Genomic DNA, 115,343 nt, shown 5'->3' with positions numbered 1-115,343 from the left:
TTTTAGAGGTGCCAAGTATTTAGCGTGTCACTTTCTGGCATTATCAATCCGCTCTTGTGCACTTGGGTGGCTTGACAAATATTCAAGTAAATTATTTACCTTTTCAATATGCTCGTTTTCGCTAGTGTGCGCGCTTTGTAGCGCTTGTATGGCATCGGCAAAATCATTGCTTGAATAACCTAAATGCTCAAGTTGAATGAGGGCATAGCTATCTGCTTCACGTTCCATATCACGCGAAAAACCTTGTTGTGCAAACGTAGCTCCAGTACCAAGCGCCACTTCTGCTATACCTTCTAAATCGCCAAATATAACCGCAAGTACAATGGTACTGGCAGCCGATTGCGCGGTCATTCGTACACTATGCTGGTGGACTACATGGCCAATTTCATGCAGTAACACGGCTTTTAACGCGTCTGGTTTATCTGCTAATAAATTTGCTAATTCATCAGTAACTACAATACGTCCATGGGGCATTGCAAACGCATTAGCGCCAAAGCTATCTGATTTATAAAACGATAACCTATAGACTGATGGCTCAAGCGAGAGTTCAGTGAGCATGGTTTTAAAGTGTTGCTGTACTTTAGCTTGCTGATCAATAGGCAGCTCACTGTCATCAAGCGCGAGCTTTTCAATTATGGTAAAACTTTGCTCCCCCATTTGCTCTACTACACTGCGTGGCAAGGTATCAACACTGTAAACAGCAATAGCGGGTACAACTTTATAAAGCATTAACCACATAAAAAGTGGTGTAAAAATAACGGCCGCGATAATAGCCCATTTACTTTTTTCAAGCCGCTCGAGTAGGTCGTGCTTATCGGTTTTAAAAGGCCAGCGATAATTTACATCAATAGGAATAAAGCGGCTGCCATCATTAAAACGCAGTTCATCAGCAAGCCCTGCCAGGCCAGAGGTGAGTGTTATATCGCTTATTGCATAGCTTGAAATAAGCTGGTCATCGTAGCTAATTTCAACCAAGGTGTCGCTAATGTTAGCGACACCTTGTTGATAATTACTTGATGCCTTGGGGAAGTAATGTCCCTGTACGTGCATAGTAAGCTCTTAGGTTAGCGATAGGTCAATATCAAATACATTGGCTGCTTCTTCAGCAAACGATGACTGCTCTTGCTGCGCAGTATCCACTAAATTTAGCGCACTTGGGTAAATATTAACGGTTGTAACCTCGGCAAGCATTCTCGATGTACGCACTTTGGTCCACGGGTAAGCAAGCCCTAAAGAGAACACAATGGCCAGCATATTGGTTAAGAGTAATAGGGCAAAAGGAATAGGCTTAAGCTCTGATTTAAATGACGCTACGTCTTCAAATTGGCTGTTATCAAAAATATGGTTACGAATAGCCGCAGCCCAAACAGCAGTTACTATCGCAATCATAAATACGTAAGCAATCATTAATCCACCAAACATAATGCCCATTTTGGCTGGATCTTGTGCAGCTTGTTGGTTTTCTACATTCATTAAATCAAGTCCAAATAAGCCTAACACAGCCATAAAAATAACCATGGTAATAGAGCTTACAACAAAGCAAATAAGCGCTGTTAAGTAGTAGGTTTCACCTTTAAGGTTTACGGTTAATGGTGTATCGCCGTAACTAATATTGCTATGAATGTAGCTATCGATGCGTTTTAAAACATACGGCATTAGCAAATAAAGGGTAAAAATACTGGCTATAGGTAACAGTATAAAGTTAACAAAGGCTTCGCCGTAATCGCCTTTAAATGCAAAACGCACATTACGATGACGGGTCATACGCATATTAAAGCGCAGGCCTTGGTTAATAATCCATGGCATTAAAAATATAAAAGCAACCGCAAAGAGTAAGCCTATAAAAGGGAAAAAGCTGCTCCCAAAGGTGTAAATTAAAAATACAATAACCGCTAAAATACGGCCTTTTAAAATTTGCATAGGGGTGGCTAAGTAGTCAAAGCTGTGTCCGTCAATGCGAGTGTGGCCATAAAAGTATCGCATTGTGCGCACTTTTGCCCAAGCCGAGTAAATACCTAAAGTAAGCACGCTCAGTAAAATATTGACTATCCAAATACCAAAAAATTCACCGCCTTTACCGCTAAACTGTACTTTACCGCTAAAAATAGGGGCTGCTGGCTCGTTTGCTGGTGGGTTTGCTTCTGGGGGAGTAGGGTGTGTTGATTCCATTAAAATTATATCCATGTTGTTTTTTTGTTAATTTACCTAAATTTGGTGCAAAACTCAATCTTTAAAAGCCTTACAGCCTACAATGGCGCTGCTTTTAATATATGTGGTGCTGCACTTTAAATCATCTCTGGTATACTAGGGCGATAATTTTATGGGGCTGTTATGATTTCAAAAAACCAACTCAAGCTTATTCGCCAACTTGGCCAAAAAAAGTACCGAAAGCAATATAATCAATACCTTGTGCAAGGTGAAAAAAACGTACTTGAGTTGTTAAACAGCCCATTAAAAGCGGTTGATATATTTGCTACGCAGGCATTTATAAATGCTCATCAAAGCCAATATCCTCACACACAGTTAATTGAAGCACAAGAAGAGCAACTCACTAAAGCAAGTACGCTGGTAAGTAACAATGCCGCAATTGCTATTGTTAATATGCCAAATGCAGAGCTGCCAAAAAGCGATGGGTTAATACTTGCTCTTGATGGCGTATCAGATCCGGGCAATTTAGGCACTATTATTAGAGTTGCTGATTGGTATGGCATTAAACATATAGTAACAAGTACCGACAGCGCCGATGCTTACAACCCTAAAACAATTAGCGCCACTATGGGCTCGTTTGTAAGAGTGTCTGTAAGCCAAGTAGAGCTACCTGAATATTTACAAACATTAAATATGCCTATTTATGGGGCATTTTTAGATGGGCAAAGCGTGCATAAAACACAATTTAACGGTGAAGGTGTGCTGCTAATGGGAAGTGAATCGCATGGTATACGCGAACAATGCGCAAATTTAGTGAGCGACAAAATAACCATACCGGCATTTGGTGGTGCAGAGTCACTTAATGTGGCTATGGCCACCGGTATTATTTTGGATAACTTTAAACGCCAAGCTTAACTTTTTAACTGTTTATGAGTTAAATTGTTTGTAATTAAAAAACAATAATAATCGGTAATAACAATAAGATGCGCTTAAGCACTATCAAATTGGCGGGCTTTAAATCGTTTGTAGAGCCCACTAAAATTCCATTTCCTGATCAAATGACGTGTGTTGTTGGCCCTAACGGCTGCGGCAAATCTAACGTTATTGATGCAGTGCGATGGGTGCTTGGTGAAAGCTCGGCTAAAAACTTACGTGGCGATGCCATGACCGATGTTATTTTTAATGGCTCAACTAATCGTAAACCTATCTCGCAAGCCTCTGTAGAGCTGATTTTTGATAATACCCAAGGTGATATACCCAATACTTTTGCCGACAGAAACCAAATAGCAATTAAACGCTTAGTAACTCGTGACGGGCAATCGCTGTATTTTTTAAACGGTAGCAAATGTCGTAAGCGCGATATTACCGATATATTTTTGGGCACCGGGCTTGGCCCGCGTAGTTACGCAATAATTGAGCAAGGGATGATCTCGCGTTTAATCGAGAGCAAACCTCAAGAGCTGCGCGTATTTTTAGAAGAAGCCGCCGGTGTGTCTAAATACAAAGAGCGCCGCCGCGAAACCCAAACCCGTATTAAAAGTACCCGCGAAAACCTTGAGCGTTTACTTGATGTGCGTAAAGAGTTGCAAGCGCAACTAGATAAACTCGCTGTACAGTCGGTTGATGCTAAAAAATACCGAGAGCTCAAAGCGCAAGAGCGCACTTTAAAAGGTCAAATTGCCGTATTAAAATGGCAAAAACTGCATCAACAACAGCTCGAAAAAAGCGCACAAATTAAAAAGCTGAATGAGCAAATAACGTTTTTTAAAACGGCGCACTCAGGGCACGATGACATACTTGCAAGCTTAGAGGGGCAAGTACAAGCCCAGCAAGATAAGTTAAGCGATGCGCAGCATCAGCAACACGTTACTCATACCGAGTTAACGCGTACCGAGCAACAACAGATTAATATTAAGCAGCAAACGCAAACGCTTAAACAAACTGTGGTAAAACTTGAGCAGCGAAAACGCCAAAGTGAAGAGCTAAAAACACAGCAGCAAAACGTATGTGAGCAGTTAGCTGTGAGCCACCAAGAGATAAGTGAGTACAGTTTAGAGTGTAGCGAACAAGTTGAAGAGCTTACTCTCACACTTGCAGATTTAATAGATGAGAAGAATAAGCACACAGCCGCGTGGCAAAGCCTAAATCAACAACAGCACGCGCTGAATAATAAAGTACAGACGCAGCAAAGTAGCGTTAAGCAAACAGAGCAAGCCTTAACCCATGTAGACGCACAGCTTAGCCAGTTAAATAGCCAAATTGACGATATTAAAAGTAGCCAATTAGAGCAGCAATTAGCTGAGCAACAAAAATACAAACAAACCCTCACTCAAGAGCTAGCCAGTAAGCAAACGGCGCAAACACACTACACCGCAGCGCTTAAAGAGCAAACCGATTTAGTGAATTACGCTGAGCAACAACATCAGCAAAGCGTGCAGCACGTTAATGAGCTAAAAGCGCGTATTGCAGGGCTAAAAAGCAGCTTAGGGATTGAAAATACTAACAAGCAGCACACTTTATTTAATCAACTACAGGTAAAGCCTAGGTTCGAACATATAGTTGAACAGGCACTGCAAACGCTTGAGCACCTAAATGTAGCCGATGTACAAAGCAATAATAGTGTGTGGCCACATAAAAGTGACGTACCAGCAAATAGCGTTGCGGCATTGATCACTGATGGAGCTTTTCCAGATATACTGACCCGTATTGCGTACAGCGAAAGTGCTGATTTAGCTGCATTAAACGATACATTTTATATTGCTGTTATGGATAAAACCGGTGCTTTACATGCTCGGAACTGGCACCGCAGCGCAGATAAAAACGCCGAAAATTCACAACTTTTAAAACACACACAGTTAAAGCAAAAAACGGCGAGCTTAGTAGATGCCGAAAATACACTGACAAGTGTTCTCGAGCACCTCAATACGCTAAAAGCACAGCAAAAAGAACTTTCTGATGAATTAGCGCTACATAAAAATGCTATTCACCAATTAGCACAAAATATTGCCGTGGCGAGCACACGCAGCGATATGCTTAAAGAGCAAGTTGCACAATTTTTACAGCAACTAGAAAAATACCAGCAGCAAAAACTTGCATTAACCTCTGAGCAATCACACTTATATAAAACGCGCGATGAGCAAAAAAGCACGCTTGAAGTGCTATATCAACAGCAACGTGATTTAGCAACGGAACTGACAAGCGCCGACGCCACTTGCACACGCAGTAACGCTGCATACAGTCAAGCTGCAGCTACACTTGAACAATATAAAACACACGCGCATCAGGCCTCGTTAAAAGAGCAGAAGATACACAGTGAGTGGCAGCTCAGTCAAACAAAGCTTAATCATGCCGAGCAAGAACTTATTAGTACGCAAGAAGAAGCTCAAGAGCTGCAAGCGCAAATGGAAGCGTTACTGATACCAGAGCAAGAGCTCAACGAGAAAATTGCAGAGCTTTTAATAAAACATCAGCAAGGCGAAGCGAGTTTGGTTGCGTTACAAAAAAAGCTTAACGAGGCAAAGCAAACGCTTATAAGTAAACAAGCCAGCCTTAAGCACTCTCAAGGTGAGCTGGCAGGTTTGCAAGAACAACATCAAAAGCTAAGTATAGAAGAGCAAAGCCTAATTATAAAAGCACAGGCAGCACTTGAGCCGCTTGAAGAATTAAAGCAAAGCTTAAAAAGTGTTTTAGATATATTGCCTGATTCACTGAGTTTAAGTGCAGCGCAAAATCAGTACAACGGGCTTGTGCATCAATTAGATAAGCTAGGTGCGGTAAATTTAGCTGCAATTGATGAGTTTGAACAAGCTAAAGAGCGCAGTGATTATCTTAATAATCAACTTGAGGATTTAACCAAAGCATTAAATACGCTTGAAAGTGCCATTCGTAAAATTGACAGCGAAACCAAAACACGCTTTAAAGCCACTTTTGATCAAGTAAACAGTGACTTTGCAGAGTTATTTCCCAAAGTATTTGGCGGTGGTAGCGCGTATTTAGAATTAACCAGTGATGATTTACTTGAAAGTGGTGTTAGTATAATGGCACAGCCGCCAGGCAAGAAAAATTCAACAATTCACCTGTTAAGTGGTGGAGAAAAAGCGCTGAGCGCATTATCATTGGTGTTTTCTATATTCAGGCTCAATCCAGCTCCATTCTGTATGCTGGATGAAGTAGATGCGCCGCTTGATGATGCTAACGTGGTGCGCTTTTGCCGTTTGGTTGAAGAAATGTCACAATCGGTGCAGTTTATTTATATTAGTCATAATAAAATTGCAATGGAAATGGCGGGGCGTTTAACCGGCGTAACTATGGCAGAGCCAGGTGTATCACGCATGGTAGCAGTAGATATAGAACAAGCAGTGCAACTTGCACACACATAACAGTTTATTTTAAGCGTATTAGTGTTAATTAATACACGGGTTTAGGCATAACAAATAATAAAAGGTGAGGGGATGGCCGAAGAACTAAGATTGGTTTTAATTGTGATCAGTGTACTTGTCATAGGTGGCTTATTAGTACATGGTTTATGGTCAGTTAGAAAAAAAGACAGCCCCGAGGTAGCGCCTTCGGAGCGGGTTGAACCAATGCAAGATACACCCTCGCATACACCCGTTGAACCTAAAGAGCCGGTTGTTGCACAGCGAGATGAGCCGCAGTTTGGCGAGCTAAATTTTGACGCAAACGAGCCGCAAATAGATACTAGCGCGGCGCAAACACCCATTGAAGATGATCTGCAAGTAGTTCAAGAGCCAGAACCAGAGCCAGAAAAAGAAGCACCAGCAGAGGTCTCTGACTTTGTTATTGTGCATATTCAAATGCCTGAAGGGCTAAGCATGCAAGGCAGTAAATTATTACCGGCGGTTAATACGCTTGGTTTTAAATACTCAGAAGAAGGCTTTTTTAATCGTCATATTGACCCTGCAGGCCAAGGTCCAGTGTTATTTAGATTAGTAAATATGTATAACCCAGGTACGTTCGATATTGATAATATGGAACAATTTAGTACCGCAGGGGTTAGCTTATTTATGACTTTACCATGTGAGGGCGACGGGCTTGCAGCATTTAACATGTTACATAGCGCCGCTAAAAAAATTGCCGATGAATTTGGTGCACAAATTTTAGATGCTGAGCGTGAAGAAATGACTGTTGAGCGCGTTCGTCAATATGTTGAGCAGGTTCGTGCATTTTCTGCGTAATTTATACGCACACATTATTTTTATTAAGCCACTTACCTAAAAGTGGCTTTTTTTATGTTTTTGAGGTTTAAATGTCTAGCAGCATTAGTGAGCAAATTAATCATCTTCGTAGTACGTTAGAGCAACATAACTACAATTATTATGTCCTTGATACACCCAGTATTCCTGATGCAGAGTACGATAGACTATTGCGCGAGTTAAGCGCCCTTGAAACTCAGCACCCAGAATTTTTGACTCCTGATTCACCAACCCAAAAAGTAGGTGGGGCTGCACTAAGTAAGTTTGAACAAGTAGCTCACCAAGTGCCTATGTTATCGCTCGATAATGCTTTTAGCGAAGAGGAATTTAGCGCGTTTAATCGTCGAATTAAAGAGCGTTTAATGAGCCAAGATGAGCTTACCTTTTGCTGTGAGCCTAAATTAGATGGCTTGGCAGTATCGATTATTTACCGTGATGGTGTACTTGTGCAAGCAGCGACACGCGGCGATGGGTTTACCGGCGAAAATATTACGCAAAATGTTAAAACAATCCGTAATGTGCCTCTTAAATTGCGTGGCGATTACCCTGCAGAGCTTGAAGTACGGGGCGAAGTTTTTATGGATAGTGCTGGGTTCGAAAAACTAAACGCCGACGCCGAAAAGCGTGGCGATAAAGTATTTGTTAACCCGCGAAATGCAGCCGCAGGTAGCTTACGCCAGCTTGATTCAAAAATTACCGCTAAGCGCCCGCTAATGTTTTATGCATACAGCACCGGGCTGGTGGCTGAGGGTACAATGCCTGAAGATCACTACCAACAATTGGCAAAATTAACCGATTGGGGTTTACCGCTGTGTCCAGAAACAAAGTTAGTAGAAGGAACACAAGCGGCTTTAGATTACTACAGCGATATTTTAATGCGCAGAAGCGAGCTTAAATATGAAATTGATGGCGTGGTAATTAAAGTAAATCAAAAAGCCTTACAAGAGCGTTTAGGGTTTGTTGCACGTGCACCGCGCTGGGCCATTGCTTATAAGTTTCCTGCGCAAGAAGAAATAACCCAGTTACTAGATGTAGAATTTCAGGTTGGCCGCACAGGTGCTATAACGCCGGTAGCGCGTTTAGAGCCTGTATTTGTAGGTGGTGTGACGGTATCAAACGCAACGCTTCACAATGGCGATGAAATAGCCCGCTTAGGCGTAAAGGTAGGCGATACAGTAATTATACGCCGCGCCGGCGATGTTATTCCGCAAATTACACAAGTAGTACTTGAGCGCCGCCCAGATGATGCACGCAACATTGTATTTCCTGCCAGTTGCCCCATTTGTGACTCACACGTTGAAAAAGTAGAAGGCGAGGCCGTGGCTCGTTGTACCGGAGGCTTAGTGTGCCAAGCTCAGCGTAAACAAGCGATAAAACATTTTGCATCACGCAAAGCGCTTGATATAGATGGCTTAGGCGACAAAATAGTTGATCAGCTAGTTGATAGAGAGCTGGTAAAAACCCCCGCAGATTTATTTATATTAAAACAAGGCCATTTTGAGTCACTTGAGCGTATGGGTCCTAAGTCGGCCAAAAACTTAGTGGATGCACTTGAAGTTGCAAAAACAACGACGCTTGCAAAGTTTTTATATTCGCTGGGTATCCGAGAGGTTGGCGAGGCCACAGCGCAAAACTTAGCAAATCATTTTTTAACACTTGAAAAGGTAACCCAAGCCAGTATTGAAAGCCTTACACAAGTGAGCGATGTAGGGGTTATTGTAGCAACGCATGTTCGTGGCTTTTTTGATGAGCAACATAATGTAGATGTAGTTAATGCTTTAATTGAACAAGGCATTAATTGGCCAGCGCTAACGCCACCTTCAGAGGATGAGCAACCCTTAGCTGGGCTAACCTATGTATTAACTGGCACGCTTAATACTTTAAACCGAAACGATGCTAAAGCGCGCTTACAACACTTAGGTGCAAAAGTAGCTGGTAGCGTGTCGGCTAAAACAGATGCATTGGTGGCAGGCGAAAAAGCCGGCTCTAAATTAACCAAAGCACAAGATTTAGGGATAGATATACTTAGCGAAGACGACTTAATTGCACTGTTTGATAAGTATAATGCTTAGGGTAATAAAATGAGCCGTTATGGACCCGAATACTGGGATAAATATGGAAGCTACCGTACGCCTATTGCATTTCATCTAAGTTTATTGGTGTTGCTACGTGCGTATTTTATTTGGGTTATAGCGGCACTGAGTCGTCGCCCTGAGCTTGATTTAATGTCGTTATTTTTTAAATCTAAAAACGATTTTTTTATCGCTATTGCAATTGGTGCTATTGCGATAGTGCCCACCTTTTTATTTTGCTTAAGACGCCCGCGCGACTCTCATCAACAGAGTGCGCGTTTAGCGACGGTGTGGCGCTACATGCGCTGGCCGTTACTGGTGTGCGCAGTAACCGATTTAGGCTGGTTAACAATACAAGCAGCACATAGTCATTACAGGTTTTCACTGTTTTTAGCCGTGCAAATGGTGATTGTGTTTTGGGTAATGTGGTACCTGGCAAAGAGTCGTTATTTGAAAGTGTTTTTTAACGATTGGCCAGAGCCTACCGAAAAAGCCGATAATAAAAACGCTAAATAAAAGGGAGGCAAATGGATAACATTAATAAGAAAATTGCTGCTGTAGTGCTTGGTATAGGCATTATTTTGGGTGCTTTGGTGCTGTTTACATCATTGACTGATCATATTTGGTTTTCTGCCGTAATAGGATTATGGTTATTTGTGTTTTGTTCGTGTTGTTACAGGCTGACTCCCGCCTTTAAAAAGCGCAATACGCTTGATAATTTTATTCAGCGTGATGCACAGCACTTAATGTTATTTAGCTTGGCAGGTTTTTTTGATAAAAAATTTGGCCCGCAATGGCTTGTTATTGGCAACATTGAACATATTGAAAGTAAGAACGATGAGCTTATTATTCATAGCAATAACGAACGACAATTTAGTGTAAGTTTACCAGCACAAAAAAATGACATAGACGCCTACATGAAGCGCATACTTTCAGATCATGAAAAGCAAACTATTCGCTTTAGCTAATCACTTATTAATACCGAAGGAGGCTATTATGCTTACTTGGAATGATGTTATAAATTTTGCTAATAACGGCAACCCAACGCCACCCGAAAAGGTTGTAAAAACAGACGCACAATGGCAGTCAATGCTAAATGATGAGCAATATTATGTGACACGTAAAAAGGGCACCGAACGCCCTCACAGCTCGCAAACGTGCACATTATTAGAACCGGGCAAATACGCGTGTGTATGTTGTGATAATTTACTTTTTGATGCCGATGAAAAGTTTGATAGCGGTACAGGCTGGCCTTCGTTTACACAACCAGCAACAGTAGCTGCAATTGGCTATGTAAACGATTTAAGCCATGGTATGCAGCGCGTTGAAGTTGTGTGTAATGTGTGTGATGCACACTTAGGGCATATTTTTCCTGATGGACCCGCGCCGTCGGGCTTGCGTTATTGTGTCAACGCAGCGGCAATGAAAAAGCTCTAGGGTTTTATTTACTCGAGTTTTGTATATCGAGTTTCATCTCTTTTGCTATGTGCAAAATTTTGTCTAACCGCTGCGACTGATCTTCCTGCAGTGTAGAATTACTCAAAAGGGCGTAACACTTTTTAGCAAGAACTAGGTTGAAAGTGCCGCCTTTTTGTTTTGTTGAATCAAATAAGCACTGTAATAAATTAAGAGCAATGCTTGGGTTACGCGGCATTACTCTAAATGCTTGTGTAAACGCCTCTAGCGCCGTATTTAATTGCCCTTTATTAAATTGAGTCACAGCATGGTTATTAAGCTCTTTAGGACCCATTTTAATATCACGACGCTCACTTTGTTGCTGTTGAATGTAACGCAAGTAAGTCGTATCACTCATAGTGGGGTGGCGTTCACAGTGGCTAATTATTTGGCTAAATAAGGCTTGTGCCTTTTGGTGAAAACCCAGTTCGTGAAACGCTTTTGCTTTATCAAGTGCGCCATCCACAGAGCGTATTAACGTATCGCCGTCATCGAGCTGCTCAATAAGACGCTTTGCTTTTTGGTGCTCGTCTTTCAAATAGTGCAAACGCGCATTAAGTACATCAATTTGAGATTGATTTGCATTATTAGGGAACTGCTTTTTTAAATCATTGATGTATTTGTTCGTTTGACGCGAAATACGTTGTATTTGATCTGTTTGATCGGTTGTTAGCGCAAAGTCTATACCCGCACGAGCAGCATTGAGATAGATGTCGGGGCTGTCATGAATAGAATGACGCGCATAACTGGCTATGTCTTTTTGAGTTAAATAACTTTTTTCGTAATCATGGTTTATTAATGACACGTTACTCAACGATTTTTGTCTTTGAATATTGCGCGGCGCAATATCGGCTGCTTGGGTTAAAAAATCTTGCGCTAACTCAAATTGGTTTAGTTTTATTTCTAATTGCCCGAGCAAGTCTAGTGCCACTAAACGCGTTTCATGACGTTCAAGCATTGTTTTTAACATACGCTGAGCAAGAATATGCTCGTTGTTTGCAATTAATGCTTCTACTAAACCAACTTTGGCCCAGGCAAACTTTTGTATGTCTAGTACTGAGGTAAAAAAGTCTTTAGCCTCTTCGCTGCGGTTTAGCCTAAGTAACGCATCTCCTTTTAATCGAAGTAAGATAGGGCTGTAGAGATTGTTTTTTTTATTCAGTGCAGCATCGATTACCTTTATGGCCTTTGAGTCGTTGCCATCATCTATAAGTGTATAAATGCTTTGTAGTTCATTTTTACGTTTTAAAATACGCTCAATGCGCGTTTTTAACTCTTGTACCGTAAATGGTTTTACCAAAAAATCGTCGGGTTGAAGTTCTAAAACGCTATGCACTAGCGCACCACTGGTTTCTGCAGAAATAAAAATAAACGCGGTGGAGTTTTTAATAAGTCGCTTAACACGGAGCTCTTCGTAGAGTTGATAACCGTCTTGGTGTTTACTTAAATTAAAGGAACATACTATTAAATCAAATTGCCCAGCCAAGCATTGTTCTTTAGCCGCAATTGCATGATCGGCAAAGTGCAACTGTCGAAAGCCAAGCCTTTCAAGCGACTGCTTCATATAGCTTTGAGCGAGGGGCTGCTCTTCTACTATCAGTATTTTGGCTTTGGCGTAGATTTTAGTCGGCATTGGCATACATGTTGTTTGATTTATCACAGACTATAATCAACAGTTTACTTGCTTACAAGGGAATTTAACTATTAGCCGAGGTTATTAGAAGATTAAATTATTTCAATCCCTTTAGCTGGCTTAATATTATCTGGCATTAGCGATTTTATTTAATAAATAAAAAGGAGCCCTAAATAATAATTAGAAAAACCTAGGTGTTTTGTGGAGTGTTTATATGCACTGATTGCTTGGCTTGATATCGGTGACCCTTGCCATTACTTGTAAAGAACGCCGATGCTCTTTTTTTCACAGCTGGGTTAATTACCTAAATAAGATTTTTATAATAATNAGTTAGAAGTGGTTATATGTGGTGGGTGATACTGGACTTGAACCAGTGACCCTCGCCTTGTAAGGGCGATGCTCTCCCAACTGAGCTAACGACCCATATTACATGCTACTATCTGTATAGATAGTACTGGACTTAAACCAGTGAACTTCGCCATCTTTTATAAAAAGCGGTGATGCTCTATTTTCTTGTAACTGAGCTAACGGCCCATATTACAATTTTAAACACGACTATTAATCTAATAGGTTCTATATGTGGTGGGTGATACTGGACTTGAACCAGTGACCCTCGCCTTGTAAGGGCGATGCTCTCCCAACTGAGCTAACGACCCATATTAAATTTTAAAACGAGCTATTTATATAATAGCTTTTATATGTGGTGGGTGATACTGGACTTGAACCAGTGACCCTCGCCTTGTAAGGGCGATGCTCTCCCAACTGAGCTAATCACCCACATATAAATTTTTGTAATATGCACCATTCTAAGAATGGTGGGTCGTACTGGACTTGAACCAGTGACCCTCGCCTTGTAAGGGCGATGCTCTCCCAACTGAGCTAATCACCCACATATAATAGGTATGACTTTATCAATTTAACGTTTTATATAATTTGGTGGGTGATACTGGACTTGAACCAGTGACCCTCGCCTTGTAAGGGCGATGCTCTCCCAACTGAGCTAATCACCCAAATTATATATTTAATATGCACCATTCTAAGAATGGTGGGTCGTACTGGACTTGAACCAGTGACCCTCGCCTTGTAAGGGCGATGCTCTCCCAACTGAGCTAATCACCCACATACAAATCAATACGCTACTATTAAAAATAGTACTGGACTTTAACCAGTGAACCCCAGCCTCTTTTACTAAAAGCGCTGATGCTCTTTTTCTAACTGAGCTAACAACTCAAATAGAAGTTTAGATGTGTACACTTAATAAAGTGGTGGGTGATACTGGACTTGAACCAGTGACCCTCGCCTTGTAAGGGCGATGCTCTCCCAACTGAGCTAATCACCCACATCTAAATAACATCGCATTGCTGCGTTGTTGTGGGGCGCTATTATAGATAGAGTTGCAAATGTGTCAACACTTGAATGATAAAAATGTGCTAAGTGAAGGTTTTATAAACAGTGTAGCGTGATTGGCGTTTACTTTATCATCAGATTTCAGTTGCTAGGGTAAATAAACAGCTAAATCTGAGCTAAGTGACTGCCTTATTTTTACATACAATAAAAAGTATTGCTTAAATAAGCTAATAAAAAGCGATGTTGAAATTGATAAAGTAAGTGTGGCGTTTTATCAAAATAAGATAAATGACTATATGAGGTTTTAAATTATTGAACTGGCATAGGGTACTTTTTAAAAGGTACGAACACGTTAATGGGCATAAGCAGTTATCTGTATTGCCATTAGTGCGAATAAACTTTAATTAACGCCATGGGTTGTTGGCGCAATGACAACAAAATAGAGCCTATTACCTAAACTGGATCATAGTGTTTAAAAAGAGCACGAATTATTTGCTAGCACTTTTAACGACGGCCTAATTCACTTGAATTTTTATATGTGTGTACAAGCAACTTAAAAAGGGAAGGGTTGAGCATTTAATAATAAGGTTATCGAATAGAGCCCTCGCATTTTAATAACACACTTAAATGCGGGGTTTAGCCTTGGTTTTAGTGCTTTTTTAACCTCAACTCAATTTGCATATAAATGTATACCTTTTATGTTAAACATTATTGCCTCATCAACGAGGTATAAAGAGGTAATTAATCTGTTAGTAGTGCTGTTAGATGAAGTACAGGCCAAATTTTGTCGAAATTGTATTTTTTAGCATGCTTGATAGCCAGTTTGTTGAAAATTAAACCATTTAAATAAAGTGGCATAAAAAACTGTTGACTTTATTTTTGGGGGTGCATAGAATGCGCCCCGCACTCAGCGATACACAACGTGTTAAACACGTTAGGTATTAAAAGGTTTGGGGCTATAGCTCAGCTGGGAGAGCGCTTCGCTGGCAGCGAAGAGGTCTGCGGTTCGATCCCGCATAGCTCCACCAAATCTTTGTGTATGTCCTAGGGTAGCAGTTTTCTGTGTCCCCATCGTCTAGAGGCCTAGGACACCGCCCTTTCACGGCGGTAACAGGGGTTCGAATCCCCTTGGGGACGCCATCTAACAAATAGTTAGGCGTGGTTTTACCAAGAGAATAGCGTAACACTTTAAGCTCGAGTCTTTATGTGTATTAAACGTATTACCTTAGCACCTCATGATATGAGTTAAACTTATCAATTGTCCTAGTGACACTTTTTAGTGTCCCCATCGTCTAGAGGCCTAGGACACCGCCCTTTCACGGCGGTAACAGGGGTTCGAATCCCCTTGGGGACGCCACTTACTATTTTAAGTGATGTATAAAGCAGTGTGACACCGCGCTCTCTATGCACGACGTTATCAAGAGTACTAATCTCTTGGGGACGCCACTTACTATTTATAGTAGGGTAGTGTTATTAAAAACTCGCCTGAAACGAGTCAAACCATTCAGTTGTCCTAGTGACACTTTTTAGTGTCCCCATCGTCTAGAGGCCTAGGACACCGCCCTTTCACGGCGGTAACAGGGGTTCGAATCCCCTTGGGGACGCCACTTACTATTTNAGTGTGACACCGCATTCTCTATGCACGACGTTATCAAGAGTACTAATCTCATGGGGACGCCATTTACTATTTTAGTAGTGTATAAATCCATTACAAAGCTATTACTTCCTCAGCGCTATCCAACGCATTAATTTCTACTGTTTATCCGTTAAAATTTTAGTTTTATACTTTTAATTTTCTTCAATATCTAAAAACCTATCTATTTAATTAATAATTACCTACGTATAATTTCTTTGATTTCAAGATCGATCCGCAATGACAATTATTCATTTACAGTGATAAATTTTTGCTAGCTGCGTTAAAATACATACCTATAACTGCATGTGTAAATAAAATGGGTAGTACAACGAATACCAATCAGCATTAATACTTAATCATTTTCAGGGGCTAAACGTTTCGCTACCTGTGTTAAAAAATTCTCATTTAAAACAACTAAATAGCAAAATTTCTGCCTTGCTATCAACACGTTTATCCATCCTCAAAATAGATCAATTAATTATGCGGATTGGTATAAATTACAAATTACTCTAAACCATATTTATTCATCTTTTAAATAGCTTACCCAATAAAGATCAGTACAAAGTATTCAGCATTTATAAAGCGCTGTGCTGCTAGCCTTTTAGTTTAATTTCTTATTATTAGGAGTTAATTATGGCAAGTGGTTGGGCGCGTGATGGCGCAATTCAAGATCAAATCGATGCAAGTGTTAACGACGCGGTGCAATATGCTAGGCAAAATTTAATCTCAGGCGCGAGTGCTGAATTCTGTGATGAGTGTGATTGTGAAATACCACAGGCACGCAGGTTAGCGCTGCCTGGTGTTAGGCACTGTGTGGCGTGTCAAAATGAGCTTGAGGCTAAAGGTAAGGGCGTTGCTGGCGTAAACCGCCGAGCAAGTAAAGATAGCCAACTAAGGTAAAGGTGCGACTAGGCACCTTTTTGATAAATTTTATTGCCTAGTGAGCTTTGTTTTTCTTTTTCTGAATAAGCTCAATTGAATAGCCATCAGGGTCTTTCACAAAAGCAATTTCTGTTGTGCCACCTTTTACTGGTCCCGGTTCTCGGCTGACATTTCCACCTGCGGCCTTTATGTCATCACATGCCTTGTATATATCGTCAAATTCAATAGCTATATGACCATACGCATTACCAAGATCGTAGCTATTTTCATCCCAATTATAAGTAAGCTCTAAAACAGTATTACTATCCTCTTCACCATATCCTACAAAAGCTAATGTATAACGATACTCTTCGTTGTCAGAACGGCGTAATTCTTTCATTCCTAAAACCTGTGTATAAAAAGAAAGCGACTTTTCTAAGTCGGCTACACGCAACATTGTGTGTAATAAACGCATTTAGGTTACCTCTGTGAGTTTAAATTTAAATAGGTGTGGGGCATAGCGCCTTAATGGAGTACCTATAACCGCATTGCAAAGGCTAGAGCCTGCTATATACCTAGGGACTTATTTTACCTTAATTTCGAATAATAAGTTTATTTTAACCAGCTATTGCCGCACAAGTGTGCTTTGCCTTCACTGAAAACCTCAGTTTGTAAAATAACAGTACCATTTAATACGTAAGTAAACTTCTAGACCTGAGTTCAGGCTATTTAAGCTAAATGTGGGCAAGGCTCGGCATTTACAACCACACATTGCCATAATATTAACCACACTAGATTAATGGTATTACCAACGATAGGCTAGCGCACAGTGTTTTTATAGCCACGCTATTTATACGAGTTTATAAAGTTGTTGTAACTTATTGGTCAACCTATTTTTTATTAAGCTATAACCAAAGAGGGCAAAAGTGCAGTGAATTAATTTGATTTCGATTTATTGTGTAACTATATGTTTATTAAGTTAATTTAATTTAATTAAAATAAATTGTAAATTACCTTGGTTTACAAAGTTAACTTATTGGTTGACAAGATTGGTGTATGGTAATACAGTTTTTACATACCAATTGGTAAGCTGCTTGGTTTTAGCTTCTCCAAGGTATTAATAAATAATCAAAGCAATGCTAAGCATAACGAAATAAATACGTAACCGGTCAACAATACACAGCGTTTAATTACTCTGTTTTTATTCGCTCAAATGGTAATAACGCGGCGGGTTACCTATTCAAACGAGCATGCTCAGGGTTACTTTAGCAAATTGAACTAAACGACACAGCGTACCTATTTATGGGGTAAATCATTACTCGTACTCATAAAAGCACGCGCCATCATATTTAGGAGTTATTCATGTCTAAACCAGTAATCGGTTTTATCGGCCTTGGCTTAATGGGCGGCAATATGGCCGAAAACTTACAGAACAAAGGCTATGAGCTTGTTGTTATGGATTTAAACAGAGATGCGGTTGCTGCATGCGTTAGCAGAGGCGCAAAAACAGCAAGCACTGCAAAAGAGCTCGCACAAGGTGCAGACATAATTATGTTTTGTTTAACAACATCTGCAGTTGTTGAAAAAATTGTCTATGCAGAAGATGGTATTTTAGCGGGAATTAAAGAAGGCGCGGTATTAATTGATTTTGGTACATCAATTCCTTCATCAACTAAAAAAATTGGCGCCGACTTAGCTGCTAAAGGCGCAGGCATGATTGACGCACCACTAGGACGTACTCCAGCACATGCTAAAGATGGTCTATTAAATATTATGGCTGCGGGCGATATTGACACGTTTAATAAAGTTAAACCTGTACTTGAAGACCAAGGCGAAAACGTATTTCACCTAGGTGAGCTAGGCGCAGGTCATACAACTAAGTTAATCAACAATTTTATGGGTATGACCACAGTATGTGCTATGTCACAAGCGTTTGCTGTAGCAGATAAAGCCGGTGTAGATCGTCAGCAACTATTTGACATTATGTCGACAGGGCCTTCTAGCTCTCCATTTATGCAATTTTGTAAAAACTACGCGGTAGACAATGTAAGCGACCTTGGTTTTTCAATTGCTAATGCAAACAAAGACTTAGGCTACTTCCTACAAATGGTTTCAGACCTTGGGACTGAATCAAAAATTGCCGAAGGGTCATCGGCTAATTTACAAGCGGCATTTGATGCAGGTATGGGCCAAGGCAACGTGCCAGAAATTTTTGATTACTTTAAAACTCTAGAAAAATAATACCAACAACATTGGGTGCTTTAACTAAGTTAAAGCACCAAAACACACACAACATCAATTGGCTAGATTTAATCTGCTTTGTGCAATGAGTGCAGCATTACTTTTGATAAGGCATTACTTCCGGTCACACTGAAAAAGAGTTATCTATGCGTTTAATTAATATAATAAAGCTTAGCCTAGTTCTTATTGGATGCACATCCACACAATTGGCAGCCAAAGATTATTTTGTAGACACTAAACAAGCTTTTCAAGAAATCTCTGACAAACTCGTTGCCGGCGATAAAGTAACTCTCAAAGACGGTACGTGGTCTAATTTCGAAATTTTATTACAAGGCCAAGGAACCAAAAACGCCCCTATAAAGCTTACAGCGCAAACCAAGGGTAATGTTATTTTATCAGGGCAATCTAATTTAAGACTGGCGGGTTCGTATTTAGAAGTGTCAGGACTTGTATTTAAAAATGGTTATACGCCTAGCTCAGCCGTTATTGAATTTCGTAAAAATAAAGATGAGCTTGCTACTCACTCCCGCGTAACACAAGTCGTTATCGATAACTACAATAATCCCGATAAGCGTGAATCAGACTATTGGGTGGCTCTGTATGGTAAACACAACCGTTTTGATCACAGTCACTTAGTAGGTAAACGTAACAAAGGCGTTACGGTAGCTGTAAGGCTTAATAGTGAGCAAAGCCAACAAAACCACCATCAAATTGATCATAACTTCTTTGGCTATCGTCCAACTTTTGGATCTAACGGGGGTGAAACACTGCGCATTGGTACTAGCCACTATTCATTAAGTGATTCATTCACTCTAGTTGAAAACAACTACTTTGAACGTACTAACGGCGAAGTAGAAATAATCTCTGTTAAGTCAGGTAAAAACCACATTCGTAATAATGTGTTTTTTGAGTCTCGCGGCACACTAACGCTACGCCATGGTAATGGCAATATTATTGAAGAGAACGTTTTTTTTGGTAATGGTGTAGATCACACAGGTGGCATTCGCATAATTAATAAAAACCAAACAGTAAAAAATAACTACCTAGAGGGTTTAACAGGCTATCGCTTTGGGAGTGGTTTTACGGTTATGAACGGCGTACCTAACTCACCAATAAATCGCTACCATCAGGTAGAAAACGCGACAATTGAAAACAATACCTATGTAAATGTGCGTCATATACAACTGGGTGCGGGTAGCGATAGCGAACGCAGCGCTGCGCCAATTAATAGCGTAATGAAAAATAATCTTATTATTAATCAAAATGGCGAGCAGCCTTTTACAACATTTGATGATGTAAGCGGTATTAAATTTAGCAAAAATGTAGCTAACACCCAGGTATTAAAAGAGTTAAATTACGGGGTTAAACAACAAGATGTAACACTCACTAGAGCTAGTAACGGTTTACTTTATCCTAAATCAAACAAAATAAGTGCAGGTGCAAAACGTGGTTTAAAGGTGCTAAAAAAGGCCGACACCGGCGTTAGCTGGTATCCAAAAACAGAGCAAGTCGTGGCATTTGATACGGGTAAAACTCACCAAGTTGAAGCAAGTGCAGATGCATTACTAAACGCAATTAATACTGCACAAACGGGCGACGTATTAGAGCTGTCTGATGGCCAATACGATGTATCTAAACTCGTTAAAATAACAAAAGTGCTTACACTTAAAGCTAAACATGCTGGTAAAGCTAAGTTGACTTACCAACGCTCTACATTATTTGAAATTCATGATGGCGGTAGCTTAAAGCTCGATGGCTTAGTTATCTCAGGTGAAAATGCCCCTGATGCTATTAATAATAGCGTAGTACGTACTAAAAAGTGGGGCATGGTCGATAACTACCGCTTTGAAATACACAACTCACAATTAACTAACCTTGATATTAACCACTCATTTCACTTTTTTGTAACGGGTAAAGGTGCATTGGCAGATGAAATCACGTTAGTCAATAACACCTTCAAAAATGTAACTGGCGATATATTACGTCTCAATACCGAAATAGAAGACTTAGGTATTTATAACGCTGAGTATGTAACACTTAAAAGCAACACCTTTGATGAGGTAGCCGGTGCTGTTGTTAAGTTATACCGAGGGGGAAGCGATGAGAGTACCTTTGGCCCGCATTTATTAATGACCAATAACACCCTAACTAAAGTAGGTTTAGGCAAGCGCAACAAGGCACAAGCAAGTGTGTATGCGCACGGTGTACAAGTAACAAATATTGCAAACAACAAATTTGAAAAATCTGCACCGGTTAAAATTGAGCACACGGTGGGTGAGCCCATTACAACCATTACAGATAACACGTTTGATGCAACAAAAGCACCAAACGTAAAAGAGTTACGTGTAGCGGGACCTCACACGGCAACGATTAAAAATAACAACGTTTTAAATAAGGTGAACTAACAATGATGAATTTAACCCAAAATAAGTCATTATTTAAAACGCTGGGGGTTACTGTAAGTGCCTTAGCTTTATCGTTAAACGCTTATGCTGCGCATCCAAATTTGGTTATAACCAATGATGATGTACAGCATATGCGCCAAGCAATCAGCAGCAATGGGCAGGGTAAGTTTGCCAACGCATTTGAAGCACTCAAAGCACAAGTTGATGAGCAAATTAAAGGACCTATAACGGTACCTGTCCCAAAAGATGGTGGGGGAGGCTATACCCACGAGCGTCACAAAAAAAATTATCAGCTTATGTATAACGCTGGTGTTATTTATCAGCTAAGCCAAGATGAAAAATATGCGCATTACGTGCGTGATATGTTACTTGCGTATGCCAAATTATATCCAACACTTGATGTGCATCCTAAGCGCAAAGTTAAGTCGCAAAACCCAGGTAAATTATTTTGGCAAAGCCTTAATGAAGCCATGTGGCTTGTTTATACCATTCAAGCATATGATTTAGTCCATGACGCATTGAGTGCTGCTAATATCAAAACCATCGAAAATGACCTACTACGCCCGGTATCGTTATTTTTATCACAAGGACAACCATCAACTTTTAACAAGGTACATAACCACGGTACATGGGCAACAGCCGGGGTTGGTATGGCTGGGTATGTGTTAGATGAATCTGAATGGGTTGAAAAGTCTCTTTACGATTTAGATAAATCGGGCGAAGGTGGTTTTATTAAGCAGCTAGACATGCTGTTTTCACCACAAGGCTATTACAACGAAGGACCTTATTATCAACGTTTTGCATTACTTCCGTTTGTAACCTTTGCTAAAGCTATTGAAAACAACGAACCGCAACGAGATATTTTTGAATATCGCGATGGCATATTACTCAAAGCAATTGATACCACTATACAGCTGAGCTACAACGGTTTGTTTTTCCCTATAAACGATGCCATAAAAAGCAAAGGTATTGATACGATTGAATTAGTTCAAGGTGTAACAGCCGCGTATGGCTTGACTAACGATACGGGTTATCTGGATATTGCTAAGTATCAAGATCAAGTGATCCTGACAGGTGATGGTTTAAAAGTTGCTCAAGCGTTGGATAAAAATAAGCAAACCCCTTATGTATTTAAATCGGTAGCGTTTGGCGACGGTAACGATGGCGAGCAGGGTGCATTAGTAGTAATGCGTACGCAAACCGGTGGCGACCAAGCACTTTTATTTAAACCTGCAGCACAAGGTTTAGGACATGGCCATTTTGATAAATTAACTTGGCAGTTTTACGACCACGGTAACGAAATTGTATCTGATTATGGCGCAGCACGTTTTTTAAATGTTGAGGCTAAATATGGCGGTCGTTACCTACCAGAAAACGAAACTTACGCAAAACATACCGTGGCACACAATACGGTTGTAATTGATGAAACCTCACATTTTAACGCTAATGTTAAAGTGGGTAATAACAATCATCCTACGCTTAATTTCTTTGAAACAAATCAATATGGGACAGTTTCAAGTGGGCAAATAAGCACCGCTTATAAAGGCGTTGAGCTTGAACGTACTTTAGCGTTAATTAATTTGCCTGAGCTTGAAAGTTCGCTCGCAATTGATATTTTTAATGTAAATGCAGATACCTCCCATAAAATTGATTTACCACTGCATTACAAAGGCCAATTAATTGATACCAGTTTTGAGCTAGTTGGTAACTCAAATAGTTTAGCTGCGCTAGGTGATAAAAATGGCTACCAGCACTTGTGGTTAAAAGCACAGGCGCAACCACAGCAAGGGTTAGCAAAGGTAACATGGTTAAATGACAATGGCCGCTTTTATACACAAACAAGCTTAGTCAAAGGAGATGAGTCATTTTTGTTCACACAAATAGGGGCTAATGATCCACACTTTAACCTTCGTAACGAAAATGGCTACATTCGACGTGTGGAAGGTAAAAAACAGCATAAATTTATTTCAGTACTTGAGCCTCACGGTGAATACAATCCAAGTAAAGAATATACCCTAGAGGCTGTAAGCCGTGTGTCGGCACTTAAGTATGACGCGCAAGAGCTCTTAGACCTAGTTGAAGTTAAAGTAAAAAATAACACTTATTTGGTTGCTATTAATAAAGCTGAAAAAGCAGCTAAGCACACATTCACATATCAAAATAAAGCATTCACCTTAAATGGCCGTCTTGGCGTTTATGCGATGAAAAATAATTAGGAGTAAACAGGATGCAAAAGCAAAGTCCACACTTTTCATTTGGTAACGAAACCGAGATTGAAGATTTAGGTAATGGCTTAAAACGCCAAATGCTTGGCTATAACGAAGAGCTAATGGCTGTAAAAATTTGGTTCTCAGAGGGAGCGATTGGTTATAACCATGCGCATAGGCATTCGCAAGTAACGTATGTAGTTGAAGGTGAATTTCACTTTAATATTGACGGTGTCACTAAAATCTTAAAAGCGGGTGATAGCTGTTTTATTCCTCCGTTTGCCGATCATGGTGCAACATGCCCAACTGGTGGTATTTTGATTGATACCTTTAGCCCAGCTCGCGAAGACTTTCTTGAGGAATAACCTATGAAAATTCAAGGCTTACGCTGGTGGGTCATCGTGCTGATTGCACTGGCTACCATCATTAATTACATCGACCGTCAAGCGCTTAGCGTTTTATGGCCAGACATTGTGGAAGAAATGTTCCCTGATGAATCTGCTTTAGAGCGTAAACAAATTTACGCAAATATTTCTATTGTATTCGTATTTGCTTATGCATTTGGCCAAGCTATTTTTGGCAAAATTTTTGATTGGGTGGGTACACGCTTTGGTTTTGTACTTTCAATTGGTGTGTGGTCTTTAGCCACGATTGCCCATGCATTTGCACAAGGGGTGCTTAGTTTAAGTATTTTCCGTGCAATTTTAGGTGTAGCCGAAGCGGGTAACTGGCCCGGTGCAGCTAAAGGTAATGCCGAATGGTTTCCAACGAAAGAGCGCGCTTTAGCGCAAGGAATATTTAATTCAGGTGCAGCCATTGGTGGCATCATTGCTATTCCGCTTATTGCATATTTAACAGTATATTTTAGCTGGCAAATGGTGTTTATTTTTGTTGGTGCGTTAGGTTTTTTATGGTTAGTGCCGTGGATTATTTTAGTAAAAGCGCCACCAGGCTCTCACCCTTGGATAAGTGAAGAAGAACGCGAGTACATTCTTACCGGACAACGACGCGTTGATGATAACGGCGATGTAACAAACGATGACGAAGAAGAGTATAACCCTTCAACGGGCGAGTTACTCTCTCGTAAGCAAAGCTGGGGTGTAATCATAGCCTCTGCAGCTATTGATCCTATCTGGTGGCTATTTGTTTTTTGGATTCCCATTTACTTAAACGAAGTGTACGGCATGGATGTTAAATCTATTGGTATTTATGGTTGGGTACCGTATGTAGGCGCTATGTTTGGTGCCTGGTTTGGAGGCTTACTTGCCCAAAACCGCCTTAAAGCAGGCTGGAATACTGATAAAACCCGTAAGCTGACCATCACATTAGGATGTTTGATTATGTTGCCGGCGCTGCTTGCAATGGCAAACCCCGGCGAGCCGGTAATCGCAGTGCTTATTATGGCTGTTATTTTATTTGGTTTCCAAACTGCTATCGGTAACGTGCAAACCTTACCAAGCGACTTACTCGGTAAAAAAGCGGTAGGAACGTTGTCGGGCTTCTCTGGCATGGCCGCTAAATTAGGTGCTGTAGGGCTTACGTCATTGGTACCAATTTTAACCGCTGATGGTAATTATACACCGGCGTTTGTAATAGGTGCATCGTTAGCGATTATTGCAATGGCCGCTGTATGGATTTTAATTCCAAAAATTGAACCATTAAAAAAGCCTAACTAAGTTGTTGGCAATGGCTGTGTTTTTCACAGCCATTTACTACCTAAGGTAAGTGATAATAATGAAAAATATTTACTTTATTGGCGAGTGCATGATTGAGTTAAGAGCGACAGTTCCCTCTACATTGCATCAGTCTTTTGCAGGTGACGTATACAATTCGGCAGTTTACTTAAAGCGCTGTTTTCCACAGATCACAACGTCAGTGATAACCGCTTTAGGGGAAGATAACTTAAGTAAAAAAATGCGTGAGCGTTTTGCAAGTGAACAATTAAATACAGACTATGTATTTGCTCATAAAAGTAAAGTCCCAGGCATGTATTACATAGAAACGGACGAGCAAGGCGAGCGCAGTTTTATTTATTGGCGCGATGACTCTGCAGCAAAAAAAGTGGTTGAATTTATTAGCCCTGAGCTAGTTAAGCAGCTGTCATCGGGTGATATGTTTTTCTTTTCGGGTATTTCTTTAGCTGTAATAGAAGAGCAAGCTAGAGCGCAGTTTTGGGACATAGTAAAGCAGCTAAAAGATGCGGGAGTAAAAATAGTATTTGACCCTAATTACCGTGCGCGACTATGGGATAACGTTGAGCAAACTAAAGCGCAGTACCATATTGCATTTAGCTTAGCTGATATTACATTACCCGGCGTTGAAGACCTAGAAACGCTATACAATGTACAAAGTGTAGAGGCGGTAATTGATTATTTAGCACCGTACAATATTAACGAAATTATAGTTAAAAACGGCCCTAATTCGGTGATTACAAAAGAGGCTAATGCAGTGCAAAGCCACAGTATTACACCGGTTGAAAACGTGGTTGATACCACCTCAGCAGGCGATGCGTTTAACGGCGTGTATTTAGGAGCGCGCTTAGATGGGCGCCCTATAAGTGATGCAGTTAAACTTGGTGCGCAAGCTGCCGGCGCTGTTATTCAGCAACCCGGAGCCATTGCTCCAAAAGATGTATTCCAACAAGCCATGGCTAAATCAGGCCTGTAACTGGCTAATGTACTCAATATATAACACTAAGTAGCACGATTATCTAAAATAAGGGAAACAACGAATGACTCGCTTTTCTGAACTAATGGCAGGGCAAACTCTGCTACCTATAATTCAAGCTGACACGCCAGAGCAAGGTGTAAACATTGCTAAAGCAATGGCTGAAGCAGGCCTAACATTGGTAGAAGTTGTTCTTAGAACAGATGCATCTATTGATGCGCTGAAAGCCATTAAGGAACAGGTTCCCCAGTTAAAAGTGGGCGCAGGTACCGTTATTAACGAAACCATTTTAAAGCAAGCGCTAGAAGCCGGCTCAGATTTTATAGTCACTCCCGCTGTATCGCCTACACTATTAAGTGAGCTGGTTAAGTGTAATGTGCCTGTGTTGCCAGGTGTATCAAATACCGGCGATATATTAATGGCGCTTGAATATGGTTTTGAAGAGCAAAAACTCTTTCCAGCTTCACTCGCTGGTGGTGCGCCGTTTGTTTCTGCTGTGTCGTCTGTATTTCGTGCAGTGAGCTTTTGTCCAACCGGCGGTGTAAGCGAAAAAAATAAAATGGATTACTTGTCGTTAAACAATGTATTTGCAGTAGGCGGTACCTGGGTTGCTAAAAAAGAATGGGTAGCGCAGGGTAATTGGCAAGCCATTACAGACTCTTGTATCGAGGCTTTAAAATAGCAAGGAGCAAAAAATGAATTATTTAGCCCCAACCATTGCACCAGGCGTTGTTGTTGGCGATGAAGTAAGCGAAGTGTATAAACATGCACGAGGGCATCAGTATGCATTGCCTGCTGTAAACGTGGTGAGCACATCGTCAATTAATGCCACCTTAGAGGCCGCAAAAAAAATGAAGTCGCCGGTCATTATTCAACTATCTAATGGTGGCGCGCAGTTTTTTTGTGGTAAAGGTTTAGCACTAGAGGGCCAGCAATCTGCTGTTGTTGGGGCAATAAGTGCTGCACAGTATGTGCATAATGTGGCTAAGCACTATGGCGTTGCTGTAATGCTGCACACAGATCACGCAGCAAAAAAACTACTGCCTTGGATCGATGGTTTACTAGAAGAAGGCGAAAAGTATTTTGCACAAACTGGCAAGCCGCTTTTTTCATCGCACATGATAGACCTTTCAGAAGAGCCGCTTGAAGAAAATATAGAAATTTGTGAGCGTTATTTAGCACGCATGGCAAAAATAGGAATGACACTTGAAATAGAGCTAGGGTGTACCGGTGGAGAAGAAGACGGGGTTGATAACTCACATCTCGACAGCTCTGCCCTATATACTCAACCCGAAGATGTAGCCTACGCTTATGAGCGACTTAGTAAAATAAGCCCTAATTTTATCATTGCAGCTTCTTTTGGTAACGTCCACGGCGTATATAAGCCTGGTAATGTAGTTTTAACACCTACTATATTACGTGATTCGCAAGCCTATGTAGCTGAAAAGTTTAATTTAGAGCATAACGCTATCAATTTTGTATTTCATGGAGGGAGTGGCTCGGAGCACAGCAAAATTGCAGAATCGCTAACCTATGGGGTGGTGAAAATGAATATTGATACCGACACTCAATGGGCGAGTTGGAGTGGGGTATTAAATTATTACCAAGAAAAACAAGAGTACTTGCAAGGCCAAATTGGTAACCCTGATGGCGAAGATAAACCCAATAAAAAACACTACGACCCACGGGTGTGGTTACGTCAGTCGGAGCAGCATATGGTGGCACGCCTGATCCAATGTTTTGACGACCTTAATTGTGTCAACAGGTATAGCGCATGAAAAGACTGAATAAAGTATTAAAAGAAGATGGGGTAGAAACCGATCTTATCATGTTAATTCGCACGATATTAGCAACCACAAAAGAGATAGCGTTTAGAGTAAGCCAAGGTGAGCTTGCCGGTGTTTTAGGGTCTACTCTTAACGAAAATATACAAGGCGAGGTGCAAAAAAAGCTAGATGTTATCGCCAATCAGTTGCTAAAAGATACTCTAATTGATGATGAGCTAGTAAAAACAGTGGCCTCTGAAGAAGAGGACAACGCAGTAGGTGCACACCCTAATGGTAAGTACATTGTAGCGTTTGATCCACTTGATGGTTCATCAAATATTGATGTTAACGGGCAAATAGGCACTATTTTTACCATTTACCCAGCGAAAGCTGACGTGCCTTACGATAGCGATGAGCAATTTAATCAACCCGGTACTAATCAGGTTTGTGCGGGCTACGTGTTGTACGGACCATCGTCGTTACTCGTGATGACCACTGGTGGGCCAACTCGCTGTTATACGCATGATTTAACCCACGGTGGCTTTTTGCTTACTAAGCCAGAACTTAAAGTGCCGAGTAAAAGCCGTGAGTTCTCGGTTAATATGGCAAATTACCGATACTGGGATGAAGCAACACAAGTTTACTTTGATAAGGTACTGTATACATCAGAGGAATTTGCTAAAAGCTCAATCCGCTATAATGCCGCTATGGTTGGCGATGTGCACCGAATACTATGTCGTGGCGGGGTATTTATGTACCCGCAAGATACGCGTGCTGGTAACGAAAACGGTAAAATACGGTTACTTTACGAAGCTAATCCACTGGCAATGTTAACAGAAAATGCAGGCGGAATTGCGACTTCTAAAGGCGTGCGTATTTTAGATATTAAGCCGGATGAGCTGCACCAGCGTGTGCCCGTTATTTTAGGCTCCAGTGAACCTGCTACTTATTTTAATTCAGCGGTTTATTAAAAAAGTGCATGTTAAATAATAAAGCTCTCAATATAGCCTCAAGTTATATACAGAGCTTTATTATTGAGCTGGTTACGCGCTAGATAGTCAAACGCTGTGGTTACGTCACTTCAAATATACCATTTAAGATTTCTTATTTACATATCATCGCATTAAGGCGATCACGCCCATACCTGCTACTCCCAGCTCCTTCTGCACTTAACAATTAATGCATAGTACTACCTATCGGTAAAACCAATTGTTCATAAAAGTTGTTTTTTTATCTATTCGTGAAATTAATATTGGTAATAACCTTGTGTTATTAGGTATATGTTTAAGTTAACTTTCAATTAATAAAATGTGATGATTTTTGAACGAATAAAGTGGTAAAAGTGTTTTTATTATGCTTATATTACCAAGTTGGTTAACAATGAGGCGTAAAAATAAAATAATTTGGTAATAACACACTGAGTATTTGGTAAATCACACATAACACATACTAAATACTAAACCACACAATTAAGGAGAATAGAGCCATGATGAAATTAAAACATTTTGCATTATGTGCCGTTGCAGCTGCCATTATAGGTTGTGACACGGATTCAAATAATAATAACAACACATTGGGCTCTATTGCTCTATCAGGTACAGCACTAACTGGCGAAACATTGTCGACCAGCGTGAATGATGCAGATGGTATTTCTGGCGAAGTTAGCTACTACTGGTATGCCGATGGACAAGTTATTAGTGGCGCTAATGACGCAACGTTCACATTAACCGATGAGCAAATTGGTTTTGCGATTACAGCACAAGCACTTTATACAGATGACAGCGGCGTTAATGAATCGCATTTAAGTGAGCCAACTGGTGAAGTGTCAGCTATTCCTTTTGCGGCAACGGTAGAAATTAACGGTGATGCAATTATAGGTAATGAGCTAAGTGCTAATGTAGCGGATGAAAATGGCTTCGACCCAGCGCTTGTAACTTATACATGGTTTGCAGATGATGAAGAAATTGCTGATGAAAACTTAGCAACTTACACAATTACCGAAGCGCAATTAGGTAAAGTAATTACCGTAAATGCAGCATTTGAAGATAGCAGAGGGTTTGCAGAGACAGCTACATCAGCTGCTACTGCGCCAGTAGAACGTGCAAATTCAGAAGGTTCGGTGGCTATTGTTGGTACGCCTACGGTTGGTAACACACTAACGGCTGAAATTACCGATGAGGATGGCGCAAGCGGCACAATCACTTATCAGTGGTTTGCAGATACTGTTGCTATTGAAGGTGCAACACAAAGTACTTATGTTGTTGATGAATCATTACTTGGTCAAGTTATCACTGTGCAGGTTACTTACACAGACGATCATGGCTTTACTGAAGACAATCTATCAGAGGCAACTATTGCAGTTTCAGCTGAAGCTGTAGATGAAGCCGGTAGCATTACCATTTCAGGGGCTACGCCTTATTTAGTGACTAGCGAATTAACAGCTGAAATTAATGATAACAATGGTGTGGATGAGCAAAACGTTACCTACACTTGGCTTGCTGATGGCGTAGCAATTGCTGACACAAACAGCAAAACATTTACACCAACTAATCAAGCTGGCGCGATTATATCGGTAACGGCTAGCTATACCGATAACGATGGCTTTTCAAGCACAATTACCGGCGCCGCCGATACAGTAGTGTATACGCAAGTGATAAGCGATGCAGGCTCACTATTAGGTGCTATTAATGCAGGGCTTGGTGATGGCGATGTGCTTGGTTTAAATACGGGTGTATATGCCGATCTTGATGCCATTATGCTAACTAGCGCAGCAACCCTTAAAGCAGTTGAAGGACAAAGTCCGGTAATTAGTGGCGAGCTTTGTATTCATGTAGCCAGTGGGGTTGATGGCGCAGGTATTGAAGGGCTTACTTTTAAAAACATTGATACTAAATCGGGCGGCTTTTGTGAAACCGAAGAAGATGCCGTTATTTACTCTGAGGGTGACAACTTCACATTTACACAAAATACTATCGATGGTGAAGCCGAGACATTAAATAACTCTACTTACCACTGGTTAATGCTTAAAGGCGATGGCGCAATGGTTGAGCGTAATACCTTTGCCAACCGAGATAAAGCAGAAAATGGTTCGGTGATTAAAATGTCATCGTCGAGCACTAACCACGTTATTCAATATAACCTTTTCACAGGTACCAGCAGCAACCCAAATTTTGGCAACTCTAGCCTGCACTTAATTAACGCAGGTAGTACCACAGGTACCGGTGCTGCTGATGATGCAAACTTTACTATTCAATATAACCGAGTAGAAAACTTTGTTACAGGTCGACGTTTAATGCGCGTACAAACCTCAGGCGCGACGATTAAAGGCAATACCATTTTAAATCCTAATGGCGGTATTTCGCTTGAAGATGGTGGATTTAATACGGTATCAGACAACATTATTATTCGTACCACAGATATTGCAAGCTCAAGCGATCGACCAGCTGGTGTATTAATTACGCCTTTAGGCCACACTGTAAGCAATAACTACATTGCGGGTATTCGCTCAGGTAATAAAGAAGCCGGTGGTATTGTATTTACCGCTAACCCATTCTCACAAGCTGATGGTGGGGTGCCAAATGGAGGTAACCAAGCTGTGCTTGATGGCGCAGGCGACTTTACCCTTAATGTGACTAACAATACGGTACTGAACTCACAGCAGCCATTTGTATTTAGTACAGAAATAGGTTCAAAAGCACCGGTAGGTGATTGTGATGAGCTTACCGCAGATAACGCCCCTGTATTGTACGGTTTAACAAAAAATGCATTTGAAATTAACTTTAACGGTAATTTAAATGCTAATGGGGTGGGCGATCAAACTGATGAAGACACCATACAAAGCAGTGCGCTTGTTTTTGGTTTCTTTTTCCCTAACACGCTTTCGAGCGCTCACTCTTTTGAATACGACTGTGACCTAATTAACCATACTGAATCACTGTTCTCTAACAGCTTTGGCTTTAGTGACAGTTATGAGTCGGGCGATGCGAGCAACTTATGGGTTGATATTAGAAACGTAAATGGCAATGGTGAATACGACACCGATGGCGCTATTGACCAAAACCCAGAAGCCAATGGTAAAGAAATTCCTGAGTTTGTCACTGCTACAAGTACGCTGCTTGAGACTGACGCAGATGGTGCACAAGCCTTAGCAGGTGCAAGAAACTTATACTACATCCAAAGCACCGATGTAGGTGTAGGTTCTACATGGGTGGCACAAGATGAATAAGCCCACATTGCACATTATTAATACTTATAAAAATAGCAAATTACGCACAACACACACAATAAAAAAGGAGAACGCGGCATGTCGTTAAAAATGGATCGAAGACATCAACATTCTACAAGCAACGCTGCTTGTAATCATTTTGCACTTTCACCTGCTGCTAAGTTAATTAGAGCCAGTTTACTTGCAGGTATGGCAGGTTCATTGTCATTTAATGCTTTTGCTCAGCAAGAAGCCCAAGAAAAAGTGACTGAAGTAGAACAAGATGTAGAAATCATCAGCGTTACGGGTACTCGTAGAACCATACAAGATCAAATTGCAATAAAACGTGAAGCAACAACCGTAGTAGATGGTTTATCTGCCGAAGATATTGGTGATTTACCTGCGCTCTCAATTGGTGAAGCACTTGAGTCTATCACCGGTGCTGCATCACACCGTGAAAACGGCGGTGCTACCGAAATTACTATTCGTGGTTTAGGCCCATTTTTAAGTGCAACCCATATTAATGGTCGTGAAGCGACCAATGGTAGTGGTGACCGCTCTGTTAACTTTTCACAGTTTCCATCAGAGCTTGTAAAAAAAATCGCTATTTATAAAACCCAAGATGCGTCAATGATTGAAGGTGGTGTAGCGGGTGTAATTGCACTTGAAACAGTCAGTCCACTTGATTACGGTAAGCAACGAGTTCAGGGTGAGGTTAAATTAAACTACAATCCTGATGAAAGTAATGTAGAAAACTCATTACAAAGTGACACTGGTTACCGTGGTACGTTTAGTTATGTTGATCAATTTGAGTTTGATAATGGCCAAGCGGTAGGGGTATCGTTTGGTGTTCAGCGCCAAGATATTAGCCAACCAGAGGCCGAATACAGAAGTTCAAGCCCGTCGGGCTCGTCGCTTTGGGCATGTTTAAATGACCCAACAAATACGAATGAAGGGTTTTACAGAAGCAGCGCTGGGGACTGTGAAGACCAAGTAAGTGGCAGTAACAATCAAGGTTATCAAACAGCAATAGACCCAGAAACTGGTAAAGCCGAAAGTGATGGCACACCATACGCTTGGACAGGCAGTAGCCGCAGTTATCGTCAAAATGAAACTTCAGACGAGCGCGACGCTATATTTTTAGCAATGCAATACCAACCGTCATCTGAGTGGGATATTAACTTTGATGCACAAATTTCTGACAGAACCCAAAAAGAAGCACGCCACGATTTAATTTTTTTACAAAAACGTGCAACGCCAGGCTTAACAGGTCCAACGCTTGTTACTAACGATGTAGGCGGTATTTTACATTGGGAAGGTGAAGAACGTATTGAATCAGCCGGTGAGCAATTTTCTCGTGAAGAAAACTACCAAGGCTATGGTATTAATATTGAGCACACATTAACAGATCGACTCACTGTAAGCCTTGACTTAGCGTATTCAAAAACTGAGCGTGAAGAGCTGCAAATTTCTAACCGTGGTAGAACCGCAGACCGTAATTTGTTTAGCTGGGATATGGGCGATGAAATTCCTCATTTCACGTTAACTGATTTTGATGTTACAGATATTTCTAACTTTACTGATAGCCTACGTACGCGTCTAGACCGCGAAAATGTCCGCGAAAATGAAATTAAGTCGGCGCGTATCGATTTTAACTACGCGTTAGAGGGCGATATATTTACCAGTATTGAAGGGGGGATTAGAGCCTCTGAATTAAGCTTTATTCAGTTTGGTGGCAGCCAAGGTAATGGTTCTCGTAATGAATACACCATAGGAGATGATTCAGCATTGGAGATACTCCAAGGTTGTCAAATTGACTTCCCAGAATCTGACTTTTTATCTAGCGTATCTGATGGCGATTTAATAACCAACATAGACAGTAGCGGTAATGTAATAAGCTCAGGGACAGGTTCTTCGTGGGCGACATACGATAACGTGTGCTTTTCTCAAGCTGTAGCAGCTACCGACGCTGATTATACAGGTGAATTTGGTTACCCAGATGTTGAGTACGAAAATGCCGGTACCATTGACGTGACAGAAAAAACCACGTCTGTGTACTTAATGGCAAATTACGATACAGAAATGTTTGGCAAATTTATTCGTGGTAATGTTGGCTTACGTATTGTTGATACAGATATAACTTCGGTAGGCTTTAGAACAAATTACACCGTTGATGTGGATGAAACCACAGGCGCCGTAACCCTTGATGTAGGGGATTCACTTGAAAGAACTCAAAGCGGTGGTGGTTATACCAAATATCTACCAAGCTTTAACTTAGTCGTTGACTACAGTGAAGATATTTTACTTCGTGCAGGTATATACCGAGGTATGTCACGTGCTGATCCATCTGATTTAGGTTTTGATCGCGACTTTGTAACTGACGATCAATCTGTTGCATTATCGCTTTCGGACTTATTAACTGTGGATGGTTCTGGTAACCCTGATACTCAACCACTAATGTCATGGAACTACGATTTAGCCTTTGAATGGTACCCTAATGAGGACTCTATTTTAGCGTTAAGCCTATATTACAAACAGTTCCAAGGTGGCTTCCAGCAACAAACTGTGATTGAAGATTATGTAGTAGGTGGCGAAACCGTATCACTACCAGTGACAAATTCGGTAACAACCGATAACGATAGCGATATAAAAGGTTTAGAAGCTTCGTTCTCGTACCGCTGGGATAATGGCATTGGTGTAAAATTTGGCTATAACTTTGCCGATACTGACTTTGAGTTTGAAGATAGCTTATACGGCGATACATACGTTACTGACCTAGATGGCAATACCACTCAATTAACGGCTGGTATTATTGAGCCAGGTTCGGTACCGGGCTTTTCTGAGCATGTATTTAGTAGCCAACTGTATTACCAAATTGGTGACTTTGATACGGCCATTATTTACAAATACCGTAGTGAATACTTCCAGCCGTATACAAGCAATGGCACACGCTTACGCTATGTTGATGCTGTAGGTGTATGGGAAATGCGTGCATCGTATAAAATTAACGAGCACTTTAGAGTTAAGGCTGAAGCTATTAACTTGTTTAGCGCACCTAAATCACAAGATTTCTTTGTGGAAGATAACCTAGGTGAAGTAAACGATTACGGCCCACGTTTATTCTTAGGAATGAGCTTTAAGCTATAACGTAATAACCAGTAATCCCCATTTAAAACCCAATTAGCGTATACCGCTAATTGGGTTTTTTTGTTTGCGATTTAGGGCTGTTATACCAATCCTGAAAATAGCTCACTTAATTAAGAGGGTTAGTATTAAATCTAAGTTTCATAAACGCGATACAGCCGATTTAAAGAAAGCTTTTACCAAAAGCGCAGCGTTTTTAACGAGTTTTTAGTTAGCCTAAAGTCTACTATCTTTATCTTGGTTGACCAATTTCACCTATGAAACCTGCTAAATTTAAAAATAATCCTGTTTATATAAAAAAATTATATCGGTTTAATTGCTGGGCTTTCACTCTCCTTTTGTGTGTTATTTAACCTTTTTAGGTTCTTAAAAGCATTTTAAATACAAGTGGTTATATATTGGTCAGTTGACTGTCTTTCTTTGTTATGCCGAAATTGGCTTTATTGGTAATGTTAGTTTGGGCTTTTTTTATGAGAAAATGGTTTACCAATAGGTTGACCTTTTAACGTTTTACTGTAAATATTAAGTTAACCATTTAGATAAATGGTAAGGCGTTTAATAAAAATATATAGCGAGTTACACATAGCACTGACACACACAGGAAAAACTATGAATCACAAGTTATCAAAAATTACGCTAGCAGTTATATCTGCCACAGCATTAAATCTTTCTATGTCAACACACGCACAGGAAGCTAAGCCGATAGCAGAAGATGATGTAGAAATCATCGAAGTATCTGGTATTCGTCAATCACTCACTAATGCTCTGGCTGAAAAGCGCTCTGCAGATAGCCTAGTTGAAATTATTCAGTCAGAAGATATTGGTAAACTGCCAGATCAAAACCTCGCTGAAGTACTAGAAAACGTAACGGGTATCCAAATTACCCGTCAAGCGGGTGTAGGTACCGGTGTACAAATACGTGGTACAGATGCTAACCGTACTGAAATTAACGGTGTATCAACGGTAGGCTCAGGCTCTGGACGAAGTGGTATTAGCTTTGAAGATGTTTCAGCGTCAATTATTTCAAGCCTAGAGGTAATAAAATCGCCTGAAGCGAAAACAATTGAGGGCTCTGTTGGCGGTACTATTAACCTTAAGACGATTCGCCCTTTGCACTTAGGTGAGCAGCTAGCAACAATAAGAGTACAGGGTGAAAGTAGCAGCTTAAGTACAGATAGCGGCTTACAACATCGCTTTTCAGGTACCTTTGCAGATAACTGGGAAAGTGATTATGGTAAGTTTGGTGTACTACTTAGTGGAAGTTATGCTGAGCAAGACGTAACGGCGTTTCGCCCTCGTGCCGACAGAGACAATATTATTACTGCAGATAGCGGTGTAGCGAGTGCGCAGTCGTTTGACTTTTTACCTATTCAGTTTTTTGTACAAGATTACGATAACTACGAATACGAAACTAAAAACTTTGTAGGTACTATTGAATGGGCGCCAAACGATAACACGAAGTTTTACTTTGATGCTGTGGTTAACGATCAAGAGCGCCGTCAAGAAAGCTCTCGTGTACAAGCATCTGGTGTAAGTGCACTGAATGATATTTCTGTTCCGGATGCTTTTGAAACCGTAAACTTAGGCTCATTGGGGGGCACTAATCTAGGGTCAATTCAAGCGGCCTTGCGTGGTGTTATTCCTGTAAATTTAGAAAATGATGATGACGATCCTAACCTTCGTTTTTCAAGCGATACTAACTCGCGTGTCACCGACAGTAATATTTTTAGACTGGGTGGCGAATGGCAAGGTGATAAGTGGTTTGTAAGTGCAGAAATTGCATCTTCAAGTTCAGATACGACTACGCCAAGCTTTAATACAACGCTTAACTTTATTAACCCAAATGTACCGCTTGATGCAGGTGGTGGTAATGATAATAGTGTGCCATTTGAATATGACTTATCGGGTGGTGCTTTGGCGTTTGGTATTGCAGAAGGTGCTGAGTACGCGCCAACGGTTGAGCAATTACTAGACCCTGCAAATGTGGTGCTGCGCGATGTAAATATTGGTCAAGATACGGTTGAAAACTCTGAAGATGCGTTCCGTATTGATTCAACCTATTACACAGACTCAATTGTGACCTCTATTGATTTTGGTTACCGTTATAGTAAATCACAAAGCAAACAAAACGAAATTACATCAAGCGTTGGTCTAAGAACAATGGCAGATAGCCCAACCGGTGATTTATTCGCCGATTTATTAGTCGCTGGCCCAGATAACTTTAACGAAGCTGATGGTCGCTCTTTATACATTGCTGACTTTTTATTAATTGACCCTGAGCTAGTTGCATCAGACCCTGATGCGGTACTTGCAACATTACAAAACGCCATGACTGCGCATGGGTCAAGCAAAACATTAAATGCACCAACATCTAGCTCATCTGGTTTTTTTGATATAGAAGAAATCACCCATGCGTTATATGCACAAGCTAACTTTGAGTACGAAATGGTACGCGGTAATATCGGCGTACGTTACATTCAAACAGACGTTGAGTCTACGGGTAACTCAGTTACAGAAGATGGCAGTGGTAATGAGCTTGTGACTCGAATTACTAATAAATCTGACTATGACTTTATTTTACCTCGTTTAAACCTTGTCGCTGATGTATCGGAAGATGTACTTGTGCGCTTTGGTGTAGGTAAAGATATTCGTCGCCCTGATTATAACGACTTATCAACCTCTATTACTTACAGCACAAGCCCAAATGACGAAGTTGAATTTGGTAACCCTGCGCTAAAACCTGAAGAGGTGCTTTCGTATGACTTATCTGCTGAATGGTACTTTGATGAAGCGAGTGTTATCAGTGTGGGTATATTCCATAAAACCCGTAAAGATTTACATGTAAATCAGTTAACATCGCCAGTTGAAGACCCAGTAACTGGGTACCGCGATTTAACAGACCCATGTGAAGGCGGCGGTATATTTAACCCCATTGCAGATATAAACGTATTTGGCCCTGAGAATGGCCGTGGCGTATGTGTTGGTACAGAAACAAAAGTAAACGATAGTGGTGAAACAACCCAAAAAGGGATTGAGTTTGCTTTTCAATATGACTTATCGGGCTTTGAAGAAGACCTAGGATGGGCCTCTGGTTTTGGTGTGCTAGCTAACTACACAATTCAAGAGTTCTCAGGTGGTGAAACTGAAAATACCGCAACATCAAGAGCGAGTAGTGTATTTGCTGCAACTACAGGTACACCCGGTATTGAAGTGAGTGAAATTCAAGGTTTACTTAATCTTTCTGAAAATGCGTATAACATTACGCTCTACTACGAAAAATTTGGCCTGTCAGCTCGCATGCGTTACACGTGGCGTGAAGGGTATCGTTCAAATGACTTCGGTAGTACGTCTAGTTTCCCTTGGGGATTCCCTGTAGTACAAGAAGACCGTGGCCAGCTTAACGCAAGTATTAGCTACGATGTGAGCGAGCAACTTAACATTGGCTTAGAGGCAGTAAATATTACTGAATCTGAAATTAGCCAATCATGTGTAAACGAAAGCGCATTATTGTGTTTCCAAGGTTTAACTGACCGTCGTATTACACTAGGTGCAAGTTACCGTTTTTAAAAAGTATGTTGAGAGTGTGTAGCCTTTGAACGGGCACTCAAAAGCAAGCCATTTGGCTTGCTTTTTTTTGACCTTAAATTAGCCGCAGCTAAGTGGTTAATAAAGGGTATTGGTTCTTCGTGTAGGGGATAAAAATGCACCAGTTTGCAAAAAATTGAGTGTGTACTGTATTACTTGTTGGTTGTAGCGCATTCCCGTGTGGCTAACATCAAGGGTAATAAAATCACGCATATTATTAAGCTTGGTTGATTCCACAGACACCAAACCATCGTTTTCACTGTTAAAGTAACTTTGTGTAAGAAGGGATGCTTTAGTACCGGCTATTACACCTACATTAATGTCCAGCTCATCTATCGTGTTGCCTAGGCTGTTATCACCAGTAACGAGAGCTTGGCTTACACCGCCGGCGATATGCAATAACCATGAACCATTTAAATGATTAGCTAATTCGCTGCCTTTGTTGGGTGTGCCAATTAACACAACATTTCCTAGCTTATTGCTGTTTAAAACCACGCTGTTATTTTGCAAGTAGGCTCTAATAATTAAGCCTCCTAGGGAATGGCCGACAAAATGTATTTTATTCGCATTAGAAATACAGGCGTTTATTTGTTTATTAGTTTGTAAAAGCACGGCTTTAACGCTTTGCCCTATAGAGGCGTAATCTAAGCTACATACTTTATAACGAGCACGTTTAAGCTGCTGGGCAAAGTAACGCATTGCCCAATCGCTTCTACCTAAGCCATGGGCAAGTACAACTAGCTCATCATTGGCTTTATACTGTACAGGGCCACTATCGGTACTTTTACAGCCCGTTAGTAAAAGCAGAAGTATTAAGTGGCTTGCGAATATATTTTTATTACGTTTCCCCCTGCATACGCACTCTATTTGCGACACTATATTGACCATTTAAAAGCGACTTGCTGCTCAGTAACTGCCCATAGTTTGCTTAGCACAGGCTGCTCTAAAGCAAATGATTCAAGGGTGCATTCACCTACAGGGCCGCTCCAATTCCACCTGCCTGATGGCCCATAATAAGCGCGCTGTTTTAGGTTGTGCTCGGTGGCACACATAACCTCAGGGTATGCACCTTGCTCTGCCGATTGCGCTAAGCCCATTTTGACTATTAGTGACCAGGTAAATCGGGTTGCAAAGTTAACATTATCGCCAATAAGAGAGGTATTAGCGGCACCTGGGTGACATACAAACACTTGCACATTTTTATTTGCGGCGGCTATTTTACTTTGCAGTTCATAGGCAAACATCATTTGGGCAAGTTTACTGTGGCAGTAGGTTTTGTTTGGGTGGTAGTTTTTATTCCAATTCATGTCATCAAATTGAATCGTTTTAAGCCCCATTTTGTAACCTTCACTGGCAACCACAACAATACGTCCGTTTGATTGCTCTATTTTGTTAAAAAGTAAACCACACAGTAAAAAGTGCCCATAGTGGTTAACCCCTAACTGACTTTCAAAGCCGTCTTTAGTAAATTGCTGAGTCGCGACCTGCGCAATGGCACCGTTACAAATAAGTGCATCTATGTGTTGCACAGTGTGTAATACCTCGTTGGCTGCATGGCGCACTGAGGCAAGCTCTGCTAAGTCCATTTTTATAAAACTCACGTCAGTACTATCGCCAAATTCCTGTTTTAACTTAGCTATAGCTTCATCTGATTTTAAAGGGTTTCGATTGAGCATAACTACTTTTGCGCCTTTAGCGAGTAATAGTCGGGTTGCTTCAAAGCCTGCGCCTGTATTTGCTCCCGTTATTAAATAGCATTTACCGACTAAAGAACTGAGTTGGTCGGGAGTCCAGCCAGAAGGGCCAAATGGGTTAGTTGCGCTCATTAGTTAAATTCCTATCAATAGTTAAGTGTAAATATGTAGTACAGGGCTATGCGCATTGTTCTACATTGCTTGTTAGGTAATATAACTCTCGATACTGGGTGTAACTAGGCGATATCCTCTTTAAAATATGCCTATTTGTATCACTGCATTGAGAATGTGCATTTTCGGTGCTAGATTAGAATTATTCTATATTTAAAGGGTATTGGTGTATGAGCAAACACCAGATTAAACAACTTATACAAAACAACCTGTCTTTTAACGAAGTAAACAGCGATGAAAATTATGCTCAAGGGCTAATAGAAACGGGTATTAAAGGTGTTCAGCTGTTTAAAGTAACGCACGCTATGCGCTGTGCGCCTGCGGTATACGAGCCGTGTATTGTTGCCATAGTGAGTGGCGCTAAAGAAGCCATACTCGATGGTAAGCATTTTATTTACGATGAAAATAGTTATATGTGCTGCCCTATGTCTATGCCGGTAGAAGCGGGTACACCCACGGCCTCACCTGATAACCCTTTACTAGGCGTTATTGTGTCGCTAGATACCAAAGTGATGACCGAATTATCTATTACCATGGCTGCAGAAGGTGTAAAAAAATACGCATCAGCCTCTAAAGAGCAAGGGCTCACACTCGCAGCTTGGGATGACTCCTTTACAGATTCATTACTACGGTTGCTACAACTAGTAAATAACCCTGTAGATATTGCGATTTTAGGTGAAGGGCGACTGCGTGAACTATATTACGCCATATTAAACGGACAGGCAGGGAGTAGTGTGCGCCAAGCCTACGGCGTAGGAAATGACATAGCACGCTCAATTGATTATTTGGCCTCTCGATTAGATAAAACTATAACCATAGACGATATGGCGGCAAAAATTGGCGTAAGTAGAGCGGTTTTACATCGTAAATTTAAAGATGCGACCAGTATGTCGCCTATTCAATTTGTTAAATCTATGCGCTTAAATACCGCCGCGATGAAAATTGCAACGGGTATGAACGTAAGCTCTGCGGCCATGTCGGTAGGTTATGTTAGCTCATCTCAATTTAGCAGAGAATTTAAACGTATGTATGGGCAATCGCCAAAGCAGTGGAGCCAAGAAAAAGGGCACTCAAAGGCGCGTGTTGAGCAAGCGATTAATCAAACAACCAACCTGAGGAATTAATCATGGATAATATAGTTATTTTTAGGGTTGTTGGTGCACTGCTAATTATTTTTGGCATAGTATTAGCTGCCAACCCTGAGCTGATAAGTAATAAGCCAGTCCCTAGTGATATTTTTAAGGCTGTAGAGCGTAGAATTTGGTGGGGATTATTTATTGGTTTTGGCTTATTGCTGCAATTTCATCATCAGCTCGCACCTTGGCAAGCTACCATAGCTGCAACACTGTCATCGTTACTCGTAGGGCTTTTAATCGCAAGGCTTATAGGAATTATGTTAGATGGAACGGTAGCAAAGCAGTGGCTGAATGTTGGTATTGAATTAGTGATACTGGCGCCTTTAATTTGGTGGTATTTAAAAGTACGCAGCTAGTATCAGAGTTAAACCGCTATAAATCTTAGTATCGTCTTAAAGTGTAACGCTTAATACCTTTAAGGCGTGATAAGTAAACAAAGGCGTTTACCCATGAGCTTTACTTTGAGTTAGCGCCATTTCTTCAGGCCAAAGTATATAGGGTGTGGGAGCTAAGTTTTTATTATCGGCTAATATTACTTTCGCGATTGGCTGTGCGAAATATTCATTTGTTTCAAATGAGCAAAAATTTTTAGATTAATTGAAATATAACAATTTTTTTGATTAATAAAGCTGATTCATCCATACGTGCATAAACTGTTATTTGTAAGTTCATGTAAGGAACAATCGATACTATGTGTTCACCTAAGTAGAATCTGCCTCGCTCTATCTCATCTCCTATTGCTTTTAAATAGTTAATATATGCTTTCCAATGTTTTAAAATTTATAAGGTTAAAAATGAAATAAAACAAATTAGACTTAGAAATCAAATGAAATAACAAAAAATTGACCCAAATAATAAAATGCACCCGCCAGTATAAGCGCAACAGCTAAATTTAATAATGACCACTTATTTGGCTGAAATTTTGAATGATTACTTTGCAAAATACATCCTTGAAGTTATGTGGTTTTTTACAGTGCTAACGCAGAAACCTCCTTAAATTATTATTCACTTTTAATAGCAAGGCAGAAAAAGAATTAACGCTTTGCTCCTTTGCTTAGCTTATTACTCTCTCCAATAATTTTTTTAATTAGTTGTGATTATTTCCGCGATATTGCGAATAACTAGATAAGAAAATTATGTTGGGGTTAGCGTGCAGCTAAAATGTTTATACAAATGTGTACTGGCTGTGTTGCATTAGCCACAACTTTGCATCTGTTGCTTTTAAAAACAGATACATTAGAAATAATACGTGATGAGATTAATTAAATGATGGATTTATGCCTACATGAACACCAATAAAAAAGCACTGTTTGCTCAAACAATGGAGCAGCATAAAGGCATTATTTATAAAGTTGTAAACTCGTACTGTCAAAACCAACACGACAGGCAAGACCTAGCGCAAGAAATACTCACGACTATGTGGCTGGCTTATGACAACTACAACAAAGACTATAAGTTTTCTACGTGGATGTACCGAATAGCATTAAATGTGGCAATTTCCTATTACCGCAAAGACAGTAAACGAGAAGATAAAGCCAATGTAAATGAGCAGTGCATTGTGCAAATAGCCGACTTACCAGCACAAGACGATAGAAGCGAAGATGTTAAGCAATTATATGAATTTATAGGAAAGCTCGATAAGTTAAATAAAGCCATAGTATTGCTGTATTTAGAAGGTGAATCCCATCAAAGCATAGCAACGAGTTTAGGCATAAGTAAAACCAACGTCGCTACGCGAATTGGCCGCATTAAAGAAACACTAAAAAATCAATTTGAAAAACAGGGGGCTTAGTATGAATTTAGATAATTTTAAAAACACATGGCAGCAGCAAAATAACCTTAACAAATCGGCCATTACAATAAACCAATCACAGCTGAGCGAAACAAAAGCGAATAAACAAATAAAAGAGCTTAATACTATGAAGTGGGCACGTATTATTGAAAGCGCTGCCTTCTTTTTTATTATTGTTTTATTGGGGCAGTATATTGCAAAAAACGTTAGTGTTTCAGCGCCTATAATATCTGCTTTAATCTTGGCTATATTTGCCATTATTGGCCTTGCAGGTAACATTGGTCAAATAGTGCATATTGTTAATATTGATTATGCAAAACCAATTAGCCAGCTACAAAAAGACATTTACCGTCTTTGCTCACATAAATTACAACTAACTAAGTTGTTATTTATGTCTGCCCCTTTTTATATGGCTTATGTGTTTATTGGGTTTGATGTGCTATTTAAAATTGATCTATTTGCACTTCTAGAGCAACACATGGTTTGGTTTTACAGCGTGTCATCACTACTACTTTTAATTACCATAGGCTGCGTATTGGCTAAACTAAACTACACAAATATTGCCACGCCTTGGGTTAAACGCACCATTGAGCTCATTGTTGGTGAACGTTTAGTAAATATGGCGCAATTTATAAATAGTATAGAATCAACAGACAGCTAATTAATTAGCTGTCTTACTTTTAAATACTCAAAATATTGTTATTTAAGGTTAGTCCGTTTTTTCTTTAAACTCACACAAGTCTTCTATTATACACGAGCCACACTTAGGTTTACGTGCTACGCAGGTGTAGCGCCCGTGTAGTATTAACCAGTGGTGTACGTCTACTTTAAATTCTTTAGGGACAACCTTTTCAAGTTTTTGCTCAACAGCAACTACATCTTTACCCATCGCAAATTTGGTGCGGTTTGAAACACGGAATATGTGTGTATCTACCGCTACTACCGGCCATCCTAAAAAGGTATTGTTGCAGTTGAAAAGTAATAATCAAAACTTGATATATGAGCTTACTAATACCAAGGTGTTTCACACTGGTTTTGATCCAATGCCGTTTCAACGGTATTTAGCTTTGCATTAGGGGAAAATGCTAGATTCAGCAAGTCCGCAGCACGGTCACCAATAAAACTATAATCATAAGTCTGACTGAATCCGGAATAGTGACCAGTCCCGTACCCAGACCATGTACCGTGACCCCAAGAGTCGTTATACACTCCAGAGTAACTTGAGTTTAATTGTCCTGTAGTAGTTGTGGTGCTAAAGCTTGTGTAAGCCTGTACAAGACCTAAAACAATGTTTTTTGCCAATGCAATACCTTGGGCTTGCCTTATACTTGCATATTGCTTAGTTAAATCCGCACAAATAAAATTTCTGGTAGGCAAAAAATCAAATGCCTCTGTGTGGGTTGGTTTTACTATAGCAAACCTATATACGTTTTTAGTAAGAGATCTATAAATCTCGAATTTAGGGATAAAATTAAAGAACGTCATTTCATCATCGGTATTAGTTGTATACATTAAATAAGATCGTTTCTTAATACTGCGATACATGCTAAGTTTTTTATCTTGTGTGTGGTAAAGCTCATCCCATTCATTAGCGGCTACGATAGGCATACTCGACGCTTTAAAAAAAATTTTTTTTATATTATCTTCATCAATAACCACAATTTTATTTGGGTGCTGGGTAATAGTGACTGAGATATCTTTATTATAGTCCATTCTGTTTTTACCACTTATATCAGTTTTAAATATTTTCTGAGTAATATAAGTATTACTTACAAATAAAGATTCCCAATCTTTATGTGCGTCTTCTGGTAATTTAGCTTTGTTAAGGTCTATAGAAAAACCTTTTTCTTGATAGGTAACTTTATCAGAAAAATCGGTAATAGTTGCTTGATACTTTGTATCAAATGATATTGCAGTTTGCTTTCTATCTATAAAAATTCTTTTTTCCTTTGCGGTGTAATTTATTGCAAGGCCGCGGTTGTTAAACGCGGTATAATTTTTATTACTTGAATCATCAGAACCAGTTAATACGCAACCGGTTAATAAGAACATTAAAAATAAGTGTGTTACAGCTTTTAAAATCCATTTCATGTATTTGATATCCTACATTTCAGTTTTTTCTTTAAACTCACACAAGTCTTCAATAATACAGCTGCCGCATTTAGGCTTACGGGCAACGCAGGTATAGCGTCCGTGTAGTATTAACCAGTGGTGTACGTCTACTTTAAACTCTTTAGGGACAACCTTTTCAAGTTTTTGCTCAACAGCGACTACATCTTTACCCATCGCAAATTTGGTGCGGTTTGAAACACGAAAAATATGCGTGTCTACGGCAATGGTCGGCCAGCCAAAGGCTGTGTTGAGTACGACATTTGCGGTTTTTCGGCCAACACCGGGTAGGGCTTCGAGCGCTTCGCGGTTCTCGGGCACAATGCCGTTATGTTGATCAACCAATATTTGGCACATTTTGTACACGTTTGCGGCTTTTGAATTAAATAACCCAATGGTTTTTATATAATCGCGAAGTGCATCGTGGCCTATATCTAAAATGGCTTGTGGCGTATTAGCTACTGGAAATAATTTACGTGTGGCTTTATTTACCCCTACATCGGTGGCTTGTGCAGAGAGCGTAACAGCTACTAGTAGCTCAAATGGGCTTGAGTATTCAAGCTCGGTTTCTGGATGTGGGTTTTGTTCGCGCAAGCGCGAGAGTATTTGGTGACGTTTTTCTTTATTCATGCAACTTAAAACGCATTAGCTAAAAGTGCTAATGCGTTTTCCCCTTAAGTTAAGCTAGTAACGCGTGCGCGTGGGCCTTTTTCGGCTTCTGGTGGCGTTACCTGTTTTGATTTTATTTGTGCGTCAATAACATTTTTTGCTGCTATTAACAGCCCAAGCCCTAAAAAGGCGCCGGGTGGTAAAATAGCGAGTAAAAACTGGCTATCAAAACTAAATATTTCCAAGCGTAGGCTTTGGGCCCACGGTCCAAGGAGCAAATCGGCGCCATCAAATAATGTACCTTGGCCTATAAGTTCGCGCATTGCACCTAGCACTAATAGTACGGCCATAAAGCCTAAGCCCATCATCAGTCCATCGAATGCAGACAGGTGCACAGGGTTTTTAGAAGCATACGCCTCTGCACGGCCAATAATGGCGCAGTTAGTTACTATTAGTGGAATAAATATGCCTAGTGATTGATACAAGCCAAAGGTGTACGCATTCATAAGCAGCTGAACTATGGTCACAAAGCCTGCAATAATCATTACAAATACTGGAATACGAATGTCTTTAGGCACCCAATTACGCACAATAGAAACGGTAACATTAGAGCCAACTAACACTAATAAAGTCGCTAACCCTAGGCCAAGAGCGTTAGTTACCGTTGATGTAACAGCTAAAAGCGGGCATAAGCCGAGCAATTGCACGAGCGCTGGGTTGTTAGCCCATACGCCTTCTTTATATAAGGTTTTTAACTCACTCATGGTGTTACCTCTTGGCAAGCATTAGGCTTGGCAAAAATATCGTCAAAGTTAGCTTTGGCAAATAACACGGCATTTTTTACCGAGCCAACCACGGCGCGAGGAGTAATTGTAGCGCCGGTAAATTGGTCAAACTGGCCGCCATCCTTTTTTACCGCCCAACGGGCATCGTCTTCACTTTGAACCGTTAAATCGTTAAATGTAGTGATCCACAGCGACTTTTTAACTTCTACTTTATCGCCTAAGCCGGGCGTTTCTTCGTGCTTAGTGGTACGTACGCCGGCAATGGTGCCATCAGCAAGTACGGCGGTTAATAAATTAATATCGCCACTGTAACCACTAGGTGTTATGTGCCTGATTACAAGTGCTACAGGTTGCTGATTTTTATAAGCGCGGTAAATAATTTGCTCAGGGTAAGGGCCAAGTTGTTCGTCACTCATAATTACGCAATTTGTATTGAGCTGATTATCGTAGCTGCTTGGGTTTAATACCTCTTGTAATTGTGAGGTTAGTTGCAGGCGTTCTTGCTCGGCAATTTTATCGGCGGTAAAGGCATCAATTGAGGCAACTAAGCCTGTTGTTATCAGCGCAAAGGCTGTTAATATCGCGCCATTTTTAGCCATTGATGAAATAATCATTTTACTGCTCCGTGGCCATAAGTGCGAGGTTGGGTGTAGTAATCAATCAGCGGTACAGCAATATTAATTAATAATACACTAAAGGCTACCGCATCAGGGAAACCACCAAAGGTGCGAATTAAATACACCAACAAGCCAATTAACGCGCCATAAATTAAGCGCCCTTTATTGGTGGTTGCAGCCGAAACAGGATCGGTGGCAATAAAAAATGCGCCCATCATGGTCGCGCCACTTAATAGGTGAAATACCATACCCGGCTCGGTACCAGGTGCGGCAATATAGCCAATGGCACTGCACAGCGCTAGTGAGCCTATAAAGCTTACTGGAATATGCCAGTTTATAATTTTAGCTTTTAATAGGTATAAACCACCGCCTAAAAAGCCTAGGTTAACCCATAGCCAACCAAGCCCAGCCCATTGCGAAAAAATCGGTTTTTGCATGCTTTCGCTAACCGTTAGACCATGTGCTACATCGGTTTTAACTGTATCAAGCGGGGTGGCCATGGTGAGGCCATCAACGCCGGCACGGACTTGATCAACACTAAAGCCCAGAGCGGTAAAATCGGTAAATATAAGGCGTAATTGGTCAATAAAGCCAATTGGGGCGTTAAGTAAATCGGTAACGGGTAACCACGCGGTCATTTGCACCGGAAACGAAACTAAAAGTAATATGTATGCGGCCATTGCAGGGTTAAATAAGTTAAACCCAAGCCCACCATAAAGTTGCTTTACAATCACAATGGCAAATAAACAGCCAATAATAATGACCCACCAAGGCGCCAGCGGCGGAATACTCAGTGCTAACAGCACACCAGTAAGCCAAGCACTTCCATCACTCAATGCAGGCCAAACAGGGCGTTTACGCATTAACATAATGGCTGCTTCAAATACGCTTACAGCAACAAGTGCCAGTACTAACTGAATAAGTACGCCAGTCCCAAAAAATACCACTTGCGCTATTAGCCCAGGAATACACGCAGCAATGACGGTTAGCATTAATCGCGTTAACGACTTATGGCTATGGTTGTGCGGCGAACTGGCCATGGTTAATTTCATGACTGATCATTTCCTTCTTTTTGTAACTTTTTAGCTTTGGCGCGCGCTATTGCGGCGGCCACGGCGGCTTTTTTCTTCTCTGCTGCAGTTTGCTCAGAGTCTGAACCGTTGCTGGTTTGTGGCTCATTGCTTTGTTCAGGTGCGCTGTGTTTACTTGCTTGTGATTGCTCAGCTTCTTTAGCGGCTTTTTTAGCTTTAGCGCGGGCAATAGCCGCAGCTACGGCCGCTTTTTTGTCATCAGCGGGAGGGCTTGCTTGCGAGTTTTCAGGCTCAACATTACTTGTTTTCTCAGCAGCATTTGGTTCAGCTGATTTAGCGGCTTTTTTAGCTTTAGCGCGGGCAATAGCCGCAGCTACGGCCGCTTTTTTGTCATCAGCAGGAGGGCTTGCTTGCGAGTTTTCAGGCTCAACATTACTTGTTTGCTCAGCAGCATTTGGTTCAGCTGATTGCTGGGTTTGCTCAGCTGATTTAGCGGCTTTTTTAGCTTTAGCGCGAGCAATAGCCGCAGCTACGGCTGCTTTTTTGTCATCAGCTGGGGCGGGTGCTTCATCGCTTTGTGGCTCAGCGCTTTGCTCAGCTTGCGCTGCTTTTTTCGCTTTAGCACGGGCAATAGCAGCAGCTACGGCTGACTTTTTATCATCAGCGGGAGCTTCATCTTTTTGTGGCTCAGCGCTTTGTTCAGCTTGCGCCGCTTTTTTCGCTTTAGCGCGGGCAATAGCAGCAGCTACGGCTGACTTTTTATCATCAGGTGCTGATGATGACTCGCTCTCGGCAGCTTTTTGTTCTTTATATTTACGCGCTTTTTCTTTACGTAGTGCACGCTCTTTAGCTACTTCACTGTTATCTGGCTCTAGCTCTTCACCTTGCTGTTTTTTCGCTTTGGCGCGGGCAATTGCAGCGGCTACAGCTGATTTTTCATCGCCTTTATCTGATTTATTTTTAACACGAGCGAGTGCATCTGCTACTTTTTGCTTTTCATCGTCAGATTTAGCGGCCGGTTTACGTTTATGGCGGTTTTGACGTTCTTGTTGTTCGCGCTCTAGGCGCTCTTTACGAGCGTCAAAACGCTCTTTTGCTCTATCGGCTTTAATTTTTTCGGCTTGCTGCTCTTTTATTTCTACTTTTGCTACGCGGTAGTATTGCACCAGAGGTATTTCGCTTGGGCATACATATGCACACGCACCACATTCAATACAATCAAATAAGTTGTGCTCTTGTAATTTGTCGTATTCTTTTGATTTTGCAAACCATTGTAATTGCTGTGGTAATAACGAAGCAGGGCAGGCATCTGCACAGGCACTACAACGTATACAGGCTTTTTCGGGGCCTGGTTCTGCCAGCTCTTTATGATCGGGGGCTAAAATACAGTTGGTGGTTTTAATTACACCAATACGAACAGTAGGCAAGGTAAAGCCCATCATTGGCCCGCCCATGACAACGCGCTGCTGTGGTACGGGTGAAAAACCTTGGCAATCAAGTAGGTGTTTAACTTCAGTGCCTAATAATGCCCATACATTACCCGCATTATGAATGGTGTTGCCTGTTACTGTAACAACGCGTTCAATAAGCGGTTTACCTTCGTATACTGCCTGCTGCACAGCAAACAAAGTTCCTGTGTTGTGCACTAAAATACCAATATCGGCCGGAATACCGCCACTAGGTACTTCACGGTTTGTAAGTAATTTAATTAATTGTTTTTCGCCACCTGATGGATAAACAGTAGGGACTGTTTGAATAACAATATTGGTTTTGTGCTCTGCGGCACTTTTCATAGCCGCTATGGCTTCGGGCTTATTATCTTCAATGCCAACAATACACAGTGTCGGGTTTAAAATTTGTTGCATTAGCTCAATGCCTTGCACTACTTGCTTGGCATGTTCACGCATTAACACATCATCGGCTGTTATGTATGGTTCGCACTCAACAGCATTAACAATTAAAAACTCAATAGGTTGTTTTATATCGGCTTTTACATAAGTAGGAAAGCCTGCTCCACCCATACCACTTATACCTGCTTGATGAATTATATCGACTAATTCATCGTGGCTAAGCTCACTTGGGTTAGGGGGAGGAGTCAGTTCGCACCATTGATCCTTGCCATCAGGCTCAATAATAATACTTAGCTCAGGTAAAGCCGATGGATGCGCCGAAGGCATAGAGGCAATATCTGTTATGGTACCAGAGCTGGGCGCATGTACAGGCACAGACCAATTCGCAACGGGCACGGTAAGTGCTTGGCCTTTTAATACCTGTTGGCCTTTTTCTACAATTAATTTACCGTTAGCACCAATGTGCTGTTTAATTGGTACAACTAATTTATCAGGTAGAGGGAGCCTAGCAATACGCGCACTGTTAGAGAGTGTTTTTTGTTGTGGTGGATGCACGCCGCCTGGGAATGCCCAAACAGTGCCTTTTTTAATTTGTTCAAGTAACTTTTCCACTCAAACCTCTAATCTATTTGCGTGACAGGAATGGCATCAAGTTGCCATTTCCAGTTTTGTTTTGTTTCGGCTACAGGCAGCATATCAATGCAATCTACAGGGCAGGGCTCTACACATAAATCGCAGCCGGTACATTCTTCTATTAGTACAGTGTGCATTTGGCGTGTAGCACCAACAATGGCATCCACAGGGCATGCCTGAATACACTTAGTACAGCCTATGCACTCGTCTTCGCGAATATAGGCCACTGTTTTTATCGGCTCTGCTTGCTCACCACCGGCAAGCGGTTTAGGCTCAACGCCCATTAAATCGGCCAGTTTTTTAACCGTTGCTTCACCGCCTGGTGGGCATTTATTAATTTCATCCCCGTTGGCAATTGCCTCAGCGTAAGGGCGACAGCCCGGGTAGCCACACTGGCCACACTGGGTTTGCGGTAAAATGGTATCTATTTGCTCAACAATTGGGTCACCTTCTACACGAAAGCGAATAGCTGCAAAGCCTAAAATAAGTCCAAAAACAAGCGCTAGCGAGCCAAGCGCTATCAAGGCATATATTAAGGTCATATTAAAACTTCACTAATCCGGTAAAACCCATAAACGCCATCGACATTAAGCCGGCGGTGATCATGGCTATTGAGGCGCCTTTAAACGGGGTAGGAACATCTGCAGCAGCAAGGCGTTCGCGCAGCGCTGCAAATAATACAAGTACTAATGAAAAGCCAACGGCTGCGCCAAAACCATACACGGCCGATTGTAAAAAGGTGTGATCTTCTTTTATGTTAAGAAGCGCAACACCTAATACCGCACAGTTAGTGGTGATCAGCGGTAAAAATATACCCAGTAACCGGTATAAAGTTGGGCTTGTTTTACGCACAACCATTTCGGTAAATTGCACAACTACAGCAATTACTAAAATAAAGCTCATGGTGCGCAAAAATTCGATATCTAGCGGTGCTAAAATATATTGATTAACTAAATAGCTTGTAACAGAGGCAAGAGTAAGCACAAATGTGGTTGCTAAAGACATGCCAATTGCGGTATCAAGCTTGCCTGATACACCCATAAATGGACATAAGCCTAAAAATTGTACTAATACAAAGTTATTAACTAGAACGGTTCCAATCAATAACAAGACATATTCTGTCATGTGTGCCTCGCGCTATTAAAATCCTGTGTATTATCCTTTTTTCTGCCCCGATAAACAACATATGCGAGTCGTTATCAGTTAAATAAACAGGGTAAAATAATTAAGCGATCACAAAGCTGTAAAATTTATGTGATTTTAAAGTAAGCGAAAATTAAACAGCTAAACGCAAAAAAGAGCACATGTGCTCTTTTTTACTTTAATTAAGGGTTGGTGCTAAATATCTTTAGGTTTTTCTATGTAATAACCTTGTACGCCGTCTAGGCAAAGCGTTTCTACTATGTGTTTTTCTTCTTGGCTTTCAACGCCCTCTGCAAACACACTCACACCAATGCGGTGGGCTAAATCAACCATTAGGCGCATAAAGTATTGATTGTTTTTATCATCTTCTAGGCCGCGGGTGTAACTTGCATCCATTTTAATAAAGTCGGGTTTTAAATCACGGAAAAACTTAAACGAAGTTAATCCTACACCAAAGCGTTCAACCGTTACGCGGGCCCCTACACGATGCACCATATCAATAAAGCGTTTACTGGCTTTAATATTTTGCTGTAGGCCAAACTCACTTACTTCAAATACTAATTTAGAGGCTATATGTGTATCTTTTAATAAGCGGCGTTCTAACCAAATAACAAATTGGTCGTTATGGGCGCTTGAGGCGGTTACATTCAGGCCAAAAAACTTTTCAGACAGGTTGCGGCTTTTAATTTTTTCAAGTGACGAGTCAATAATTAAGCGGTCAATTTCTATGGCCATGTCGAGCTTTTCGGCCATAGCTAAAAATGAGGCCGTAGGAAGCACTTGGTTATCTTCGGTCTTAAAACGTACTTGTATCTCTGCATAAGCCTTAATACTTTTACCCAGCGGCATAATATTTTGCATTACTAAGTGAACACGTTTTGATTCAATTACTTCGTTAATCACTTTACGCCAGTTTTGGTTACCAAACCCAGCACTTACATTATTAACTAAATCGGTTTCGCGCTGCACATGCCATGCATTTACTTGCTTAGATTGCGCCATGCTCATTGCGTTATCTACAACCGATAATAGCTCGCCCAGCGGTTTGCCTTTTTCGTAGCCTACAATACCCGTATTAGCCACAGAGCTGAGCTCCTGATTTTGCTGGTATTGAGTAAAGCGCGATTGCAGGTTTTCACCAAAACGCTCTGCTTCTTTAAGAGGGGTATTAGGTAATACTATGGCAAAGTCTGAGCTATTTAGCCTAAATACTTGGCTGCCGGTGTAAGTGCCGCTTATATGCTTAATTATATCCGCCACACCTTTAACGTAGTCATCACCTTTTTGATAGCCACGGCTTTGGTTTATTGATTGCAGCTCACTACAGCGTACAAGCGCTAGCGAGCCAAAGGTACTGCGCTCACTGTTTTCGATGTGCTTTTCGTAATATTCAACAAACATATTACGGTTACCTAATTCGGTAATAACATCTTTATAGGCTTCTTGCTTAATGCTTAGGGCAGCGTTTTGAATATCATCATTTTTATTTTTCAAAAAATGCGAAAGGCGATTAAAGCTAGGGACTAAATCTTTACCTAGTTTTTTCATTTTACTGGCATCAAGCGCGGTATCTAGGTCGTCGCCAATTTGATTTTGGTTAATGTAAATGTCTATTACATCGGCAACGGTCATGCTGATATTTTTATTTAAGCTATGAAAAATAGATTTCATTAATATGATTGGGATAATCACTAAAAAAGCAGAAATAAATATAACTATAAATAACGAGGTTTGTAGTTGCTGCGCTAAACGTTCAATGTTGAGTGTAAATTCTACTTTTATATCTGCGGCGTCGTTAACGGCAAACTGAGGACGAACCGAATTAAAGCTAGATTGAATAAATTCAGCAAACATGGGGAGCTGGGCAGGGGAGTTAACTGAAAATACTTCAGCCCCTTGGTAGTCTCTTAGTATAAAGCTTGAAAATGTTTTACCATCGCCAATCGCTTTTTTTATACTTTCAGGCGAAAGCTCTTCGCTAGTTAAACTGTTAATGTAGCGTGTTACACTGGTTTGTGCTGACGTTTGCGCTTCACTTACTGCATTATTAAAGCTTACAGAAATGAAGTAGCTTCCAGCCGCAACACATACAAGCCAAGACAGGATTTGTATAAAAATAAGTTTTTTAAAGCCAGCCATGTTATCAATCTTTTAATAGTTCAAAAGGAAAGGAATCAGGTCCTTGATCATTCAACTAATAGCAACACATTAGAATAGAAATTATGTTTTAGTTATAAAGCAGAAGAGTAGTGGAAAATTACTGAAATGTCTATGAAATTCTTATGATTGGCTCCCCCTCCCCGACTCGAACGGGGGACCTGCGGATTAACAGTCCGTCGCTCTAACCAACTGAGCTAAGGGGGAAGCGTCATGCCTTTCAACGGGGCGAAATATTAATGATGGAGGTGCAAAGTGTCAACATATAAAAGTCATAAATTTAAAAAAGAAGTTTATTCGTTGTTTTTATGTTCGATCTGCGCATTTTATAACTCTATTTAAGCAAAACACGGTAATAATTCTCTATTTAAACATGCACCAATACAAAAAAAGCAGCGAACATAAAACAGCCATTGTTTAATTTATGTGTAAAAAATCCGCTTGAGGCAATATTTACTCCGTTAAATCAGTAAATTTGTATTTAACCTTATCGTCATAAAATAAAGAATAAATTTCACTAGCAGATATTTTTGAAAAATCCAGTAGGGCAGTTTTTTCGTAATACGGCATTTAAGGAGGGCTAAACTAGCAAAGCCTTGGCTGGGAACTTTATTTTAAAAAGCTGCACAAAAACAAAACAATCAATAAGTTGCTAAATATTTACCTTAACTTATCAAGTCACTTGTATCTGCATTAGGCACGAAGATTTAGCTTAGCTTAATTTTTTGTTTGCAAGCATTGATAAGTTTTTAACTTTAGTTTTGAGCAAAGGTTGGACCTGAGCTTATTTTAAGCCAGCGCGCAAGCCTTTATAAATGCGGGCTGAGCTGAGTTATCCACGGTTTCTGTGGATAACTCTGTTTATGAAACTTTAAGAACAGTGCCCCGACCAGAGTTTTAGGGCGCTACAACGATTTCAAGCTTTTAAAACGATTTTTTTATTGCTATAAAAAACATAGAGTTATAAATGCATGCTGAACTACCCAACAACGATGAATAAATTAATTCGTTACGATAAGGATTAATATTGTGCTGTGTAAAAATTCAGCGAATTTGCAAGGTTAAATGTTAAAAAAGTAATATAAATGTTCACTTATTGTTTTTTAGCTCACTAAAGGCTTATTTGTGCACAAATGCTTAAAAATTCAACTTTAGTTATTTTTATGACTGTTGTTTTATTATCAGTGTTAAATCCATTGATAAATCCGTGGCTTGAATTGCTATGATGCTTTAAAATGGCTCGCTCAGTAATAGAGGCTAATTTATTCCATGCGCGAAACTTCACATTCTCAATCACGCCCAGATTTACTTAACGATCCCATCTTGCCTACATTGAAAAAAATGACCATCCCGATGATATTTGGCATGGTCACGCTGATGATGTTCAATATAGTTGATACATTTTTTATCAGTATGTTGGGCACAGAGCCCCTTGCGGCGGTAAGCTTTACGTTTCCGGTCACTTTTACGGTAATAAGCCTAGCCATAGGCTTAGGTATTGGCACATCAGCGGTTATAGCTAAAGCCTTAGGCAGTAATAAAATAGAAGAGGCGCGTTTTGATGCCAGTGTGTCGCTTATTGTGGCGCTTCTATTAGTTATTTTACTTTCGTTTGTTGGATATTTACTAATAGACCCAATATTCACTTTATTAGGGGCCGGACAATTAGTGCTGCCACTTATCCATGAGTATATGAATATTTGGTTTATTGGCAGTGTGTTTTTAATCACCCCCATGATAGGTAATTCGGTATTACGAGCCAGTGGCGATACTACAACACCCAGCATAGTAATGGGTGGAGCAGGGCTTATTAATGCCATACTCGATCCTATATTAATCTTTGGCTGGGGCCCAGTGCCGGCATTAGGCATTCAAGGTGCCGCTATTGCCAGTGTTATTGCCTGGGGCGTAGCGGTTATTATTATTTTGTATGTGCTGGCAGTTAAAAAGCGGTTATTAAGCTTAAAAGCCGGTAATCAAACTGCGGCAAGTGCAATTAAAAAAGTACTTAAAATAGGCTTACCCGCAGCGGGGGCTAACATGCTTACCCCAGTGGCAATGGCTGTAATGACCGCACTCGTTGCTAATCATGGACCCGAAGCGGTTGCCGCTTTTGGTGTAGGCAGCCGTATTGAATCAATTGCCAGTATTTTAGTGCTGGCCTTATCGATGACATTGCCTCCTTTTGTTAGCCAAAACTTTGGGGCGGGTAAATTAGGCCGCGTAAAAGAGGCATACATTGGTACGTTAAAATTTGTGATGATATGGCAATTTGCTATTTATATTTTACTCATTGCACTGTCGGGGGTAATAAGCCAATTATTTGGTAAAGAACAAGCTGTAATCGATGTTATTAAGCTCTTTATATACACCATACCGCTAAGTTATGGTTTTCAAGGGGTGATCATTTTATCAAATTCATCGTTTAATGCTTTACACAAACCTATGAATGCATTGTTTTTAAGTATTATTCGTTTGTTTGTTTTTTACCTGCCTTTTGCTTATATAGGCAGTATGCTAGGTGGTTTAATTGGTTTATTTATTGGCGCTGCAATCGGTAATGTATTCACAGGGTTAGTCGCGTACAAATGGTTTGTAAAAGAGCTAGATGCAATATGCAGTAACACGGTAACGGAGTAAATAAATGAGTGATCACTTTGAGCTAAAGTCACAATTTAAACCCGCGGGCGATCAGCCCACAGCGATTAAACAGCTTGAAGAAGGCTTGGAAGCCGGGCTTGCGCATCAAACCTTACTCGGTGCCACAGGCACAGGTAAAACGTTTACTATGGCCAATATTATCAGCGATTTAAATCGCCCTACAATAATAATGGCGCATAATAAAACGCTAGCCGCGCAGTTGTATGGAGAAATGAAAGAGTTTTTTCCTAATAATGCAGTTGAGTATTTTGTATCTTACTACGATTACTACCAGCCAGAAGCCTACGTGGTCGCCAGCGATACATTCATAGAAAAAGACGCCTCTATTAATGAGCACATAGAGCAAATGCGTTTAAGTGCTACTAAGGCTTTGCTTGAGCGCCGCGATACCATAATAGTGGCCTCTGTGTCGGCTATTTATGGATTGGGCGACCCCGACTCATACATGAAAATGATGCTGCTTTTAAAAGTAGGCGAACAGGTCGACCAACGCGATATGCTGCGCCGCTTAGCTGAGCTGCAATATACCCGTAACGACATTGACTTTAGCCGTGGTACTTACCGTGTACGTGGCGAAGTTGTTGATATATTTCCTGCCGAGTCAGATACCTATGCAGTACGCGTAGAAATGTTTGATGACGAAATAGAGCGCCTTAGTATTTTTGATCCGCTTACCGGTGCGGTAGAAAAACACATAGTACGTGCCACTATTTACCCTAAAACGCACTATGTAACGCCACGCGAAAAAATTCTTGATGCCATAGAAAAAATAAAAGCCGAGCTTAAAGAACGTAGAGCACAATTATTAAGTGCCAATAAATTAGTAGAAGAGCAGCGCATAGCGCAGCGTACACAATACGACATAGAAATGATGACCGAGCTTGGTTATTGCTCGGGCATAGAAAACTACAGCCGTTATTTATCGGGGCGTACACCGGGCGATCCGCCACCCACATTACTAGATTATCTTCCTGATGATGCATTGATGATAATCGATGAATCGCACGTCACCGTATCGCAAATTGGTGCCATGTATAAAGGCGATAGAAGCCGAAAAGAAAACCTAGTTGAATATGGCTTTAGAATGCCATCGGCGATGGATAACCGCCCATTACGCTTTGAAGAGTTTGAAGCCATAGCACCGCAAACGATTTATGTATCGGCAACGCCGGGTGATTTTGAATTAGAGCGCAGCGCAGGCGAAGTAGCAGAGCAAGTTATACGCCCAACTGGCCTGTTAGACCCAGAAATAGAAATACGCCCTGTAAGCACCCAAGTAGATGATTTACTATCAGAAATTTATAAATGTGTAGAAAAAGGTGAGCGTGTACTGGTAACTACGCTTACCAAGCGCATGTCTGAGGATTTAACCGATTACTTAAGCGAGCACAATGTTAAAGTACGTTACCTGCACTCAGACATAGACACAGTAGAGCGCGTTGAAATAATTCGTGATTTACGCGCCGGTGTGTTTGATGTGTTAGTGGGTATTAACTTATTACGAGAAGGCTTAGACATGCCAGAAGTGGCACTCGTTGCCATTTTAGATGCCGATAAAGAAGGTTTTTTACGCTCAGCACGTTCACTTATTCAAACCATTGGTCGTGCTGCACGTCACCTCGACGGCCGCGCCATTTTATACGCCGATAAAGTAACTAAATCGATGGAAAAAGCGATTGGCGAAACACAGCGCCGCCGCGAAATACAACACGCCTTTAATATAGAGCACGGCATTGAGCCGCAAGCCTTGGTTAAAAAGATCACCGATATTATGGATGTGGGCGAAGAAGCCGCACCACAAGATAATCTTAAGCTGGTGCGTAAAGAGTCTAAAAAAATACTCAGTGCGAAAGAAATTGCCACACAAATTAAGCAGCTTGAAAGTAAAATGCATGCTTATGCCAGCGATCTTGAATTTGAAAAAGCCGCCTCGGTACGCGACGAAATACACGAACTACAACAACAGTTGATTAACTAAATGACACCCGATTTTTCGCCCCTAATAAGTGCGCTTGAAGATGCGCCATTACTACAAAACGAACTATGCCGCGTATTTCATGGCCGCGGCCATAGCGTGGCATCGCTAAGCCATATTAATTTAGACTTTTATCCGCCAAGCTTATTTTTAATTTCGTACGATGAAATTGACGAAGCTACGTTAAATACACTGACCAGTACCCTTTGGGCATGGGCGCAGCAGCATCACCCTGAGCTTATTACTGCGCTTGTGTATCAACAGCGCGCGGGTGTGCAAAGTAGTAATCGTTTAGTGCATGGTAATCTTCCTTCACCACATGTGGTAAAGGAAAACGGCATTGGTTTTTTAGTGGATTTAACAAGTCGCCAAAACACCGGAATATTCCCCGATATGCGAAGTGGGCGAGAGTTTGTCTCTGCCAATAGTAAACATGCAAAAGTACTTAATTTGTTTTCGTACACGTGTGGGTTTTCACTTGCGGCAATGCAAGGCGGGGCTGATCACGTAATGAATATGGATATGAGCAAAGGCGTACTTAAAGTTGGTAAGCAAAATCACCAGCTCAATGGTTTTGAACGCGGAGTTAGTTTTTTACCGCACGATATTTTAAAGTCGTTTGGTAAATTAAAAAAAGCAGCGCCGTTTGATTTAATTATTGTAGACCCGCCAAGCTTTCAAAAGGGCAGCTTTATTTTAACTAAAGATTATCAAAAGGTGCTGCGCAGATTACCCGAACTACTGTGCGATACCACACAGCTTTTATTATGCGCAAATAGCCCAGAGCTTAGCGAAGATGCGTTTAAAGCTTTAATAAACGAGCACACCCAAGGCGCAATAGAATTTGTTGAGCGCCTTGCACCCACGGCCCGTTTTGTAGAAGTAGACAGCAATAAAAGCTTAAAGGCGTTAGTGTATAAAACGGCGCATACCGCAACTTATACCAATTCGCAATAATACTTAATCATTTTAAGGGGCTAAACGTGTCGCTATCTGTGTTAAAAAACTCTCATTTAGAACAACTAAATAGCGAATTTTTTGCCTAGCTATCAACACGTTTTTCCAGCCTCAAAATAGATCACTTAATTAAGCTAATTGGTATTAAATGAAACTAAGTAAGCGTTTAAACGCAATTAATGCGTTAATTACTAGCCCCGTTGATGTTATTTGGGATTGCTGCTGCGATCATGGTTACTTAGGCATTGCATTATTAAAGCGCCGCGCTGCAAAACAGGTTAATTTTGTAGATGTGGTAGATAAAATAATGGCCGAGCTGAGCGAGTACTTAGCAAATATTAGCCAAACACTGCCAAGTGATACGCAATATAAAGTACATTGCCAAGATGTAAGAGAAATAAAGCTCGTTCCAAATGCATTAAATACTGTGGTTATTGCCGGTGTTGGTGGCGAGCTGTTACTAAAACTTGTTGCCGGCATTATCAAAAACAATTGCGCTGCATCAGTAGCAAACACCCGCTTTATAGTTTGCCCTATACACCATACTTATCATTTGCGCAGTGGTTTAGCCAAATTAGGCTTTGGCCTTGAAAGCGAGCAATTGATCACTGAAAACAACCGCTATTATGAGCTTATAGAAGTAAGCCAACGTAGCACAGCGTTGCTCACACATACCGGTAACAGCATGTGGGATTTAAATACTGCATCGCACAGGCAATACCTTAAACAGTTACTCACTCATTATAATAAAATGCTTAATAAAGATGAGCTTTATTATCAAAAAGTTATAACAGATTATAAAAAGCTCAGCAGCGCTTAAAAATGGCTTATTTAGCGCTAATAGTGTGATCTAATTTAAGGCGCTAAAACGTAACAACAACATAGATTATATCGCCTTACGCGAATTTATTTGGTTTATGTATGTCAGATAAAAAAAGTCGCATTGAGCCGCTGCTCAGTGCAGAGCAAAAATGGCAAAACAGTTACGAGCAGCCAATTTCGTATGCGCCATTAGTGCAACTTGCTAATAACAGCTGGATAGTTCCACAGCATTTTTTACGCTATAAACACACCTTACAAAGCGTTAATCAGGTTCTTGATAATATTGATTTTTCAGCGCACTTTAGAGTGCTTGCTGCGCAAAAAGATCAGCAACTTTATTTACAAGTTGCCGTGCTCAGCCCCGATAATTACAAAACCAGTAGTTATGCGGGAGAGGGCACAGCAAAAAAATTACTGTTTGGCAGACGCTGGATAGTAGAGGAAAACTTACCCACCTCTGAGCTTATTCAAACAGCGTTTTTAGCGCTTAAAATAGCGCGAGAGCACGAGGTAAGAGAGCTGTTTCAACTTACTCACAGCAATAATACAACCAGTACCCCATTTAATAATCATCATGATTTACCGGTTATGGCACAAAATGCAGAGCTCGTTACTGCACACGCGCCGCCGGGCACAGAGATTATTGAGCAGTTATTAAAACGGGTGTTATTTGCAGGTGCTACGGTATCGCTAAGTGCTATGCAGCAAATAAGCTCACAGCAGTGGTTATACACATTAAAATTACACTGTCATACTTGCCAGCTTATTGAATTTAATAACAAAACCTTTGCATTTTTAACCAGTGATAGCAGCGCAAATAGCTTTTTACACGGCCTTATTAATGCCCTGGTTGATATTAGTAATGAGTATGTGAGTGAGCAATTTAAATACCAAGGGTTTGCCCGATTTAGTAAACACAACTCCGTAGAAAAAATAGGGGAGCTTAGTGTGGCAATGCGTTCACCTAAAGTATTGGGGCTTTGCTCGCTTGGAAAACAACATGCAAATAAGCTTAACTTTGAAATAGATAGCTCTCGTGCGCCACAGGGCTGCGGCCAAGCTATAGATGGGTTTTTAGCTGCTCATGGCATAGAGCAGCCAGAAAATGCCCATTTATATCGTTTTTAAAGGCGGTTAATTTCTTCTTTTGTGGAATAGCTTGAGTCTGTCACTATGGCCTCAAGCGTTTGCACGCGCTCTTTTAAGGCAACCACTTGTGCGCTTACCTCGGCCAGTTGTTTATTCGCATCTTGGTTGCTATCTTGCATTTTGTGTTTAAATTCAAGGTGCTTTTTGTACATATCGTATATAACCCCAGAGCCAACCGATATAAGCACAATAAGTACTATCATTGTAGTGCCTGACATAACCACTTCCTTTTATATTCATCGCTTTAGTTGTGTAAAGTATAACCATATTTTAAAGTGGTTAAACCTGACAATTGTAACTTTATTTGTCGATTGGGACAGCGTGTAGTTGTGTTCATCATTGATACATACGATTTATTGTTTAATACTGATAAAACATAAAGTACGTATTTTATAAGTAATACAGTGAGTTGCTATGTTAAATAATAAAATTCCACCGGTTATTGTAGTCTTGGTTTTTGCAGGCATTATGGCTTTAATCGCGCATTATAGTGTTATTGATTTTACAGCGTTTATTACCTATTTAGCAGCAAGCCTGGTAATCATTGGCTGTGTATTTTGTATTGCCGGGGTGGTTAGCTTTAAGCTTGCCCGTACTACAGTAAACCCTAATAAGCCCGAGCAAGCATCAAAGTTGGTAACTAGCGGCATTTATAAAATTTCGCGCAATCCTATGTATGTTGGTTTTGCATTTATTTTAGCAGGGTGGGGTATATGGCTTAGTTCGCTGTGGGCACTGTTATGCATTATTGGTTTTATTGCGTATTTAACGCTTTTTCAAATAATCCCAGAAGAGCGAGCACTAACTAAATTATTTGGCCAAGAATTCACCGAGTATAAAAACAAAGTTAAACGCTGGCTTTAACTTTCAGTAAAAACAAAAAAGGCTATCGAAATGATAGCCTTTTTGCGTTCATCGCTAATAAGTTAACCGTGCTTTCACTGAAAACCCCATAACTAGTGTTATTCGTACTCGATTGGATCAGTGACGTTATTAAGCTTAAATGCCTCTAAACGTTCTTGGCAGGCGCCACATTTACCACAGGCTTTTTCGCGTCCGTTATAACAAGTCCATGTTTGGCTGTAGTCTAAGCCCATTTTTATGCCGTCGGTTAAAATATCAATTTTGGTGTTATTTAGGTACGGGCTAAAAATTTCTACAGCGTCGTAATTCGCAATACGACATACATCATCCATTTTTTGCACAAACTCAGGGCGGCAGTCAGGGTAAATAGCATGATCGCCCGAATGCGCGCCATAATATACTTTGCTAGCTTTTAAAGACACTGCGTAACCAACCGCCAGCGAAAGCAAAATCATATTACGATTAGGCACTATGGTGCTTTTCATGCTTTCTTCTTCGTAATGACCTTCGGGTACATCAATATCATCAGTGAGTGATGAGCCACCAATAAGCTGATTAATTGCTGATATATCTACAATTTTATGTGGAACATTAAGCTTTTTACACACGTTTGCAGCCACTTCAAGCTCTTTAACATGACGCTGACCATAGTCAAATGAAAGGGCATAAACATCATGGCCTTGTTGTAAGGCTTTATTTAATACGGTAAACGAATCCATACCGCCGGAATAAATAACAACTACTTTTTGCGTCATATCTGGATTGCTCTTTAGTTTTAATAGAGGTTTATATCAGGGCGCGATATACTACACGGCCGCAGCTTAAATAACAATTTTTGGGCAGCGCTTTTTCGTCTTTTATAGTAGCAATGTTGCAGCTAGGCAGTAAGTGAGATCTCTTTTGTACAAAATTAATGAAGTGTTTGAAACCATCCAAGGTGAAGCAAGTTTTACCGGCACACCCTCAATATTTTTGCGTTTGCAAGGCTGCCCTGTGGGCTGTGCATGGTGTGATACTAAACAAACTTGGGAAGTAGATAACGTGTACAAAGTATCCCTTGATGAAACGGTAGAAAAAAAAGCCGACTCAGATCACTGGGCCGATGCCAGCGCCGAGCAAGTACTTGAGTTATTTAAATCGCGTGGTTACAACGCAAAACACGTGGTTATTACCGGTGGCGAGCCATGCATGTTCGACTTAAACCCAGTGTGTAACTTGCTGCACGATAACGGCTTTACTACGCAAATAGAAACCAGCGGCACGTTTGAAATACTTGCCCCAGAGCAAACATGGGTTACCGTATCGCCTAAAATAAACATGCGCGGCGGTTACGAAGTACTTACCAGCGCCATGAAGCGCGCAAACGAAATAAAACACCCAATAGCCATGCAAAAGCACGTAGAAGAGCTTGAAGAGCTATTTGCCAAAACAGGTGTTAACCCTAAGCTTGTTTATTTACAGCCAATCAGCCAAAAAGTGTCAGCCACCAAATTAGCCATCGACACCTGTATTGCCAAAAACTGGCGCCTATCGGTGCAAGTACATAAGTATTTAGGAATTAGCTAAAGGGCAAGGGCAGCTGTAAGTGCTTAGCTTTAAGCGATAAGCTGCTCGGCGTTAAGTTATATTACGTAGATACAAGGTTGGGTTGAGTGAAACGAAACCCAACACCACAACTCACTCTTTATATAAACCACTACACCAGCTTATTTAAACACGTAGGTCGGATAAGCGAAGCGCCATCCGACACAAAAAATTGAATACCGTAAAAATAAATTGGTTTCTGCTAAAAGCTCAGCAAGGGTAGCAACGCTTTTTATTTAATCTTTCTTTAGATATTCAGCTACCTCAAGCACTTGCTCATGAGTGCCTGTAGGTAAAAGTTTGTCTACATTGTAGTCGTAGCATAAATACTCTTCTTTACTCCACACTGAAGACGTTTTGCTCCCAACTAAAAGTTTACTGCCACTTGTGCACTGGGTATAACCATTAGCGCGAGCTGCAATTTGCCAAGTTACATAATTCGCAATAAGCGTTACTAATGAGACTACTAGCATTACACCAATAGCTTGTCCTAATTTCATTTTTACTTTTTCATAAATAGGCTTTTTAAATAACTTCGATAAAATATCTAAAACACCGATAAATGACCCCAGCCATAAAACTATACTGCCGGGAATCATTAAAATATCAGCGGTAGACGATATTATTACTGGATAGTTACTATATGGGTATAAAATTCCTTGGATTATTTCCCTAAAAAGGTAAGAAATCATTAGCCAAGTAACACCAACACTTAATAGAATTGTAAACACAACAGCAAATAAAAAAGTAGCGTCGATATTACTAAATCGTTGTTTTAAAGTTTTTACCACGGATTAACTAACTCATTCATAAAATCATTCAGCTCTTTTTGTTTTGATCTTTACGGTTCTGATTATTGACTCAGTATTAGTAGGTTGGGTTGAGTGTAACGAAACCCAACACTATATACCTTTACTCACTCTTTATATTAAGCAACACATTAGCTTATTAAACACGTAGGTCGGATAAGCGAAGCGCCATCCGAAAAGGCTAGTTAATTTCTTCCCCACAGTGATAGCATTTATTTTTTGGCAGGCGATAGCTAGTAGCTGATTGCATTACTTGGTTTTTCTTACACTTTGGGCAAAAGTAATTAATAACATTCACAATTAGCGTGATTGCAAAAATAAAACTGCCAATATAAAACGGGTTTGTATAAAACTGGCTACTCACTGGTGAAAACATAAAGCCAATAATACATATAATCAATGCGACTAAATACACTCTAAACTTGATTGCCTTACTCAAAATTAAATTCTCCTTTTTTATCTTTTTATCTTTTTATCAAATAGATTGGTATTTAGCCACTTAAAGTTTATTTTGGGTATTTTAAAGTGTAATTAAGGATATACGGAGATCAAAAGTTAAATGGAAAAGTACTTACATATAAAAATGTCAAAAGACATAAAGCTCTCTCCTTTATTAGAAAGTGATGCTCCCGATGTTTTAAGATTAGTTAATGAAAACCGTATTAATTTAGCAAAATATCTTTACTGGGTTAAAGGTGTATCAGACATAGCGTCGGCCCATAAATATATTTTTGAACGAGTAAATAGCGGAAAAAGTGGTTCACGATGGTTCAAAATAAACTTTAAGGGTAAGTTTTGTGGTGTATTTGCTATTAAATCAATATGTCCCGATTCGGCAGTTGCTGAATTAGGCTATTGGTTAGCTCAAAACGCTCATGGTAACGGGATTATTAGTCAAATCATTTCAAAAGCTCCGCAGCTACTCACGAGCACTCATGCTAAATTTATCGAATTTAGGTGCCTAGAGAAAAATGCGGCAAGTATAAAGGTTGCGTTGAAATCAGGCGCTCAGCTTGTAGATGTTATACCTAATTTTTTTAGTTGCGGATGATGTATGGCAGAACCTGAATATTTATAGAGCCGCAGTAAAATAATAAATATGTTCCAACCATCATCACAAAACGTAATCATAAATATCATATTTGATAATTTTTTGTCCTCACTACATTCATTTATTATGGCTAATTAATCCCCTTTAATTACTTTTAACGCCCTTGCCGTTAAGGAACATGCCATGAATAAAAAAGAGTTAAACCGTAGAGACTTCATGAAGTTATCGGCAGCAGGGTTGGGTGCTGCAGCACTGCCTATGCTGTTTACAGGTTTAAATGCTAATGCCAACCTGCAAGTGGCTGGTAAAGGCGGGCAAGAAAATGGCTTAGCCGATTCGCCAATGCCTTACCCGCGCACGTTTTCGCATATTGGTGTGTCAGTGCCAAACTTAGAACAAGCCGTTAAGTTTTACACTGAGCTGCTAGGTTGGTATTTAATTATGAAGCCTACAAAAATAACAGAAGATAAATCACCCATTGGTGAAATGTGCACAGATGTATTTGGTGCTGGGTGGGGCAGCTTTAAAATAGCTCATTTATCAACAGGTGATAGGGTGGGCGTTGAGTTATTTGAATTTAAAAATCAGCAAAACCCTAAAAATAATTTTGAGTATTGGAAAACGGGGATATTTCATTTATGCGTACAAGACCCTGATGTAGAAGGCCTCGCTGATAAAATAGTGGCTGCGGGCGGTAAAAAGCGTATGAAAGCGCCGCGTTATTATTACCCAGGAGAAAAACCATACCGCATGATTTACATGGAAGACCCGTTTGGCAATATTTTAGAAATTTATAGCCACAGTTACGAGCTTATATATTCAAGTGGCGCATATAGTTAATTAACTATGTAACGTGCAGCTGTACTCAAACAAACGTCAATAAAAAAGCGTTGCCCTAGAGCAACGCTTTTTTCTATTTTTTGATAGCTGATAGCTGATAGCTGATAGCTGATAGCTGATAGCTGATAGCTGATAGCTTACTTATTCCGCCGCTAAGTAATCCAACACCACTTGATGATGATCTTTGGTTTTAAATTTATCAAATAAGTGTTTAATTTTACCGTCTTGGCCTACTAAAAATGTTAGACGGTGAATACCATCGTACTCTTTACCCATAAACTTTTTGTAGCCCCATACACCAAATGCTTCTGCAATGGCGTGATCTTCATCAGCTAATAAATCAAAATTAAGTTCTTTTTTAGTTTCGAAGTTTTTAAGGCGCTTGATTGGATCTGGGCTAATACCGACAACACGGGTATTAAATTTAGCAAGTTCACTTTGTTGGTCACGTAAGTTCTCGGCTTGAACCGTACACCCTGGTGTAGAGGCTTTTGGGTAAAAGTACACCAGTACTTGTTGCTCTTTTAACAGCTCGCTTAATGTGACTGTTTCGTCGTTTTGGTTTTGTAAGCTAAATTCTGGTGCTGTATCACCGGCTTGTAATGGACTAATTTTGTTCATGCTGTGCTCCTTAGCGAATTCGTTTAAAAATATAATCTACGTTAAGACTGTGCGAAAGGTTTTCAAAGGTCACTTTAAATTGGTCTATATCAACCTCTACTGGAATATTAAACTCAATTTCGCAGCGCATTTTAGTGTCGCTTTCTTCATCGTAGGTGTCTGACTTTAATGAGCAGATACTAATGTGGTGATCGGCAAAAAAACGCGTTACTTTGCTTAGTGTACCTGGGGTGTCTATCCCAGTGTATTCAAGGGTGTAGCCTGCGCAAAACTCACTTTCGGTGTGGCGAGTGGTACTGCGCTTCATCATGGTGAGTAGGCCCAGCTCCATGCCTTTAGTAGGCAAAGTGTGCTCTATGCGGCTAATGGCCGACATATCGCCGCTCAGTAGCATGGTAAAAGTAAATTCGCTACCTAAAATGGCTATTCGGCTATCTACTATGTTGCAATGACAATCACTTACAAGCTGAGTAAGTTCACTTACAATTCCCGGTCTATCTTCGCCAATAGCGGTTAAAACAATTTGATGATTTGAAAATGCAGTCATGAAGTTTAATACCTACGTTTTTTGAAATATAACAACCGAGTTGGTATAGCCCTTTGCCCATACAATACGTTGCATGGCGGCGAAGTTTAACACAAAAAGTGCTCTAAACTACATAGGTGCTTAATTAAAGGCGCTTTATAGCATTGTGTTCCTTGTTTTTACAGGCACAGGAAAGTACCATAGCTAAAATTTGTCTTTTTGTTGTTATAGATTTTATAACACCAAGGTGTGAACTTTATTGCAATTAGACAGCCAAATAATAAATGTAAAGTTAATGTTGATTTTACACTGAACCAAATTCGGTATTACCCACTCATATACGTGTAAAACAATTAAAGGGTATGCTAAGGAGAAATATCTGTGCAGTATTGGATCCCAAAAGCACTTGCAGTGAGTGTATTGGTAAGTTTATCAGGGTGTAATGTTTTTATTAATGAAGCGCACAACGAACGTAATTATCGTACCCACGAAGGTGTTAAAACTCCGCCATCGTTATCGCAACCCGCGCAAGATCCGGTTTATAAAATGGATGTGGGCCAATACGATAACAATCCTGAGGCAACAAACTATCGTCCACCAGCACAGGTTTTAACTGTTGCTAAAGGTAGCTGGGTAGAAGAGGGCGACAAAAAAGCTCGCGTTTACTTTGATAAAAACGACGGAATAGTTGATTTAGATGAATTTGTTTGGGATTCAATTAAAGCGGTTATTGCCGAAAGTAATGCAACGACCACAAAAGAAGATAAGCTACTTGGTATTATCGAAACCGATTGGTATGCCATAATTAAAGCGGAAGAAAGCTGGTTATGGGGCGATGAGGTAAGCGAAAACCAAGAGCGTTTTAGATTCACAATTGAAGAAAAATCGCATCAGCGTACTGCGTCGTTGCGCGCTGAGCTTATCGATTTTAAAGGCGATGACACCTTAACCGATTTGCTTAAGCAGCAACTAGAAGTGCGCGCGCTTAACCAAGTTGTGGCTGAGTTTGATTACCGCTACCGCCAGTTAGAATTAGAAAACCGTAAGCGCCAAGGAATTATCTCGCTTGAAATGGGCTTTGATAACAAAGGCAATGCTGCACTTGTTACTGAGCAATCATACGATGCAGTATTTGATCGTTTCTCGGGCTTTTTAGAGCGTTTATCGTTTACTATTGTTGAGATTAAAACTGACACTGGCTTAATAACTGCCGACTACAACAAGCCACAAAGCAGTGTATGGGATTCAATTTGGGGCGACGAAGTTGCGCAGCTTCCTATTGAAGAAGGGCAATACCAAATTTTAGTGAGTAAAACTAAAGAAGGCGGTACAAGTTTGACCTGGATGGACGACAAAGGTGAAACACTTGAGCCTGGTACCATGAACGGTTTACAGCAAGCGTTAGAAGCAGCACTTATACAGCGCGGCATTAAAATTTAAATAATTAATAATAAACTTTTACTACAAAAAGAGCGCTTTGCTCTTTTTGTAGTTTTTATGGGTTAAAAAATATGTCTCAGTTACCTCCTCGCACACACTATACGTGGCGCACTTGGTTTACTTTTTTAGTACCGTCGTTAATTGGTGTTTTTTTGTTTATGACACCTATTCCTACCGCCGACGGGATGACCATTCCTATTGCGTTAATGGCTAAAGGCGTGCAAGCGCTTATGGCGGGCTCCGCGCAAGCTATTATTACCTTAATTATTTGTATTACTGGCGTTATGTCGGTGATCACTAGAGTATTTAAACCCGCCGCTATTTACCAGTCGCCTTTATTAAAACACTTGTTTGATGTAAGCATAATTTGGCTGGTAGTGCGCTTATTTGGTATGGCATTTGTGCTAATGACCCATTTAGGGTTAGGGAGCGAGGCAATTACCTCAGCAAACACAGGCGCTTTGGTATTAAATGATTTATTACCTGTGTTGTTTTCGGTATTTATACTAGCCGGCTTATTACTGCCATTATTAATTAATTTTGGGTTATTAGAGCTTGCAGGCACCATGCTTACAAAAATTATGCGCCCAGTATTTGGCGTACCAGGGCGAAGTGCGGTTGACTGTACTGCGTCGTGGTTAGGTGATGGCAGTGTAGGCATACTTATGACTGCAAGGCAGTACGACCAAAAACACTACACGCAACGTGAAGCGGCTATTATTGGTACTACGTTTTCGGCGGTTTCAATTACCTTTAGCTTAGTGGTTTTAGGCCAAGTAAAATTAGAGCACTTATTTGCCCCATTTTATGCCACCGTGTGTTTAGCCGGTGTGGTTGCCGCTATTATTGTGCCGCGTTTACCGCCACTTCGTTTTAAAAAAGATTTACTCATTGATGGCAGCGAGCCAAATCGCGATGCAGAAGCTATTCCAAATGGCAAAACCTTAGTGGGTCATTCGCTGGATGTTGCATTAGCTAAAGCCAATAATTCATTAGGTTTTAAAGGTACTTTAAAAGAGGGCGTGCATAATGCCCTTGATATGGTGTTTGGTGTACTGCCTGTTGTAATGGCCGTAGGAACATTTGCACTTATTATTGCTGAGTACACGCCGGTATTTCAGTATTTAGGTATGCCGTTTGTGCCATTTTTAGAGTGGTTACAAGTACCCGAGGCACAGGCCGCGGCACAAACTATTATGGTGGGATTTGCCGATATGTTTATTCCGTCAATTTTAGCTGCGGGCACCATTGAAAGCGATATAACGCGCTTTATTATTGCCGCAATGAGCGTAACTCAGCTAATTTACATGTCTGAGGTTGGCGCACTTTTACTGGGCAGTAAAATACCGGTAAATATTGTTGAGCTGTTTGTTATATTTATTTTACGTACACTTATTACGTTGCCGGTTATTGCCTTAATGGCGCATTGGTTAGTTGGCTAGTAGCGTATTTTAATTATAAAAAGCCCTGATTTATCAGGGCTTTTTTACTAGTTATTTCAATTTACCCTAATGCTTAACATTTTTAAGTGGTAAATTGATACTCGTTGCGAGGATATACTAAAAGCGCCTTGCGACTGAAAGCGTTAAAAAGTTTAAACCCGGGTTAGGCTCTTTAAATCCGGCGTTTGAGTAATGAATAACCCGAAGCGCTACGTTAGTGTGGCCAAAGTCTGCAACTAGGCCAATACGGTCTTCAAATTGATAGTGAGTGCTAATGTTTTTACCCGCAAATTTAGTCTCATCAATAAGCGATACACCAATACCTGCCTCAATATAAAATGGGGTATTATGAAAACTAAAAGCAGGAAATTGCAGCACGGGCGACATAGCCAACACAAGATTAGATTGCGAGTTGTCACCATGGCGGTATTCCCACATATTAACGCTGGTTTCAAAATAAAAGCGCGCATCGCCTACTAAGTTTTGTAAGCTAGGGGCATGATATTGATAAGCCAGCTTAACGCCATTCACGTTGCCTTCGCCTTTGAGAATATCTACGGCGTAACCGTGATTAGACTGTGCAAACGCCGATTTACCCCATACTGAAATAATTAAAAATAAAGTAATAGTGAAAGTTTTATATACCGTTTTCATAACTGCCAAATTGCTGTGTGAGTCGAATTAGTAATTAAATGATAAGGGCGGGGTATTTACATTTTCAATGAGGACAAAATACCGCTTGTTTATGGGGTGTTAACAGGGGGTACTTAACTGACTGAAATTTAATAGTTTATTTTATTGGTGCAAATTTGGCATTAATAAGGTGCTTTTTTGTGTCTTTTTTTGTGAGTTAAAATCGCGTAATTTAGCTACATCTTAATCACACACATGGTCACGCTTATGAAACTTTTTAACACTCTATTTATTGCTGCTACCTTATTTAGCAGCGCGTTATTTGCGCAAACATCGCAGTCACCTCAACATATGCTTGAGGGCGTTGCAGATACGCTTTTTAGCGACATTGCTAAAGTAAATGCAAAAGGTGATGCGAGCAAAGCCGATATGGCGCGCATTGTAGAGACGCGTTTAATGCCAAATATAGATATTAAGTTTGTGTCGTTTAAATTGCTTGGTAAACACATAAAAGGTATTGAGCGTGAGCAAGCTGTTCGCTTTATTGATGCAGTAGAGCATTACTTAACAGGCACTTACGCAGGTGCGCTTATGAAGTACACCGGCCAGCAAGTGGTATTTGAACAAGATACCGCTAAAAGTGACTCTGAGTACGCTACGGTTAAAACGCAAATTATTGAGCCAAACGCGCCTGTAATTGATCTGCATTTTAAGCTGCGCCAAGGTAAAGACCAACAATGGAAAGTATACGACATTGTTGCCGAAGGTATTTCGCTTTTAAGCGCTAAGCAAAAAGAGATTATTCAACGTATTTCTGATGTTGGCTTAGAGCAAGTAATTAGTGAACTAAAAAATAAATAGTTCACTCCCTGATTAAGACCCCCTCCAACCAAAAAAGCAGCCGCACTTTAGTGTATTGGCTGCTTTTATATTTTCTTAATATTCATCTACTTTAAGCTCGCAGCAAAAAAAAGGTGTGATAGAATATCACCACGTCGATTAAGCGTGGTGTCAGCTAAAAACTGCTATAACTGACGCCTCATCAAGCTACACTGGAGTTGTGCTGTTTTAATGGAAAATGTACTGATTTGGCCAAAGGAATACCCATTACTTATTAAAGGACTTGTAGAACAAAACGGTGCCTTTATTTTAGATGCTTTAGAAGCTTGGCCTGCATGTCGTTCTACTATTGAAGATGACGGTGTATGCACCACTGTGCTACCACCCATTTACTATTTGATATGGTTAACCCCGCTTGAACCTTTTGAAGAGTGTTATTTTCAGCATATTAGTGAATATGACGAAGATGCGCACGCTTACATTGCTGCTGTCAAAAATCATTATTTAGATAACGAATACACCAGCGAGTCCATGGCACTAATGCTGTGCCAGCGCTTAGAAAAATACGCCAGTGTGGCGGCGCAAAACGCACTTGATACGCCCCTTTCGTTGTTTAGCTTATTATTTAGTAAACGCTATTTTTCGTTAATAGAGCATGCCCTAAACAGTGGTAGCAAATTAAGTGCACACGATACACTAGCGCTCTGGCAAGAAGTTGATTTTAGAGAGCGTTTAAGTGCTTTTTTACCTGAATCGGTCGCCGATTTAAATGAACTTACAGAGCTTGCCAGTCAAAAAGTAGCAAACGGTAAAGACTATTTTACGCTATTAACGCAAGTATCGCCTGATGTTGATTCTATTGTATTGCTTGAAAAAGCATTACTTGCTCATTTAAGTCAAAAAAGCGCAAAGCAAACCATGGCGATGCGTTTTATTGAGCAAGGTGCTACCGGTACCTTGGCTGATGAAAACAATAAAACAGCATTTATGTGGGCAGCCGAAAAAGGCTATGTAAATGTGATAGAAACATTGCTTTCTAAACAAGATCAAAAAGCGCAAGACACTTTAGGTAATACTGCACTGCATTATGCAGTACTGGCCAAAAACGAAACGTTAATGGTGTTATTACTAAAAGCAGGCTACGACTTTAGAGCACGTAATAACGAGGGTTTAAGCTGTTACCGGTTAGCAGTAAGTATTAAAGCAACTAATTTAGTTAAATGCCTTGAACGTGACTTTGGTATAAAAGAGCTTTCGCCAGAAGGGCAATTTAACCGTATTAAAAAGGTGCACGCCTTACACGCAATTGTCACTATTTTATTGCCATTGCAGCTCTATTTCTTTTTTGATGAAAGCATTGCCATAAAAAGTGAACTGACTTTAATTTTTACATTGATTGCATCGGTGTGTTTTTTCTTTGCGGCGAGCTTAAAGCGCTGTGCGCTCTATCCGCATATAAAGCACCCGTGGGGATTATTTGTGTTGCGCGTTTTTTCGTTGTTGAGCTTAATAGCACAGCTTGGATTAGCCAGTATAGTTGCTCTCGCTGCGCTGAGCGAACTGGTATAACGCTTAGCAAACTAAAAGCCTAAAAAAACGCGCTTACATTGTTATGTTAAGCGCGTTTTTTTGTATGTATAAGCTATTATATCAATCCGCAATAATATCTAATCATTTTGCGGGGCTAAACGTGTCGCTATCTGCGTTAAAAAACTCTCATTTACGACTGCATGGATGCAGAAGGTAGAGCAATGCAGGAGCAATTGCCGAGAACAACTAAATAGCGAATTTTTTGCCTTGCTATCAACACGTTTTTCCATCCTCAAAATAGATCACTTACTTATGCGGATTGGTATTATTTCAACTTTCAACTTTCAACTTTCAACTTTCAACTTAAATACTTAATTTTGCGAATAAGCATTATTTATTGTATTCGTTAGCAGCTTTTTCCTCTGCGAGCTCTTCTTTAAGCTTACGTATTTTTAAGCCTTGCTCTTGCCCACGGTGCCTTGCGTAATACGTGCAGCCAATAAACATGGCAGAGGCAAACACAAGCTCTAATAACACCCATATTAGCTCATCAGGTGCAGCCCATAACATGGTCAAGCCGTGTATAAAGTACAACATAACAACAAAGTTAGCCCATGCGTAAGTGTAGGTGTTGTCTTTAATAAAGCCTCTTAAGGGCAACAGTAAAGGAATAATAGGCACAAACAGCGATACAAAACTTGCGTTGCCATTTAGCGGAGGTACAAAGTACATCCACAGTGGAAATAAAAGTAATAAACCCACATAGCCAAATATAGCGGTGCGCTGAAATTTTACAGTAATCGGCTTTTTAGCAGGGGTGTCAGCGGTATTCATTGAAGTTTTCTCGCAATGTGAGTAAGGCGTTTACCAACGCTTTGGCATATTTTAATTTCATCTTTACTTAAGGTATTAGTATTGCTGCTGCCGGCTACATGCGTCGCCCCGTAAGGTGTGCCGCCAGTTTGCGTGGCTAGTAGCTCAGGTACTTCGTAAGGTACCCCTAATAACATCATACCGTGGTGTAGTAGCGGCAATGATAAATTAAGTAAGGTGGCTTCATTTCCGCCATGCATACTGCTTGACGATGAAAACACACAGGCTGGCTTATCTATTAATTGACCTTTTAGCCACAGATCGCTGGTGGTTTCCCAAAATGTTTTTGCTTGCGATGCCATCATACCAAAGCGGGTAGGGGTGCCAAAAGCAAGGCCGTCACAATTGATTAAATCATCTTTGGTAATGACTATATCGTGCGGATTTTTAGCAACAAAGGTACGCAACTCGGCTGTGGCACCCTGTTGTTCTATAGATTCGGCTATTTCGTGCGCCATAGCCTCAACCGAGCCATGGCTTGAGTGGTACAGCACAACAATGCGGGTCGTCATTATAATACGCTTAATACGTTTTCAGGCGGGCGGCCAAGGGCTGCTTTACCGTTGTTTTGTACAATAGGGCGTTCAATAAGTTTAGGGTTGTCTACCATGGCGTTTATTAGCACTGACTCGTTGGTTTCTTCTTTTAGGTTAAGCGCTTTGTATACATCTTCTTTTGTGCGCATTAGCTGGCGAGCTGAGCTGAAGCCTAATTGCTCTAAAAGTTGGCTAATTTGTTCATGGTTAAGCGGTGTTTTTAAATACTCTACTACGCTTGGTGTTACGCTGTTTTGTTCAAGTAATGCTAGAGTTTCACGCGACTTAGAACAACGTGGATTATGATAAATAGTAACTGACATACAATGAGTTCCAAAATGTAATTTGCCGCTATTTTAGGGCAAGCGCTGACAGACTTAAAGTCTTGCCAGCTCTTTTTGTAAACGGCGATACTGAGTAAGCAAGGCTTTTAAGCGTTGTTGTTTAACCAGCTCAGTGGGTTCTACGAAGTTAAGTGCTTTTTGGATTTCGTCTGCGGCTTTAATATACGCGCCATATTGCGATAACACATCAGCATTGGCTTCGTGATAAGCTGCAAGCTTGTCTTGTTTTTTATAGGCATCGGCTAATAGCTGTTTGCCTAAGCTATGATCAGGCTTTTCAAGTAAAAAGCTTTTTAAAATATTTTCAGCTAATTCAAACTGCTCAGCCTCTAGTGCCGCATTTGCATAATTTAAAGTAATAACTTGGTTGTTAGGGCGATAGTTGTTTAGTTCAGCCAAAAACTTTACGGCTTCGTCGGCTTTTTTTTGCGCTATTAGTAAATCGGTATGGGTATCGATATAAAATAAATTTTTAGGGTTTTGCGCTAATAGCGGCTCTAAAATTTCGGCGGCTTCATCTAGTTTATCTTGATCAAGTAAGCTTATGCCCAAGCCGTATTTAAGCGCGGTATTGTTGTAACTGTTTTCGCGCATTAACTTTTTAAACAACGCTTCGGCATTTTCGGGTTTGTTGGCATAACGGGCAAGTACACGGCTTTTTGCTAAATTAAACTCAAGGCTTGGGTTTAAATGGCGTACAGGGTATTGCTCTGCACGCAGGCGTACGTCAGATACACGGCTCTCTGGTAAGGGGTGAGTGAGTAAAAAAGCGGGTGGCTTGTACTTATATCTTATTTGCGCTGCAAGTTTAGTTAAAAACTCACTCGATGCGCGGGCGTCAAAACCGGCGTTATTAAGGGTTTGCATACCAATTCTGTCGGCTTCTTGCTCGGCAGCACGGCTGTGAGTTAGTTGGCTAAACGCAGCTTGAGTTTGGTTAGCCGAAATAATAGCAATACCTGCATCGGGAGCAACAACGGTGGCTAATATACCGGCTATCATGCCTGCAATCGTCAGTGCGCTGTTGTCTTGCTGTTGCTGAATACGACGAGCTAAATGGCGCTGAGTTACGTGCGCTATTTCGTGCCCAAGTACAGAGGCAAATTGGCTTTCGTTATCTGATTGCGCAATAAGCCCAGTATGCACACCAACATGCCCGCCGTAAAAAGCAAAGGCGTTAATTTCGTTGTTATTTACCCAAAAAAACGAAAAAGGAAAACGCACGTCGTTTGCATTAGCTACTAGTTTTCGGCCAAGTGTGGTTAAGTATTCGTCTAAAACGGGGTCGTTTACTACCGGTGATGAGCCTCTTATTTGCATCATCATCACTTCGCCAATGGCTTGTTCTTTTTCAAGTGGCAAAACTTGTAGCGCAGACGTGCCTAAATCGGGTAGCGTAAAGTTTGTTTGTGCCTTTAACGGCTCACTAACCAGTAGGCTAAAGGTAAGCGCGGCACTGCATAAAGTGATAAAGGCTGATTTTAGCTGCATTTTATTCCTTGTTAATTTGTTCACCAATGGCAATTTTTGCTATGTCAATTTCATCGCTGCTTGCACGGCTGTCTTTTTCGCACAATTGGTAGAGTTCTTTTATTGTGACTCCATCAAGCTTTACAACGTTCAATTCCTGTTGCAAAAATTTAATAATTTTATGTACTACCTTATGTGCATGTAAAATAATGGCTTTATCGGCCTTGTCGCCGCGCTCAAAATAAAAGCCAATAAACTTATGGAGCTGATTTATGCGGATCAGGTTTTTCATTGAATGCGGATCCCATACTTTAAACTCCATAAAGCGGTTATCTTTAACGTACTGATCAATAATAATGTCTTTAGCATAGGGTTGCGCCCAAAGCTCAAAGCCACGGTCGGTAAATACTTGGTGCAGTGCTATACGCGGCTTATGCTTGGTGTGTATTTCACCAAAATCATCTTCATAGCCATCAAGTAAGTCTAAGTTCCAATTGCGTTTATTAATTAAGCTTTTTACAGCATTATCAAATCCGTGCTCCAATATTCCTTCAGACTCACTGACCGAAGAAGCAACAAGATGATAAAAAGGCGGGAGCTCTCCCCAGTTTATCTGCTTTTTGTACCAATTAATCTCTTTGAGAGTTGGATTACTAGGTAGTTGCGCTTTATTATGCGTGCCAGGCATTAACTTATCCTTACTGCTAATTATGGTATAAGGATAAACCATTGCAGGGGTGGTTTTAAGAAAAAGTTACTGCTGTTCACATTTTATAAATACAATGACCGACAATATGCGACTTATTATTCATTTTACTTAGCGGGTAAAGTAGTTATGTTAGAGTGCGATTTAAAAAAATTTAAATGCCCACAACAGTTTGTACAATTTAAATTAGCGCTTCGTAGTGCGCAGTCAACTAATAAGGCAATAACGTTTAGTATAAATAACGACGAAAGCGCAGATGATATTACGCGTTTTTTAACAAAAAATGCATATACATATAAATTTGATCAATACCAAGGACTAATACTAGTGGAGCCATTGCATGTTTGAATACGTTAAAACATGGTACGAAAGGAAATTCTCAGATCCTCATTCAGTCACCTTACTTTTTTTACTCATTGCCTCTGTGGCACTACTGTACTTTTTTGGCTCGTTAATTGTTCCTGTATTAGTAGCATTAGTGATTGCTTATTTACTTGATTGGCCGGTGGTGCACTTAGAGCGCTTTGGTTTAAAACGTTTTAGTGCCACTGTTATTGTGATGCTGATATTTACCGGGGTTATGCTTACCCTTATTTTGGTTATTGGCCCAGTACTTTGGAAGCAAACTAGTAATTTAGTACAAGAAACCCCGCACATGGTAGAGCAAGGGAAGTCATTTTTAATGGCCTTACCACAGCAATACCCTAGTTTAATAAATGCCGAGCAGGTCCAAGCTATTGTAGCCAGTGTAGAGGCCAAGGCGTTGGAGTTTGGTCAAGTTATCGTGTCGTTTTCACTCACTTCGTTAAAAGATGTTGTGGCATGGCTTATTTATTTGGTGCTTGTACCTTTACTGGTATTTTTTATGCTTAAAGACAAGCTTGAGCTTACAAGTAGTGCCGCTAAGCTTATTCCGCAGCAGCGCCGGTTGATTTTGCAAGTGTGGCACGAAATGAATCAGCAAATAATGAATTATATTCGCGGTAAAGTATTCGAAATTTTAATTGTGGGTGGCACCTCGTTTATTGCCTTTACTGTACTTGATTTACGTTATGCAGCGTTACTTGGTGTACTGGTTGGGTTTTCGGTTTTAATTCCGTTTGTTGGCGCTGCATTAGTTACCATACCGGTTGCAGCGGTGGCGTTATTTCAATTTGGTATCGAAACACAGTTTTGGACGGTGTTAATAATATACGGAATTATTCAGGCGCTCGATGGTAATGTATTAGTGCCCTTGTTGTTTTCCGAGGCGGTTGACTTAAACCCGGTATTTATAATTGTTGCAGTACTATTTTTTGGTGGCTTATGGGGATTTTGGGGCGTGTTTTTTGCTATACCTTTAGCATCACTTGTAAAAGCATTAATTAATGCCTGGTCATCAACACACGAAGAAATAGCAAAAGAGCTGGCAGAGTAACGCAATATACTTTTAGTTTAAAAAAGCATAGTAAACGCACCTAAGTTACTAATTGATTATTACCCAATGTGAATAAACTTATGTACTATTGGGTATAAGATATATTTTTTAGTAATAAAGGTGCGTTTTTAATGTCTGAGTTTTTATTGCACGATGAACAAGCTGCCCAAGTTTATCTTGATGCAAACGCTACAACGCCTGTTTTACCCTGTATTGCCGATGTGGTGTCGCACACCATGCAAATTTGTTTTGGTAACCCCTCTAGCCCCCATATTAGCGGTATACAAGCTAAGTACTTATTAGAACAAACAAGGCAAAATGCACGTAAAGTGATTGGCGCGCCCGATGGCGATATTCTTTTTACCTCAGGCGCGACAGAGGGCATACAAACAGCCATTGTATCAACGCTCATTCATGCTAAAAATCATACGATTAAAAACCCTGTATTATTGTACGGGGCAACTGAGCACAAAGCGGTGCCTAATACGTTAAAACATTGGAATAGCGTTTTAGGTATTAACGCCCAATTACTGGCTATTCCTGTTGATAGCAAAGGGGTTTTAGATTTAGCGTTTATTAGTGAGCACATAAATAACGCGCTAATGATTTGTACCATGGCGGTTAATAACGAAACCGGTGTTTATCAAGACCTAAACGCTATTGAGCATACTATTCGTAGTCGTAATAAGTCAGTATCTTGGATGGTTGATTGTGTACAAGCTTTAGGTAAACAGACGCTCGCGCTTAGCCGTACCAGTATAGATTATGCCCCGTTTTCGGGCCATAAACTGTATGCACCAAAGGGAATTGGTTTTTTATATATTAAAAATGGCAGCGCCTACACACCATTTATTGCGGGGGGCGGGCAAGAAAGCGGCATGCGCTCTGGCACCGAAAATTTACCAGGCATAGCAGGGCTTAATAAATTGTTTAACTTGCTGCTAGATCAAAACGACGACACATTTAAGTCGGTTGAGGTATTAAATAGCTATCGAGCACAACTACTTAATGCGCTGAAAAGTACCTTTGGAGATATAACCTTTAATCACGAGTTTTCACATTCTGTGCCTACCACCCTTAATTTTGCTGTCGATACGCTTACCTCCAAAGAGGTTATTGATTTATTTGACGCAGCAGGCATTAGAGTCAGTGGTGGCTCGGCGTGCAGTACCGGTGCAACGCGTAGTTTTGTGCTTGATGCAATGGGAGCCACTAATTGGCAAAGTGAAAACGCCATTAGGTTGTCGTTTGGGCCTGCTGCAACACAAGCGCAAATTAGCCAAGCATGCAAACGTATATGCTCGCTAAAGGCGGTATTAGAGGCCAATTGCTTAATAGTTTCTGATAGTGCGTCGCCAAAGCAAGAAGTGTGCGCGCTGGGATTAACACAGTTTAGACATAAAGGGGCGTGTAGTTGGCTGTATGTGAGTGACGACAACAGCGCCGTTATTATTGACCCGGTAATAGAGCTTATTCCGCGCTTTGAAAACATAGTAAGCACACAACAGCTCAACGTAAAAGCAATTTTAGATACCCACCATCACCAAGATCGCCCAAGCGCAGTGGCTTTGTTAAATGAAGTACTGGGCACAACACATACGATGCAAAATAGCATTGAGCTTGGTACAAAAACGCTAACCACAAAGCCAACCCCAGGGCACAGCAAAGACAGTGTGAGTTATTTATTAAAAGAGCGCGCCACAAACCATGTTGATTATTGTTTTTGTGGCGATTTAATTTTACCGGCAGGGCTTGGTAATACCTCGCTTGAAGGGGGGAGTGCGACACAAATGGCACACTCGCTTATTAGCCTTGGCGAGCAAATAAGTGATGATACGGTTATTTGTTCTGGGCATGACTATCAGCAATGCTTTGCCATAAACTGGCGTACAGTACGCGCACAAACGCCTTTGCTTAACCCATTATTAAATGAAGAAATAAATACAGCGCAATTTGTGCAGCTAAAAGCACAACACGATCAGCTGCATATACAAACTAGTAGCCAATTGTGTGGCTATGTACAAGCAGCGGTCCAATCACACACCAAGCAGCTAGACTTTGCACAAGCCAAAACGCTATTAACGCAAAAAGATGTGTATTTAATTGATACTCGTGAACCGTATGAACATGGTGCAATTAACGTGGCGGCGCTTTTTGCCGCGCCTTTAGCCAATACGTTTAATATTTCACTTAGCCGTATGGCTAACGCCATAGTGCAAAATCAATTAAACCCGCAGCATACTTATATTTTATTGTGTAGAAGTGGCAATCGCTCTAAAATTGCGGCAGCTAATTTACAGCAGTTAGGCTTTAAGAATATTTATAACGTAGCGGGTGGCTTGGCCTTGATGAGCTAATTTTTGGCCTAAATTTGTAAGTGTTTTAACCACTTTAATAGCCAGGCATCTGCCGCGCATGCATTTTATGCGTAATTCATGAATATTTAATAAATGTTGATTAAACTGTTAAATGCTTAAAATTTGTGGGTAATTAATTCATAAAATTTTTATGATACCGGTGTCAAAAGTAAAAAATTGCGTTATTATCTGCATCATAAATTATAAAAACAGCATTTTTATTGCTTTTTTCGTTATACTACGCGCTTGCTTTTTTATTAGCACTACGCGCAATTAGCGAAGTCTTTTTACCTAAAACTGTTTTTAAATCATTAGTTTAAATATTTTAGAGGATATTTACATGTCTAATCGTTCGCAATTAGCAAGTTGGCAAGCACTGCAAAATAGTGCTGCGCAGATGAAACAAACCCATCTAAAAACGTTATTTGCACAAGATAATACACGATTTGATGAATTCTCTACTCAAATTCCAGGTGTGTTGTTTGATTATTCAAAGCAGCGTATTGATAAAACTATTTTTGCACAACTCATCGAGCTTGCTAAAGAGTGTGACATTGCCTCTTGGCGCGACAAAATGTTCAGCGGTGAAAAAATTAATATTACAGAAGAACGTTCTGTTTTACATACTGCTTTACGTAATCGTGCTCATACACCTTTAGTTGTTGACGGCGAAGACGTAACACAAGCGGTTGATAACGAATTAGCAAAAATTAAAGCCTTTGTTGAAAAAGTACGCAGCGGTCAATGGCTTGGTTATACAGGTAAAGCAGTAAAAGATGTGGTAAGCATTGGCGTGGGTGGTTCAAACCTTGGTCCGCAAATGGCAACCGAAGCGCTTAAAGCACTTGCAGATGACACTTTAAACGTGCATTACGTATCTAATGCTGACGGTGTTCAAATTGCCTCTGTGTTAAAAGTAATTGATCCAGAAACAACATTATTTGTTATTTCATCAAAAACATTTACCACTTCAGAAACCATGACTAACGCCAAAACGGCCGTTGATTGGTTTTTACAAACCGCAAAAGATGACAGCGCCATTGCTAAGCATTTTGTTGCTGTTAGCACAAACTTAGAAAAAACCGCAGCCTTTGGTATTAGCGATGAAAACGTATTCACTATGTGGGATTGGGTTGGGGGTCGCTTTTCACTTTGGAGTGCGATAGGCTTACCTATTGCGTTATACCTAGGTTATGACGCGTTTGAAGCTATTTTAGAAGGCGCATTTGAAGTGGACGAGCACTTTAAAACAGCCCCATTTGAGCAAAATATTCCGCTTATAATGGCACTACTAAGTGTATGGAATACCAGCTTTTTAGGCTTTACGTCGCAAGCTATTTTACCGTACGACCAAGCGCTTCATATGTTACCTGCGTATTTACAACAAGGTGAGATGGAAAGTAACGGTAAACATGTTAACTTTGCAGGCGAAACCGTACCTTATACAACGGTTCCTATTATTTGGGGTATGACCGGTATTAACGGCCAACATGCGTTTTATCAATGTTTACATCAAGGTAATGTGATTGTACCTGCTGATTTTATTGCTTCAGTTAAGCCGCAGGTAGCCGTAGATAAACATCACGATATTTTATTATCTAACTTTTTAGCGCAAACAGAAGCAATGATGAGCGGTGTAGATGTACAGCAAATTACTGAAGATTTAGCCGCAAAAGGTAAAACACAAGCGCAAATTGATGAGTTGCTAAATCATAAAATTCATCAGGGGAACCGCCCTACAACATCTATACTGCTAGATACAGTTGATGCGAAAACAGTAGGACGCTTAATTGCGCTGTACGAACATAAAATTTTCTGCCAAGGCATAATCTTAGAAATTTGCTCATTTGATCAATGGGGTGTAGAGCTTGGTAAAGGCCTTGCCTCTAAAATTGAAAGCGAACTAACCGATGACAGCGTAAAACACGCTCACGATAGTTCAACAAATGGCTTAATTGCGTACTACAAGCAGCATCGTACGCAGTAATATATTCGCTTATGTAAATAAGCAAACCGAGTACCTTTGAACGGGTAGCGCTGGAGTTCTTAGGGCCTGTATTTTTGTGAGAGGATTTACAGGACTCCTAAGACTCATTTAATTGTGCAAATAGTCAAATAATAAACACAACAACTTAGCGTAAAACATTCAATAGGCTTTTATTAACCCTAAAAGCCACTGTCATTCAAGCACTAAACCTGCATACCAAGCGGCTTATGGAAGTCGCTTTTAGGTATTACAAACGTAGAGAGTAACTATGCTTAATCCTTTTGATATTATAATTTTTGGGGGCGGTGGTGATCTTGCGTTACGCAAATTGCTACCTGCAATGTACAGAGCATATCAAGAAGGCAACTTACCAGAAGGCTCACGTATTCTGCCTACAGTGCGTGAAGAAAGTAAGCGTGCTGACTACATAGAAACAGCACACAACGCCCTGAAAGAATTTTTAAGTAAAGGCGAATATAACGCTAAAGATTGGAAAGCATTTTCTACTTACTTAGTGCCTGTAGTTAGTAACGTAACCGAAGCTGACGACAACTGGGATGTACTTAAAGGCATTTTAGATGAGCACGACAGCAATAAATCTCGCGTATTTTACTTATCACTTCCGCCTGCTGTTTACGGCACATGTTGTGAAATTTTATCAACGAAAGGGCTAATCACGCCAACTTCACGTGTAGTTGTTGAAAAGCCAATTGGTTACTGTGGCGAATCTGCAGAGGCTATCAATGGTAAAATTGCAGAGTTTTTTGACGAAGAGCAAATTTTCCGTATTGACCACTATTTAGGTAAAGAGACAGTACAAAACCTTATGGCATTGCGTTTTTCAAACTCATTGTTTGAAAACATGTGGGATGCCAAATCTATTGATAATATTCAAATTAGTTTATCAGAGACGGTAGGCCTTGAAAGCCGTGCTGGTTTTTACGATAAAGCCGGTGCGCTGCGTGATATGGTGCAAAACCACTTATTACAATTATTGTGCTTAGTGGCAATGGAATCACCAAATAAACTAAACGCAAACAGTATCCGTACTGAAAAACTAAAAGTACTAGAGGCACTTCGTCCGTTACTTGAAGGTGACGTGGATGAAAATATCGTTCGTGGTCAATATGTACCAGGCGACTTAAACGGTAAAATTGTACCAGGTTACCTAGAAGAGCTTAATGAAGGTTCAAGCAAAACAGAAACCTTTGTTGCTATTCGTGCACATATTGATAACTGGCGCTGGGCGGGGGTACCATTTTACCTTCGTACAGGTAAGCGTATGGCTAAACGATGTGCAGAAATTGTGGTTGAATACAAAAAAGTATCGCACAATATTTATGAAGGAAACGTAGGTAATATTGAGCCAAACCGCCTTGTTATTCGCTTGCAACCTGAAGAGACGATTCAATTAACGCTTATGTCTAAGCGCCTTGATAACCTTGAAATGCAATTAGAGCCGGTAACGATGAATATTGAGCTTTCTCAAGCGTACAGCAATGGTTTCCATTCTGATGCTTACAAACGCTTAATGCTTGATGCTGCAGCTAATAACCCATCGTTATTTATACACCGTGACGAAGTTCGCCAAGCATGGAAATGGATAGATCCAATTATTGAGCGCTGGCAAACCAAAGGCAAACCTGCACTTTACCGTGCTGGTAGCTGGGGACCGGATGATGCTGATGAATTATTAGCTGAAAACAACCACGTGTGGTTTAACACAGGCGATAAGGCGTAAGGTATGGCAACACTTGTTGAAAAATTTTTTGACTCAAAAGGTGAGTTAACCGCTGAGCTATCACATACGCTTGAGCAATCTTTACGTGATGGTATTAAAAGTGATGGCCGTGCTGTGCTAATGGTATCGGGTGGTTCGTCTCCTGCGCCGGCGTACAAGCATTTATCAACGCTTGATTTAGATTGGCAAAACGTTGATGTTGCCATGGTGGATGAGCGCTGGGTTGAGCCAAACCATGAAAAAAGTAACGAAGCGTTTATAAAAAGCACTTTATTACAAAATTACGGCAGTGCAGCAAACTTCATTACAATGAAAAACGATGCCGCAACGGCCGAGCAGGGCACACAAGTATGTGAAGCCGCTTATAGTGCTTTAAAAGCACCGTACGATGTAACTATATTAGGCATGGGCCCAGATGGCCATACAGCGTCTTTGTTCCCACATGCGCAGGGCCTTGAGCATGGTTTAACAACCCAGCAAACTGTGTGCGCTATTAACGCTATAGAAAGTGACGTCACAGGCAGCATTACAGAGCGCATGACGCTAACGTTAAATGCAATAGCAAACTCAAAAGTGGTCAAGTTACTTATAAGCGGTGAAGAAAAGCTAGCGGTTTACAAGCAAGCTAAAGCGGGAGGCGAGGTAAACGATATGCCACTTCGCGCAGTGCTTAATCACCCGAGCATTAATATAGAAGTATATTGGGCGCCTTAATTTAGGTTTTCAATCACACTTTAAAGGCAGCTTATTTTAAGCTGCCTTTTTATTTGCCTAAATTTAATGCTATTTGTAGCAAAAAAAGTAGTGCTAACTGTTAACCAATGTTAACGGTTTTTATAAGGTTGTATTAAAAACAACCATGAGGTGCGGTGTTTTTAACCATATTCAGGTGGTTTTAGCTGTCTATTTTTTAGCAACGCACAGATTTAGTTAAACTTTATTTTTTCATGACGGTTGTCATAAAACTTTCCCTTCCTTTTTTCGTTCAAAAGCATTAGCCTAAAGGCATTAACAATGAAACATATATTAAAAATAAACGGAGCAGTAACATGGCGGAGCAACAAGTACAGCCTTTACACAACGAAAAGCATGCCAACACTAAAATTCAAAACGGCATCAACGTTGAATTTATGAAAACTCAACATTTAGTGCCAGTAGTTGCACACGAGTTTGCACGCGTAGCAAATGAATTTCCAATGTCTTTTGTTAAAAACAACGAAAGCGGTACTTTCCAAGCAGTTGCAATGTTTGGTCTAGAGCCAGGCGAAAACCTGTTTGTAGAAGATGGCAAATGGACAGCAGCTTTTGCTCCTATGGCATCAACGCGTTACCCACTAGGTCTAGTAAAGCATCCTGAGCAAGATCAATACGGTATTGTGATTGACGAAGCCAGCTCACTTGTTGGTGAAGAAGAAGGTAATGCATTATTTGAAAACGGCGAAGAAACAGAGTACTTGAAGCGTCGTAAAGAGTCTTTAGTGTCTTTCATTGAGTTTTCTCAAGTAACAGAAGCATTCACTAAATACTTAGCTGATAAAGAGCTACTAGTAGCGCAAACGCTAACTGTAGACATTAAAGGCGAGAAAAAAGACATTAACGGTATTTACCTTATCGATGAGAAAAAACTAAACTCACTTAGCGATGAAGAGTTTTTAGAGCTTCGTAAGCGTGGTTACTTAGCACCTATTTATTCGTTCTTAACATCTACTCACCAAGTAGCTCGTTTAGCACGTTTAAAAGCAAAACAAAGCGCGTAATTATATACACGTTTAGCTAAAAAGCGCCTGATGGCGCTTTTTTTGTGCCATTAAACTTGCTTTAGTTGAAATCTTCGTTGTAACCATTCACATTGTTTTTACCCTATTTGTAAAAAGAGCCCACTATGAAAAAAACAGTTTTATTATCGGTTTTAGCCAGCAGTTGCTTAGCCAGCAGTTGCTTAGCCTTCAGTACGCATGTATTTAGCGAACAAGCCCCGTTTGCCATTGCGATTCATGGTGGAGCAGGCACAATTGAAAAAGCAAAATTTACCCCAGAGAAAGAAAAAGCCTACCGAGCTAAACTAGCCGAAGCAGTAGAGGCCGGTTACAGCGTGCTTGAAAAAGGTGGCGAAAGCTTAGATGCAATTACCACAGCCATTAAAGTATTAGAACAGTCACCTTATTTTAATGCCGGGCGCGGTGCAGTGTACACCTATGATGGCAGCCATGAACTTGATGCCTCGATAATGGATGGACGAAACCGACAAGCGGGTGCAGTTGCTGGTGTAAAGCACATAGAAAGCCCAATTCAATTAGCCCGTTTAGTAATGGATAACTCAGTACACGTAATGCTAAGCGGCCAAGGCGCTGAAGAATTTGCAAAAGAGCAGGGCGTTGCGCTGATAGAAAATAATATATTTGATACTAAGCACCGTTATGAAGCACTTTTAAAAGCAAAGCAAAAATTAGAAAAAGAAAAAGCCACCAGCAAAAACTATCAAGCTGCGCATAAAGCCCTGCCAACAAATTATAAAATGGGCACCGTAGGCGCTGTGGCACTTGATAAAAATGGCAATTTAGCCGCAGGTACTTCTACAGGTGGCATGACCGCAAAGCGCTTTGGCCGCATTGGTGATGCGCCAGTGATTGGTGCGGGTACATTTGCAGAAAACGAGTCGTGTGCGGTGTCGGCCACTGGACACGGCGAGTATTTTATTCGCTACAGTGTTGCCAGCGATATTTGCGCGCGCGTTAAATATCAAAATAAAACCATTGAACAAGCAGGGGATGAGGTTATTAACCACGTGCTTGCACCTATAGGTGGCACAGGTGGCGTTATTATTGTGGATGCTAAAGGCCATATTAGTATGCCATTTAATACCTCGGGCATGTACCGAGCGAGCAAATCGAACACGCAAGCAACCTTTGTGGGAATTTTTAAAGAGCAATAGCGTGATATATATGCCTTATAGCGTTTGTAGGATTAACGCTGCGCGTTTATTTTGATACTATTAGCCCTCATTTATTAAATTTATAAGGTGTGCGGGTGGTAAACCTAGGTCAGTTGTTTGGCGAGCTTAAAACGTGCTTAAAAAAAGATCAGTTTATATTTAAAAAACGCTTACATGGCGTAAAAAAAATACACGATGAGTCTAAGCAGGCCAATGCCCTTGAAAAAATAGCAGCTGATATCACCCGCAGCCAGCAGCTACGTGTAAAACGTTTAGCAGAGCTGCCCTCTGTAACGTACCCTGAGCAATTACCGGTAAGTCAAAAAAAGGACGTTATTAAAGACGCGATTGCGAATAATCAAGTGGTGATTATTGCTGGCGAAACCGGTTCAGGTAAAACAACGCAAATACCTAAAATGTGTTTAGAGCTTGGCCGTGGGGTTGATGGCTTTATTGGCCATACTCAGCCAAGACGTTTAGCTGCGAGAAGTGTAGCTAACCGCATTGCTGAGGAAATGAAATGTGAGCTTGGCCAACAGATCGGTTTTAAAATACGTTTTAGCGATCAGGTGTCTAATAATACTTACGTAAAACTGATGACCGACGGTATTTTGCTTGCCGAAATACAACAAGACCGTTTTTTAAACCAGTACGACACCATCATTATTGATGAAGCCCATGAGCGCAGCTTAAATATCGATTTTATTTTAGGATATTTAAAAAACTTACTGCCAAAGCGTCCCGACTTAAAAGTTATTATTACCTCGGCCACCATTGATCCTGAGCGCTTTTCAAAGCACTTTGATGATGCGCCCATTATTGAAGTATCGGGACGTACATTCCCCGTTGAGGTGCGCTATAACCCTATAAGCGATATAAATAAAGACGCTATGGAAGCCGAAGGCGACCAATTACAAGGTATTTTTGATGCGGTAGATGAGTTGTGCGCTGAAGGGCCAGGGGATATTCTCATATTTTTAAATGGCGAGCGTGAAATACGCGATACCGCAGAGGCGCTCTCAAAACGTAATTTAAAACACACCGACGTATTACCACTTTATTCTCGCTTATCTAACGCAGAACAAAACCGTATATTTGCCCCGCATTCGCGCCGCCATATTATTTTATCTACAAACGTGGCCGAAACTTCATTAACGGTGCCCGGTATTCGTTATGTAATAGACCCAGGTACAGCGCGTATTAGCCGTTACAGCTATCGTACTAAAGTGCAGCGCTTACCTATTGAGCCAATTTCTCAGGCAAGTGCGAACCAGCGTATGGGACGCTGTGGCCGTGTTGAAGCAGGTATTTGTATTCGTTTGTACTCAGAAGATGACTTTATATCTCGTCCTGAGTTTACAGACCCAGAAATACTGCGCACTAATTTAGCCTCAGTTATTTTGCAGATGTTGGCATTAGGGCTTGGCGATATGAGCGAGTTTCCGTTTGTACAAGCGCCAGATAGTCGCAATATTAACGATGGTTTAACCTTACTTGAAGAGCTTCAGGCGATTAAGCCAAGTAAAAAGCGCCATCAAACGAGTTTAACGCAATCAGGGCGTGAGCTTAGCCGCTTACCAGTAGACCCGCGTTTAGCTAAAATGGTGCTTAGCGCTAATAAGCTCGGTGCGCTTCGAGAAGTTATTATTATTGTGGCTGCACTGTCGATTCAAGACCCACGCGAGCGCCCGCAAGAAAAACGCGCCGCAGCGAACGAAAAACATAGTCGCTTTGATGATCCTGACTCGGATTTTATTGCTTTTTTAAACCTTTGGAATTACCTAGAAGAGCAGCAAAGTGAGCTGACTAATAGCCAGTTTAGAAAGTTGTGCCAAAAAGACTTTTTAGCTTACATGCGTATTCGCGAGTGGCAAGACATTGTTTATCAAATAAGCACTGTGTGCAACGAAATGAAAATTAAAGCCACCACGCAAGTGGCTGACTCTGAGCTAATTCACAAAGCGCTACTGAGCGGTATGTTAAGCCACATAGGCTTTAAAGACGAAAAGCAAATATATAAAGGCGCTCGTAATAGCCAGTTTCATATCTTTCCGGGTTCTGGGTTATTTAAAAAGAGCCCCAAATGGATTATGTCGGCAGAGCTGGTAGAGACCAGTAAGTTATACGCACGTATTAACGCCAAAATAGATATTAATTGGGTAGAGCCCTTTGCACAGCATTTAGTAAAACGAAGCTACTCTGAGCCGCATTGGGAGAAAAAGCCAGGCGCTGTTATCGCGTTCGAGCAACAAACCTTGTATGGCTTATTGGTGGTTAATAAACGCCGCTGTGTGTATAGCAATATAGACCCTAAAGTTAGCCGCGAGCTATTTGTACGTACCGCCCTTGTAGAGCAAGAGCTTGGCTTAAATGAGCAGTTTTTAGCATACAACCGCGAGCTAATAGAAGATATTCAGGTGCTTGAGCATAAATCGCGACGTCGCGATATTTTGGTTGATGAGCAAACGTTATTTGAATTTTACGATAAAAAAATACCTAAGGAAATCAACAACCGTGCAGCTTTTATAAAGTGGTATAAGGCTCAAAAGCAACAAGACAAACGCTACCTATACATGACTCGTGAAGAGCTTATGCAGCACGGCGCAAGTAATATTACTGAGTTTGATTACCCAGATACATGGCAGCAAGATAATATCATTTTGCCGCTGAGCTATCATTTTGATCCAGGGCAAGCCGTTGATGGGGTGGCTGTACAAATACCGGTAGCACTTTTAAACCAAGTACAAGAAACCGGGTTTGATTGGCACATACCGGCCTTTAGGCATGAGCTAATAAGTGGTTTAATTAAATCGTTACCTAAGTCGTTACGTCGTAACTTTGTACCTGCTCCCAATTACGCTGACGCTGTACTGGCTGCCATTGAGCCTATGCAAGGCAGCTTACTTGATGCACTTACTACACGCTTACTAAGAATGACAGGTGTAAAAGTAGATTTAGAAGCGTGGGATTTAAACGCACTGGCGCCTCATTTAAGGTTGCAGTTTGAGGTTCGTGACGAGCACGATAAATTGCTTGCACGCGGCCTAGATTTAGCAAAACTAAAAGCACAGCTGCAAGGTAAAGTAACCGATACGCTTTCCAAGGTGGCTGATAAAGGCATTGAAAAAGCAGATTTAACGCAATGGGACTTTGGTGCTTTGCCTGCCTCGTATGTTAAAAAGCAAGGCCAATACGAAATAAAAGCTTACCCAGCGCTGGTAGATAAAAAAGCCACAGCGGCGATTGAGCTGTTTGATAGTGAAGAAAAAGCGCAGCAAGCGCATCAGCAAGGTTTACGTCGTTTAGTATTATTAAATGTACCGTCGCCGATAAAGTACCTTCAGCAAAACTTGCCTAATAAAGCCAAACTGGGCTTGTACTTTAATCCGTTTGGTAAAATTGCAGATTTAATTGACGATTGTATTGCAGCTGGCGTAGACAGCTTATTAATAAAACATGGCGATATTCGTGATGAAGCGGCCTTTAATAAAGTTAAAGAGCAAATTAGGGGCGAACTAGGCGATGCAGTGGTCGAAATTGCCACACAGGTTGAGCAAGTTTTAAGCATTGCCCACGCGTTACATAAAAAAATGAAAGGGCGTGTCGATTTAACTATGATAACTGCCCATGGCGATATAAAATCGCAGCTTGAGTCACTTATCTTTAAAGGGTTTGTGAGCGCTCACGGTGCGAATAAAATGCCCGACCTTATTCGTTATTTAAAAGCGATTCAAAAACGTTTAGAAAAACTGCCTGTTGATCCTAACCGCGATAGATTGTGCGTTTTAGAGCTTGAAAAAGTAGCGCAAGAGTACAAAAAGCTCGTAAATAAAATTCCAAAAGGCTTGCCTATTCCACAACAGGTAAATGCTATTTTTTGGATGCAGCAGGAGCTTAGGGTGTCACTGTTTGCGCAAACCTTAGGTACCCCATATCCTATTTCTGCAAAACGCGTGATGAATGCGATAAAAGAGATAGAATAAAACTTGCATTTTCTATTAAGCTTAGTACCTTAATAGAAGGATTTATTTTTGGTTGAGAAGGAAGCGACATAGCTATGTCCTCATCGGTTGAACATAAGATTAAGCGATTGTTAGTTGTAGATGACGAGTATTTTAATTATGAAATGCTAAAATCTGCCCTGACCTCAAAATTTGATGTTAGTTATGCTGACTCAGGGAAAAGCTGTTTGGCGTCTGCCATTGCTAACCCGCCGGATATTATTTTGCTTGATGTATGTATGCCAGGCCTAGATGGGTATGATACATGTCGGATGCTTAAGCACACGCCTGAAACTAAAAATATACCTGTTGTTATGGTTTCGGGCTTAGAGTCGCCCTCGGAAAAACAAGCTGGCTTTGATGCAGGGTGTGATGCCTATGTAGTAAAACCGTTTTCGATGGGTACTTTATTTGAGCAAATAAACACGGTTGTTTAAAGGTGATGCATGTTTACTGAAGATAAGCGCAATTTTAGACGTATGCAGGTAAATACGCCTGCGCAATTAACAACAATAGAGCCTGTTGCTGGGCTAAATTATACCGCAGAATGTGTTGATTTAAGTGCCACAGGGTTATCGCTCCATTTAGATGACTTACTTGAGCTCGATACCTTACTACAGGTTAATATAGAATCGACACACCCAAGTATTGCCTCTTTAAATGCCACGGCTAAAGTTATACGTGCTAGCAAAGAAGATGATGGCACTATTACTGCAGGATTAGAAATAGTCCAGTTTAATTAAACTTAATAAACACCTAGCGGCTGGTTTTTGCTATCGCGGGTGTTAAATAACGTTCGATTTTATTACCTACGTCCTTGTAGGTAATAACAATAATTTTTAGTAAACCTTACAAATTAAGCCTTTTAAGTAAAAGCCTTCAGGGTAACTGCCAGCAATAGGGTGATCGGCCGCTTGGTTTAAACGCTCCATAATCAATAGCTCTTTACCTGCATCTAGCGCAGCGTCTGCTACCACTTTTTGAAACAAGTTTTGCTCCATTAATCCAGAGCATGAGAAGGTAAGTAGTGTACCGCCTGGTTTTAATATTTGCATGGCAATCATGTTTATATCTTTATAACCACGACATGCACCGGTTAATTGCGCTTTGTTGTCTGCAAATTTTGGTGGATCCATCACAATAGTGTCAAACTGTTTGCCTTCATCACGGTATTGGCGTAATAGCTTAAACACATCTTGTTTTACAAAATCGACTTTATTTAAATCTAAGTTATTGTGCTCTACGTTACGCTTAGCGGTATCCAGTGCTGGTTGTGATACATCAACGTTAGTGACGTGTGTACAGCCACCACGTAGTGCGTAAAGCGAAAAAGTACCTGTGTAACTAAAGCAATTTAATACGGTTTTATCTTTTGAAAAGCGCTCAAGTGCTGCGCGGCTATCACGTTGATCCAGGTAAAAGCCTGTTTTGTGGCCTTCTAAAATATCTACTTCAAGCTTTAGGCCATTTTCTTCAATAATGACAGGCGCTGATGGTTCGTTGCCCCACAGTACACCTTTAATAGGTTCTAAGCCTTCTTTGGTACGCACATCTACATCTGAGCGCTCATAAATATTCGCACCCGGAAAAATAGCCATTAACGCGCCTACAATTTCACCTTTATGGCGCTCGGCACCGGCACTTAATAATTGGCAAACTAAGGTGTTATCAAACTTATCGATGGTTACACCTGGCAAATAGTCAGACTCAGCAGCGCATAACCTAAAACCGGTTAAACCGCCTTCGGCGATTGCATGCTCACGCGCGTGTAAAGCGCGGCGTAAGCGACGCTCAAAAAAGTGTTGGTCTATTACTTCTTTTTCATCAAAACTCCATACACGGGCTCTTATTTGCGAATGAGGGCTATAAGCTGCGGTGGCTAAAAATTTACCTTCGCTGTCGTGAATGGTGACCGTATCACCTAGGCCTGGTTTACCTTTAATTTTTTTGATGGCTTTTGAAAATAACCAAGGGTGTTTTCTTTTTAATGATTTTTCGCGACCAGCTTGTAGGTAAACGGCAGATGACATAAGGCTTCTCAGTAGTAATAAATAAGCGCTGTATTTTAGTCAAGCATAGGGCAACATACAATGAATGTTTTGCAAGGGAGGTGTAAAGCGCGTTAAAGTACGGATAATTCTCATATAAATTAGTTTTTTGGAACATAACTGTGGCCAACACTGCTTTAAGCCCTGAGTTACAACAGCTTGATTCTCAATGTCGCTCATTTATTACTTCGTTAATACATGCCGATGTAGCACACGACATAACGCATATTGAACGCGTAGTACGTGTTGCCATTCAATTATGTCACGCTGAGAAAGCCAATATGAATATTGTTTTGCCGGCGGCGTGGATGCACGATTGTGTTGCGGTGGCTAAAAACCATCCAGACAGAGCAAAAGCATCCACCATGGCGGCAGATAAAGCCATTGCGTTTTTAAAATCAATTAATTATGACGCCAATTTGTTTGATGATATTCACCATGCTATCGCTGCCCATAGCTTTAGCGCCAATATTGCGGTCAAAACAGTCGAAGCTCAAATAGTGCAAGATGCCGATAGAATGGACGCACTCGGTGCAATAGGTGTTAGCCGCTGTATGAAAGTAGGGGGCTCTATTAACCGCTTACTGTATAACCCTGATGACCCATTTTGTGTTAACCGCGAAGCAGATGATAAAACCTATACCCTTGATCATTTTTTTATTAAATTGCTTCATATTGCCAAGAGCATGAATACGCCTTCAGCTAAAGCCGAGGCACAGCGGCGTACAGAGTATATGTATGCGTTTTTAGAGCAGTTAAAATCAGAAATTGGTCAATAAAATGAGTGCTCCCTTATTATCGGGTATTGATCATTGCCACCTTAATGTTGAAAACATCCAAGAAGCGCTAAAATGGTATAAGCGGGTACTAGGCTTTAGCGTAGTTGAAGAGCTTGCCTTTTGGGATGAAAATGGCAAAGGGCCACTCACACTTGAAGATACCGCAAAAACAACGCGTTTAGCGTTGTTTGAAGCACAAGGTCGAAGTAAAGGGATTGCGTTTGCTGCCACCGGCGCACAGTTTATTTGCTGGGTTGATTATTTAAATGGCTTAAATATAAAAACAGTACTGGCCGATCACGGTGTTACGTTTTCACTTTATTTTAAAGATAACAGTGGGAATAGCCACGAAATAACCTCTCGTGACTACCCGCACATAAAAGCGATATATGGTGATGTAAAACAAGGCTCGCACAAGCGCAATACTTAGTCTTGCTCTTGATATGTATTTTTAATTGCGATTATAGCATCGAGCTTATTTACAAATAAATTGATAAGATGGGGGTCAAAGTGTTTACCCGCTTGTGCTTGCATATGCTCAAGTGCTTCTTCTACACCCCAGGCCTCTTTATACGGGCGTTTTGAGGTAAGGGCATCAAATACATCAGCAATAGCTACAATACGCCCTTCAACCGATATTTGTTCGCCTTTTAAACCATGAGGGTAGCCACTGCCATCCCACTTTTCGTGGTGCTCTATAGCTAATTTATGGGCAAGTTGTAATAGCGGAGATGAAGAATTTGCTAAAATTTGTGCACCAATAACCGCGTGCTGTTTCATGTGGTCAAATTCTTCAGAGGTTAATCGCCCAGGCTTTAATAAAATAGCATCAGGAATACCTATTTTACCTACATCGTGCATGGGGGCTGCTTGGCGAAGTAGCTCGGCTTGATGTTGATCCATACCAAACTCTAATGCTAATAATTTACTGTATTGGCTCATCCTAGCAATGTGCTCGCCAGTGTCTGTGTCTTTGTACTCTGCAGCGCGACCTAAGCGATGTACTAAATCAACATGGGCTTGCTTTAATTGCTCGGCCTGCACAAGCGACAAATGTGTTTTAACTCGGGCGCGCACAATCGCAGGGCTAATAGGTTTAGTTATGTAATCAACAGCGCCAAGTTCAAACCCCTTAAACTCATCGCTTTCATCGCCCAGAGCCGTTACAAAAATAATTGGGATATGCGAAAGAGCGGGTGTACTTTTAACTATTTCGCATACCTCAAAGCCATTCATATCGGGCATCATGATATCGAGTAAAATAAGTTTAGGCTGTTCTTTTTCAAGCAGTGTAAGTGCTGCATCTCCCGATTTAGCAAAAGACATACGGTATTGATTACCTAATACTTCTCGCATAACTTTTAAGTTAGCAGGTTCATCGTCAACGATTAATATACGTGGTTTGTCGTTGCTAAAATCCATTCACTATTCTCATTCTTGGGTAAACTCTTTAATTAAATCGTTTAGCACATGTTGCGCCTGATCAAAGTCAAATTCATCAAACGCGTTTACAACCTCATTTATTTGAGTTTGTAAGTGTGCAGGGGCGTTATTTTCAAGCTGCGCAAGTAAATCATCGTTGAGCTCGGCGCTTTGCGCTTCATGGTGCAACGTTTCACATAGTGACTTTAATTCAGCCGCGCTTAGCGAGCTTTTTTGCTCAGTATCTTCACTCTCAACACGCGTGATTGGTGCACATTCATCGCCTGATATTAATTGGGTTATTGTCTCTAACTCGTCTTTTATTTGTGTTACTAACGTTGTAGATTGTTCAGATGTTTGTTCGTGCTCTAAGTTGGCTAATAAAGACATTAATGTTGTTAGGCCTAAATTACCGGCGACCCCCTTAAGGGTATGTATTAGGCTGGTGGCGTCTTTAATCTCAGATAACTTATTATTAAATAAAATATCAAATCGCCTATTGCTGTCACTTATAAATTTGGCAATTTCGGTTAACTGCTTGCATTTATTACCCCAAAGCATCACACCTTTTTCAAAGTCGATGTGTTTAGCCTCAGGGTCTGATTGGCTAATAACCATATCTTTAGCAATACCTAAGCCAAGCACCTGCGCAATTTCTTGGTTAAGCTGGTTTATATCTATAGGCTTATTAGCAAAGCCATTCATGCCAGCACGTTTAGCTGTAAGTTTATCTTGTTGTAGGACGCTGGCCGTTAGTGCAATAATGGGGGTGAATTTAAGCTGCCTTTGTTTTTCTATGGCTCTAATTTTTGTGGTTGCTTCTATGCCATCACACTCAGGCATGTGAATATCCATTAGAATTACATCAAAATCTTGTTTCTCGAATATAGCAATAGCCTCTAAACCGTTGTTTGCTTTGCTTACCAAATGCTGATCTTTAGAAAGTAATAACGAGAGCAGCTCAGTGTTTTGCTCAATATCGTCCACCACAAGTACCCTTAGCGATGGTAATTGAGTGTGCAGTCCATCGAAATGATCTATTTTTTCTGCATCGCCTTGTTTAAGAGGTAAAGAGAAATAAAAGCAGGTGCCTTTGTTTTCTTCACTAACTAGGTTTATGGTGCCACCCATTAGCTCTACTAATTGCTTACTAATGGTTGTTCCAAGGCCTGTACCACCAAAGCGACGTGTTGTTGTACCATCAGCTTGAACAAACGGCTGAAATATAGCTTTAACGCGGTCTTTAGCAATACCTATACCGGTATCTTGCACTTCAAAAAAGAGTTGATCGGTTTGCGTTGTGCTTACAGTTAGCTCAACCGAACCTTGCTCGGTAAATTTAATCGCGTTACCGATGAGGTTAGTTAAAATTTGCCTTAACCTATCTGGGTCACCATAGTAGGTTGTGGCAACAGAGTCTTTAATGTTTAATTTTAAACGTAGGTCTTTCTTTTTTGCTTCGAGCCAAAATGTCGAAATAATGCTGTCGAGTACTTGCTTCAAGCTAAAGTGGACTGGTTCAATAGTTAGCTTTCCGCGCTCGAGCTTTGCGGTATCAAGCACTTCGTTAAGGAGTCTTAATAATGAACGTGCTGCATTATTTACAGTAACTAAGTGTTTTTGCTGTTCTTGGTTTAACGGTGTGTCCATCAGTAGGTCGCTAAAACCGATTATAGAATTCATTGGCGTACGGATCTCATGGCTCATATTAGCCATAAACGCTTGTTTTGCGTGCGCTGCTTCTTCAGCTTGTAATTTAGCTTGCTCTAGCTTGTCTTCGTATTCTTTTTGCTCTGTAATATCTACTAATACCCCGTCTATCCATTGAGGGTCATTGTCTTTATCACAGGTAAGACTGCCTTTATCTAATACCCAAACAACTTTACCGTTACGGTGGCGAATACGGTATTCTACCGAGTACTTTAAACTCGAGGTCAAAGCTTGCGCTACAGCTTCGTTAACCGTTGGCTGATCTGTTTTTAAAATAAGATCATTAAATTCAATGCAGCTTTCTGTGAACTCTTCTGGTGTGTAGCCGGTTAGCTCAGCCACTATAGGGCTGATAAATAACATGCTCCAGTTTTTATCGTACTTACAACGAAAAGCAGCGCCTGGCATATTGTCCATTAAAGAGCGGTACTTTTGCTCTTTTTCAATAAGACTTTGTTGCATAGCGCGTTGCTCGGTTAAATCGGTAATAAAACCAACATATAATGGCATGTGGTCGGGTTGATTAACCTCTCCAATGCCTAAGCGAATAGGGAAGAGGTGGCCATCTTTGTGTTTGGCTGACACATCTCTATTTATACCGATTACTTTACCTAGGTCTACATTTTTGGCGTTAGACAAATACCCATCGTGGTGACGAGCGATTTCATCAGCCATGAGCATTTTTACATTTTGACCCTGAACATCGCTTTCCCGCCACCCAAAAATTTTGCTAGCAGCATCATTAAAACTCAAAATTATACCGGTGTGATCTATAGTCACAATGCCATCAATAGCAGTGCCTAAAATAGCATTTAGTCGAGATTCATCAGCCGATTTTTCTTCAAGCAGTAGGCGGTATCTAACCATGCCATTTATAACTGCAATAACACAGGTTATAGCAACTGTTGCAGTAGCTACCGCTATGGCGACAAAAGCAAGCTCAGTGGTTGATTTTTGGTAATCGGGTAAAAGCGGTGAGGTTGCAACAAAGCGGGTAGCGGCCATCCCCATGTAGTGCATGCCTGCCACCGCAGTTCCTAATATGACAGCGGTAATAACGCGAGCTTGTATCTGTGATAAATTAGGGAGTAAACGTGTTAAATGATAACGCGTAAAAAGCGCTATAAACGATAAACCAACAGCGACCACAATTGATAAAGCAAACATAGCAGGGTCGTAACGTAATAACGGGGCTAGTTGCATTGCTGCCATGCCGCTGTAGTGCATTGTACCAATACCTGCGCCGAGTAAAATAGAGCAAATAAAAAGGTGTTTGAACGAGCCTTGCGATTTTACTAAAATCGAAAAGGCATATTGACATGCAATAAATGCAGGTAAAAAAGATAAGAGGGTTATGAGCGGATCATAGCTAATGTCTGTACATAACGAAAAAGCCAACATACCTATAAAATGCATGCTCCAGATACCGGCCGATAAAACTGTGGCACCGGTTACATTGGCTAAGCGTTTATAGCTTTCGAACTGTGTTTGTTTTGCTACATCAATTAACCATACGGTAAAAAAGGCAGCAAAAATAGCGGTAATAACCGATAAGCTAACCAGTATAGGGTTGTATGCACCATTTATAATGAGGCTCGGATCTTGGTCGGTTATAAAAAATGCGGAGAGCATAATGACTCTAATTAGTATCTTTATTGAACTAGTTTAATAGATTTATTATATAAATAAACTGTTAATCTAATTATTTATACTATAAATCTGTGAAGTTACCTTTTCTTTTTAAAATATTAACATATGCAGCACGCTTCATTAATAAGGCGTTATTTTGAGTTAATGAATACAATAAAAAATACTGAGCCCATTTATTTATCTGTAAATAACTGCATTGATTAAATAAGGCTTTATAATAGGCTTTTATTTATATTTAGAGCATACACCTTGTTTGAGTATCAGTTAAAGCGCAGCACTAGGCGTAAAACAGTGGCAATAAAAGTAAGCAAAAAACTAGTTACTGTTTATGCACCTACACACGTCCCAAAACTACAAATAGAACAATGGCTGTTTAGTAAAAAAGAGTGGGTAACTGCGCAATTACATAAACAACTTAACGCTATTGATAATCAACAACACCCGTTTAAAAACCAGCAAATAATGGTTTTTGCTAAGCCATATACTATTACTTTTGCTAAAGGGGCACGCTCGCATGTTCAGCAATCCGATAGCGTATTTACTATTTACACTTCTAATCGAGTAACCAAACAGCTTGATAAACGCAAGCAGCTACTTTGCCTTGCTCTTGAAGAAACGCTAACAAACTACATTGAAATGCGCTTGGCTTATTATTGCCAACAGATGTCAGAAGCATTACCGACTAAATTGACGATTGGAAATTATAAACGTAAGTGGGGAAGTTGTAATTCTCGACGAGAGCTAACCTTTAGCCTTAACCTTGTTGGGGCACCTCAGCATATAATTGATTATGTTATTGTGCACGAATTGGCTCATTTAAAGCATTTAAACCACAGCAACGCTTTTTGGAAGCGCGTAGCTAAATTTTATCCCGATTATAAATCTGCATCCGCATGGCTTAAAAACCACGGAGCAACATTGCAGTGGGTATTTGATAATTAGTCTGAAAATGATTTAGATAGAAGCGAAGAAGATATAGAAAATAAGAAGTGGTGGAGGGAGCTGGATTCGAACCAGCGAAGGCTGAGCCGTCAGATTTACAGTCTGATCCCTTTGGCCGCTCGGGAACCCCTCCAATGCAACGGCGCTGATAATAGCAAACTGCGTATTTAAGTAAAGAAAAAAGCTAAAGAAATTTGAAATAAAGCCGATAAATATCTACCAGTTATCATTATCGGCTAAAGACTATGCAAATCGATGATTTGTTAATCACAGAGAGTCAACTAAAGACCAGGCTAAATAAAAGTGTGCATGAAAATCGCAGAGGCGAATTTTCACTTTTATTAGCGATGCTATCGCACGATGCGCTGGATTTTAGTCAATTTCACTTACCAAAAAGTGAAACGCATAGTGCTTATGTAGACGAAGAACAGTTAAGGGAGCGCTTTGGTGCTGGGCCAAAGCAATTATTAGCCCCCGAAAAATTTGATATGAGCATAGGGCAAGAGCACGCGTCTGTGATTGTTCAACAAGGCGAACAAGCAGGTATGATAGCAATAAAATTAAGTCACAGCTTAAACCCTGAGCCACTAGCGATTAGAGATGACAAGTTACATATCCCTTTTACGGTAATCGAGAATTGTGAACCATCAGTACGCAGGCGCTTAAATGACACGCACACCGCGCTTGCAAGTCCACAAATGGACGCCGCCGCATTTTATGACGATTTAACTAATGAGGCTATACATAAACCATTGCTTGTTGCTAACGCATAAAATAATTTAACACTCGTGCGTTTTAAAAGCTTAAAACACCTTATATTTAATAATCGGTTATGCAATAAAATAGAACAATTCCTTTTTTGTTTAAAAAAAGCATCCACAAATTAAATGCAATTGCTATAATGGCTGCAAATGGTATGACTTGAGTGCCATTATCATTAAATCAAGGTAATTAGGAACGTAATGAAGAAAACATTCACGCTAAATCACGAGAAAATCAAATACCCTCGTATGGTTGATGCTGCAAAGCATGAAGTGAAAAAATATTTGAAAAGAGAGCGCAATAAAACGCTACCTGTTGAAGCTGATTACTGGGCATTTGACTGTAAGTTTGGCACAAGTGCCGATGATGCAGAAGTTGTTCACGTAGCTGAAATTAACAACAAGATCAGCGAAATCGAAAAGCAGGCGCTTACTTCATTCTATGTTGAGATTTTAGCTAGACCTGCGCAGCGTGAATCGTACGATTTAGATGATGATGAATAAACCAATAGCAATATTGTAGAAAATGGACCTAAATGGTCCATTTTTTGTTTATGGCAGTTATTAATATATTTAGTGGTATAAAGTAGCGCTTATAGCATTTAGCAATAATGCTTAATCATTTTGAGAGGCTACATGTGGGCTATCAGCGTTAAAAAATTCACATTTATAATAACTTAAGAGCAATTTTTTGCCTAGCTATCAACACGTTTTTCCATCCTCAAAATAGGTCACTTCACTAAGCGGATTAATGGTATTAAATAAGACGCTATTTTTTTCTAAGTGTTTAGCTTACTTTATACACTGTGACACTTTTTATATTTTTTACCGCTTGCGCATGGACAGGGATCGTTTCTGGCAACTTTTATATCGGCGACCGGATTAATAATACCCTCTAAATATCGCCATTCACCGTCTTCTTTTATAAAGTCTGATTTCTCATCTAGCTCACAATATAAGTTTTGGTAAAAATAATATGCGTTAAAGGCAACATAACCTCGCTCATCACTTTGCTGCGTATCGCGCACAACTAATTTTACAAAGCGGCAGCTATTGGCAAAGTCAGCAATTTCATTTACTGGGTTTTGTGCTTGTTTTTCTTTGGCGTAAGTTTTAAATACATAAGATGCATTTTTTAATGCATAAGCACTAAAGCGCGAACGCATTAGTTGCTCAGGTGTTTCTGGGGTTTTTATATCAAGATGATAAGGTTGGCAACAGTCGCCATAATTAAGCTGACTGTTGCATAAGCAAGCGCTGGTACTGGTTACACTCATAAAATACTAATTAACATAGATTAAAAATGTATTTTACCAAGCTTATTGAGTAAGTGATATTGCTGTAGTGCTGGCTTTTTTAGTAAAGCAAAATAGCTTAGCGCTTCTTTTGTTTAAATTAAGCGATAAGTTAACAAGTTGCTGCTCACTTACTATATCGGTCCACGTAATAATGGCTGCAAAATTACCATTATGAAGTGCTGAGTTAAGCACATACTCTAAATTTACTAAATGCTTTTGTCTTATTACAAGCAGTTTGCTGGTATCTATAGAGCAACTATCTAACAAGGCTTTACTAGGCACATGGTCGGGCGCAATTAGTAAGGTCCACGCGTTAGAGCTATTGTATTGGTGCAACACTTTTAGCATCTCAAACGTAGCAGAAATTTCATCTTCTACTTTTATTAAGTTTACCGACTCACTTTCATCATGTTGTTGGTAGCTTTTAACGGTTCTTACGGTAATTGGCTGTAGCATAGGTCTCACTCACTGGGTTTATATACAGTACATGTATACAGTAGTTTATACAGTTGTTGTGTGCAAGCGTTTTTTGCTATTTTTTATACAGTTAATGGTTTTAAAAAATCAAAATTAAAAATAACACTTTAAAAACAGATGGTTATGTTTTTGGCGTGTGAATGAAAGCTGAGGGTGTTTGCAGTACTGTATAAAGTGTAGCAGCGCTATACAGTACTTAGCTGTTAGCTATACAGTAGTTAGTCATTTTTTGGAACTAAGTGGGCAAATTGAATTTGGTGGATTTGCTCATACAAACTGGCTGCATAGCATTGAGCGTCTTTAAAGCGTTTGGTATCGATATATTTTCTTAAATCATCTAATGCAGCGGTTGCCGGTTCATAGCCTTGGCTGCTGGCTAAACTTAGCCATGCTGCAGCGTGAAATACACTTTTTGGTACGCCTTGGCCTTTGACAAAAAATAACCCTAAATAAAACTGGGCGCGATGATTTCCGGCCATTGCGGTAAGGCGCATCCACTTAGCTGCCAACGGTGCTTGGTTATGCTTTAAATAATACAGCGCTTTGTTAAGTGTTGTTTGTTCACTTACATCACTATTGTCGTCAGCACTGTGGTTTGTAGGCTGTGTTACAAAATCTAAAATATTGTTTAATTGCTGCTCTAAGTCTTGTCCGCTAGGCTGAGTGTTATTCATATACTTTCTTTTTTATAGTTTCTACGTCAACAGTTTAGTATATAGCAAGGTAAAATGTCCTGTTTATACTTAATTTTATGGTAAAATCACGTCACTTTTTATTATCACAAGTCTATTATGCTCGAAGCTCTATTTAAACTCCGCGAAAATAACTCCACTGTGCGACGCGAAAGCATTGCTGGAATCACTACTTTCATTACTATGGTTTACATTGTATTTGTAAACCCTGCAATGCTTGCTGAAGCAGGTATGGATCAAGGTGCTGCATTTGTTGCTACCTGTATTGCAGCGGCAATTGGCTGTTTTATTATGGGGCTTTGGGCTAATTACCCTTTAGCACTTGCGCCGGGCATGGGTTTAAACGCATTTTTTACTTATGGTGTTGTACTGGGTATGGGTTATAGCTGGCAAGCGGCATTAGGTGCGGTATTTATGTCTGGTTGTATATTTTTAATATTAAGTTTGTTTAAGGTTAGAGAGTGGATAATTAATGCTATACCGCTAGTTTTAAAGCAGGCTATTGCCACTGGTATTGGTGCGTTTTTAGCGTTAATTGCACTTAAAAATGCGGGTATTATTGTTTCAAGCCCAGCTACATTAGTACAGCTTGGTGATATTACATCGGCAGGTCCTTTACTCGCTATTTTGAGCTTTTTTGTGATTGCAGCTTTGCTTTATCGTGATATAAAAAGCGGCGTACTTATTAGCATTTTGTTAGTAACAGGCATTGCATTAAGCCTCGGCTTAGTTAAATACCACGGCGTAATTTCAATGCCACCATCTATTTTACCTACGTTCATGCAACTTGATTTTGCTGCGGCCTTTGAGCTTTCTATGCTGAGTGTAATTTTTGCGTTTTTGTTTGTTGATTTATTTGATACATCAGGGACCTTGGTTGCGGTAACTCAAAAAGCAGGTTTAGCCGATGAAAAAGGCAATATGCCACGTTTAGGGCGTGCTTTAAGTGCCGATAGTACAGCGACTATTGCAGGTGCAATGTTAGGCACTTCTACCACTACGTCTTATATTGAGTCTGTAGCCGGTGTATCGGTTGGTGGGCGTACTGGTTTAACAGCTGTTGTAGTGGGTATATGCTTTTTACTAATGATGTTTTTTGCACCGCTTGCGCAAATGGTGCCGGCTTATGCGACTGCGGGTGCTATTTTATACGTTGCGGTATTAATGCTGCAAAACCTTAAGTTTGTAAACTGGGATGACATGAGCGATGCAATTCCAGTGAGTGTGGTACTACTTATGACGCCACTTACATTCTCTATTGCGCACGGTATTGCGCTTGGTTTTATATCGTATACTGCGGTTAAAGTACTATGTGGTAAACGTGAGCAAGTGAGTATTAGCGTATGGATTTTAACAGCGTTATTTATTATCAAGTTTGCATTTTTATCGTAGTAGCTAATGTCCATTCTTTTAGTTAAGAGATTTAATTTGAAGGTGGATAAACATTTATTATTTAGTCGCTATCACTTATTGCCACTGCATTGTTATACCTTGCGTTTCTATGCAGAGGCAAATGAGCGTTTATAATGTGGTTAGCGCTAGGTAGTGCCTTAAAATACGTTAGTATTTACCCATTGGTAAAACAGCTTAACAGATACAAAAAAGCCCATACATTATGCATGGGCTTTCTTTTGGGTATTTAAAATTACCATTTCTTTTTAGGTGCAAATAATACGTCTAAGTCATCTTGCTCTGCTTCTGCTTTTTTCTTCAAGGCAGTGGCGTTTGAAGCTTTTAGTTCGCTGCTTATTTCTTCTAAATAGGCTTCAACTTCTTGACGTTTTGCGTTGACGTATTCATCAGAATAACTAACGGCACTAAGTGTGGCATAGGCTTTTTCAAAATATTGCCTAGCAGAGCCCACCATGCTCGCTGAACGAGCAGATAAACCGCGTTTAATTTGGCTTTCTATATTAATTCTGAGCTGTAACTTTTCAAGGCGCTTATCTTCTGCTGCAAATACTTGGCTATCTACACGCCCTTTACTGTGCTCAGAGCGCATAATAGCTCTAAGCTTTTTTATGCCCTGAATTAGCGACACTAACTGCTTATCGTTACTTGGTAACGATAAATTGTCGCTGCTATTACCTTCAACTGCACCACTTAGCTTTTCTTTAGCTTCGTTCATTCTACTTTTTAATGCTTTAGAATTAGGTGAGTGGTTTACCATCGCGTTTAGTGCTTCGTAACATCTACGTTGTAAAACGCGTATAATGTTTTCAGAAAGCGGAATATTAGCGCTATTCATCAGTGCTTCTTCGGTTTCTTCAATTATCGCTTTTTGTTTTGTTAATTCTTTGCGACGTTCAATTTCTTGCTTTTCTTTATGCTGTTGTACAGCGCTTACCCACAGTGCAATCACTATCAGTGCCACTATAAGCACAATTATAATCGAAACGATCATGGCTTAATTCTCGGATTCATAATCTATTTTTTTATATTACATCAAATATATGCTTTGAGGGTAGCTTTGCGCTGATTAACTTAAAAATATGTTAAAAATTAGATATAAGAATAATGTATTATAAGTTGAACCTGAATAAACATCGCTATCTGCAGCGGATTTATTGTGCTAGCCTTAATGCTTGAATAATGAAAATATACATGCTTACTTTGCCAAGTTTTACTAAATTTAACTTGGTTTTGCTTAGTATTACCATCATATAAGCTTAATAATAACGTTAAAAACTGCCACCATGAAATTACAACAACTTAGATACATTGTAGAAGTTCAAAACCATAAGCTAAACGTATCAGCAACTGCTGAGAGTTTATTTACCTCACAGCCTGGTATATCTAAACAAGTGCGCATGCTTGAAGATGAGCTAGGTGTACAAATTTTTGGCCGCAGTGGTAAGCATTTAACGCATGTTACAGGTGCCGGCGAAGAAATAATTAACATTTCTCGCGAAATTTTATCTAAAGTCGAAGGTATAAAAGCGGTTGCTAATGAGCACACGCTGCCTGATCAGGGTAAACTAAATATAGCCACAACACATACGCAAGCACGTTATGCTTTGCCAAGTGTTATTCAGGGCTTTATGAAAAAATACCCAGCTGTTTCGCTGCATATGCATCAAGGTACACCACAACAGATTTCTGATGCGGCAGCGCGCGGTGACGCAGACTTTGCCATTGCAACTGAAGCACTTCATTTATACTCAGATTTAGTTATGCTGCCTTGTTATCATTGGAACCGCAGCATTGTGGTGGCAAAAGATCATCCACTAGCACAAAAGGCCGACAATTTAACCGTTGCTGATATAGCGCAGTATCCGCTTATTACGTATGTATTTGGTTTTACTGGCCGCTCTGAGCTTGATAAAGCATTTAATGCGCACGGCCTTGAGCCACACATTGTGTTTACTGCAACCGATGCCGATGTAATTAAAACTTATGTAAGGCTAGGGTTAGGTGTAGGTGTAGTCGCTTCAATGGCCGTTGATCAATTAAGCGACACAGATTTAGTATGTATTGATGCCAGCCATTTATTTGAAGCGAGCACAACTAAAATTGGCTTTAGAAAGGGCAGTTTTTTACGTACTTATATGTATGACTTTATTGAGCGTTTTGCCCCGCATTTAACTAAAGAGCGAGTAGAGCGAGCAAGCTTATTACGCAATCAAGAAGATATTGATGCGTTATTTGCCGACATAGAGCTGCCAGTAAAATAGTAAGATCTTAATTATATAAATACTAAAAAACCGCGTATTGCTAAAATACGCGGTTTTTTGTTTTTATACGCTTAACATTCAATAATGTTTACTGCTAATCCACCGCGTGCGGTTTCTTTGTATTTGGTTTTCATGTCGTTACCGGTATCGAGCATGGTTTTAATTACTTTATCAAGCGACACCTTTTGCTCGCCACTGCCACGTATTGCTAAGCGAGAAGCATTAATTGCTTTAATGGCGCCCATGGCGTTGCGCTCAATACACGGTACTTGTACCAATCCGCCCACAGGGTCGCAGGTTAGGCCTAAATTATGTTCCATGCCAATTTCGGCGGCGTTTTCAACATGTACTACATTACCACCAACAATTTCGGTGAGTGCGCCAGCAGCCATTGAACAAGCAACTCCCACTTCTCCCTGGCAGCCTACCTCTGCGCCCGAAATAGAGGCATTTTTTTTGTATAAAATACCAATAGCCGCTGCGGTTAATAAATAGCGTGTGGCTATGTCGCGGTCCACTTCTTTAATAAATGTGTGGTAGTACATTAAAACGGCTGGCAATATACCCGCAGCACCATTTGTTGGCGCCGTGACTACGCGCCCGCCCGCGGCATTTTCTTCATTTACAGCTAAGGCAAATAAATCCACCCAATCCATTGCTCTGAGTGGGTCATTACTTACTTCTACATTTAGCTTTAAATACAAACTAGGCGCACGGCGTTTAACTTTTAAACCACCTGGTAAAATTCCCTCGGTGCGCATACCACGTTCAATACAGGCTTTCATTACTTGCCAAATATTAAACAGCTCGTCTTTGATATCGTCTTCTTTGCGCAGCGTTTTTTCGTTATGCATCATTAAAGTAGATACACTAAAGCCAGATTCTTTACACAGCTCTAGTAAGTCTTTAGCACTTTCGAACGGGTAAGGAGCCGGGTTTTGTTCGCGTATATCAAGGGCTGCTTGTTTTTCGTTTTCAAATTCTTCATCGGTAACAATAAAGCCGCCACCAATAGAGTAGTACACTTTGCTATATACTTTTTCGCCATTATTCGAGGCAATAATTTCCATTGCATTAGAGTGCTTAGGCAAGGTTTTGCGGCGATGGAAAACAATAGCCCCTTGCTTAGGAAAGTTCGCTTTATGGGTTTGGTTTAGGTATATCACTTGCTCTTTTTCAATTGTGGCAAGAATATCGTCAACTAAATCGGCATCTATTGTTTCTGGATCGTACCCAGCAAGTCCTAATATAACGGCTTTACCAGAGCCGTGGCCTACGCCGGTTTGACCCAGTGAGCCATAAAGCTCTACCTTTATATCGGTAACAGAGGTTAAAAGTTGTTGCTCTTGTAGGTCATTAACAAATAAGCGCGAGGCACGCATTGGGCCAACGGTATGTGACGACGATGGGCCAATACCAATGCTAAACATATCAAATGCACTGATCATACTATGGGTCTCTACTTTATTTACTCAGCTAGAAAGCTGTTCTTTGAACGGTTGAGTATCATAACGTTAATTCTATATTATGTAACTATTTGGCCGTAAGTTTTACACTGGTAGGGCAAGCTGCTTTGTAAAGTTTTTTATAATGCTAGCTGTTGCTCCCCACAGTAACCCATGAGGTGTACTAAACCCCTGTAGGGTAATGGTTTTACCAAAGCGTTGAAAAGGCAATGGCTGCCAATTATCTGCTTTACTTAGCTCAGTCAGTGAGAGCAAAAAACTAGCTTGCACTTCATTATAATCGTTTTCCCATACTGTGTGTTTATCAAGTAAACCCACAAATGGGCTGATGCTAAAACCTGTAAGTGTAGAGTATTGTGGCAGTTGGCCTAGCACTGTGACATTACTTGGCGCTATATTAAGCTCTTCGTGAAGTTCTCGAAGCGCGGTAGTGCGAAGGTGCTTATCACTTTGCTCAAACTTACCACCGGGCAAACAAATTTCCCCAGGGTGATGATGTAAATAAGTAGGGCGTTTACACAGTAAAATATGCGCATGGTTATCAATATCAATAATAGGCAGCATAACGGCACTTGCGCGTTTTTTACGGGTATCTTTTATTTGATTTGGCGCAGCTGTAGGGCTTAACTGAAACCGCGCCATAATGTGTTCACTATTCAAAGCGACCTACTGTGTTAATAAAGGAAGTATTTTATTCACTTTATCGTATGTTTCTTGGTATTCCAATTCGACTTTAGAATCAGCCACAATACCACCGCCGGCCCAGCAATAAATGTGTTCGTTATGACAAACCAAGGTACGAATTGTAATGCTGGTATCCATATTGCCGCAGGCGCTTAAATACCCTATAGAACCGCAGTAAATACTACGCCTATGAGGCTCTAGCTCTTCAATTATCTCCATAGCCCTAATTTTAGGTGCACCGGTAATTGAGCCGCCCGGAAAAGCCGCTTCAAGCTGATCAACCGCCGTTTTACCCTCATCGAGTTCTGCCGTTACTGTGCTTACTAAATGATGCACGGCAGGAAAGCTCTCAATAGCAAACAGTGAGGGCACCTTTACAGAGCCTGGCTTGGCTACTTTACCTAAATCGTTGCGCAATAAATCAACAATCATTACGTTTTCTGCACGATCTTTAGTGGAGCTTTCAAGGGCTCTGGCTTGTTGTTGATCTGCGATGGCATCGGCCTTACGTGGCAAAGTGCCTTTGATGGGTTTTGTTTCAACTATGTTGTCGTGCACTGCAATAAAACGCTCTGGCGATATTGATAAAATGGCGCCACATGGGTGGTTAATAAAACTAGAAAATGGCGCTTTATTAGCCTCGCGCAATACTTTATAAGCTTGAAAACAGTCGCCCTTAAAGCCAGCACTAAATCGCTGTGCTAGGTTGATTTGATAACAATCACCACTTTTTAAATAATCTTGTATCTGCGCAAATTTATCAGCGTATTCATGTTCACTCATATTTGATCGCCAATCACTGGTGAGTGAAAAATGTGCAGGTACTATATCGTTTACTAAATACTGCTGGTAAAGCGCCAAACGGTTTACTTCAGGTTGAGAAACGTAAAACCAGCTTTGCTGGCGTTTATCAAATATCAGTGCATCTAAATAAAGGCCAATAGCCATTTGTGGCAATGTTATATCGTGTTTTGCTGTGCTTGGCATGTGCTCAATAATGCGGCCTAAGTCGTAACCAAAATAACCAAGCCAGCCGCCGTTAAAAGGCAGATTACTAGCGGCTTTTTGCGCGCTAAGTTTACTTAGCTCATCGTTCATTATTTTAAAGGGGCTACGTGAGTCAAGCTGCTGATTAAATACGCTTTGATTGTCGTTCACTTCTAAAATAGCGTGAGGCTCTATTGCAATAATATCAAAGCGACTATTTATGTGCTCGCTATTGGCTGAGTCTAGTAATACGGCATAGGGTAAATGCGCAAAATGCGCGAAAACATCAATGCAGTTTTGCGTTATGGCTAATTTTACACAACTTTTTTCATTGTTTAGCATTTACTGCCCCTTTAAGAACTGGCTCGAAACGGGCTGGGAGGGTATCATAAGTCAAATTTTTTTGGCAGCGTTTAGTATCAAATCTACGTTGTAATTAAAACAGTGCAAACCACCGTCACCGGTTTGGTATAGATTACGCTTAAGCGTAACGCTAACTTAAGGAACCACTATGAGTACAATCCGTCAGCAAGACTTTATTGATAGCATTGAAGATGCGTTGCAATATATTTCTTTTTATCATCCCCTTGATTTTGTTCAAGCGCTAGAAAAAGCCTATAACAAAGAACAAAGCAAGGCTGCAAAAGATGCAATCGCGCAAATTTTAATTAACTCGCGTATGTCGGCTGAAGGCAAGCGTCCATTGTGTCAAGACACGGGTATTATTACCTGTTTTGTAAAAGTAGGTATGGATGTTAAGTGGGATAAAACAGATTTAACCGTACAACAAATGGTTGATGAAGGCACACGTCGCGCATATTTAAATCCAGATAACCCACTACGAGCTTCTATTGTAGCTGACCCTGCAGGCACGCGTAAAAACACTAAAGATAATACCCCTTCAGTGGTACACATTGATTTAGTGGCAGGTGGCGAAGTAGAAGTAATGGTTGCAGCGAAAGGCGGCGGCTCAGAGAACAAAAGTAAAATGGTGATGCTAAACCCATCTGACGATGTAGCTGCATGGGTAGAAAAAACTTTACCGACGATGGGCGCAGGTTGGTGTCCGCCAGGCATGCTAGGTATAGGTATTGGTGGTACAGCTGAAAAAGCAGCGGTAATGGCAAAAGAGTCGCTAATGGACCCAGTTGATATTCATGAGCTTATGGAGCGCGGCGCACAAACGACAGAAGAAAAGTTACGTTTAGAAATTTTTGAGCGTGCTAACAAGCTAGGTATTGGTGCGCAAGGTTTAGGTGGTTTAACAACGGTTGTTGATATTAAAGTAAAAACAGCCCCTACGCATGCGGCTTCAAAGCCTGTTGTAATGATCCCTAACTGTGCTGCAACTCGCCACGTACACTTTACCTTAGATGGCTCAGGCCCTGCAGATTTAAAAGCGCCTAAGTTAGAAGATTGGCCAGAAGTAACCTTTGAAGTAGGTGAAGGAACTCGCCGAGTTAATTTAGACACGCTAACTAAGGAAGATACTCGCGAGTGGAAAATGGGTGAAACTATTTTACTCTCAGGCACTATCTTAACAGGCCGTGACGCTGCCCATAAACGCTTACAAGATATGATCAATTCAGGTGAAGGTTTACCTGAGGGCGTAGATTTTGATAACAAGTTTATTTATTACGTAGGTCCAGTTGATGCCGTAGGTGATGAAGCCGTAGGTCCTGCTGGCCCTACAACCGCAACACGTATGGATAAATTTACCGATATGATGCTAGAAAAAACCGGCATCGTAGGCATGATAGGTAAAGCTGAGCGTGGTCCTGCGACGGTTGAGTCTATTAAAGAGCATAAATCGGTTTATTTAATGGCGGTTGGTGGTGCAGCATACTTAGTATCTAAAGCAATTAAAAAAGCACGCGTGGTTGCCTTTGAAGATTTAGGTATGGAAGCCATCTACGAATTTGAAGTAGAAGATATGCCAGTAACAGTTGCTGTAGATAGCGAAGGGGCTAACGCACATACGCAAGGCCCTGCAATTTGGAAAGCTAAAATTGAAGAACTAGACGGTAAGCTTAAATAAAGGTTTACGTAATCTAATTACAAAGCGAGCTTAGGCTCGCTTTTTTGTATTTGCTATATGAAATATTTAAAAAACGCTAATTATCCCTTCAAATAAGCAGCTCCGACCAGTTGTGCTGGATCTGCTTTTTTCTTTATAAACCTATACACTGTGCGCCTTTGCTGGGAGAGGGGCTGTGTAATACAAGGTTTACACTTTGTGTTACCTTTACGTTCACGTAAATTTGAGTGCGATTTTGAATGGTGTTGTTAGTTTTTAATTTAACTTTTTCGCCAATTATTGAATTTTATATCTATATTTCATCATTATTCGGATTTATTAATTCACAAGGCTCGGTTTTTACAGGTTTAACTTCTCATTATATGGCACCCTTAAAAATGAAGTGGTAAAGTTTCGTCAATTTCCAGCGCTCATCCCTCTCACGGGTAAACTATTTTGGAGTAATAACAGTGGCTGTGTTTAATCAAGCTGAATTTGATAACCACGAACAAGTGGTTTTTTGTTCTGACGAAGCGTCAGGTTTAAAAGCAATTATTGCCGTACACAATACTAACCTTGGCCCTGCCGTTGGCGGTTGTAGAATGTGGGATTATGCAAAAGATGAAGACGCAGTATACGATGTGCTGCGCTTATCTAAGGGCATGACCTACAAAAATGCGGTAGCACGTTTACCATTTGGTGGTGGTAAATCTGTTATTATTGGTGATGCAAAAAAAATTAAGTCTGAGCAGTTATTCCGTGCTTTTGGACGCCAATTAGAGCGATTAAATGGCAGTTACTATTCAGCAGAAGATGTAAACATTACCTGTGATGATGTGGCATTAATGAATAAAGAAACAAACTATGTGCTAGGCCTTGAAGGGAAAAGCGGAAACCCGTCACCTTTTACAGCGTATGGTACTTTTTTAGGAATTAAAGCGGCGTTACAGCACCAGCGCGGTCATCAAGATTTTTCGGCTATTAAAGTGGCTGTGCAAGGCTTAGGTGCTGTAGCCTATGGTTTATGTAAACACCTAGCTGAGGCCGGTGCGCAACTATTTGTAACTGATATAAACCAAGATGCTGTAGAACGTGTAGTTAATGACTTTGGTGCAACACCGGTGGGCATTGATGAAATTTACGACCTTGATGTTGATGTATACGCACCGTGTGCACTTGGCGCAACGGTTAACGATGAAACTATACCACGCCTTAAAGCAACGATTATTGCAGGTTGTGCAAATAATCAATTAGCACAATCTCGCCACGGGGAAGTTATACGTGAAAAAGGGGTCTTATATGCACCTGATTACGTTATAAATGCTGGTGGCATAATAAACGTATATTACGAAACAGCACCACAAGGTTACAGTGCTGCGGCTTCAAATAAGCATGTTGAAGGCATATACGATACACTAACTGAAATTTTTGCGCGTAGTGAAAAAGAGCAAAAATCAACGCATTTAATTGCTGATGAGCTAGCTCAAGAGATTATTAAAAACGGTCTTTAATTTAGCTGTATTATTTATAAAAAGGCGTACTTTGGTACGCCTTTTTTGTTTATACTTTATGGCGGTACCTTTAACCGTATGGATAATATGACTAATAAAAACGCCATAATGGAGCCAATTGATTTTGATACTTGGCCTCGTAAGCAACACTTTGAATTATTTAAAAATTTCACCCAGCCATATTTTAATGTGTGTGTAACACTTAACGCCAAGCCTTTATTTGAATATTGCAAACAAAATAAACTGTCTTTTTTCCAAGCATATGTGCATGTCACACTAACAACATGCCACGCCTATAACCCGATTATGCTAAGGATTGTAAATGATCGTCCATGGCGCTTAAAGCAAGTTAGAGCCAGTGTGGTAGAGCTTGCTAACGATGATTCGTTTATATTTAGCTATTTTAATTATTCGTCTTGCTTTGAAGCTTTTTCTCAACACGCCACCACTATAAGTGCCAATGCTAAATCTCAACCGTTATTTTCTCAGGCATTCGATCAAACCGAAGGACAAGCTGATTTGATACATATTTCGGTGTTGCCATGGCTGAACTTTAGCAGTTTTTCGCATGCCTTTAGTGATGGGGAATGTTTAGGAATTCCTAAGTTTGTGTTTGGTCAATATGATAAAACCACGGGACTAATGCCGTTTTCGATTGATGTGCATCATTCTTTAATGGACGGTTTACACGTCGCAGCGTTTATAAGCGTATTACAAAATAATATTAACAACTTTTGTAAAGATTAATTGAATTTAGTTAATGCAATGTATTTATTCGCTATGGTAGTATTTTTAATTAAATAAGT

General features: G+C 40.5%; 94 protein-coding genes, 13 tRNA genes and 2 pseudogenes. 63 read left to right on the top strand and 46 right to left on the bottom strand.

Going from position 1 to position 115,343, the window contains the following annotated elements; all coding sequences use genetic code 11:
- Positions 1–27: 27 nt before the first annotated feature.
- Together WDB87_RS09820 and WDB87_RS09815 are read right to left on the bottom strand one after the other, a co-directional pair.
- A complete protein-coding gene (locus WDB87_RS09820) occupies positions 28–1,050 on the bottom strand; it encodes a M48 family metallopeptidase (RefSeq protein WP_286244810.1) in 1,023 nt (340 codons plus the stop codon).
- A 9-nt stretch (positions 1,051–1,059) separates the two neighbouring features.
- Positions 1,060–2,169, bottom strand: a complete 1,110-nt coding sequence (locus WDB87_RS09815; protein WP_337849768.1) for a YjgN family protein — start codon at positions 2,167–2,169, stop codon at positions 1,060–1,062.
- 162 nt (positions 2,170–2,331) lie between these two features.
- Here WDB87_RS09815 and WDB87_RS09810 point away from each other — a divergent pair, with 162 nt between their 5' ends.
- The 7 genes from WDB87_RS09810 (at position 2,332) to msrB (ending at position 10,870) form a co-directional block, all read left to right on the top strand.
- Positions 2,332–3,063: an RNA methyltransferase gene (locus WDB87_RS09810; RefSeq protein WP_337849767.1), complete on the top strand. Its 732-nt coding sequence runs from the start codon at positions 2,332–2,334 to the stop codon at positions 3,061–3,063.
- 68 nt (positions 3,064–3,131) lie between these two features.
- Complete coding sequence (locus tag WDB87_RS09805; RefSeq protein ID WP_337849766.1) at positions 3,132–6,527, top strand: chromosome segregation SMC family protein; 3,396 nt, start codon at positions 3,132–3,134, stop codon at positions 6,525–6,527.
- A 72-nt stretch (positions 6,528–6,599) separates the two neighbouring features.
- Positions 6,600–7,343: a cell division protein ZipA gene (gene zipA / locus WDB87_RS09800; RefSeq protein WP_286244805.1), complete on the top strand. Its 744-nt coding sequence runs from the start codon at positions 6,600–6,602 to the stop codon at positions 7,341–7,343.
- Positions 7,344–7,414: 71 nt separating this feature from the next.
- On the top strand, positions 7,415–9,433 hold the full coding sequence (ligA, locus tag WDB87_RS09795) for an NAD-dependent DNA ligase LigA (RefSeq protein WP_337849765.1): 2,019 nt from the start codon (positions 7,415–7,417) through the stop codon (positions 9,431–9,433).
- A 9-nt stretch (positions 9,434–9,442) separates the two neighbouring features.
- Entirely contained in the window at positions 9,443–9,949 is a 507-nt protein-coding gene (locus WDB87_RS09790) for a DUF2919 domain-containing protein (RefSeq protein ID WP_286244803.1), read from the top strand.
- 11 nt (positions 9,950–9,960) lie between these two features.
- The gene (locus WDB87_RS09785; RefSeq protein ID WP_337849764.1) at positions 9,961–10,401 is read left to right on the top strand and encodes a hypothetical protein; all 441 of its coding nucleotides are present in this window, start codon (positions 9,961–9,963) and stop codon (positions 10,399–10,401) included.
- Positions 10,402–10,429: 28 nt separating this feature from the next.
- Entirely contained in the window at positions 10,430–10,870 is a 441-nt protein-coding gene (gene msrB, locus WDB87_RS09780) for a peptide-methionine (R)-S-oxide reductase MsrB (RefSeq protein ID WP_286244801.1), read from the top strand.
- A gap of 4 nt (positions 10,871–10,874) precedes the next feature.
- Here the strand turns inward: msrB and WDB87_RS09775 are convergent, their stop codons facing one another.
- The 8 genes from WDB87_RS09775 to WDB87_RS09740 form a co-directional block, all read right to left on the bottom strand.
- Complete coding sequence (locus WDB87_RS09775) at positions 10,875–12,521, bottom strand: response regulator (RefSeq protein WP_337849763.1); 1,647 nt, start codon at positions 12,519–12,521, stop codon at positions 10,875–10,877.
- A gap of 347 nt (positions 12,522–12,868) precedes the next feature.
- Positions 12,869–12,944 (bottom strand) — tRNA-Val (locus WDB87_RS09770).
- 157 nt (positions 12,945–13,101) lie between these two features.
- Positions 13,102–13,177, bottom strand: a tRNA-Val gene (locus tag WDB87_RS09765).
- 45 nt (positions 13,178–13,222) lie between these two features.
- A tRNA-Val gene (locus tag WDB87_RS09760) sits at positions 13,223–13,298 on the bottom strand.
- 36 nt (positions 13,299–13,334) lie between these two features.
- Positions 13,335–13,410: transfer RNA gene (locus WDB87_RS09755), tRNA-Val, on the bottom strand.
- A gap of 45 nt (positions 13,411–13,455) precedes the next feature.
- Positions 13,456–13,531 (bottom strand) — tRNA-Val (locus WDB87_RS09750).
- A gap of 33 nt (positions 13,532–13,564) precedes the next feature.
- Positions 13,565–13,640: transfer RNA gene (locus tag WDB87_RS09745), tRNA-Val, on the bottom strand.
- A gap of 144 nt (positions 13,641–13,784) precedes the next feature.
- Positions 13,785–13,860: transfer RNA gene (locus WDB87_RS09740), tRNA-Val, on the bottom strand.
- Positions 13,861–14,820: 960 nt separating this feature from the next.
- Here WDB87_RS09740 and WDB87_RS09735 point away from each other — a divergent pair.
- The 5 genes from WDB87_RS09735 to WDB87_RS09715 all read left to right on the top strand — a co-directional run bounded on the left by WDB87_RS09735 (position 14,821) and on the right by WDB87_RS09715 (position 16,404).
- Positions 14,821–14,896: transfer RNA gene (locus tag WDB87_RS09735), tRNA-Ala, on the top strand.
- 36 nt (positions 14,897–14,932) lie between these two features.
- A tRNA-Glu gene (locus WDB87_RS09730) sits at positions 14,933–15,008 on the top strand.
- A gap of 141 nt (positions 15,009–15,149) precedes the next feature.
- Positions 15,150–15,225 (top strand) — tRNA-Glu (locus WDB87_RS09725).
- A gap of 174 nt (positions 15,226–15,399) precedes the next feature.
- Positions 15,400–15,475: transfer RNA gene (locus WDB87_RS09720), tRNA-Glu, on the top strand.
- Positions 15,476–16,137: 662 nt separating this feature from the next.
- Entirely contained in the window at positions 16,138–16,404 is a 267-nt protein-coding gene (locus WDB87_RS09715) for a DksA/TraR family C4-type zinc finger protein (RefSeq protein ID WP_286244799.1), read from the top strand.
- A gap of 37 nt (positions 16,405–16,441) precedes the next feature.
- On the opposite strand, the gene gloA is transcribed toward WDB87_RS09715, so the two are convergent.
- Positions 16,442–16,840, bottom strand: a complete 399-nt coding sequence (gene gloA / locus WDB87_RS09710; protein WP_286244798.1) for a lactoylglutathione lyase — start codon at positions 16,838–16,840, stop codon at positions 16,442–16,444.
- Between the two features lie 887 nt (positions 16,841–17,727).
- On the opposite strand from gloA, the gene WDB87_RS09705 reads away from it, so the two are divergent.
- The 12 genes from WDB87_RS09705 (at position 17,728) to WDB87_RS09650 (ending at position 38,566) form a co-directional block, all read left to right on the top strand.
- The gene (locus WDB87_RS09705; RefSeq protein WP_337849762.1) at positions 17,728–18,606 is read left to right on the top strand and encodes an NAD(P)-dependent oxidoreductase; all 879 of its coding nucleotides are present in this window, start codon (positions 17,728–17,730) and stop codon (positions 18,604–18,606) included.
- Positions 18,607–18,752: 146 nt separating this feature from the next.
- Positions 18,753–21,011 carry a chondroitinase-B domain-containing protein gene (locus tag WDB87_RS09700; protein ID WP_337849761.1) on the top strand — a complete coding sequence of 753 codons (2,259 nt, stop codon included), beginning with the start codon at positions 18,753–18,755 and terminating at the stop codon, positions 21,009–21,011.
- A gap of 5 nt (positions 21,012–21,016) precedes the next feature.
- Positions 21,017–23,227, top strand: a complete 2,211-nt coding sequence (locus tag WDB87_RS09695; RefSeq protein WP_337849787.1) for a heparinase II/III domain-containing protein — start codon at positions 21,017–21,019, stop codon at positions 23,225–23,227.
- An 11-nt stretch (positions 23,228–23,238) separates the two neighbouring features.
- Positions 23,239–23,583, top strand: coding sequence for a cupin domain-containing protein (locus tag WDB87_RS09690; RefSeq protein ID WP_055016656.1), 345 nt, complete (start codon positions 23,239–23,241; stop codon positions 23,581–23,583).
- Between the two features lie 3 nt (positions 23,584–23,586).
- Positions 23,587–24,894 carry an MFS transporter gene (locus WDB87_RS09685; RefSeq protein WP_286244795.1) on the top strand — a complete coding sequence of 436 codons (1,308 nt, stop codon included), beginning with the start codon at positions 23,587–23,589 and terminating at the stop codon, positions 24,892–24,894.
- Positions 24,895–24,952: 58 nt separating this feature from the next.
- Positions 24,953–25,885 carry a sugar kinase gene (locus tag WDB87_RS09680; protein ID WP_286244794.1) on the top strand — a complete coding sequence of 311 codons (933 nt, stop codon included), beginning with the start codon at positions 24,953–24,955 and terminating at the stop codon, positions 25,883–25,885.
- A gap of 64 nt (positions 25,886–25,949) precedes the next feature.
- Positions 25,950–26,567 (top strand): bifunctional 4-hydroxy-2-oxoglutarate aldolase/2-dehydro-3-deoxy-phosphogluconate aldolase, encoded by a 618-nt coding sequence (eda, locus tag WDB87_RS09675; RefSeq protein WP_055020383.1) that lies wholly within the window; start codon positions 25,950–25,952, stop codon positions 26,565–26,567.
- Between the two features lie 13 nt (positions 26,568–26,580).
- Complete coding sequence (fbaA, locus tag WDB87_RS09670; RefSeq protein ID WP_286244793.1) at positions 26,581–27,663, top strand: class II fructose-bisphosphate aldolase; 1,083 nt, start codon at positions 26,581–26,583, stop codon at positions 27,661–27,663.
- Positions 27,660–28,622, top strand: a complete 963-nt coding sequence (locus tag WDB87_RS09665) for a class 1 fructose-bisphosphatase (protein ID WP_286244792.1) — start codon at positions 27,660–27,662, stop codon at positions 28,620–28,622. The genes fbaA and WDB87_RS09665 overlap by 4 nt, the downstream gene beginning before the upstream one ends.
- A gap of 518 nt (positions 28,623–29,140) precedes the next feature.
- Positions 29,141–31,876, top strand: coding sequence for a poly(beta-D-mannuronate) lyase (locus WDB87_RS09660; protein WP_337849786.1), 2,736 nt, complete (start codon positions 29,141–29,143; stop codon positions 31,874–31,876).
- 78 nt (positions 31,877–31,954) lie between these two features.
- Positions 31,955–35,002, top strand: a complete 3,048-nt coding sequence (locus tag WDB87_RS09655; protein ID WP_337849760.1) for a TonB-dependent receptor — start codon at positions 31,955–31,957, stop codon at positions 35,000–35,002.
- Between the two features lie 606 nt (positions 35,003–35,608).
- The gene (locus tag WDB87_RS09650) at positions 35,609–38,566 is read left to right on the top strand and encodes a TonB-dependent receptor (protein ID WP_337849759.1); all 2,958 of its coding nucleotides are present in this window, start codon (positions 35,609–35,611) and stop codon (positions 38,564–38,566) included.
- A gap of 96 nt (positions 38,567–38,662) precedes the next feature.
- Here the strand turns inward: WDB87_RS09650 and WDB87_RS09645 are convergent, their stop codons facing one another.
- On the bottom strand, positions 38,663–39,472 hold the full coding sequence (locus WDB87_RS09645; protein WP_337849758.1) for an alpha/beta fold hydrolase: 810 nt from the start codon (positions 39,470–39,472) through the stop codon (positions 38,663–38,665).
- Positions 39,460–40,410 (bottom strand): SDR family oxidoreductase, encoded by a 951-nt coding sequence (locus WDB87_RS09640; RefSeq protein WP_286244788.1) that lies wholly within the window; start codon positions 40,408–40,410, stop codon positions 39,460–39,462. The genes WDB87_RS09645 and WDB87_RS09640 overlap by 13 nt, the downstream gene beginning before the upstream one ends.
- A gap of 209 nt (positions 40,411–40,619) precedes the next feature.
- Between WDB87_RS09640 and WDB87_RS09635 the strand changes: the two genes are divergently transcribed.
- The 4 genes from WDB87_RS09635 (at position 40,620) to WDB87_RS09620 (ending at position 44,038) form a co-directional block, all read left to right on the top strand.
- The gene (locus WDB87_RS09635) at positions 40,620–41,573 is read left to right on the top strand and encodes an AraC family transcriptional regulator (protein ID WP_337849757.1); all 954 of its coding nucleotides are present in this window, start codon (positions 40,620–40,622) and stop codon (positions 41,571–41,573) included.
- A 2-nt stretch (positions 41,574–41,575) separates the two neighbouring features.
- Positions 41,576–41,941 (top strand): DUF4345 family protein, encoded by a 366-nt coding sequence (locus WDB87_RS09630; RefSeq protein ID WP_286244786.1) that lies wholly within the window; start codon positions 41,576–41,578, stop codon positions 41,939–41,941.
- Positions 41,942–42,870: 929 nt separating this feature from the next.
- Positions 42,871–43,377, top strand: coding sequence for an RNA polymerase sigma factor (locus WDB87_RS09625; RefSeq protein WP_337849756.1), 507 nt, complete (start codon positions 42,871–42,873; stop codon positions 43,375–43,377).
- 1 nt (position 43,378) lies between these two features.
- Positions 43,379–44,038 (top strand): hypothetical protein, encoded by a 660-nt coding sequence (locus WDB87_RS09620; RefSeq protein WP_337849755.1) that lies wholly within the window; start codon positions 43,379–43,381, stop codon positions 44,036–44,038.
- Positions 44,039–44,086: 48 nt separating this feature from the next.
- Here the strand turns inward: WDB87_RS09620 and WDB87_RS09615 are convergent.
- The 11 genes and pseudogenes from WDB87_RS09615 to WDB87_RS09565 form a co-directional block, all read right to left on the bottom strand.
- Positions 44,087–44,341, bottom strand: a pseudogene (locus WDB87_RS09615) (endonuclease III); the annotation flags it as partial.
- A gap of 44 nt (positions 44,342–44,385) precedes the next feature.
- Entirely contained in the window at positions 44,386–45,468 is a 1,083-nt protein-coding gene (locus tag WDB87_RS09610; RefSeq protein ID WP_337849754.1) for a hypothetical protein, read from the bottom strand.
- A gap of 12 nt (positions 45,469–45,480) precedes the next feature.
- Entirely contained in the window at positions 45,481–46,116 is a 636-nt protein-coding gene (nth, locus tag WDB87_RS09605) for an endonuclease III (RefSeq protein WP_337849753.1), read from the bottom strand.
- Positions 46,117–46,160: 44 nt separating this feature from the next.
- Positions 46,161–46,859, bottom strand: a complete 699-nt coding sequence (locus WDB87_RS09600; protein ID WP_337849752.1) for an electron transport complex subunit E — start codon at positions 46,857–46,859, stop codon at positions 46,161–46,163.
- Positions 46,856–47,494, bottom strand: coding sequence for an electron transport complex subunit RsxG (rsxG, locus tag WDB87_RS09595; RefSeq protein WP_337849751.1), 639 nt, complete (start codon positions 47,492–47,494; stop codon positions 46,856–46,858). Before rsxG ends, WDB87_RS09600 begins: the two co-directional genes overlap by 4 nt.
- The gene (rsxD, locus tag WDB87_RS09590) at positions 47,491–48,549 is read right to left on the bottom strand and encodes an electron transport complex subunit RsxD (protein ID WP_337849750.1); all 1,059 of its coding nucleotides are present in this window, start codon (positions 48,547–48,549) and stop codon (positions 47,491–47,493) included. Before rsxD ends, rsxG begins: the two co-directional genes overlap by 4 nt.
- Entirely contained in the window at positions 48,546–50,990 is a 2,445-nt protein-coding gene (gene rsxC, locus WDB87_RS09585; RefSeq protein ID WP_337849749.1) for an electron transport complex subunit RsxC, read from the bottom strand. The genes rsxD and rsxC overlap by 4 nt, the downstream gene beginning before the upstream one ends.
- An 8-nt stretch (positions 50,991–50,998) precedes the next feature.
- Positions 50,999–51,553: an electron transport complex subunit RsxB gene (gene rsxB, locus WDB87_RS09580; protein WP_286244780.1), complete on the bottom strand. Its 555-nt coding sequence runs from the start codon at positions 51,551–51,553 to the stop codon at positions 50,999–51,001.
- A 1-nt stretch (position 51,554) separates the two neighbouring features.
- A complete protein-coding gene (rsxA, locus tag WDB87_RS09575) occupies positions 51,555–52,136 on the bottom strand; it encodes an electron transport complex subunit RsxA (RefSeq protein WP_004589478.1) in 582 nt (193 codons plus the stop codon).
- 213 nt (positions 52,137–52,349) lie between these two features.
- Positions 52,350–54,293, bottom strand: coding sequence for an EAL domain-containing protein (locus WDB87_RS09570; RefSeq protein WP_286244779.1), 1,944 nt, complete (start codon positions 54,291–54,293; stop codon positions 52,350–52,352).
- Positions 54,294–54,441: 148 nt separating this feature from the next.
- Positions 54,442–54,518 (bottom strand) — tRNA-Asn (locus WDB87_RS09565).
- 1,062 nt (positions 54,519–55,580) lie between these two features.
- Between WDB87_RS09565 and WDB87_RS09560 the strand changes: the two genes are divergently transcribed.
- The 5 genes from WDB87_RS09560 to WDB87_RS09540 all read left to right on the top strand — a co-directional run bounded on the left by WDB87_RS09560 (position 55,581) and on the right by WDB87_RS09540 (position 61,854).
- A complete protein-coding gene (locus WDB87_RS09560) occupies positions 55,581–56,951 on the top strand; it encodes an MATE family efflux transporter (RefSeq protein WP_337849748.1) in 1,371 nt (456 codons plus the stop codon).
- A gap of 4 nt (positions 56,952–56,955) precedes the next feature.
- Positions 56,956–58,950, top strand: coding sequence for an excinuclease ABC subunit UvrB (gene uvrB / locus WDB87_RS09555; protein ID WP_337849747.1), 1,995 nt, complete (start codon positions 56,956–56,958; stop codon positions 58,948–58,950).
- Positions 58,951–59,904, top strand: a complete 954-nt coding sequence (locus tag WDB87_RS09550) for a class I SAM-dependent methyltransferase (RefSeq protein WP_337849746.1) — start codon at positions 58,951–58,953, stop codon at positions 59,902–59,904. It abuts the gene before it with no gap.
- Between the two features lie 148 nt (positions 59,905–60,052).
- Positions 60,053–60,724 (top strand): tRNA (adenine(22)-N(1))-methyltransferase, encoded by a 672-nt coding sequence (locus WDB87_RS09545; RefSeq protein WP_337849745.1) that lies wholly within the window; start codon positions 60,053–60,055, stop codon positions 60,722–60,724.
- 101 nt (positions 60,725–60,825) lie between these two features.
- Positions 60,826–61,854 carry a hypothetical protein gene (locus tag WDB87_RS09540; RefSeq protein ID WP_337849744.1) on the top strand — a complete coding sequence of 343 codons (1,029 nt, stop codon included), beginning with the start codon at positions 60,826–60,828 and terminating at the stop codon, positions 61,852–61,854.
- On the opposite strand, the gene WDB87_RS09535 is transcribed toward WDB87_RS09540, so the two are convergent.
- Positions 61,851–62,093: a hypothetical protein gene (locus WDB87_RS09535; RefSeq protein ID WP_286244773.1), complete on the bottom strand. Its 243-nt coding sequence runs from the start codon at positions 62,091–62,093 to the stop codon at positions 61,851–61,853. The genes WDB87_RS09540 and WDB87_RS09535 overlap by 4 nt on opposite strands.
- A 196-nt stretch (positions 62,094–62,289) precedes the next feature.
- Between WDB87_RS09535 and WDB87_RS09530 the strand changes: the two genes are divergently transcribed.
- Entirely contained in the window at positions 62,290–62,739 is a 450-nt protein-coding gene (locus tag WDB87_RS09530) for a methyltransferase family protein (RefSeq protein WP_337849743.1), read from the top strand.
- 98 nt (positions 62,740–62,837) lie between these two features.
- Here WDB87_RS09530 and queC read toward each other — a convergent pair whose 3' ends face one another.
- Positions 62,838–63,494 (bottom strand): 7-cyano-7-deazaguanine synthase QueC, encoded by a 657-nt coding sequence (queC, locus tag WDB87_RS09525; protein WP_286244771.1) that lies wholly within the window; start codon positions 63,492–63,494, stop codon positions 62,838–62,840.
- Between the two features lie 145 nt (positions 63,495–63,639).
- On the opposite strand from queC, the gene queE reads away from it, so the two are divergent.
- Complete coding sequence (gene queE / locus WDB87_RS09520; protein WP_286247733.1) at positions 63,640–64,305, top strand: 7-carboxy-7-deazaguanine synthase QueE; 666 nt, start codon at positions 63,640–63,642, stop codon at positions 64,303–64,305.
- 254 nt (positions 64,306–64,559) lie between these two features.
- Here the strand turns inward: queE and WDB87_RS09515 are convergent, their stop codons facing one another.
- On the bottom strand, positions 64,560–65,114 hold the full coding sequence (locus WDB87_RS09515) for a hypothetical protein (RefSeq protein ID WP_337849742.1): 555 nt from the start codon (positions 65,112–65,114) through the stop codon (positions 64,560–64,562).
- Between the two features lie 577 nt (positions 65,115–65,691).
- Here WDB87_RS09515 and WDB87_RS09510 point away from each other — a divergent pair.
- From WDB87_RS09510 to WDB87_RS09505, 3 genes and pseudogenes are all read left to right on the top strand, one after another.
- Positions 65,692–66,183, top strand: coding sequence for a GNAT family N-acetyltransferase (locus WDB87_RS09510; protein WP_337849741.1), 492 nt, complete (start codon positions 65,692–65,694; stop codon positions 66,181–66,183).
- Positions 66,184–66,366: 183 nt separating this feature from the next.
- A pseudogene (locus tag WDB87_RS15745) lies at positions 66,367–66,438 on the top strand (twin-arginine translocation signal domain-containing protein); the annotation flags it as partial.
- Between the two features lie 87 nt (positions 66,439–66,525).
- On the top strand, positions 66,526–67,023 hold the full coding sequence (locus WDB87_RS09505; protein WP_337849785.1) for a lactoylglutathione lyase family protein: 498 nt from the start codon (positions 66,526–66,528) through the stop codon (positions 67,021–67,023).
- Positions 67,024–67,164: 141 nt separating this feature from the next.
- On the opposite strand, the gene bcp is transcribed toward WDB87_RS09505, so the two are convergent.
- Positions 67,165–67,644, bottom strand: coding sequence for a thioredoxin-dependent thiol peroxidase (gene bcp / locus WDB87_RS09500; RefSeq protein ID WP_337849740.1), 480 nt, complete (start codon positions 67,642–67,644; stop codon positions 67,165–67,167).
- A gap of 10 nt (positions 67,645–67,654) precedes the next feature.
- The gene (locus WDB87_RS09495; protein ID WP_286244766.1) at positions 67,655–68,191 is read right to left on the bottom strand and encodes a glycine cleavage system protein R; all 537 of its coding nucleotides are present in this window, start codon (positions 68,189–68,191) and stop codon (positions 67,655–67,657) included.
- 360 nt (positions 68,192–68,551) lie between these two features.
- On the opposite strand from WDB87_RS09495, the gene bamC reads away from it, so the two are divergent.
- Complete coding sequence (gene bamC, locus WDB87_RS09490) at positions 68,552–69,610, top strand: outer membrane protein assembly factor BamC (protein ID WP_286244765.1); 1,059 nt, start codon at positions 68,552–68,554, stop codon at positions 69,608–69,610.
- Positions 69,611–69,681: 71 nt separating this feature from the next.
- Positions 69,682–71,052: a YjiH family protein gene (locus WDB87_RS09485; RefSeq protein WP_337849739.1), complete on the top strand. Its 1,371-nt coding sequence runs from the start codon at positions 69,682–69,684 to the stop codon at positions 71,050–71,052.
- Positions 71,053–71,169: 117 nt separating this feature from the next.
- Here WDB87_RS09485 and WDB87_RS09480 read toward each other — a convergent pair whose 3' ends face one another.
- Entirely contained in the window at positions 71,170–71,706 is a 537-nt protein-coding gene (locus tag WDB87_RS09480) for an acyloxyacyl hydrolase (RefSeq protein ID WP_286244763.1), read from the bottom strand.
- Between the two features lie 246 nt (positions 71,707–71,952).
- On the opposite strand from WDB87_RS09480, the gene WDB87_RS09475 reads away from it, so the two are divergent.
- Positions 71,953–72,546, top strand: a complete 594-nt coding sequence (locus tag WDB87_RS09475) for an MlaC/ttg2D family ABC transporter substrate-binding protein (protein WP_286244762.1) — start codon at positions 71,953–71,955, stop codon at positions 72,544–72,546.
- A gap of 210 nt (positions 72,547–72,756) precedes the next feature.
- Positions 72,757–74,094 carry an ankyrin repeat domain-containing protein gene (locus tag WDB87_RS09470; RefSeq protein ID WP_286244761.1) on the top strand — a complete coding sequence of 446 codons (1,338 nt, stop codon included), beginning with the start codon at positions 72,757–72,759 and terminating at the stop codon, positions 74,092–74,094.
- A 351-nt stretch (positions 74,095–74,445) separates the two neighbouring features.
- Here the strand turns inward: WDB87_RS09470 and WDB87_RS09465 are convergent, their stop codons facing one another.
- Genes WDB87_RS09465 through WDB87_RS09445 form a run of 5 tightly spaced genes read right to left on the bottom strand, consistent with a single transcriptional unit; the run spans position 74,446 to position 77,966 of the window.
- Positions 74,446–74,889 carry a DUF2069 domain-containing protein gene (locus WDB87_RS09465; protein ID WP_004589169.1) on the bottom strand — a complete coding sequence of 148 codons (444 nt, stop codon included), beginning with the start codon at positions 74,887–74,889 and terminating at the stop codon, positions 74,446–74,448.
- Positions 74,886–75,440, bottom strand: coding sequence for an NAD(P)H:quinone oxidoreductase (gene wrbA / locus WDB87_RS09460; RefSeq protein ID WP_286244759.1), 555 nt, complete (start codon positions 75,438–75,440; stop codon positions 74,886–74,888). The genes WDB87_RS09465 and wrbA overlap by 4 nt, the downstream gene beginning before the upstream one ends.
- On the bottom strand, positions 75,440–75,787 hold the full coding sequence (arsC, locus tag WDB87_RS09455; RefSeq protein ID WP_337849738.1) for an arsenate reductase (glutaredoxin): 348 nt from the start codon (positions 75,785–75,787) through the stop codon (positions 75,440–75,442). The genes wrbA and arsC overlap by 1 nt, the downstream gene beginning before the upstream one ends.
- 54 nt (positions 75,788–75,841) lie before the next feature.
- A complete protein-coding gene (locus WDB87_RS09450; protein ID WP_286244757.1) occupies positions 75,842–77,299 on the bottom strand; it encodes a M48 family metalloprotease in 1,458 nt (485 codons plus the stop codon).
- A 1-nt stretch (position 77,300) separates the two neighbouring features.
- Complete coding sequence (locus tag WDB87_RS09445) at positions 77,301–77,966, bottom strand: hypothetical protein (protein ID WP_004589173.1); 666 nt, start codon at positions 77,964–77,966, stop codon at positions 77,301–77,303.
- A gap of 147 nt (positions 77,967–78,113) precedes the next feature.
- Between WDB87_RS09445 and WDB87_RS09440 the strand changes: the two genes are divergently transcribed.
- The 11 genes from WDB87_RS09440 to WDB87_RS09390 all read left to right on the top strand — a co-directional run bounded on the left by WDB87_RS09440 (position 78,114) and on the right by WDB87_RS09390 (position 93,162).
- Positions 78,114–78,332, top strand: coding sequence for a hypothetical protein (locus WDB87_RS09440; RefSeq protein WP_337849737.1), 219 nt, complete (start codon positions 78,114–78,116; stop codon positions 78,330–78,332).
- Entirely contained in the window at positions 78,325–79,401 is a 1,077-nt protein-coding gene (locus WDB87_RS09435; protein ID WP_286244755.1) for an AI-2E family transporter, read from the top strand. Before WDB87_RS09440 ends, WDB87_RS09435 begins: the two co-directional genes overlap by 8 nt.
- A 131-nt stretch (positions 79,402–79,532) precedes the next feature.
- Positions 79,533–81,758 (top strand): aminotransferase class V-fold PLP-dependent enzyme, encoded by a 2,226-nt coding sequence (locus WDB87_RS09430; protein WP_286244754.1) that lies wholly within the window; start codon positions 79,533–79,535, stop codon positions 81,756–81,758.
- Between the two features lie 340 nt (positions 81,759–82,098).
- Complete coding sequence (gene pgi, locus WDB87_RS09425; RefSeq protein ID WP_337849736.1) at positions 82,099–83,745, top strand: glucose-6-phosphate isomerase; 1,647 nt, start codon at positions 82,099–82,101, stop codon at positions 83,743–83,745.
- 268 nt (positions 83,746–84,013) lie between these two features.
- Complete coding sequence (gene zwf, locus WDB87_RS09420; protein WP_286244752.1) at positions 84,014–85,486, top strand: glucose-6-phosphate dehydrogenase; 1,473 nt, start codon at positions 84,014–84,016, stop codon at positions 85,484–85,486.
- Positions 85,487–85,489: 3 nt separating this feature from the next.
- A complete protein-coding gene (pgl, locus tag WDB87_RS09415) occupies positions 85,490–86,200 on the top strand; it encodes a 6-phosphogluconolactonase (protein WP_286244751.1) in 711 nt (236 codons plus the stop codon).
- Positions 86,201–86,535: 335 nt separating this feature from the next.
- Positions 86,536–87,243 carry a SapC family protein gene (locus WDB87_RS09410; RefSeq protein WP_286244750.1) on the top strand — a complete coding sequence of 236 codons (708 nt, stop codon included), beginning with the start codon at positions 86,536–86,538 and terminating at the stop codon, positions 87,241–87,243.
- A gap of 125 nt (positions 87,244–87,368) precedes the next feature.
- Positions 87,369–88,418: an isoaspartyl peptidase/L-asparaginase family protein gene (locus WDB87_RS09405; protein WP_337849735.1), complete on the top strand. Its 1,050-nt coding sequence runs from the start codon at positions 87,369–87,371 to the stop codon at positions 88,416–88,418.
- Between the two features lie 95 nt (positions 88,419–88,513).
- Complete coding sequence (gene hrpA, locus WDB87_RS09400; protein ID WP_337849734.1) at positions 88,514–92,401, top strand: ATP-dependent RNA helicase HrpA; 3,888 nt, start codon at positions 88,514–88,516, stop codon at positions 92,399–92,401.
- A gap of 74 nt (positions 92,402–92,475) precedes the next feature.
- Positions 92,476–92,856 carry a response regulator gene (locus WDB87_RS09395; RefSeq protein ID WP_024034218.1) on the top strand — a complete coding sequence of 127 codons (381 nt, stop codon included), beginning with the start codon at positions 92,476–92,478 and terminating at the stop codon, positions 92,854–92,856.
- Positions 92,857–92,865: 9 nt separating this feature from the next.
- Positions 92,866–93,162, top strand: a complete 297-nt coding sequence (locus tag WDB87_RS09390; protein WP_004589184.1) for a PilZ domain-containing protein — start codon at positions 92,866–92,868, stop codon at positions 93,160–93,162.
- 96 nt (positions 93,163–93,258) lie between these two features.
- Here WDB87_RS09390 and WDB87_RS09385 read toward each other — a convergent pair whose 3' ends face one another.
- Positions 93,259–94,449: a class I SAM-dependent methyltransferase gene (locus WDB87_RS09385; RefSeq protein WP_337849733.1), complete on the bottom strand. Its 1,191-nt coding sequence runs from the start codon at positions 94,447–94,449 to the stop codon at positions 93,259–93,261.
- 140 nt (positions 94,450–94,589) lie between these two features.
- On the opposite strand from WDB87_RS09385, the gene WDB87_RS09380 reads away from it, so the two are divergent.
- Both WDB87_RS09380 and WDB87_RS09375 read left to right on the top strand, forming a co-directional pair.
- Positions 94,590–95,246 (top strand): HD domain-containing protein, encoded by a 657-nt coding sequence (locus WDB87_RS09380; RefSeq protein WP_286244746.1) that lies wholly within the window; start codon positions 94,590–94,592, stop codon positions 95,244–95,246.
- Between the two features lies 1 nt (position 95,247).
- Positions 95,248–95,676: a VOC family protein gene (locus WDB87_RS09375; RefSeq protein WP_337849732.1), complete on the top strand. Its 429-nt coding sequence runs from the start codon at positions 95,248–95,250 to the stop codon at positions 95,674–95,676.
- Here the strand turns inward: WDB87_RS09375 and WDB87_RS09370 are convergent.
- Both WDB87_RS09370 and WDB87_RS09365 read right to left on the bottom strand, forming a co-directional pair.
- On the bottom strand, positions 95,673–96,668 hold the full coding sequence (locus tag WDB87_RS09370; protein ID WP_286244744.1) for a response regulator: 996 nt from the start codon (positions 96,666–96,668) through the stop codon (positions 95,673–95,675). The genes WDB87_RS09375 and WDB87_RS09370 overlap by 4 nt on opposite strands.
- A gap of 9 nt (positions 96,669–96,677) precedes the next feature.
- Positions 96,678–100,010, bottom strand: coding sequence for an MHYT domain-containing protein (locus WDB87_RS09365; RefSeq protein WP_337849731.1), 3,333 nt, complete (start codon positions 100,008–100,010; stop codon positions 96,678–96,680).
- Positions 100,011–100,319: 309 nt separating this feature from the next.
- Between WDB87_RS09365 and WDB87_RS09360 the strand changes: the two genes are divergently transcribed.
- Entirely contained in the window at positions 100,320–100,970 is a 651-nt protein-coding gene (locus WDB87_RS09360; protein ID WP_286244742.1) for a M48 family metallopeptidase, read from the top strand.
- Positions 100,971–101,018: 48 nt separating this feature from the next.
- Here the strand turns inward: WDB87_RS09360 and WDB87_RS09355 are convergent.
- Positions 101,019–101,103 (bottom strand) — tRNA-Tyr (locus tag WDB87_RS09355).
- A gap of 112 nt (positions 101,104–101,215) precedes the next feature.
- Here WDB87_RS09355 and WDB87_RS09350 point away from each other — a divergent pair.
- Together WDB87_RS09350 and WDB87_RS09345 are read left to right on the top strand one after the other, a co-directional pair.
- Complete coding sequence (locus WDB87_RS09350) at positions 101,216–101,743, top strand: VC2046/SO_2500 family protein (protein WP_337849730.1); 528 nt, start codon at positions 101,216–101,218, stop codon at positions 101,741–101,743.
- 189 nt (positions 101,744–101,932) lie between these two features.
- Positions 101,933–102,235 carry a DUF6172 family protein gene (locus tag WDB87_RS09345; protein WP_286244740.1) on the top strand — a complete coding sequence of 101 codons (303 nt, stop codon included), beginning with the start codon at positions 101,933–101,935 and terminating at the stop codon, positions 102,233–102,235.
- 293 nt (positions 102,236–102,528) lie between these two features.
- Here WDB87_RS09345 and WDB87_RS09340 read toward each other — a convergent pair whose 3' ends face one another.
- The 3 genes from WDB87_RS09340 to WDB87_RS09330 all read right to left on the bottom strand — a co-directional run bounded on the left by WDB87_RS09340 (position 102,529) and on the right by WDB87_RS09330 (position 104,180).
- Positions 102,529–103,008, bottom strand: a complete 480-nt coding sequence (locus WDB87_RS09340; RefSeq protein WP_286244739.1) for a YchJ family protein — start codon at positions 103,006–103,008, stop codon at positions 102,529–102,531.
- 42 nt (positions 103,009–103,050) lie between these two features.
- Positions 103,051–103,485 (bottom strand): SulA-like leucine-rich domain-containing protein, encoded by a 435-nt coding sequence (locus WDB87_RS09335; protein ID WP_337849729.1) that lies wholly within the window; start codon positions 103,483–103,485, stop codon positions 103,051–103,053.
- Positions 103,486–103,724: 239 nt separating this feature from the next.
- The gene (locus WDB87_RS09330; protein WP_337849728.1) at positions 103,725–104,180 is read right to left on the bottom strand and encodes a sel1 repeat family protein; all 456 of its coding nucleotides are present in this window, start codon (positions 104,178–104,180) and stop codon (positions 103,725–103,727) included.
- Between the two features lie 117 nt (positions 104,181–104,297).
- On the opposite strand from WDB87_RS09330, the gene WDB87_RS09325 reads away from it, so the two are divergent.
- Positions 104,298–105,590, top strand: a complete 1,293-nt coding sequence (locus WDB87_RS09325) for an NCS2 family permease (RefSeq protein WP_337849727.1) — start codon at positions 104,298–104,300, stop codon at positions 105,588–105,590.
- A 253-nt stretch (positions 105,591–105,843) separates the two neighbouring features.
- Here the strand turns inward: WDB87_RS09325 and WDB87_RS09320 are convergent, their stop codons facing one another.
- Entirely contained in the window at positions 105,844–106,602 is a 759-nt protein-coding gene (locus tag WDB87_RS09320; RefSeq protein WP_337849726.1) for a hypothetical protein, read from the bottom strand.
- Between the two features lie 292 nt (positions 106,603–106,894).
- Here WDB87_RS09320 and cysB point away from each other — a divergent pair, with 292 nt between their 5' ends.
- The gene (gene cysB / locus WDB87_RS09315) at positions 106,895–107,872 is read left to right on the top strand and encodes an HTH-type transcriptional regulator CysB (RefSeq protein WP_337849725.1); all 978 of its coding nucleotides are present in this window, start codon (positions 106,895–106,897) and stop codon (positions 107,870–107,872) included.
- A 71-nt stretch (positions 107,873–107,943) separates the two neighbouring features.
- Here cysB and WDB87_RS09310 read toward each other — a convergent pair whose 3' ends face one another.
- The 3 genes from WDB87_RS09310 to pabB form a co-directional block, all read right to left on the bottom strand.
- Positions 107,944–109,320, bottom strand: coding sequence for an L-serine ammonia-lyase (locus WDB87_RS09310; protein WP_004589403.1), 1,377 nt, complete (start codon positions 109,318–109,320; stop codon positions 107,944–107,946).
- 102 nt (positions 109,321–109,422) lie between these two features.
- Positions 109,423–109,998 (bottom strand): NUDIX hydrolase, encoded by a 576-nt coding sequence (locus WDB87_RS09305; RefSeq protein ID WP_337849724.1) that lies wholly within the window; start codon positions 109,996–109,998, stop codon positions 109,423–109,425.
- Between the two features lie 6 nt (positions 109,999–110,004).
- Positions 110,005–111,351 (bottom strand): aminodeoxychorismate synthase component I, encoded by a 1,347-nt coding sequence (pabB, locus tag WDB87_RS09300; RefSeq protein ID WP_337849723.1) that lies wholly within the window; start codon positions 111,349–111,351, stop codon positions 110,005–110,007.
- A 169-nt stretch (positions 111,352–111,520) separates the two neighbouring features.
- Between pabB and WDB87_RS09295 the strand changes: the two genes are divergently transcribed.
- From WDB87_RS09295 to WDB87_RS09285, 3 genes are all read left to right on the top strand, one after another.
- On the top strand, positions 111,521–113,047 hold the full coding sequence (locus WDB87_RS09295) for a fumarate hydratase (protein ID WP_286244733.1): 1,527 nt from the start codon (positions 111,521–111,523) through the stop codon (positions 113,045–113,047).
- A 449-nt stretch (positions 113,048–113,496) separates the two neighbouring features.
- A complete protein-coding gene (locus WDB87_RS09290) occupies positions 113,497–114,537 on the top strand; it encodes a Leu/Phe/Val dehydrogenase (RefSeq protein WP_337849722.1) in 1,041 nt (346 codons plus the stop codon).
- Positions 114,538–114,645: 108 nt separating this feature from the next.
- Entirely contained in the window at positions 114,646–115,284 is a 639-nt protein-coding gene (locus WDB87_RS09285) for a CatA-like O-acetyltransferase (RefSeq protein ID WP_337849784.1), read from the top strand.
- Positions 115,285–115,343 lie beyond the last annotated feature (59 nt).

The organism is Pseudoalteromonas sp. C12FD-1 (assembly GCF_037414265.1).
Classification (GTDB): domain Bacteria; phylum Pseudomonadota; class Gammaproteobacteria; order Enterobacterales; family Alteromonadaceae; genus Pseudoalteromonas.
The sequence above is the reverse complement of the archived record's forward strand: the minus strand, read 5'-3'. Positions and strand labels throughout refer to the sequence as shown.

What these genes read in the sequence shown, in the direction of transcription:
- WDB87_RS09820 (WP_286244810.1), bottom strand. Translation starts at nt 1,050, where the DNA reads ATGCACGTACAGGGACATTACTTCCCCAAGGCATCAAGTAATTATCAA.
- WDB87_RS09815 (WP_337849768.1), bottom strand. Translation starts at nt 2,169, where the DNA reads ATGGAATCAACACACCCTACTCCCCCAGAAGCAAACCCACCAGCAAAC.
- WDB87_RS09810 (WP_337849767.1), top strand. Translation starts at nt 2,332, where the DNA reads ATGATTTCAAAAAACCAACTCAAGCTTATTCGCCAACTTGGCCAAAAA.
- WDB87_RS09805 (WP_337849766.1), top strand. Translation starts at nt 3,132, where the DNA reads ATGCGCTTAAGCACTATCAAATTGGCGGGCTTTAAATCGTTTGTAGAG.
- zipA (WP_286244805.1), top strand. Translation starts at nt 6,600, where the DNA reads ATGGCCGAAGAACTAAGATTGGTTTTAATTGTGATCAGTGTACTTGTC.
- ligA (WP_337849765.1), top strand. Translation starts at nt 7,415, where the DNA reads ATGTCTAGCAGCATTAGTGAGCAAATTAATCATCTTCGTAGTACGTTA.
- WDB87_RS09790 (WP_286244803.1), top strand. Translation starts at nt 9,443, where the DNA reads ATGAGCCGTTATGGACCCGAATACTGGGATAAATATGGAAGCTACCGT.
- WDB87_RS09785 (WP_337849764.1), top strand. Translation starts at nt 9,961, where the DNA reads ATGGATAACATTAATAAGAAAATTGCTGCTGTAGTGCTTGGTATAGGC.
- msrB (WP_286244801.1), top strand. Translation starts at nt 10,430, where the DNA reads ATGCTTACTTGGAATGATGTTATAAATTTTGCTAATAACGGCAACCCA.
- WDB87_RS09775 (WP_337849763.1), bottom strand. Translation starts at nt 12,521, where the DNA reads ATGCCGACTAAAATCTACGCCAAAGCCAAAATACTGATAGTAGAAGAG.
- WDB87_RS09715 (WP_286244799.1), top strand. Translation starts at nt 16,138, where the DNA reads ATGGCAAGTGGTTGGGCGCGTGATGGCGCAATTCAAGATCAAATCGAT.
- gloA (WP_286244798.1), bottom strand. Translation starts at nt 16,840, where the DNA reads ATGCGTTTATTACACACAATGTTGCGTGTAGCCGACTTAGAAAAGTCG.
- WDB87_RS09705 (WP_337849762.1), top strand. Translation starts at nt 17,728, where the DNA reads ATGTCTAAACCAGTAATCGGTTTTATCGGCCTTGGCTTAATGGGCGGC.
- WDB87_RS09700 (WP_337849761.1), top strand. Translation starts at nt 18,753, where the DNA reads ATGCGTTTAATTAATATAATAAAGCTTAGCCTAGTTCTTATTGGATGC.
- WDB87_RS09695 (WP_337849787.1), top strand. Translation starts at nt 21,017, where the DNA reads ATGAATTTAACCCAAAATAAGTCATTATTTAAAACGCTGGGGGTTACT.
- WDB87_RS09690 (WP_055016656.1), top strand. Translation starts at nt 23,239, where the DNA reads ATGCAAAAGCAAAGTCCACACTTTTCATTTGGTAACGAAACCGAGATT.
- WDB87_RS09685 (WP_286244795.1), top strand. Translation starts at nt 23,587, where the DNA reads ATGAAAATTCAAGGCTTACGCTGGTGGGTCATCGTGCTGATTGCACTG.
- WDB87_RS09680 (WP_286244794.1), top strand. Translation starts at nt 24,953, where the DNA reads ATGAAAAATATTTACTTTATTGGCGAGTGCATGATTGAGTTAAGAGCG.
- eda (WP_055020383.1), top strand. Translation starts at nt 25,950, where the DNA reads ATGACTCGCTTTTCTGAACTAATGGCAGGGCAAACTCTGCTACCTATA.
- fbaA (WP_286244793.1), top strand. Translation starts at nt 26,581, where the DNA reads ATGAATTATTTAGCCCCAACCATTGCACCAGGCGTTGTTGTTGGCGAT.
- WDB87_RS09665 (WP_286244792.1), top strand. Translation starts at nt 27,660, where the DNA reads ATGAAAAGACTGAATAAAGTATTAAAAGAAGATGGGGTAGAAACCGAT.
- WDB87_RS09660 (WP_337849786.1), top strand. Translation starts at nt 29,141, where the DNA reads ATGAAATTAAAACATTTTGCATTATGTGCCGTTGCAGCTGCCATTATA.
- WDB87_RS09655 (WP_337849760.1), top strand. Translation starts at nt 31,955, where the DNA reads ATGTCGTTAAAAATGGATCGAAGACATCAACATTCTACAAGCAACGCT.
- WDB87_RS09650 (WP_337849759.1), top strand. Translation starts at nt 35,609, where the DNA reads ATGAATCACAAGTTATCAAAAATTACGCTAGCAGTTATATCTGCCACA.
- WDB87_RS09645 (WP_337849758.1), bottom strand. Translation starts at nt 39,472, where the DNA reads ATGGTCAATATAGTGTCGCAAATAGAGTGCGTATGCAGGGGGAAACGT.
- WDB87_RS09640 (WP_286244788.1), bottom strand. Translation starts at nt 40,410, where the DNA reads ATGAGCGCAACTAACCCATTTGGCCCTTCTGGCTGGACTCCCGACCAA.
- WDB87_RS09635 (WP_337849757.1), top strand. Translation starts at nt 40,620, where the DNA reads ATGAGCAAACACCAGATTAAACAACTTATACAAAACAACCTGTCTTTT.
- WDB87_RS09630 (WP_286244786.1), top strand. Translation starts at nt 41,576, where the DNA reads ATGGATAATATAGTTATTTTTAGGGTTGTTGGTGCACTGCTAATTATT.
- WDB87_RS09625 (WP_337849756.1), top strand. Translation starts at nt 42,871, where the DNA reads ATGAACACCAATAAAAAAGCACTGTTTGCTCAAACAATGGAGCAGCAT.
- WDB87_RS09620 (WP_337849755.1), top strand. Translation starts at nt 43,379, where the DNA reads ATGAATTTAGATAATTTTAAAAACACATGGCAGCAGCAAAATAACCTT.
- WDB87_RS09610 (WP_337849754.1), bottom strand. Translation starts at nt 45,468, where the DNA reads ATGAAATGGATTTTAAAAGCTGTAACACACTTATTTTTAATGTTCTTA.
- nth (WP_337849753.1), bottom strand. Translation starts at nt 46,116, where the DNA reads ATGAATAAAGAAAAACGTCACCAAATACTCTCGCGCTTGCGCGAACAA.
- WDB87_RS09600 (WP_337849752.1), bottom strand. Translation starts at nt 46,859, where the DNA reads ATGAGTGAGTTAAAAACCTTATATAAAGAAGGCGTATGGGCTAACAAC.
- rsxG (WP_337849751.1), bottom strand. Translation starts at nt 47,494, where the DNA reads ATGATTATTTCATCAATGGCTAAAAATGGCGCGATATTAACAGCCTTT.
- rsxD (WP_337849750.1), bottom strand. Translation starts at nt 48,549, where the DNA reads ATGAAATTAACCATGGCCAGTTCGCCGCACAACCATAGCCATAAGTCG.
- rsxB (WP_286244780.1), bottom strand. Translation starts at nt 51,553, where the DNA reads ATGACCTTAATATATGCCTTGATAGCGCTTGGCTCGCTAGCGCTTGTT.
- rsxA (WP_004589478.1), bottom strand. Translation starts at nt 52,136, where the DNA reads ATGACAGAATATGTCTTGTTATTGATTGGAACCGTTCTAGTTAATAAC.
- WDB87_RS09570 (WP_286244779.1), bottom strand. Translation starts at nt 54,293, where the DNA reads ATGGCTGGCTTTAAAAAACTTATTTTTATACAAATCCTGTCTTGGCTT.
- WDB87_RS09560 (WP_337849748.1), top strand. Translation starts at nt 55,581, where the DNA reads ATGCGCGAAACTTCACATTCTCAATCACGCCCAGATTTACTTAACGAT.
- uvrB (WP_337849747.1), top strand. Translation starts at nt 56,956, where the DNA reads ATGAGTGATCACTTTGAGCTAAAGTCACAATTTAAACCCGCGGGCGAT.
- WDB87_RS09550 (WP_337849746.1), top strand. Translation starts at nt 58,951, where the DNA reads ATGACACCCGATTTTTCGCCCCTAATAAGTGCGCTTGAAGATGCGCCA.
- WDB87_RS09545 (WP_337849745.1), top strand. Translation starts at nt 60,053, where the DNA reads ATGAAACTAAGTAAGCGTTTAAACGCAATTAATGCGTTAATTACTAGC.
- WDB87_RS09540 (WP_337849744.1), top strand. Translation starts at nt 60,826, where the DNA reads ATGTCAGATAAAAAAAGTCGCATTGAGCCGCTGCTCAGTGCAGAGCAA.
- WDB87_RS09535 (WP_286244773.1), bottom strand. Translation starts at nt 62,093, where the DNA reads ATGTCAGGCACTACAATGATAGTACTTATTGTGCTTATATCGGTTGGC.
- WDB87_RS09530 (WP_337849743.1), top strand. Translation starts at nt 62,290, where the DNA reads ATGTTAAATAATAAAATTCCACCGGTTATTGTAGTCTTGGTTTTTGCA.
- queC (WP_286244771.1), bottom strand. Translation starts at nt 63,494, where the DNA reads ATGACGCAAAAAGTAGTTGTTATTTATTCCGGCGGTATGGATTCGTTT.
- WDB87_RS09510 (WP_337849741.1), top strand. Translation starts at nt 65,692, where the DNA reads ATGGAAAAGTACTTACATATAAAAATGTCAAAAGACATAAAGCTCTCT.
- WDB87_RS09505 (WP_337849785.1), top strand. Translation starts at nt 66,526, where the DNA reads ATGCCTTACCCGCGCACGTTTTCGCATATTGGTGTGTCAGTGCCAAAC.
- bcp (WP_337849740.1), bottom strand. Translation starts at nt 67,644, where the DNA reads ATGAACAAAATTAGTCCATTACAAGCCGGTGATACAGCACCAGAATTT.
- WDB87_RS09495 (WP_286244766.1), bottom strand. Translation starts at nt 68,191, where the DNA reads ATGACTGCATTTTCAAATCATCAAATTGTTTTAACCGCTATTGGCGAA.
- WDB87_RS09485 (WP_337849739.1), top strand. Translation starts at nt 69,682, where the DNA reads ATGTCTCAGTTACCTCCTCGCACACACTATACGTGGCGCACTTGGTTT.
- WDB87_RS09480 (WP_286244763.1), bottom strand. Translation starts at nt 71,706, where the DNA reads ATGAAAACGGTATATAAAACTTTCACTATTACTTTATTTTTAATTATT.
- WDB87_RS09475 (WP_286244762.1), top strand. Translation starts at nt 71,953, where the DNA reads ATGAAACTTTTTAACACTCTATTTATTGCTGCTACCTTATTTAGCAGC.
- WDB87_RS09470 (WP_286244761.1), top strand. Translation starts at nt 72,757, where the DNA reads ATGGAAAATGTACTGATTTGGCCAAAGGAATACCCATTACTTATTAAA.
- WDB87_RS09465 (WP_004589169.1), bottom strand. Translation starts at nt 74,889, where the DNA reads ATGAATACCGCTGACACCCCTGCTAAAAAGCCGATTACTGTAAAATTT.
- wrbA (WP_286244759.1), bottom strand. Translation starts at nt 75,440, where the DNA reads ATGACGACCCGCATTGTTGTGCTGTACCACTCAAGCCATGGCTCGGTT.
- arsC (WP_337849738.1), bottom strand. Translation starts at nt 75,787, where the DNA reads ATGTCAGTTACTATTTATCATAATCCACGTTGTTCTAAGTCGCGTGAA.
- WDB87_RS09450 (WP_286244757.1), bottom strand. Translation starts at nt 77,299, where the DNA reads ATGCAGCTAAAATCAGCCTTTATCACTTTATGCAGTGCCGCGCTTACC.
- WDB87_RS09445 (WP_004589173.1), bottom strand. Translation starts at nt 77,966, where the DNA reads ATGCCTGGCACGCATAATAAAGCGCAACTACCTAGTAATCCAACTCTC.
- WDB87_RS09440 (WP_337849737.1), top strand. Translation starts at nt 78,114, where the DNA reads ATGTTAGAGTGCGATTTAAAAAAATTTAAATGCCCACAACAGTTTGTA.
- WDB87_RS09435 (WP_286244755.1), top strand. Translation starts at nt 78,325, where the DNA reads ATGTTTGAATACGTTAAAACATGGTACGAAAGGAAATTCTCAGATCCT.
- WDB87_RS09430 (WP_286244754.1), top strand. Translation starts at nt 79,533, where the DNA reads ATGTCTGAGTTTTTATTGCACGATGAACAAGCTGCCCAAGTTTATCTT.
- pgi (WP_337849736.1), top strand. Translation starts at nt 82,099, where the DNA reads ATGTCTAATCGTTCGCAATTAGCAAGTTGGCAAGCACTGCAAAATAGT.
- zwf (WP_286244752.1), top strand. Translation starts at nt 84,014, where the DNA reads ATGCTTAATCCTTTTGATATTATAATTTTTGGGGGCGGTGGTGATCTT.
- pgl (WP_286244751.1), top strand. Translation starts at nt 85,490, where the DNA reads ATGGCAACACTTGTTGAAAAATTTTTTGACTCAAAAGGTGAGTTAACC.
- WDB87_RS09410 (WP_286244750.1), top strand. Translation starts at nt 86,536, where the DNA reads ATGGCGGAGCAACAAGTACAGCCTTTACACAACGAAAAGCATGCCAAC.
- WDB87_RS09405 (WP_337849735.1), top strand. Translation starts at nt 87,369, where the DNA reads ATGAAAAAAACAGTTTTATTATCGGTTTTAGCCAGCAGTTGCTTAGCC.
- WDB87_RS09395 (WP_024034218.1), top strand. Translation starts at nt 92,476, where the DNA reads ATGTCCTCATCGGTTGAACATAAGATTAAGCGATTGTTAGTTGTAGAT.
- WDB87_RS09390 (WP_004589184.1), top strand. Translation starts at nt 92,866, where the DNA reads ATGTTTACTGAAGATAAGCGCAATTTTAGACGTATGCAGGTAAATACG.
- WDB87_RS09385 (WP_337849733.1), bottom strand. Translation starts at nt 94,449, where the DNA reads ATGTCATCTGCCGTTTACCTACAAGCTGGTCGCGAAAAATCATTAAAA.
- WDB87_RS09375 (WP_337849732.1), top strand. Translation starts at nt 95,248, where the DNA reads ATGAGTGCTCCCTTATTATCGGGTATTGATCATTGCCACCTTAATGTT.
- WDB87_RS09370 (WP_286244744.1), bottom strand. Translation starts at nt 96,668, where the DNA reads ATGGATTTTAGCAACGACAAACCACGTATATTAATCGTTGACGATGAA.
- WDB87_RS09365 (WP_337849731.1), bottom strand. Translation starts at nt 100,010, where the DNA reads ATGCTCTCCGCATTTTTTATAACCGACCAAGATCCGAGCCTCATTATA.
- WDB87_RS09350 (WP_337849730.1), top strand. Translation starts at nt 101,216, where the DNA reads ATGCAAATCGATGATTTGTTAATCACAGAGAGTCAACTAAAGACCAGG.
- WDB87_RS09345 (WP_286244740.1), top strand. Translation starts at nt 101,933, where the DNA reads ATGAAGAAAACATTCACGCTAAATCACGAGAAAATCAAATACCCTCGT.
- WDB87_RS09340 (WP_286244739.1), bottom strand. Translation starts at nt 103,008, where the DNA reads ATGAGTGTAACCAGTACCAGCGCTTGCTTATGCAACAGTCAGCTTAAT.
- WDB87_RS09335 (WP_337849729.1), bottom strand. Translation starts at nt 103,485, where the DNA reads ATGCTACAGCCAATTACCGTAAGAACCGTTAAAAGCTACCAACAACAT.
- WDB87_RS09330 (WP_337849728.1), bottom strand. Translation starts at nt 104,180, where the DNA reads ATGAATAACACTCAGCCTAGCGGACAAGACTTAGAGCAGCAATTAAAC.
- WDB87_RS09325 (WP_337849727.1), top strand. Translation starts at nt 104,298, where the DNA reads ATGCTCGAAGCTCTATTTAAACTCCGCGAAAATAACTCCACTGTGCGA.
- WDB87_RS09320 (WP_337849726.1), bottom strand. Translation starts at nt 106,602, where the DNA reads ATGATCGTTTCGATTATAATTGTGCTTATAGTGGCACTGATAGTGATT.
- cysB (WP_337849725.1), top strand. Translation starts at nt 106,895, where the DNA reads ATGAAATTACAACAACTTAGATACATTGTAGAAGTTCAAAACCATAAG.
- WDB87_RS09310 (WP_004589403.1), bottom strand. Translation starts at nt 109,320, where the DNA reads ATGATCAGTGCATTTGATATGTTTAGCATTGGTATTGGCCCATCGTCG.
- pabB (WP_337849723.1), bottom strand. Translation starts at nt 111,351, where the DNA reads ATGCTAAACAATGAAAAAAGTTGTGTAAAATTAGCCATAACGCAAAAC.
- WDB87_RS09295 (WP_286244733.1), top strand. Translation starts at nt 111,521, where the DNA reads ATGAGTACAATCCGTCAGCAAGACTTTATTGATAGCATTGAAGATGCG.
- WDB87_RS09285 (WP_337849784.1), top strand. Translation starts at nt 114,646, where the DNA reads ATGGAGCCAATTGATTTTGATACTTGGCCTCGTAAGCAACACTTTGAA.